Origin of the sequence: Thermosynechococcus sp. PP555, assembly GCF_031583225.1 — a bacterium.
Classification (GTDB): Bacteria; Cyanobacteriota; Cyanobacteriia; order Thermosynechococcales; family Thermosynechococcaceae; genus Thermosynechococcus.
In genome coordinates, this window is the sequence record NZ_CP134168.1 from 1,903,941 (window position 1) to 2,016,558 (window position 112,618).

Sequence of the window (112,618 nt, forward strand, 5' to 3'; positions counted from 1 at the left end):
GGCAGGCTATTCTCTGGGTCAAGCGGATCTGCTCCGCCGCGCGATGGGCAAGAAGAAAAAAGAGGAAATGGAAAAACATGAAGCCCTCTTTATTGAGGGAGCGGCGAAAAATGGGGTGCCCAGCGCAGTCGCCCAAGAACTCTTTAAGCAGATGCTGGATTTTGCTGAATACTGTCTGAGTGGCGAGACGGCGGTGATGACGGTGGAATATGGGGCTGTCCCGATTCGCCGCTTGGTGCAGGAACAGTTGGCCTGTCAGGTGTACAGCCTTGATTCCCAAGGGCATCTTTATACCCAGCCCATTGCCCAATGGCACTTTCAGGGCTTCCGTCCCGTGTATGAGTATGAACTTGAGGATGGCTCAACGATTTGTGCGACACCTGATCACCGCTTTATGACCACCCGTGGCCAGATGCTGCCCATTGAGCAAATTTTTCAGGAAGGACGAGAGCTATTCCAATTCGCGATCGCCCCCAGTACGGCGCTGGCTCAAGGTCTCAAACCAGCGGTGCAGATGAGCCGCTAGACAATCTTGAATAGCTTCACTCACCTGATCAGTGGGTTGATCCGCCGCAATTCGCTGCCAGCGATCGCCCCCTGCCTCAGCCAAGGCCATAAATCCTTGACGAACTCGCTCATGAAAGGCCACCGCATGCTGCTCTAGGCGATCCGCTATGCCCCGCCGTTGGGTGCGGGCAAGGCCAACCTGAACCGGCAGATCCAGCCAGAGAACTAAATCCGGCATCAGTCCAGCGGTGGCAATCTGGTTGATGTGCTCGATGAGGCTCAAGTCCAGTCCCCGCCCATAGCCTTGGTAGGCAATGGTGGAAGCCGTGTAGCGATCGCACAGGACAATGCCCCCCCGTTGCAGTTGGGGGCGGATACTCGTCGCCACGTGCTGGGCGCGATCGGCGGCATAGAGAAGGAGTTCTGCCATGGGATCAATCTCTAAATCACTATGGAGCAGCAGTTGCCGCAGGCCTTGGCCAAGGGGCGTTCCCCCCGGTTCACGGGTCAGCAGCAGGGGCGGATCAATGTCAGCGGATCGTAATTTTGCCAGCCAGCCACTTTCCTCTAGCCATGTGGCGATCGCCCCCATTTGGGTCGTTTTGCCGGCACCCTCTCCCCCCTCTAGGACAATAAACAAACCAGTGTAGGGATGCATGAATTCAGCGATTTTGAAGAAAGGTTTGATATAATCGCGGCATCCTGCCATACAATGCAGGTCACCTTACAATGGGGGTAATGCTCAATTCCCTGTGATTTCCTAGGAACACCCGCAGTGACAGCGCCCCGTCTGTTCCGTGATTACACTAGAACCATTGTTCGCGAATTATTAGTTTACCACTTGGCGGTTATGGCTCGATATGCTCGTGTTGTTACTATTGCACTCCCTCGGGCACGGCTAAAGGAAGAGCTGGTGCAAACCCTAGAAGCCTGCGATTTGACGGTAACCCATGTGGGGGATGATTACGTCGTGGCACGGGAGAGCGCGCTCGATGCCATTTCAATGTCCCAACTGGTCACGGTTGAAGTCCTGATTGATAAAACCACGCCCCAAAAGGATGTCACCAAGTTTGATCTGGTGCTCAAGAATAAGGAACTGACCCTCAAGAAAAATAATCACTGCTTTGAATGGTTTGACCGTGTGAGTCGCGCCATTGCCGAAAATGAAAATTGGGAATTAGTTAATACAGTTGCCACACTGTGACGGTGCTGCCAGCAAATGCAACAGTGACCATTGTGGGCGCCGGGGTGGTTGGTTCGGCGATCGCCTACGAACTGAGTCGTGTGCTTGATCCAGCGGAAACGCCGATTCTTGTCCTTGAAGCACAACGGGAGGAAGATTGGCAAGCGACCGGTGCGGCTCTTGGTGTTCTCATTGTCCACCTCAGTCGGCGGCGACGTGGACGCAACTTTCAACTACGGCAGGCCAGTTTGGCACGTTATGAAACCCTCATTCCGGAGTTGGCGGCAGAAACGGGGGTTCAGATTCCCTACCAGCGCCGAGGCATTATCGAAATCTGTACCACTAAGGACGAGGCGATCGCCACCCAAGCATGGTTGCAGGAACAGGCTCCCCAAGGCGTGCAGTGGCTCTCGCCAAAAGAAGTCCAAGATCAATGTCCCCTTGTGGATATCCACCACATTCACGGTGCACTTTGGGCAACGGGCGATCGCCAAGTCACCCCTAAACCCTTGACTCAAGCCCTGCGCCAAGCGGCTCATCAACGGGGCGTCAAGTTCTTGTATCAAAGCCCTGTCCGGCAGCTCCAGCGATCGCCCCAAGGGGGATGGATTTTACAGCTCAATCAAGCAGCCATCGAGACCGAATACCTGATCTTAGCGGCAGGTCTAGGGACAACGCCCCTTACGCAAGCCCTCGATCGCTCTGTCACTGTGGAACCGGTTTTGGGACAAGCCCTAGAGTTTGCCTGTCATATTGATGGCAATACACCAGTGATGACGGCTGAAGGCATTCATTTTGTCCCCTTGCCTTGGGGGCGGGTGTGGGTGGGCGCCACCGTGGAGTTCAACACCCTCACCGCGAATCCGCAAACCCTTGATCAACTGCATGGACGGGCGATCGAACTTTGGCCAGTTCTGAAAACGGCTCCTGTGACCCAACAGTGGCAGGGACTGCGACCCCGCCCGAGCGATCGTCCGGCACCCATCATCGAAAAAATAGACGACCACACTTGGCTGACCACTGGCCATTACCGCAACGGTATTTTGCTGGCTCCCATCACCGCCCAAAAAATTGCCCAATCCCTGAGGCTGACCTTGGCCAAGGGCGATCGCCCCAAGGGGGACACAGCATTGATAAAATAAAAGCCAGCGTTGTGGGGTACATACCATGGAAGTGAATCCTTTTGGCTTGGTGGCAACAGCCATGTTTGTCTTGGTGCCAACAGTGTTCTTGATTATTTTGTACGTGCAAACGGAAAGTCAGAAGAAGAGCAGCTAAGATAGATCTCTACGGCTAGAGCGAAAACGACTCTATTTTTGCCGCAGATGCTCTAAATAGTCCTTATTTATACGGCCTGTGACTGCTGCTTCGTTTTCACCCCTTTGTATTGCACCTACCCACGTCTATCGCGGTTGGTCAATTCTCTCCCAAGCGGGGGAAGCCATTGTTCAATTGGGGCATCATCCCCTTTTAGTGGTTTCACCGCAGCGGTATCAGCAGCTTGAGCAGGAGTGTCAGGCGATCGCCCGCTCCCATGATCTCACCTTCAGCGTAGGGACATTCCATGGTGAGTGCAGTGAATCCACCCTTGCCCAGCTCCGCCAAGAGGCGCAAGGCAGCGATCTCATCATTGGCATTGGCGGTGGCAAAGCCCTAGATACCGCTAAACTTTTGGGGCATCAATTACACTTGCCCGTAGTGACGATCCCCACGTCCGCAGCCACCTGTGCCGCTTGGACAGCCCTCTCCAACATCTATACGGAGGCCGGTGCCTTTGCCTATGATGTGGCACTCCACCGTTGCCCGGATCTGCTGCTCTTGGACTATGCCCTGATTCAAACGGCGCCGAAGCGAACCCTGCTTGCCGGCATTGGCGATGCCCTTGCCAAGTGGTATGAGGCCTCGGTGAGTAGTGGTCACCGTCAAGAAACCCTGATTGTGGCGGCGGTACAGCAAGCCCGAGTATTGCGCGATATTCTCTTGCAGCAATCCGCTGAGGCCCTGGCCAATGTGGGCAGTACCGCTTGGGAAAATGTCGTCGATGCCAGTGTCCTCATGGCAGGGATGATTGGGGGCTTGGGGGGTGCCCAATGCCGCACGGTGGCAGCCCATGCGGTGCACAACGGTCTGACCCAACTGCCCCAAAGTAGGGGCACGCTCCATGGAGAAAAAGTGGCCTACGGTATTCTGGTGCAACTACGCTTGGAAGAGCTAGTTCAAGGCAGTCAACTAGCTGCTAGCGCTCGCCATCAGCTGTGCCAGTTCTATGAACAGGTGGGTTTGCCCCTGACTCTAGAGGACTTGGGTTTCCAAGAGGCCAGCTTAGCCCAGCTCCAGCATGTTGCTACGGTTGCTTGTGCCCCCCACTCCGATATTCACCATTTGCCGTTTCCGGTGACGCCTGATCTGGTGCTAGAAGCAATGGTGTCCACCGTGGTCGGCTACAGTGCCACAGTCTTGGATGGGAGTGCCCGTTAGATGGGGTTAGAGTGGATTCAGCCGGCCGATCGCTTGGGGGCATTGCCGCCCTACGTCTTTGCGCGTCTCGATGAACTGAAGCTGAAAGCTCGCCAGCAGGGACTGGACTTAATTGACTTGGGGATGGGCAATCCCGATGGCTCCGCCCCGCGTCCGGTGATTGAAGCAGCGATCGCCGCCTTTGAGGAACCCAGCTACCACGGTTATCCCCCCTTTGAAGGCACAGCGGTTTTCCGTCAAGCCATTACCCGTTGGTATCAGCGCCGCTACAATGTCTCCCTTGATCCTGATGGGGAAGCCCTCCCCCTGTTGGGATCAAAAGAGGGACTGACGCACCTTGCCCTTGCCTATGTCAATCCGGGGGATGTCGTCCTCGTGCCCAGCCCGGCCTATCCTGCCCATTTTCGTGGACCTGCGATCGCCGGTGCCAACATCTATCCCCTCATTCTCAAACGGGAAAAGGGCTGGCTCATTGATCTCAGTGAGATTCCCAGTGACATTGCCCGCCAAGCCAAGGTTTTGTACTTCAACTATCCCAGCAATCCTACGGCGGCGATCGCCCCCCGCTCTTTCTTTGAAGAAATCGTTGCCTTTGCCCGCGAATATCAAATCCTTCTAGTGCATGACCTTTGCTACGCTGAACTGGCCTTTGATGGCTATCAACCCACCAGCTTACTGGAAATTCCCGGTGCCAAGGAAATCGGCGTTGAGTTCCATACCCTCTCAAAAACCTACAATATGGCCGGTTGGCGGGTGGGGTTTGTGGTGGGCAACCGCCACATTATTCAGGGCTTGCGTACGCTGAAAACGAACTTAGATTATGGGGTTTTTTCCGTCTTACAGAAAGCGGCAGAGGTGGCCTTGAGCCTGCCCGATAGCTACATTGCCTCTGTGTGCGATCGCTATCGCCAACGGCGGGATTTTCTGATTCAAGGCTTGAATGAACTGGGCTGGCAACTCACCCCAACCCAAGCAACCATGTACCTGTGGGTGCCCGTACCGCTGGGCATGAGTTCGACAGATTTTGCCCTCAAACTGCTTCAGGAGACAGGCGTTGTTGTGACCCCCGGCAATGCTTTTGGCGAAGGGGGTGAAGGATACGTGCGCATTAGCCTCATTGCCGATCGCGATCGCTTGGGTGAAGCTCTTAAACGCATGGCTCAAGCCAATATTCGCTTCGATAGCTTAAGTCAGTAACATACTCCATCCGGCCATGACAAAAACGAATGCCGCCCACCAGCCCTCAAGGCTCCTTATTCTGGGTGCCCTCGGTGTCGTCTATGGTGACCTAGGGACCAGTCCCCTCTATGCCTTTGAAGAAACCTTCAATCCCCTTCATCTCCTAACGGTTACTCCGGACAATATCTACGGCATTCTCTCTTTGATCCTCTGGTCGCTTGTCCTCATTCCAACATTCAAGTATGCAACCTTTGCCCTGCGTGCTGACAATGGCGGTGAAGGCGGCATCTTTCCCCTGATGGCACTTGTTCTCTCCCGAATTCGCCTCAATCCTCACTGGCGGCGCTGGGTGATCATTTTCGGTCTGGTGGGGGCGGCCCTGTTCTATGGCGATAGCACCATTACCCCTGCGATTAGTGTTCTCTCTGCCGTTGAGGGGCTAGAGGTGCTCAGTCCCCAGTTTGCGGATTGGACAGTGCCCCTGACAGTGGTCATTCTGGTGGCATTGTTTTGGTTTCAACATCGCGGTACCACCCAAGTGGGGCAGGTCTTTGGCCCGATCATGTTCCTCTGGTTTATGACCTTGGGCATTCTTGGCGCAATTCACATCTTCGAGCACCCCACAATTCTGAACGCCCTCAATCCTTGGTGGGGAGTAGAACTCTTTCGCACCCATCCTAGCCAAGTTCTTGTCCTATTGGGAGTGGTTATTCTGGCACTGACGGGTGCCGAGGCGATGTATGCCGATATGGGACACTTTGGCGTCCAGCCGATTCGCTTGGCGTGGTATCGTCTAGTCTTTCCTGCCCTTGCCTTGAATTATCTGGGGCAGGGTGCTTTCATTCTCAAGCATCCAACGGCTACCCATAATCTCTTTTTCCAACTTGTACCTGCGTGGAGCGTTTTGCCCTTAGTCATTCTCAGTACATTGGCCACCGTCATTGCATCTCAAGCGGTAATTTCGGGGGCTTTTTCAATGACTGCTGCGGCTATTAAGTTGGGCTATCTGCCCCGGCTGCGCATTGATGTCACGGATGATCATCACCGTGGCCAGATTTATATTCCTGTAATCAACTGGTTGCTATTGGTTACGGTTCTGCTCTTGGTCATCACCTTTAGAAGCTCATCAGAACTCGCGGGTGCCTATGGTTTGGCAGTTAACTTAACCATGGTAGTTACGACTCTCTGCCTGATTTTGGTGGCGCGGTACTTGTGGCGGTGGTCTATTCTGCAAATTAGCCTTGTTTGGGTCAGTATTTTAGTAATTGAAATTGCTTTCCTGATAGGAAATGCCCTCAAGATTCCCCACGGTGGTTGGTATCCCCTCGTTTTCGGCGGGATTATTTATATGCTCTTAGTGACGTGGCGACAAGGTCAGGTTCTGCTGCGTCAGCAACTGCTGCAAGCAAATACTCACTTCTCCCTCAAGGAACTGCTCAGTCAAGGGGTTGCGCGTGTGCCGGGGATTGCTGTTTTCTTCTCACCACTTCCCCACACCATTCCACCGACCTTTATTCAAAACCTTCAGCACAATCATGTGTTGCATGAGCAGATGATCTTTATCCATTTAGCAACTGCGAATTTACCCCATGTGCCCTTGTCAGAACAATTGGCCTATACAGTCACGGATGTCGGTATTAATGAAATCATCCTTACCTCGGGGTTTCGCGATCGCCCTGATGTCCTACTCGCCCTTGAAACCTGCCAACGTGTCCTCAATCTCCCCCTCAACGAACCCATGAGTTTCTTCCTAGGCCGTCGCACAATCATCCCCACCCACGCTCCCGGCATGACCTACTGGCAAAAGGTTGTCTTTGCTTGGCTATATCGCAATGCTGAGGATGCCATGACCTACTTTCGTCTGCCCCCTGAACAAGTGGTGGAGCTTGGCATACAGGTAGAGATTTGATACGTGGGAGCATTTATCCCAAACGGCTATTCCATGCGGTTTCTGCATCCTTGAGTGCCTGATCAATTGTCTTTTGGCCCAAGAGAACTGCCTGTAAATTCTCGTAGAGGAGTCGTTGTAGCTCCTTAATATCCCGCAGGGGGGGAATGAGAACCTCTGCTTGGCTCATTTGACGAGCGCTGATGGATCGGGCAATGTCCACAGGGGTGGCATTTTCACCAATGGTGCGGAAGTAGGAATCCGCTAAGGCCGCTTGTGTAGAAGGCAGAACATTGGCTTCCTTGGCAAAGGTCAGTTGATTTTCATCATTGGTGACAAAGAGGGCAAATTCTACGGCAAGTTCGGGATGGCGGCTCTGGCGGGGCACCAGTAAATTCATCACAGCAACATTTTTCTTGCCGGTCTGGCCAGTCAACTGCGGTGCGGCGGCTGAAACGGCTGCAATAGTGGGGGCATTGGTGGCGATCGCGTTCAAAAATTCCGGACTGGTCATCACTAGCGCCGTTTGTCCCGCTTGATAGAGTTCGATACCTTGGCGGTGGCCTTCAGTCAGCACCTGTGGCGGCAAGAGTCCCTGACGATAGAGATCCAGCCAATACTGGAAAACGGCTTTACCCACAGGGGAATTAAAGGCAGCACGGCCTTGATCATCCACCAGTTGGACGCCCATTTGCACCATGGCCTGCATCAGTTCGGCAGAGTCCTCGGGCACCATCGTGATAAAGAAGGCGTATTTACCGGTTTTCTCTTTCACTGCCTTGGCTACACTGGCTAGCTCGGCAAAGGTTTGCGGGGGGCGATCGACCCCAGCAGCGGCAAGAATCGCTTTGTTATAAATCGTTACCCGCGAGGTGAGGTACCAAGGCACGGCAAAACTCTTGCCCTCTAACGTCGTTGCCTGCCAGATATTCGGTAAATAACGCTCGCGCACGGCTGGCGGCACATAGTCATTGAGATTGAGCCACGCATTGCGTCCTGCCAACAACGCCGCAAAGTCGGGGTTCAGGTTCACCACATCGGGAGCAGTGCCCGCTAATACTGCCATGAGAATTTTGGTCTGCATTGCCGTCCAAGGAATATCCACCCAGCGCACATGGACATCGGGATGTTGGGCTTCAAATGCCGCAATCAGGCGATGGAAGTAGTCAGTAAATTTCGGTTGCAGTTGCATGGTCCAGAATTCAATCTGGGTGCCTTGGGTAGGCGGCGTTGTTCCACAACTGGTGAGGATGGCCAGCCATAGCCCCACCAACAGCCCAGAGATCCAGCGTTGCCACGATCGCATTGCTGAGGACTCCTACAGGGGGGGGAGTTCAGAGGTACAGGCACGGCAGCGACTCGCCTTGAGGGGCACAGACTCCAAGCAGTAGGGGCACTCCCGTTGTTCGGGGGCAGGCGGTTTCTTGGGCAGCAAGGGCAAAATCAGTTTCAGGAGAATAAATAGGCTGAGGGCAATCACCCCAAAGTCGAGTAAACTACCCAAAAATTTGCCAATTCGCATGCCTGAGCCGACGGTCAGTTCGCGCCAGTCGCCCCCGGGAATCAGAGGATTGACCAAGGGCATGATGAGGTCTTCAACAACGGAAGTAACAATGCGGCCAAAGGCACCCCCCACCACGACAGCGATCGCTAGATCAATCACATTCCCCTTTAAGGCAAATTCGCGGAACTCCTGCCAAAATTGCTTGACCTGTCGGCGGTTTAGTCGCGCCATGCCCACTCCTCAGTAGTACACAAAAATTAACATTTATCTTCATCAATGACCAAAATTTTATCGATGCCGCTAGCCAACGGGCAAACTCTAGGCTAACATTGTAGATCCAGTCAGAAAGTGTTCGAGCGATCGCTGGTATGATTGCGTATGGCACCCACTTCTGCCCGCTTGATAACTCACTATACACCCCCATTTTCGTTAAAGGAGCTAGGAAAACACTCGCATGGTCAATCAGGAAAAAACGTTAGACGTGGGCTTTACGCATGCTGATTTTGCAGCCTTACTGGACCGGTACGATTACCACTTCAACCCCGGCGACATTGTTGCTGGCACCGTCTTTAGCATCGAACCGAAGGGTGCCCTGATTGACATCGGTGCGAAAACCGCTGCCTACATCCCTATCCAAGAAATGTCTATCAACCGGATTGACAGTCCGGAAGAAGTCCTGCAACCGAACGAAACCCGTGAGTTCTTTATCTTGGCGGATGAAAATGAGGAAGGGCAGCTTACCCTCTCGATTCGTCGTATTGAGTATATGCGGGCTTGGGAGCGCGTTCGCCAACTGCAAGCGGAAGATGCCACCGTTCGTTCTCAAGTCTTTGCAACCAACCGTGGGGGTGCCCTTGTGCGCATTGAAGGGCTGCGCGGCTTTATCCCCGGTTCCCACATCAGCACCCGTGTCAACAAAGAAGAATTGGTGGGTGAAGAGCTACCCCTGAAGTTTTTAGAAGTGGATGAAGAGCGCAACCGCCTCGTCCTCAGCCACCGCCGTGCCCTTGTCGAACGCAAGATGAACAAACTGGAAGTGGGCGAAGTGGTGGTTGGAACCGTGCGTGGGATTAAGCCCTACGGTGCCTTCATTGACATTGGTGGGGTTAGCGGTCTGCTGCACATTTCCGAGATTTCCCACGATCACATTGATACGCCCCACAGTGTTTTCAATGTCAATGACCAAGTCAAGGTGATGATTATTGACCTTGATGCTGAGCGGGGTCGGATTTCCCTGTCCACCAAGCAACTGGAGCCAGAACCCGGTGACATGGTGAAAAATCCGCAGTTGGTCTATGAAAAGGCTGAAGAGATGGCAGAGCGCTATCGTCAGCAACTCCTGCAACAACAGCAGCAGGCCACCGCAGAGACCACTGAGGAAGTCATTGAAGACATTCCCGAAGCCACTGAAGACGATACGGCTGAGCCGATTCTTCAAGAAGCCTAGGATGTCCCTTGCCCTCACCCTTGGGGATCCAGCGGGCATTGGCCCAGAAATTCTCCTGAAAGCCCTAGCTCACCTGCCCTCAGAAATGTTAGGGCAGTTTTTTATTGCTGGTACAGGCCAAGTATTAGAGGAAACGTACGCTCGCCTCTGCCAGCAGGGACAGGTGGCCATTGATCCTGCCCAGCTTCGGATTTGGGAGCACCCCCTCGATGCGGTGATTGTGCCGGGGCAACCGAGTGTGGTGAGTGGGGCGGCGAGCTTTGCCTACTTAGAAACAGCCATTCAGCGGACGATCGCTGGCGAGGTGGCAGGCATTGTGACGGCACCGATTTCTAAGGCCAGTTGGCAGGCGGCAGGCTATGCTTTTCCGGGTCAAACAGAAGTGCTGGCTCACTTTACTGGAACCGCCCACGTGGGCATGGTGTTCTTGGGGCGATCGCCTGTAACCAACTGGGTGCTGACCACTTTACTCGCGACGACCCACATCCCCTTGCAAGAGGTGCCCAAAGCACTAACCCCCGAACGCCTCAATGAAAAACTCGCGCTCCTTGTGCAGTTTCTGAGGGAGCGGCGGCATCTGGAGCGGCCTCGCATTGCCATTGCTGGCTTGAATCCCCACAGTGGTGAGCAGGGACACTTAGGCCAAGAGGAAGTGACTTGGCTGATTCCATGGCTCGCAGCAGCCCAGCAGCAGTATCCCCAAGTTGAACTGATTGGTCCTGTGCCCCCCGATACCCTCTGGATTGGAGCTGCCGATGCGTGGTGGGGACGCCCTGCCCCGGCAACTGCCTACGATGCCTACCTCGCGCTTTACCATGATCAGGGGTTGATTCCCGTGAAGATGCTCGCTTTTCGGGAAGCGGTGAATACGACGATTGGCTTGCCCTTTATTCGCACGTCCCCGGATCACGGTACGGCTTTTGATATTGCGGGTACAGGGATGGCAGACCCCCAGAGTTTTCTGGCGGCGATCGCTTGGGCGCAAACCCTGAGTCAAGGATCGGTTTTCCCTCTTACCCCCGCCTAAAGTGCCTTTGATAGAATGCAACTAGATAACAAACCAAACGGTCAATCGTTGGCATTTGGGTTGTTGCTGTATCGGGCAGAGTCATATGGGATTCTTTGATTCAGAAATTGTTCAACAGGAAGCACAACGCCTGTTTCAGGACTACCAGCAGTTGATGCAGCTTGGCTCCGAGTACGGCAAGTTTGACCGCGAAGGGAAGAAGATTTATATCGCAAAAATGGAAGAACTCATGGAGCGCTACCGTATTTTTATGAAGCGCTTTGAGTTGTCCGATGACTTCATGGCGCAGATGACCATCAAACAATTGGAGACCCAACTCAGCCAGTTTGGTATGTCTGCCCAAACCATGTTTGATCAAATGCATCAAACCCTTGAGCGCATGAAAGCCGAAGTGGAACGCCAACCCTAGGGGAGAGGGCGAGTGTTGCTCTGCAATTTGGATGGGGTGATTACGCCAGAGGCCTCGATTTCTGTTTTTGATCGCGGGTTTCTCTACGGTGATAGTGTTTATGAAGTGATGCGTACCTACCGCGGGATTCCCTTTGCCCTACCAGAGCACCTCGCACGGTTGCGCGCCTCAGCCGCCTATCTCTACATGAGCGTGCCGTGGTCTGATGAGCACATTACCCAAGAAGTGCAACGCACCTTAGCGGCTGCCCCAGCGGGAGAATATTACATTCGGATTGTCGTGACCCGTGGCGCCGACCAGCGGATTGGGTTACTGCCAGAACCAACGACCCAACCAAGGTTATTGATTGTGTTGATGGCGATCGCCCCCGAACCAACATTGAGCGAACAGGGAATTTGCCTGACCATAGGCAAGCGGCAACGCACGAGCACCGCTGCCCTTGATCCTGCCGCCAAAACGGGCAATTACCTCAACAATATCTTGGCGCTATTGGAAGCGCAGCAAGCTGGGTTTGACGACGCCCTGTTGCTCAATGCCCAAGGGCAGATGACCGAGGCCACGACCAGTAACCTCTGGATTGTCCGTGAGGGTGTGGTCGAGACACCCCCCACTGCTGTTGGGATGCTCCACGGAATTACGCGAGCGACGCTGTTGCAGATCGTTGCAAACTTGGGCATGCCCCATCGGGAAGTGATTCTCACCCCACAGGATCTGGCGAGAGCCAGTGAGGGCTTTCTGAGTTCATCGGTGCGCCTGCTAATGCCGATTCGCCAAGTGGATGAGGTGATCTTTCCCGCCTGTCCAGGCCCTGTGACCCAAAAGCTATGGCAGGAATTATTAACAGTGATGGAAAAGGCGACTCTGGCCTAGATACAGTCCTTTTAGCGAAGTTCTTGAGTTGGGAACATGACGGGAATATTGGGATTCACCCATACTTGACAGTCGAGTTCGGTACTGGGTGGGAAAAAAGGAATCGGGTTGCCTGCGGCATCGGTGACTTCTGGCAGATATTCAAGGGGTAGGGCATCAAATTGACAGGTGTAGGCACCATAAATGACCTGCCGGCGATCGCCCAAAGGGCGCGCTGCGCGATCGCGCAGGATCAACTGATAACCAAAGCTGCGACTGGCATTCCCCAACTGATTGATCAGGGCAAAACGCCGTAAATAGGGCAGGCGTCCCCAAGCAGACGGCGACACAAAGGCTTCAACTCTACCCCCCGGCGCTGTGATGGACGGAAAAGCCTGCCAGCGCTGAATCACCCTATCCCCAAACTGCTGAACTGCCCACCAGAGACTCGGTACGGTCAAGCCCACTGCCGAGGGTTGCTCGCTAACCACAACTTGCTTTTCATTGACCGGCAGCGCGATCGCCTCGGCAACCGCTGGCGGTAGGTCTTCTGTACTGGGATTGGCGGTAGTTCTAACGGGGTGCAATGCCACTAAAGCAATTGCCCCAACTGTGCTGAGCCAGCGACCGCAAGACTTCAGTATGGATAGGCTTTTCATTGATCCTTAGGCGTGAGGGAGATTACCTCCTAATATTACGAATGCAGCCATGCCCTCAATACATCGAGGAGGCTATTTCCCCCCCAAGCAAGGGCAATGAGAATGGATGTGGTGACTGCTAAACCAATCAAGGAGATGACCACCCCTGCCAGACTAATCAAACCATCGTCATCCAACAATCCAAAGCCAATCGTAAAAATGCCCATCGCTGGAATGGTGTTGGTGCCGGGAATGGGCAAAATCATCGAGATTGCCATCAGTGACACGGCAATTCCCAAGCCCAAACGTCCGCCTCGGGTCGTGCAAATGGGGTGCAAGCGGGGACGGGAGATCAATTCAATCCGCTGCAGCCAAGGCAAAGCTGTGCGCACAATCTTTTGAATCTGGGATCGCGGCATCGTGCGCTTGAGCAGCCGCGGGGGCAACCAAGGGGTTGAGGCACCCACGAGCAATTGCCAGCCCAACAGTAACAGCACAATGCCAAAGGGGGTGGAGTAACCGGGAGCTGGCAAGGGTAGCGCCGATGGCAATGAAAGTACAGCCAGCAAAAAGCCGAAGGTTCGCTCTCCCGCCAATTGGAAAATATCCCCCAAGGACACCAGTTGCTGCGTTAACACCTCGCCATCGCTGGGGCTGGGCACAGGACTCAAAAAGGCACGTTCGAGGTCAGTGGACAGTTTTGCCATAAAAAATTACGGGAGGTGGAAATGTTGCCACTGCTAGGATACGATAGATTGATCGTTAGTTATGCCCAACACAGTTGACAGGCGATCCTAAGGCCGCGATCAATCTGAAGCCATGGCAACCCCATCCGACTTACCGACAGAGTTGCACCTGATCAACCCGCGGCGATCGCTGGGTCATGTTTATCTCGACTGGACACCCCAACCTGGTTGCCATGTGGATCATGAAGGGGAAACCTATACCGTGTTAGAACGCCGTCATCGCTACCGGTTTCGTGGCGGACGTTATCAACTGGAAAAAATTGCCCTCTATGTGCAGCATAGTGACACCACGAGCGATCGCCATCTCGTCAATGGCCAGTGGGTGATTGGCGATCCCTCCTGCCGCTGGAATGCGCTTTCACCCTTGTTGCGGTGTGCTGTGAACCCTCAAGGTTCCTGCCAAGACTGTCGAGATTACCAGCCTCGAGAACCTTAACGTTTTGCTGCGAAAACCCCCCTCGCGCAGAGGGGGAGCATTAGGGTGATTTCGGATTGAGCCAGAGACGGCCAGCCTACTGCACAGCGGGCGTCATATAGGACGTTTCCGGTAGAACAATTTTCACCGGTTCAACGTGCCAGATGTCTTGGCAGTACTCGCGAATGGCGCGATCGCTAGAAAATTTGCCCATCCGTGCCACATTCAGAATCGACATTTTTGCCCATTGGGCTTGATCTTGATACACCTGAAGCACCTGTTGATGGCAGTCCATGTAGCTTTGGTAGTCTGCCAAGAGGCAATAGCGATCGTTTTGCCAGAGGTGTTCCACGATTGGGCGAAAGAGTTCCGTATCCCCATGGGAAAAGTAACCAGAGCCGATGAGGTCAAGGACTCGCTTCAGCATCGGGTTATTATTGGCAAACTCCCACGGACGGTAGCCGTTACGCCACAATTCCTGCAATTGCTCCACCCTATTGCCAAAGAGGAAGAAGTTTTCTGCTCCTACTTCTTCACGAATCTCCACATTGGCACCATCGAGGGTTCCAATCGTCAGCGCCCCATTGAGGGCAAATTTCATATTCCCTGTCCCTGAGGCCTCGTAGCCTGCCGTTGAGATCTGCTGTGAGAGATCCGCTGCGGGATAGACGCGCTGTCCCAGAGTCACATTGTAGTCGGGTAAAAAGACCACCTTCAGGCGATCGCGCACCGCTGGATCGCGGTTAATGACTTCAGCCACCGAGTTAATGAGCTTGATGATCAACTTGGCCATGTAGTAGCCCGGTGCTGCCTTGCCACCAAAAATAAACGTTTGGGGTACCATCTCCAGTTGTGGATTGTCCTTCAACATCTGATAGAGGGTGATGATATTGAGGACACACAGGTGCTGCCGCTTGTATTCGTGGATGCGCTTCACCAAAATGGAGAAGAGGGAATGGGGATCCACCGTTACTCCCACGCGATCGCGAATGTATTCCGCAAGGCGTTCCTTATTTCCATGCTTCACCGATCGCCACTGAGCCGCAAAGTCGCGATCCTCTGCCAAGGGTTCCAATCGCCGCAGTTGATCCAAGTGTTTCACCCAATCTTCGCCAATGCGTTCGGTAATCAGGCGAGTTAATCCGGGATTACTAAGCACCATCCAGCGCCGAGGGGTGACGCCATTGGTTTTATTGGAAAATTTCTGCGGCGTCAGTTCGTAGAAATCCTTGAGCACCGTTTGTTTCAAGAGTTCTGAGTGCAGCGCCGCCACTCCGTTGATGGCATGACTCCCCACCGCTGCCAAGTGTGCCATGCGCACATAACGACAGCCACTTTCATCAATAATCGACAGCCGCCGCAGGCGATCGTTATCCCCCGGATATTGCAGGCGCACCTGATCGAGGAAGCGTTGGTTAATTTCGTAGATGATTTGCAAGTGGCGGGGTAGTAGTGAGCCAAAGAGATCTAGCGGCCATTTTTCCAGTGCCTCGGGCAAGAGGGTGTGGTTGGTGTAGGCAAATGTCTTGCAAGTAATGTCCCACGCCTGATCCCAAGGCATGAGATGCTCATCCACCAACAGGCGCATCAGTTCTGCCACCGAAATCGCCGGGTGGGTATCATTCAACTGCACGGTGAACTTTTCGTGGAAGCGGCTGAGATCCTTATTCCCCGATTGCTTGTAGAGGCGGATCATGTCCTGAAGGGCACAGGAGCAGAAGAAATATTGCTGCATCAGCCGCAGTTCTTTGCCCTGCAATTGCTCATCGTTGGGATAGAGCACCTTGGTGATGTTTTCTGAGGCAATTTTTTGGTTGACGGCACCGTAGTAGTCGCCCGTGTTAAAGGCTTGAAAGTCAAAGGACTCCACCGCCTCTGCCCGCCACAGACGCAGAAGATTGGCGGTATTCACCTTGTAGCCCAAGATTGGGGTGTCATAGGCTACCCCTTGAATCACTTGGTGAGGTTCCCAAACGACCCGATAGCGCCCTTGATCATCGGTGTAGCTATAGGTATGGCCGCCAAACTTTACCTGCAAAATCAACTCTGGCCGCGGAATTTCCCACGGGTTGCCGTAGCGTAACCACTTATCCGTAATCTCCACTTGCCAGCCATCGCGAATCTCTTGGTCAAAGATGCCGTACTCATAGCGAATGCCGTAGCCAATGGCGGGGATTTCCAATGTGGCGAGGGAATCCATATAGCAGGCAGCCAAGCGACCCAAGCCACCATTGCCCAAGCCCGGCTCTTCCTCCTGATCAAGGAGTTCCTTGAGGTTTAAACCCGTTTGCCGCATGGCTTCCTCAACGGCTTCATAGAGCCCAAGATTAATTAGGTTATTGCCAAGGTGGGGCCCCAGTAAAAATTCGGCGGAGAGATAGCAAACGGTGCGGCTTTCTTGATCTCGATAGGTTTTGGCAGAATTCAGCCAGCGCAACAGCAGGCGATCGCGCACGGTGTAGGCCAAGGCCAAGTAGTAATCATTTTTCGTCGCCACTTCGGGGAACCGCCCTTGGATAAAGAAGAGATTATCCATAAAGGCGCGGCGCAGCGTTTCAATACTCGTACCGGTGCGATCGTCTTCCGTCAGCACCGTGGGACAACCGGGCGGAATGAGACTGGTCATTGTGGGAATCCTCGCAAAGAATTAACGCGATTAGTAGTCAGCCCTTCCCTTCTGTTCTACCGCGATCGCCAAGGATTCCCCGCTAAGTACAGAATCTCTTTACCAGAAAAGGGCGGAATATCCCAAAGGAACCTTAGCAGGTGCTCATTGACTCTGGAGAAAGAGTTGGCAGGTGAGTTCTTCCTCTGCGTCTGTCTGTGAAGTGACGGCTGGAATAACAGTGGGTGGGGTACTGCCAAGGGTATCCTCTGGGGGTTGGTTTTGTGGATACCGTTGATAGAGCGTGCTTAGGAGTTTGATCAGGCGATCGCCGGCACTGGCATAGAGAGGGTCATCGGGCAAGCGCGCCAAAGCAGCGGCCATCTGCGTCTGCAAGATCTCTAAATCCCCATAGCGGCGAGTCAGCCGTTGCAGTAAATCAATGAGGGTAAACCGCTCTAGGCCTTGAGCATGCACCGGTTTGGTGGTCAACAGGGCAGCCACAAGAAGCTTCATCTGCAGGGGGGTACAGTAGCGAGTGACTTCCAAGCGCAAATCGTAGAGATCGGCGGTGCTGAAGGTTGGCGCCTCGATGGTCAGTGTGGCCGTTGGGGATTGGGTGTAGAGGGGCACCAAAATTTGCAGGAGTGCCGCTGAGAGAACCTGATAAGCCTGTGCTTTGTTGAGACTATTGACAATGGCCGTTAGGCGCTGTCCCAAAAGGGTGGGGGTTTTCAGCCGCTCAAGAATTTGGATCACGGCCTGTTGTACCTCGCTCACGGTCCACGGCGGTGTTTGGGTCGGCCACTGATTCTGCTGCAGGGCATACAGTAGCTTAAAAAGACGGCTGTGCTGCGGATGCTGGACGATTTGTTGGGCAGCGGTGGCAATTGGAGAAGTCGTTGTCGTCACAGGTTTGCCAAAAGTCCCTCGATCTGTATTTTAGCCAATTTTCCTAGACGATAATTTATTGATTGTCATCAAGGGGAGATTGTCAAGACCTCTGCTAGCATTGGGAGAGTTTAGCAGTGACAGAACGGGTGTGAAAGAGCTTTTTCATCGCCTTCAGCAGCGTCTCAATGAGATTGTTGTCGGTCAAGGGGCGATCGCCCAAGGGTTGGTTGTGGCACTCCTCGCCGAAGGCCATGTCATCCTTGAGGGGGTGCCGGGAACCGCCAAAACCCTCCTTGTGAAGCTCCTCGCTCGCCTGATTGCAGCGGAATTTCGCCGGATCCAACTCACCCCCGATGTCCTCCCCGCCGATATTCTCGGTACGAGTATCTTTGACTTTAACAGTCGCACATTTCGCCTGCGCAAGGGGCCAATTTTTACCCAAGTGCTGCTGGCGGATGAAATTAACCGCACACCGCCTAAGACCCAAGCGGCTCTCCTCGAAGCCATGGAAGAACGGCAGGTAACCCTTGACGGCACCACTCTCCCCCTCTCGGGTTTATTTTGGACAGTGGCCACCCAAAACCCTTTGGAATTTGAAGGGACATATCCGCTGCCAGAAGCCCAACTGGATCGCTTTCTCTTTAAGCTAGTCGTCCCCTACCCAGAGCCAACTTCAGAACGGCAAATGCTTGAAAATGCCCTTGGGGGCTTTGAGGCGCGGGATCTCGATCAACTCAATTTGGAGCCGTTGATTACCGTTGAGCAAGTCTTGGCAGCACGGCAGCAAGTGCGGCAAGTCCATGTGGCGCCTGCGGTGTTGGAGTATCTGTTGGCCTTGGTGCAGGCCAGTCGTCAACATCCCGAACTGCTGTTGGGGGCTTCCCCACGAGCGGCGGTGGGCTGGTTACGTGCCACCCAAGCCCAAGCATGGTTAGAGGATCGCAGCTATGTCACCCCTGAGGATGTGAAGGCGATCGCCACCCCGCTACTGCAACACCGCTTAATCCTCAAGCCCGAAGCCCAGTTAGACGGCACCACGCTGCCCCAAGTGATCCAAGGTATTCTCGCGAAAGTTGCTGTCCCCCGATGAAAGCACCTGCCAGTTATCAGTTTGGTCGCCATCGCCCCCGCTGGGTGCCCACGGTTGGCTTCTATGGCCTGTTGCTGCTGGGGCTTCTCTTTCCAGTGCTGACCAGCTTTCTGCCAGCAGAGCTATGGCCGATCGCCGAGGCGGTTCCCCAAGGGAAGTTGCGGGAATGGTTGCACCACTGGCCTCTGGGGCTGGGATGGCTCCTGATGGGACTGTACGATCTGGTCATTTTCGGCCTGTCCCTGTGGGACTATATCCGCATCGGTCGCTGGCAACTGACCCTCGATCGCGCCTGTGAGTCACGGCTCTCCATTGGTCGGCAAAACCCGATTCGCCTCAGGCTGCACACCCGTGGTCAGGTTTCCTTGAATGAGCAGATTTGGGTTGAACTCTACGACTATGTGCCTGCTGAGTTTACGGGTGAAATCCCCTACTTTGCCTTTGCGGCCTCAGCCCAGAGTACGTTGGAATTGCTCTACCATGTGTTTCCACCGCGACGGGGTGCCTTTCAATGGTCAGGCTGCGATGTGCGGCTGCGCAGTTCTTGGGGCTTGGCGTGGCGACGCTGGTTTGCACCCGTTGTGACTAAAGTGGAAGTCTATCCCGATTTGATGGGCTTGCGATCGCTCTCGATTCGCCTGAGCCTAGAATCCAGTGGCAGCTTGCGGCGACGACGCTATGCCTTGGGGGGCACCGAGTTTGCCGAATTGCGGGAGTACCACTTGGGGGATGATCTGCGCCTCATGGACTGGAAAGCGAGTGCCCGCCGCGGACGGCCTCTTGTGCGCGCCATGGAGCCCGAACGGGATCAACCCCTGATTATTCTCTTGGATCGAGGCCGCTTGATGACCGCTACTGTCGCTGGTTTGAAACGCTTTGACTGGGGCTTAAACGCGGCATTGGCACTGGCGCTGACGGGCTTGCGACGGGGGGATAAGGTGGGCTTGGGGATTTTTGATCAGCAACTGCACACGTGGATTGCGCCTCAAAGTGGCGATTCCCATCTGGGACAGATTCTGAGTCAGGTGTATCGCTGTGAACCCATTCTCGAAGAATCTGACTATGTGGGCACCGTCAGCGCGATCTTGGGACACTATACCCGCCGTGCCCTTGTGGTGGTTCTCACAGAGGTCATTGATGAAGTGGCTTCCCAAGAACTCCTCGCAGCCATGGCGCGCCTTACGCCGCGTTTTCTACCCTTCTGCGTTGCCTTGCGCGATCGCTACATTGAAACCCTTGCCCACCGCCCGTTGATGCCACAGCCCTTAGCTGCCGTGGATCAAGTGACCAGCCTCTATGAACAGGCCGTCGCTCTCGATCTGCTGCATCAGCGACAACGTGCCTTTGCCCACTTGGAGCAACAGGGGGTTCTTGTCCTTGACGCGCCTGCGGATCAAATGAGTGAGCAACTGGTGGATCGCTATTTGCTGCTGAAAGCCCGTGGCCGACTCTAGGGTTGGCTAGCCTCGATCACACTGGTATTCCTTGGCTCCTGCAATGGCCTTAGGGGCGGGCGATCGCCCGTTGGTGTCCCTAGGGGAAGGGGTGTCGAGGTCTGCGTCAGCCCACAAGTTGCCCGCAAACGCGCTTGCAGGAGTTGACTCACCACCTGACGTCGAATAAATTCTTGCTCAATTGCTGGGGGGACTGAACGTTGCAGTTCCATAGGTTGCCTCGAATTCACCGTTGTACGGCGACACAGGCTTCCGTGCGCTTCCCACACCCACATTCAACCGGTCATAGGCTTCACCTTGATCTTAACGGCGATCGCCCACGATTGTAAAAATGACTACCAAAATGCAGTGGGATTTGTGGGGATTTCCTAACACTATTGCAACGGGGATACATTCGGGGATTGAGGTGATTCCCATTTCTGCTGGCAAAACTCGTGGATCACCTTACCGCCATGAATGATCACATAGAGCGTCACTCCACTGAGGACAAAAGGCATGATCTTCTCGAGCCAAGGAAGATGGCAACCGAGGCGGGTCAGGACAAGGGCAAAGGCATCATCTAAAAGGCTAATCAACAAAGGTAGCAATTGTCTTAGAAGGGTAAGAATCTCTGGTAAATAACCATCACTATCCATAAAAATACTCTCGGCTGAGTTGACGCAGAAAATCACCTAAAGAAACATTGATCAGTTAGGATGATTGGTGAGTGGAAATACTTCATAGGCACTTCGTTCTCATCAATACAAATAAAGAATTGAAAAATGAATTAAACGTCTTTACAAATTGATGACCTTTAGATAAGCCTACCCTAACTGCGATTGTTGTTTCTGCGAATGTTCCCAAGAATAGCCGAAAACCCTGCCCGTCAGGCATTAAGGCTGCTATTGCTATTGCTAAGTTCGGTTGCAAATGAGAGATTATCGTGAATTGTTAACAACCGTAACACTTCTATTATAGGCAACGCCTAGGGGTTAGGGGATAACTGTAATTTGTCGTTACATTGGGAACGCATTCTGAAAGTTGGCTGTCTAGGATAGAGATGACAGCAGCGGCAGGTGCTTTATGAGACAGATGTCGGGTCATCGGTGTGGTTTTGCGCTTCTGTTGGCGATCGCCACAACCACAGGATTTTACCAGCGGGGACTCGCACAAAATGAAGCCCAACAGTTGCGCGATATTATGCAGCGGTTGGATGCCCTACAACAGCGCTATAGTGCCGCCGTCAGTGAACTAGACGTGATTCGCAAAACCTCTTTTGGCGGCGATAGTAATCATGTCATTGCCCTCACAAATCAGATTGAGCAGTTGCAAAAACAGGGAAATTATGGCGCAGCAGTGGCACCCTCGCGGGAATTGGTGGCGATCGCTGAGCGGGTTTTAGGTGCCCATCACCCCACTGTGGCTGCAACTTTGAATAACCTTGCTGTCACCTACAAGGAACTGGGCAACTTTAGTGAGGCGATTCCCCTCTATCAGCGCAGCTTAGCCATCCGTGAACAAGCCCTTGGCGCCAATCATTCCGATGTTGCCACCAGCCTCAATAACCTCGCCAACCTCTACACCGATCAAGGCAACTACGGTGAGGCCCTGCCCCTCTATCAACGCGCCCTTGCCATCCGTGAACAAGCCCTTGGCAAGACCCATCCCGATGTGGGCTTGAGTGTGCACAACTTGGCAGTGATGTACCATTTGCAGGGCAGCCTAACCACAGCCTTGCCCCTCTACCAGCGCAGTCTGGGTCTCCTCGAACCCGCCTTAGGGGCAGAACATCCCTTGGTGGCAACGGTGTTGAATAACCTTGCCGAACTCTATCGTGCTCAGAGCAATTATGGCGCGGCACTACCCCTTTACCAACGCAGTTTGGCCATCCGCGAAAAAGTGCTGGGGACAGATCACCCCGATGTGGCCACTAGCCTCAACAACTTGGCTGAACTCTATCGAGTCCAAGGCAATTACGGGGCAGCGCTTCCCCTCTATCAACGCAGTATTGCCCTGCGGCAGCGTACCCTTGGTGGCGAACATCCCTACTTGGCGCTGAGTCTTGCCAATTTAGCCAAAGCCTACTGGGCACAGGGAATGATCAACGAGGCCTTAACGGCTCTCAACCGCGCCCTTGAGATTGAAGAGGTCAACCTTAGCCGCAACCTCGTGGTTGGCTCCGAGGAATACAAGCGCAACTATCTGGCCACGTTTCAAGACTCCACCAACACCGCGATTTCCTTCCATTTGCAGGGGAATCCCCAGAATCCAGCAGTGGCCAACCTAGCCTTGACCACCATGTTGCGCCGTAAAGGTCGGTTGTTGGATGTTTTAGCGGCAACGGCCAGTCGCCTACGCCATCAATTGGATGCCTCGGGGCAGCAGCAACTGGATGAATTAATTCGTGTGCGAACACAGATTGCTAGCCTCACCTTTGTGCGCGATCGCCCACCGCCGGCCAGCCAAATTAGCCAACTCGAACAGCGTGCTAACCAACTGGAAGCGCAACTGGTGAGTCAAAATGCCAACTTCCGTTTAGACGTTACCCCCGTCACCCTCAGTGCGGTGCAGCAAGCGATTCCCGCCAATGCTGTGCTATTGGAGTTTATCCAGTATGTGCCCTACAACCCGAAAGCCAACCGCTGGGAAGCCCCCCGCTACGCCCTCTATGCCCTGAAAAATAGGGGTGCTCCCCAATGGCGAGACTTGGGTACCGTCGCTGATCTCGATACGGTCATTAAGGCAGCACGCCAGCGGATGGCGGATCCAAGATTGCCCGCTACGGTAACGAAGCCCTCTTTGAAGGCGGCCTATGAGCGCCTCTTGGCTCCTCTGGAACCCTTCCTAGCGGGCAGTACCCATCTGCTGGTGGCTCCCGACGGTCAGCTCAATACTCTCTCCTTTGAGGCCTTGGTGGATCGGCAGGATCGCTATCTGGTGCAGTCCTATACGATCACACTGCTCACCTCAGGACGCGACTTGCTGCGGCTGCAACAGCGGGGCAAACCGGCAAATCCCCCCTTGGTAGTGGGTAATCCCACGTTTAGTCAAGGGAGTGGTCGTGCTGTGGCCGGTAGTCAGCGGGGAGTGAACCCGCGATCGCTGGATTTGCGCAGCCTGACATTTACGGAGTTACCCGGAACCGCCACGGAGGTGAAAACCGTAAGCACGCTCTTGCCCCAAGCGCAGATCCTCACGGGTAGCAGTGCCACCGAAACTACCATCAAACAAACGCAGCGGCCACGGGTACTTCACCTCGCCACCCATGGATTTTTCCTAGAGAGTCCGCCCGTCTCTCCCCAAGTGCTGCAAAACACTCGTGGTCTCAATGCCAATACTCCCTTTAGGGGGGAAAATCCACTGTTGCGCTCCGGCTTGGCCTTGGCGGGTTTCAATCAACGGCAGAGTGGGGTGGATGATGGCGTGTTAACGGCTTTTGAAGTCACCGGCATTAACCTTGATGGTACCGAGTTAGTGGTGATGTCCGCCTGTGATACGGGGCGTGGCGATATTCTCAATGGCGATGGTGTCTATGGCTTGCGGCGAGCCTTTACCTTGGCGGGGGCACGTACCCAAGTGAGTTCCCTCTGGAAGGTGGATGACACCACGACCCAACAACTGATGGTTGCCTTTTATCAAAATCTAGCGGCTGGCAAGGGACGCAGTGAAGCCCTACGGCAAGCGCAGTTGCAGTTAATGACTGACTCCAGTAAGCAAATTCCCTATTTTTGGGCGGCCTTTGTTAGCAGTGGTGAGTGGCGCCCGCTGCCCTAAGACAGGGGGTAGCTGATAGGGGTTTGTAATTGGCTGCCGAGGGGGCGATCGCGATCAATCCACAGAATTGCCCCTTGCCGCCGTGAGGGTGGCTCTCCCCAGAGCACAGTGATACTGCCGGGGGGCAAAGGTTCAGGGCTAGGCCATTGACTGGTGAGCCAGACAAGGGAATCGATGGGATACTCAGCATCGGTGTCGCCGGGGGCGATCGCTGCTAGGGCCCGCAGTACCGTTGGCTGACCGTGGAGCATCCCCGTGGCGGGACTCCAAAACTGGACAGGAATTTGCTGTTGCAAACTGTAAAGGTAGAGGCTAGCCGCCGCAATCACCGCCTGCTCAAAGTCTTCGCCGCTCCAGTGGGGACGGGTATCAAGGGCAACGGTCACGGCATTACCACCGCTAAAGGTGTCAAACTCGCGCACTCGCAGTTCGCCATAGCGGGCACTGGTGCGCCAATGCACTAGACGCAAAGGATCACCCCAGCGGTAGGGACGTAAGGCACGGGTGATGCCCTCTTGGGCAACGTGAAGATGATGCTGGCGATCGCGCCACTCTTGGGAAATCTCTTGCCCCAGTTGATTGAGTAAAGGACACTGTTGCAGTTGCAAAACCTGCGGATAAACCACCACCTGCTGCGGCACGGGAAATGTGCGCTGACACCAAAAGAGGCCCAAGGGGGCAGCGGTGCGCAGCCGAAGCTGTTGCCACTCATAAATCCCCCGTCGCGGTGGGATGAGATCGTACTGCCAAGTGATTGTTTCCTGTGGTGGCAGCCGCTCGATCGCCTGTTGGGGACATTCGCGCTGGGTGGCTGACCAGAGGCCACGGGGAACGGGGTCAATCACTTGCAAATTGTGGCGAGGCGTTTGGGTGGCATTGGTCAGAAAGACGGTCAGGCGTAGGCGATCGCCCGCATGAACTGGATCCACCTTGGCTCGCTCCAGCACCAATCCCCGCAAATAGCGCGGCGGTAGAATCGCCGCCACCAAGAGCAGACCAAAAATGATCCCCGTAATCACGTACAGCCAACCCGCCATCGAATTAATGGCTGCCGCAAAAAGAAAGAGATTCATGCCCAATAGCAGCAGTCCCGCATAGGCGGGGGTCACCCAGCGTTCCTCTAAAAACTGACTGAGGCGACGCAGCTTAGTCATCGCAACTTCGGGTCTTAGGAGCGGTGGGACTCAGCAGGCAAGAGGCTAGGAAAGGAGTGGGCAAGCAGTTGCTGCAAGGCTTGACGAAAGTCCCCCTTGACAAGAGCAGGATCAAACCGCTGCACCAATTCGCCGCGCTCAAAGAAAAGAAGGGTTGGCAGACTCGTCAGTTGAAAGTGACGACTGAGGGCAAAGTTTTCATCGGCATTGATCCGAAGAATTTGCAACCGGTGCGGCAGCGACTGCTCCAGTTGATCCAGCAGGGGATCAATAAGGCGGCAGAGGCCACACCAAGGAGCCCAAAAATGCACGATCACAGGCACGGGGGCACTGCGAATTTGCCGCTGGAATCCTTCAATATTAAATTGCTGAATGCCCTTCACGTTGTTATCTCGGTTTGTCTTGGGATCATGGTAGCAGTCAGCGGCGGTTTTGCAGCAGCGATTTGCGGCGATCTGATGCCGTAGGATCAAAAATAGCTCATACGATCGATTGGCGCTCCCAAATGACCCCCAAGCCCACCCTTTGGCAAAAACTTTTCCCCCTGCTGTTACGGGAAGCGATCGCCACACTTCAGGGAATCAGTGAACTGCTTAGCAAGGCCACAGAGCAACTCAAGGGGGTGGCCACACAACGGGCGATCGCCCCAGAGCAGTTGACTCCGGAACGTTCATGGGTCAGTCGAGGGGCAGCCCTATGGTGGCAGGGAATGGGCTGGGTGCAGCAACGGCTGCCGAACCATCTCCAGGAGCGGTATAACCGCGCTACTCTAACTGGGATCGCGATCGCCCTACTTCTCATTTTGCTCTGGTTGAATCCCCTGAGTTGGTTTCAATCTCCCCCTCGGCCAACGGTGAAAGCAACCCAGCGTCCCCAACCCAGTGTCCTTGTGCAACCCCGCCCGGCACCCACACCAGTGGCGGCAACACCCGCCCCAATACCCCAGCCGACACCGACACCCACTCCGTCACCAGGGGCGATCGCTCCTTCCACTTTCGTCAGTGACAGCCTCACCGTCCGCCAACAATTGCTGGCCCTTTGCGATCGCTACAGCAACGCTCTTGATCCCACCCTCACCCTCACCCCCAGCGAACAGCGCTTGGAATTGATGCTGGCCAACAGTTGGTATGATCTCAGTCCTACAAAGCAGGATCAACTAGCCCAGAACCTTTGGCAAACTGCCCATGACTTGGGGTATCAGACCGTGATTGTGGTGGATACCGAAGGTCACCTGCTTGTCCGTGATCCGGTGGTGGGTGATAATGCCATCGTTGTGCGTCGCAAGCTGATCTAACTCACCCTCGCAGCTTAAGCCATCAATTTCGCCAATCCGCTAACCTAGAAAAGTGCCAACTTCTTCAGCTTGCTATGAGTGACACCACCCTTTCCCCCGAAAAGCGCAAAGCCCTTGAGCTTGCCGTCTCCCAAATCGAACGCAACTTTGGTAAGGGCAGCATCATGCGCCTTGGGGATGCCACCCGCATGAAAGTGGAAACCATCTCTAGCGGGGCACTCACCCTTGACCTTGCTTTGGGGGGTGGACTGCCGAAGGGGCGGATCATTGAAATTTATGGCCCTGAAAGTTCGGGGAAAACTACCTTGGCGCTCCATGCCGTAGCTGAAGTCCAAAAAGCCGGTGGCGTGGCTGCCTTTGTCGATGCTGAACATGCCCTTGATCCCACCTATGCGGCTGCCCTCGGCGTGGACATTGAAAACCTACTGGTGGCTCAGCCAGACACTGGCGAAGCGGGTCTAGAAATTGTTGATCAACTGGTGCGCTCGACAGCCGTGGATATTGTGGTGGTGGACTCCGTTGCCGCCTTGGTGCCCCGCGCCGAAATTGAGGGGGATATGGGGGATAGCCATGTGGGATTGCAAGCCCGCCTGATGAGCCAAGCCCTGCGCAAAATTACCGGTAATATTGGTAAAACAGGCTGCACCGTGATTTTCCTGAACCAATTGCGGCAAAAAATTGGTGTCACCTACGGTAACCCAGAAACGACAACCGGCGGAACCGCCCTCAAGTTCTATGCCTCGGTGCGCCTAGATATTCGGCGGGTGCAAACCCTGAAGAAGGGAACGGAGGAATTTGGGATTCGCGCCAAAGTTAAGGTGGCCAAAAACAAGGTGGCACCGCCCTTTCGCATTGCCGAGTTTGACATTATTTTTGGTAAGGGCATTTCCAATCTTGGCTGTATTCTTGATATGGCCGAGGAAACGGGTGTGATTAGCCGCAAAGGGGCTTGGTACTCCTACAACGGTGAAAATTTGGCCCAAGGGCGCGACAACACAATTAAATACATGGAGGAGAACCCCAGCTTTGCCCAAGAGGTCGAACAGCAGGTGCGGCAAAAGCTAGACCAAGGGGCAGTTGTCTCCGCCAATACGGTGACTCATACCCACGATGACATGGGTGACGGAGAATAGGGGCGATCGCCCGCAAGGGACTTCCGTAGGAGCAATTTCCGCTCTCCCCAAAAGGTGAAGCCTTCCTCAACCACTGCAAAGCCACAGCGGGCATATAACTGCTGTGCTGCTTGATTGTGAGCAAGGACGTGCAGATAGAGATCGCAATAGGTAGAGCAAAGGCTGCCCTCAACAGTGTGCAACAAGCGACGGCCAATGCCACGCCGCCGGTAGTCCGGATGCACTGCCAAATTGGACAGGTAAGGTTTGGGTTCACCCTTGATCTCACGGAGCTGCACTTCCACACTCCCCACACATAGAGCAGACGTTCCCATGGATATGACGGCTAGCCAACACTGGTAGTGGGGACGCTCGCGCTGCCAGCGATCGCGCAAATCCTGCTCCATCCCCAACTGGACAAAGCTGCGCCAAAGGGCTTGCCAACCACCACCGGGGTGAAAACTCAAGGCCACTAATTGGGCAATGCTGGCAAGGTCAGTGATCTCTGCCGCACGAATCTCAATCATTCTAGGGCTGAGGAAGGGCAGATTGCTCAGGTTGGAGTTGGCTCATCAGTGCCCGCAGAGGGGGCTTGGCCAATAGGGTTTGCGTATCGGCCACTAGGCGATCGCCCCAGAGGTTTTCCCGCTGGAATTCCACCGTGCCGTAGCGGCTATCGAGACGCAGGGCTTCCGCTGCCAGTTGTAGTGCTCTTGCTTCATTCCCCAGTTGCAGCAGGGCTGTGGCCAAAGCAAGTTTCGGCTCACTGGCTTTGGGGTCAATGTTTGCCGCCTGTTCCCAGTTTTTTGCCGCTTGGCGGATATTGCCTTGTTCATAGAGCACGAGGCCAATGTTGGTATAGGCTGGCCAAAACTGACGATCCAAGCGCAATGAGCGGCGGTATTGCTCGATCGCCCGATCCTTTTGTCCCAGTTTTAGATAGGCGTTGCCAAGGTTGAACCATTCCTCTTTGGCATCGGGTTTCAGTGCCAATCCCTGCTCGATCGCCCGCACTGAGGCTCCATAATGTCCGAGGCGAAAATGGGCAGAGCCTAAGTTGAAATAAGCCCCCGGATTTTTATCATTGAGTTTCAAAGACTGCTCTAGGGCTGGCACTGCATCCTTGGGTTGATTGACCGTGAGGTAGAGTCCCCCCAGCAATGCCCAAATTTCGTGGGCTTGAGGTGCCAACTGCACTGCCAGTTTTGCCCGCACCAACGCCTCTTGAAATTGCTGGAACTGTGCCAGTTGCAGGGCTTCTTGCGCCACAATAAAACCATTTTGCTCCATCTCCTTGGCATTGAGTTCAAGGGTGCGCGGTAACACCACTTGTGCCGTTGCCAGACTGCCACTCAGGAGAACAAGACCCAGACTCAGGGTTAAACGGGCAAGCATTTTAGGCACGATCAATTTCCGTGTTGCAAGCTAAGTGAATTCCTCTTTAGTTTGCCATACCCTACCGACGTTTGCGGTGACTGAGGGCAACTCTTGACAAAAGTGGAAGGGAGATGATTGCCTTTAGAGAAAAAATAGGCTAGCCTGTGCTTATTCAAAGATCGCTAATCAATTGCTGTCAATTTTTTAAACCCTATTCAAACCTGATTTTTAAGGAAATTTAACAATGAACCCTTCAAATGAAAACATTCCTAACTACATGGTTCCAGCGATTCTGTCCACGATTTGCTGCTGTTTGCCTTTCGGTATTGTCGCTATTATTTTTGCTGCCCAAGTCAATTCAAGGTTAGCAGTAGGCGATCGCGCCGGGGCGTTGGAGGCCTCAAACAAGGCCAAGCTATTTACTTGGATTTCGGTGATTGCGGGATTGCTCGGTGGTGCCCTTTATGCGGTACTCATGGTGCTCTCAATCATGGCTGAGCAAGGGGGGATGTAGCTCGCTGGCCAGTCGTTCATAGTGGTGGGGCGATCGCCAGCGCAGGAGATGACTCACCGGTTGCCCGAGTAACGCCGTCGTCAAACCAATGGCACGGCGGGGGTTCAGCGTTGCCAAGCCAAGAGCCGCCTCAAAATCACACACGCCCCAATCCACCAAGCGCCCCACCATTGCCAAGAGGGGAACCGTTGTGCCACAGAGAGTCCCATCCTCAAGGCGAGCAGTGCCATTTTTCACTGCAATGTGCCGTTGATCCCACGGGTAGATGCCATCCCCCAAGCCAAGGGGTGCCAAGGCATCACTGACCAAAAACAGGCGATCGCCTGCGCACTGCCACAACACCTTCAGCATTTGTGGATGAACATGCACCCCATCGCCAATCACACCGCACCAGACCCGCTGATCTGTCAAGGCTGCTGCTAACAGTCCCGGCTCGCGATGATGTAGAGGGGGCATGGCATTAAAGGCATGGGTGATCATTGTGGCACCGGCATCAAAAGCCGCCTGCGCTTCCTCCACGGTGGCCAAAGAGTGACCTAAACTCACGGTAATTCCCAACTGCCGCACATAGGGCAGCGCTTCACCATTGGTATCTAACTCTGGAGCAAGGGTGAGAATCTGAACGGTGTCACTGAACTCCCCTAAAACTGTTTGCACCCTTTCTAGGCTCAAGGGCTGAAGATGGGACTGAGGATGAGCACCGCGCTTCTGGGGATTGAGGAAAGGCCCCTCCAAATGCACACCTAAAATTTTGGCTTCAGGCTCTTGCGCATTGGGCACGTATTCGTGGATCACCCTCAAGGCAGTGTGAATTTCCGCTAGGGGAGCAGTCACAATCGTCGGGGCGTAGGCATCAATCCCCTCTTGCCAAAGATAGCGGCCAATTTTTGGCAGTGGTTCGGTGGTCTTTAACCAAGGAAAGGGAATGCCCAAGGCACCGTTAATTTGCAGATCGACGCCCCCAAGGGAGAGATAATCGCCGCCGAAGTCCAGCACCTCAGAGCCATCGGGGGGAATCAGGTCAGTGCCGATCGCCGTCACTTTACCATTTGTGAGTTGTACTTGTTGCCAGCGATCGCTCCCCAAAAGCCGCACGCGATCGAGCCATTGCTCAGTCATCATGCCGGCGTTGCTTGCAGATCAGGGCGTTCTTCAGGCACAATTGCCCCCTCCACGGGACACACTTGCAAACAAATGCCACAGTCAATACAGGTGGCAAAATCAATCCAGAACCAATCGGTGCCCTTGGCATTTTTCCCCGGTCCCGGATGAATACAGGCCACCGGACACGCCTCAACGCAATCGGCAACCCCTTCGCAGGTATTCGTGACAATGGTGTGCGCCACAGCGTTTTCCTCACTGAGAGTTGATTCAGGATCAATTCTAAAGCTCTAGGCTAGATCCCCAGATCTGACTTCGCCGCTTGAGCCGCCTCCAATAACATGGGTGTAGGGAGTTCCTCCCAATCGCGATCGCCGATCTCGGCATAGAAGGTTTCGTCATAGCTGCGGGTTTGGATCACCACAGGCATCGGCACCGCATGACCCAGCACAAGCGCCTGTTGTTTAGAATCCAGCTTGGCCAACACCGATCGCAACTGCTGCGAACCCGCCACCCCAGTGAAAATGGCCTCAATGTCCTTTTCATCGTTAAGGAGTGCGGTGATGCGGGTGCCAATTTGCGACATGATCTCGCTATCAATGCCCGAAGGCCGTTGATCAACAACGAGGAGCGTGACAAAGTACTTGCGCATTTCGCGGGCGATCGTCCCAAAAATCGTTTGCTTCACCGTCGCTGCATTCAAGAAGCGGTGAGCCTCCTCAATCGTGATCACCAGTTGACGCGGGCGATCGCTGGGATTCTTGGTTTGCAAAAAAATCTCCGACTGCTGCACATAGGCTTGGTGGATGCGGCGGGCAATAATATTCGTCGCCAGCATATAGGAGAGCATATTGGCTTGGGAGCCAAACTCAATCACCACATGTTGACCCGCCGCAAGAGTGTCCAAAATCTGACCAATGTAGTTCTTGGTACAGGTGTTGCGCAGGTACTTCAGTTGCTCTAGCCGTGTCAGTTTGCGTTGCAGCGCCATGATCGAGGCTTTGCTGCCCATCTTCGTTTCGCAAAACTCCTGAATCTCCTGATTTGTCATCACCAAAAGGCGACTAATCCAACCCTTGCCAAACTCATTGCGCAGAATAATGGCATTTTCGAGGCTGGCTTCTGAAAGGTTAAGTTCCCCCTGCACCAGCGCCAGATCCTCCACCTCAATTTGATCAAAGCCAATGTAGAGTTCTTGGGCATCGCGCACCCCCCGCCGTTGCGTGGATTCGGGATCAAGGGTATAGATCTTCACCTGCTGTGGAAACAGTTGCCGCAATCCCTTAACGGTGCTGACTGACTTGCCTTCACGGGTGGCTTCCCAGCCATACTCCGAGTGCATATCAAAAATCAAGTTCACTGCCGCCTGTTTGCGGATAATCCCCGACAGCAACAGCCGCGTTAGGAAGGATTTGCCCGTCCCCGACTTGCCAAAGATGCCGTTGCTGCGCTCGACAAAGCGATCCAAGTCCAAACAGATGGGGACTGCCATATCTAAGGGAGTGCCAATGGCAAAGTTGCGCCGCTGCGGATCGTCTTCCCAGCCAAACACGGCGCGAAACTCCCGTTCACTGGCCTCATAGACAGGACTGAAATGGGCAGGGATCGTTTTTACGGGCAGTAAATCCTGCTCATCGTTGAGGATCATCAACATCGGTGCCACACTTAGCGTCGCAAACGTGCCCGTACCCGCCAGTACCTCCTGCAAAAAGGTATCCTCAAGGGCGGGGGGATTGAGCAGAATGCGGGGATTGGCCGTACCAAGCACGACATCCGTCAGCAGACAAAAGAAGCGCGATCGCTGGCCTTGGATCACTAAAAATTGGCCGACCCGCAGTTCTTCTACAGAGACGTTGCCACACAGTCGTACCTCTAAGCCCTGACTGAGAGAGCCTTGGACAACAATTCCCAGTTGTTGTGCTGTCATCGTTTATTGCGCCTTCAGGAGCTGAATGCGTTGGGGGTCGCCAAACCGCGGAGCAGGGGCTTGGCGGTGAAATTCAGCACCCAGTCTTTGGGTCGCTTGTAGCGTTTGACTCAGGTGCTGCACATAGCGATCCTGTGCCCGCCGAAACCCTTCTAGGTTGTCTCCGCCATTGAGAAGCGCAAAGCAGACGGTGCCGTATTTTGCTGTGGGTAAGACGCCAACCAACGCACTCACATTCCAAAGAGAACCGGTTTTCACCAGTGTGGCAGTGGGTAACTGACGATACTCAACGGTGCCGCGATCGCGCCCCGCCATGGGTAGCACATCCGCCAAACTGTGGTTTTTCTGAGCGAGCATCTCCTGAAGCGCCAAAAGCATCCCACACGCCGCCCGGGGAGAAATGCGATTCTCCTCCCCCAGACCTGAGCCGTTGATCAGTTGAATTTCACTGGGGGGTACATTGGCTTTACGGGCGGCCACTTGAGCTACGGTTGCAGCACCCCCTGCCATTTCTGCTAGGGTTTCCGCAATCTCATTATTACTGTAGATATTCATTTGCCGCACAATTTCCCCCAAGGGGAGTGAGCGATGCTCGAGGCGCAGGGTAACACTCGCAGGGATCGTGCTTTGGAAGCGTGTTTCACCCGTCATACTTACTTGGGGGCGGGGTTGTCCCTTCAGGTGCTGTTCATAGGCCGTTTGAATTTCAGGCGTCCAGCGGCGGTGATCTAGGGCGAGTTTGAATAGCGCTGCGGCGGTCTGGGGTTCAGGGTAAAAGTTCATTACAAAAGGGGGAACGATGACTAAATTCCCCTGCACTTGACGAATGCCCAAGCGATTGAGGGCATTACCGATGGCGATCGCCTCCTCCCAGACAAAGAGGGGATCATTGCCGCCAATCAAGACCAAGTCCCCCCTGAGAACACCATTTTGCAGCGTGCCTGTGGTGCCGATGCGAGTCAGAAACTGATAGTCAAAGGGGTATTTATCCAGCACAGCAAGGCTCGTGGCAATTTTAGTGACCGATGCAGCCGCAAGGGGGCGATCGCCTTGGTGGTTCACGAGTAACTGCTGAGCACTTTGAACCCAGATGCCCTGTTGATTGGGAGAAAAACCCTCCTGTGCCAATGTTTGCAGGTAGCGATCGCGATACTGATACAGTGCCACCTCAGAGGGAAAGATGACTGCCTTTAATGCCTCAATGCGCGGCTGTCCCCAGTACCATGCCAATGCTGCCAACAAATCTAGCATACCCGTTCTAATTTGCTGTCAATTGCCACCATCCCAAACTGGGGCCAATAAAGCGAACTGTGAGCCAAATGACTACCAGTAGGCCAATGCCGACCCACGTGCCCCGCGTCACCCACTTCTGAATCAGCAGCAGTTGCTCCTTCTTGAGCCAGCCCCCCTTTTCTTGACCGTAGGCCTCACCAAGGGTTTCCTTGCGCCGTTTTGCCTCACCCATACTCGCTGCTCGAACGGTTACAATCTCTATCCTAGATACTTTTGCGGGGCAATGACCCTCTAGGACTCAACGATTGGGCACACCACACCAAACTTCGCCAGCTTTTGCAACACCTTAGCCGCACTCTCCTCAATCGTCTCCAAATCCGTGCGGCATTCCACCTCTGGATTCAAGGGTAGCTCATAGGGGTCATCAATCCCCGTAAAATTGCGAATCTCCCCTGCCCGCGCCCGTTTATAGAGTCCCTTTACATCCCGCTGCTCACACACTGCCAAGGGGGCATTCACATAAACCTCAACAAAGCGGCCAATTTTATGCCGCACCTCATCCCGAATCTCGCGATAGGGCGAAATTGCCGAGACAATCACGATCACCCCGTGGCGAGTCAGCAGTTGAGCCACAAAGCCAATGCGGCGGATATTTTCATCCCGATCCTCTTTAGAAAACCCCAGCCCCTTTGTCAAATGCTGGCGGACAATATCGCCATCGAGAAGTTCAACAGCATGGCCAGCCGCCTGAAGCTGCTTGTGGACATAGTGAGCCAGCCTTGTTTTACCAGCCCCAGAGAGACCAGTAAACTAGAGAGTTAAGCCTTCGGAGTGGGTCATAGGAGGTCAATACAGTTAAGTGGACTGCGGCAACCAGTGAGGGTCTAGGGGGCTAAGACAAAGTTCACTAACTTGCCGGGAACGACAATCACTTTTTTGATCGTTTTGCCCGCTAGGTAGCGTTGGCCAATCTCCGACTGCTTGGCGGCTTCCTCCAGTTCCACTTGACTAGCTGTGGCAGGCACTTGAATCGCGCCACGGGTTTTGCCCATGACCTGAATGACAAGGGTGATTTCATCGGCAACGAGGGCAGTGGGGTCTGCTTTTGGCCAAGGCTGGCGGTGGATGGAGTCGGTGCCGCCCAGTTGGTGCCAGAGTTCTTCGCTGATGTGGGGGGCAAAGGGGGCGAGTAGGGTGAGTAGGGTTTGGATGCCTTCGCTATAGACCCCCGAAGTGTGGCAGTCGGCACTGCCAAGGGCATTACTGAGTTTCATTAGTTCGGCAACAGCGGTATTGAGTTGATAGTCGCCTTCCAGATCGTCGCTAATTTCTTTGATGGCAGTGTGAATGGCACGGCGCAGGTCTTTTTCCGCTTTAGTCAGGGTAGTAGGTAAGGGTTGGCCAAGCTGACCGCCATTGGCTTTGAAGGTTTGCACGAGGCGCCAAACGCGGTTGAGAAAGCGAAATTGGCCTTCGACATCGGCATCGTCCCACTCGAGGTCTTTTTCGGGGGGCGCCTTGAAAAGGATGAACATGCGGGCAGTATCCGCCCCGTACTTCTGAATCACATCGCCGGGGGCAACGCCGTTGTACTTAGATTTGGACATTTTTTCATAGACCACCTCTAGGGGCTCCCCTGTGTCCGGGTCGGTGGGTTGGCTGAGATCGGCGATGCGGCTAGGAATGATGTACTTGCCCGTGCGCGGATTTTTGTAGGTGCGCCCTTGAACCATGCCTTGGGTGAGTAGGCGTTGGAAGGGTTCACTGACATGGACAAGCTGGCGATCGCGCAAAACTTTGGTGAAAAAGCGCGAGTAGAGCAAATGGAGAATGGCGTGCTCAATCCCCCCTACATACTGATCCACGGGTAACCAGTCCTTGATGGCCGCTGGGTCAAAGGGGGCTTCACTGTTGCGCGCATCGGCGTAGCGGAAGTAGTACCAAGAGGAGTCAATAAAGGTATCCATTGTGTCCGTTTCCCGCTGGGCAGGGGTACCACATTTCGGGCAGGGAACATCGCGCCACGCCGCAAGTTTGGCCAAGGGAGAAGGGCCACGACCGCTAAACTCCACCTCTTCTGGCAGCAGCACAGGTAACTCTGACCGCGGCACCGGCACCGCCCCACACTGCGGACAGTGAATGATCGGAATGGGCACACCCCAGTAGCGTTGGCGAGAAATGAGCCAATCCCGCAGCCGATACTGCACTTGTTCGCGTCCCCAACCTTGGGTAGCAGCATACTCGGTAATCGCTGCTTTGGCGGCGGTGGAGTCCATGCCATCAAATGGACCACTGTTGATCAATCTCCCCGGCTCCGTATAGGCGGCCTTGAGGCGGGCACTGGCTTTGCCGTCTGGGGGAATAATCACTTGGCGAATGGGGAGCTTGTGGGCTTTGGCAAACTGAAAATCGCGCTCATCGTGGGCAGGTACGCCCATCACGGCTCCAGTCCCATATTCGTAGAGGACATAATCGGCAATCCAGATAGGAATTTCCTCCCCAGTAAAAGGATTGACGGCTTTGCCACCGGTGGCCACACCGCGTTTGGGGCGATCGCCCGCTGTGCGTTCCATTTCACTTTCCTGTTGGACACTAGCAATAAAGGCTTCGACGGTTTTGCGGCGGCGGCTAGTGGTGACTTTCGGTGTCAGGGGATGTTCGGGCGCCAGCACCACGTAGGTCACCCCATAGACGGTATCGGGACGGGTGGTAAAAACGGCAATTTTCTCATGACTGCCAACAATTGGGAATTCCAGATAGGCACCCGTGGACTTGCCGATCCAGTTGGCCTGCATCAATTTCACCCGCTCTGGCCAGCCCGTCAGTTGTTCCAAGTCATTCAACAGTTCCTCGGCATAGGCGGTAATTTTCAGGAACCATTGCTTAAGCAGTCGCCGTTCCACTAAGGCGCCCGATCGCCACGATCGCCCTTCGCTATCCACCTGCTCATTGGCCAAAACTGTTTGATCCACGGGATCCCAGTTCACCGCTGCTTCCTTCTGGTAGGCCAAACCCGCCTCAAAGAATTCCAAGAAGAGCCATTGCGTCCAGCGGTAGTAGTCGGGGTGACAGGTGGCCACTTCCCGCTCCCAATCGTAGGACAGGCCAAGGCGTTGCAGTTCTTGGCGCATTTGGGCAATGTTTTGCTGTGTCCAGACGCGAGGATGAATCCCCCGTTCAATGGCGGCATTTTCTGCCGGCAGGCCAAAGGCATCCCAGCCCATCGGGTGGAGAACGCGATAGCCCTGCATCCGCCGACAGCGGGCAATGACATCGGTAATCGTATAGTTGCGGACGTGCCCCATATGCAGATTCCCGGAGGGGTAGGGAAACATCGAGAGGGCATAGAATTTCGGCTTTTGCGGATCGGTGTTGGTGCGATCGATCTGGCGGGCAGCCCATTCCCGTTGCCACTTGGCCTCAATCACTTGGGGGTCGTAGCGATCGTCCACAACAGTTTTCCCAAAAGAACAGCTTATCTATTGTATCTGGCACGTTCCTCTCCAAGATACGGCAACAGTGGTCTTAGCTTGCCGGTGCCGCAACGGGGCGTAGCCGATAGCCTTGACCATAGACCGTTTGAATTAGGGAGGGTTCGTCGGCATGCTCAATTTTGCGCCGTAGCAGTCGAATCTGGGCGGCCAATAGGTTGCGATTGACACAGGTCTGATCCGGCCACAGTTGACTAGCAATCAATTCATGGCTGAGAAGTTCCGTCGGGTGCTTGAGGAAAAGAGCTAGGAGCGCTGTTTCCTTCTCAGAGAGGGAGATACACTGTGTTCCTCGGTAGAGCAAGCGACCTTCGACATCGAGCCGCAGATCCTGCCAGCAAAGAATCGGTGCCGTACACCCCATCGTGTGGCGCCGTCGCAGCAGTGCTCGTACCCGTGCCAGCAATTCCCGCAGTTCAAAGGGTTTAACCAAGTAATCATCAGCACCGGCATCCAGACCCCGCACCCTGTCATCCACCGTATCTCGAGCAGTGAGAAAGAGAACGGGAGTCTCATCACCGGCTTGGCGCAATCGTTGACAAAGTTCTAGCCCCGTAGGCGGTGGCACCATCCAATCCAAAATTAAGAGGTGGTAGGGGCGCTGCGTTTGCCAGTAGGTTTGAGCCGTTTCACCATCGTAGGCCACGTCAACGTGGTAGCCCTCTTGGCGCAGGATGTGACCCAAGGGGTCGGCGAGTTCCGTTTCATCCTCTAGCAGCAGAATGTGCTCCACAACATCAATTGATGGCCGATGGACACCAAAATTTTAGCGAAATCCTCTTGAGTTAGGCGGCTGCTTGTAGCAACTGAGGCGGCACTGGAATTCCCGCTGCGATCGCCTCCGCTGGCAGTGTGGGTACAAGGCGATAACAGTAGAGAAGAAATTGCTCTAACCATGTTTGTAGCAGGTCTTGCTGCTTCTCATTGAGGTAGCGATCGGGAGCAGGTACTTGCTCAGTGTAAAAGGTCTCAACCCGAATCGTGCGCAGCCAAGGATGAGTCGGGCGGGTAATCAACCAGTAGTTACGCACAAGGGCACAACCGAGGTGATTCTGCACGATCTGGCTTGCCTTCCTAAACCATGGCAGATAGTTTTGCAGCGTCTGTACCACTGGTGGCGTAAACAAGGGGCGTACTGCGGATGTCACACCAAGCAGGTTCAGGATTTCACCCTCTAGTGCCAAGAGGTAGGCCAAATTGATAGGGAGAGACGCCTTAGCCCGAGCGTAGGACACCAGTAGTGTTTCTAGGGTGGCACGGCTCGCTTCTGGGAGTCCTTCAATCAACAGGAGAAGCTGATTTTCAGTTCGCAGGGGACTGGCAGAGAGGGCTGAGCCTTGGCGCTGATAAATTTCCCTCAGAGTATCGAGGAGAAGAGGCGGTAGCAGCATTGCTCAAGGAGTTAGTCTAAAAAGACCTAGGTAATCTTAATACTTTCTTTATATCTGTTTGTCGGGATGATGGAAGTAAGGGTTGCTACAGTTGACCTAGGAAAAACTTAGGGTATTGATAGGATGTTATAAATCTTCTAGCGATCGCTTGCCAATCCTCTAGGGAATACGCTACCTTAGATAAGCTAGAGCAACGCGGGGTAGAGCAGTCTGGTAGCTCGTCGGGCTCATAACCCGAAGGTCCATGGTTCAAATCCATGCCCCGCCATTCATGATGTTCAATCGATTCTGGCGCTTCTTAGCTCCTTTAATTCCTCTCCCTAGCTTGATTCTTGGCATGTCCACAGCGCAGACGGCTCAATATCGCTTGAGTGCGCTGAAGATTGAACTGGCACCCCAAGAACCTTTTACGGTACTGGCGATCGCTAATACGGGCAATGTCCCCCTCGACTTTAAGGTGCGGGTGCAGCAGTGGCAACAGCGGGCAACGGGGGAAGATGAACTCCATCTCTTACCCGCAAATAGCCTAGAGCTAGTCGCCTTTCCCAACCTCCTGCATCTGCCCGTGGGCAGCCGGACTGAAATTCGCCTTGGCCATCGCTTGCCGGCTGCTGATGTCGAGCGGACATATCGGCTTTTAGTTGCAGAAATTCCTCCAGCCCCTCAAGGAATCGGCTCAGAAACGCGCCTCGTAACGGTGCATAGCCTACCCGTATTTATCAAACCAGCGGTTATTCGGCGGCAGGGGCAACTCCTCAATGCCCAAGTGCAGCAGGGAACCCTGCAAATGACTGTCAGTAATCGGGGCAATGTGCATATCGAGGCGGATCAAATCACAGTCAGAGGCTTGGCGGAGAATGGTCAACGGCTCTTTGAGCTGCGCCCGCAACGGGAATATGTTCTTGCAGGGGTGACGCGGCCCTTAATGCCCATGCCTTTGCCCCAAGACCAGTGTGCAGCCGTGCGAACCCTACAGATTGTCTTGGACATTGCTGCCCATCCCCCCACCACCCAAATTGAGCGACCCACGGGGGTTTGCCGTTAGAGCCTTTGGTTAAGAGCAGCAAAAAGCCGCTGGCGATCGCCCTCTAGAGCCTGATCTAGTTCTGGCAAAAAGGTGTTGTCTGGCCACAGCGGCGCGAATAAAGTCACCATTGGCAGACTGTCAATGGCAATGAAAAAGTCCGTAGGTTGGGGGCCATCAATGTGGCGACTATTGACGCCAAAACCGGCACGGGTATAGGTAATCGCCACGGCAGGCGCCGCCGAACGCAACCAATCAAGGGGTGTTGGCTGAACGGCCATGGAGCGCACCATCTGTTCCAGTTGCTCTGGACTTCCCGGCCAAATGGAGGCCAAGAGGTCACGGCGGTTGTTAGGGTCATCCCATGCCTTGAGGACGGTTTGCAGCGTTGCAGGAGCCTTCAATGTTGCCTCTTGGGGGTTGGCCAAGGGTTGCAGCCATGCAGCTAGGGGGTCGGTGTCCCGAGGGAGTTCCCCTTGCCACCAGCGGAGGAGGGTTGACACTTGACGCACATAGGCGCCTGAGGGGCGATCGCTGGCAATGTCCTGCTCAAGCTGACGATAACGCTCCGTGACCGCCGTCAGAACTGGTTGATAAAAGGGTGCGAGGGGAGCAACCCGCCAAGCCGGACTGGTGATGAAGATGGGATGGCGCAGCACCTCAAGGATCAGGGCTTGGGTGGCGAGTTGCGGTTGATTCTTACGAATGAGGGCTAAGCCGAGACCCAGAAAATTGCCCCGTTTAGCCGGTACAAGTTGAGCCGCTTTGGCAAATGTCTGTGCTGCTGCGCCAAAATTAGCATCTCGCCAGTAGAGCCATGCCAAGTTGCTGTAGCCAAACTCTAGGTAGGGGGACAGCTCAATTCCCTTCTCAAAGTTAACCATTGCTGTACGCAAGAGGTTGGTTCGTGCTTCGGGATTGTCTGCCATCATGCCCTGCTGGCCATAGTGCCACCCCCGTTGCAGCGGGTAGTAGGGTTCCCAAGGGGCGAGTTCCTGAGCATGGAAGAGCTTCTCAGTAAAGCGATTCCAGTCGGGAGGGGTTTCCAAGAGGGCTAGAAAACCTTCGCTGCTACTTGCCCAAGCACGGTGAATCGGTGTCAGCCAACCCACCATCACTAGGATGATTCCTAAACCCACGCCCACCAGCGAGAGTGCCCAGCGTACCCGCAACCGTTGAGGAGGAGTTTGCCCTTGGCCTGTGCGAATCAGGGTTGTTAAGAGGGTAAGTTCAATTAGGAAGAGGCCACCAATGCCAACATTGTCCAGTTGAAAATCCGTAAGACTGAGTACGCCGTAGCCCCAAAGCGCAAGGTAGACGGCGATCGCCAGCCGTTGTTCCCGTTGTGTTAAGTTCGGCCACCAGCAACGATAGCGCATTGCCCAATAGACCAGTAGCCCCACCCCCAAGAGCAATACGGCAATACCCCAAAGGCCAAGTTCGGCCCACAGTTGTACGGGGGTACTGTGGAGTTGATAGATCCACTCCGCTTCACGGCCCGCCCAGCCCGGCCGATAGTGCTGATACCACAGGGGCACACTACCTAAGCCATTGCCCCTCAGAGGATGGGCGGCCCCCATCCGCCAGCCAACAATACCGGTAATCCAGCGGTAGGCCAGTTCGCTCCCTTGTCCTCCCTGCCAGAGAGCCACTAAGCTGCGGCGCAGGCGATCGTTGGCCAAAGCGATCACCGCTAAGCCCACCAAAGCCAAAAATCCCCACCAAGAGCGACGCTGGCGGCGATAGTGCCAAACCCAACCCACGCCAAGGGGAATGACCATTGCCAGTAAGCCGAGGCCACCCCCCCGTGAAAATGTTGTATAGAGGGTAACTAGACCCAAAAGCAGCACCGCCATCCAAAACCGGCGCGATCCACTGGCTTCTGCTTCTATGGCCAACAGTCCTACCAAGGGTAATGCCAGCAGCAGGTAGCCCGCCACGTAGTTTTGGTGGCCAAAGGGTGCCCAGTTGCGGAGTTCCAAAGTGTCCACATTGAGGTGGGGCGTTAATCCTTGGGGAGTATCAAAAATTGCCGGGGCGATCGCTGTGCCCAGCCAAAGGCCTAAACTGACAAGAATCACGAGGGCAGTGAGATAGCCTTGAAAGCGCACAATTTGCCAGCGGCGTTCTGGGGTGCGCAACCAAGCCCCGAGGGGATAAAGAACAGCAATACCTCCCAACAGTGCCCAGCCATACCAGCGAGCCTGATGGGGAAAAGTACTCCACGTCCCTGAAATCGCCAATGCCAACAGGAGTAATAGCACTACGCCATCAAAGCCATTTCCCAAGGGCTGCACCCGCCGTTGATAGGCCAACACCTGCAAAAACCAAAGCAGAGGCACCCCCAGCGCGGCTTGCCAGAGTAAGACCCAAGGCCACGCCACCATGAGACTGTGACTATCGGGTAGAAGCGTAAAAAAGGTATAGCCAGCTGCTGTGAACAACCCCAGCAGAATGCCCTCCTGTTTCGCTGCCTGTTCGCCCCAATGTTTTGCCGTCATCGGTGATGCTAAAAGGGTTTAAAGCCGCTCCAACCGTTTTGATGAGCCTTGTCCTGATTCTAGGTGAATTCTTAGGCAAAGGCTGCCACCACCCGATCCATGGCTTCAACCACATTTTCCCGACTATTAAAGGCCGAAAGGCGCAGATAGCCCTCACCCGCTGCCCCAAAACCAGCACCGGGGGTACCCACTACATAGCAAGTGTGCAGCAATTTATCGAAAAAGTCCCAACTGCCAATCCCTTGGGGCGTCTTCAGCCAGACATAGGGAGCATTGACCCCACCATAGACTGCAAAGCCCGCTTGGGTGAGTTTTTCGCGAATGAGACGGGCATTGTCCATATAGAAGGCCACCAGTTCCCGTACTTGGGCTTGACCGGCTTCAGAGTAAACCGCCTCGGCGCCCCGCTGCACAATGTAGGACACACCATTAAACTTCGTGGATTGCCGCCGTTGCCACAGCGCCCAGAGTTCGACGGCCTCGCCACTGGGGGTTTGCCCCTTGAGACCCTTGGGTACTACGGTAAAGGCACAGCGAGTTCCCGTAAATCCGGCATTTTTCGAGAAGGAGCGGAATTCAATGGCACACTCGCGGGCACCGGGAATTTCATAGATGGAGTGGGGAATAGCGGGATCGGTAATAAAAGCTTCGTAGGCGGCATCAAAGAAGATAATTGCTTGGTGGGCACGGGCATAGTCCACCCACGCCTCTAAATGCTCCCGTGTGGCCACCGCACCGGTGGGATTGTTGGGGAAGCAGAGGTAGATTAAGTCCACAGGTTCACTGGGTAGCGTGGCGGTGAAGTGGTTTTCAGCGGTAATCGGCAAATAGACCAGTCCAGTGTACTCCCCGCGTTCATTGGCTTCCCCCGTGTGCCCTGCCATGACATTGGTATCCACATAGACGGGATAAACGGGGTCGGTAACGGCAATGCGGTTGCCGTCGCCAAAAATATCGAGGATATTCCCTGTGTCGCACTTGGAGCCGTCGGAAATAAAAATTTCACTGGCATCAATGTCGCAGCCGCGGGCTTGGAAGTCGTGGGCGGCAATTTTTTCCCGTAGCCAAGGATACCCCTGCTCAGGCCCATAGCCTTTGAAGGTGGCGCGATCGCCCATTTCTTCCACCGCTTGAATCATTGCTTGACGACAGGCTGCCGGCAGCGGTTCGGTGACATCCCCAATGCCGAGACGAATCAGGGGGGCATCGGGATGGGCTTGCAAGAATTGATTGACACGGCGGGCAATTTCCGGAAAGAGATACCCTGCCTTGAGTTTGAGGTAGTTTGCGTTAACAAAGGCCATAGATTAGACTGCAATCAGGGAGATTTGTTAAATTTTAACCTCAAACATTCTAAAGTGATTCTTTAGTTTGGGCAACTCAATATCTTTCAGGATGAGCACCCTAAAGAATACGGGATTATTCACGCTTTCCTCACTCATATTCGCCAGCGATTGCTCTATAAGCCTCTGGAACTGCACAGTAAAGCTCACGGCCTGAAAAGCAGTACTTGCAGCAAAAGTGAGTCCTCCATTGGGGCGATCGCTGGTTGGTATAACTAAATTGGGTCAGCACTTTTACAAATCACATAACCAGCGACAGATCGATGCAATTTGATTTGGATTGTTTAGGTTAGCAGCGTTGGCAAGTAATCCCTTTTCCAGTTGATCCCATATCTCGACCGCCATTTTCTTCTCAATCGCTGCACCTGTAAAGAAAACATGCGGGGAGTGTTTCGCTTTCGAAAACGCTTCACGGATACGGTCAAGAGCCGCTCGCGCAGTTTTCCAATGCTCAGATGAACCAGCGCCTTGTCAGATAATCCTGCTGCCCTGAGAAGACCTACTTCTATGCCTTTGATAGCCAGCAAATCAGCAGGGGTTTTAGCCCTTGATGCAGCTTCTTGCAATGCCCTTGCTTCGGCGACATAGGGTGTAGAGCGACGATTCTTTTCGAGTGCAAGGGCAACAAAACCCGCGCGTGTGGCTTCATGGCTCGTGACGAGATCAGCACTAGACTGAAGATGGTTTCGGTATGGGCGCAAAGACATTACAATTTTCTCCAGATGTAAATGCCCTTACGTAGGGCTTCGCGTCCGTACTCCCCCATCTGCTGACTACTATTGCCTTTGCCGTTTGGCAAAACGAGAATACGTTCAACATAAAAGCCTAATTTCTCTGCAATATCAGAGAGGATCATATCGACCGAAACGCTCGCTCCTGCATAACGGACATTATCGTTGACCATAAACAAGAGTGCGTTTGGTTTCAGCACACGCGCACATTCGGCGATAACACAAGCCATCTCATAAAAATAGCCCTTCATTATCCGAGGAATTCCGTTATTGTTCAGAGCCCGTTGCGCTTTTTGGTCTTCCAAGTACTTCAGAATGGCTTGTAATAGTTCCTCCTCATCAGCAGCAGCCAATGCTGTTGCCCATTGCGGGTTAATGCCCAACAAGTCTTTTGGGCGATTTTCCACTGTACAACTAAGCATCTCTTGGCGAAATCTCAGTAGTTTTTGTTCATCTGTGCCCAACAACGCGAGTTCCAGTGCATAGGTACGCGTATAGTCATAGCGGTTGCAGTAAGGCGGAGAGGTCAGAATTGCATCGTAGGTGCTGTCGGGTAATTGCGGCAATATTTGAAGACATGAACCCTCAAACAAACGGATTTGAGCCTGAAGTTTTTCCGCAGCAAACAAAGTTGTTTGATGATTGGGTGATACATCTTCTAAAATCTCGTTTATCTTTTCACAAATAGCCTGATCGAACTCTAGGATTTCGCCCTTGTCGAAAATTTTCTTACCCTGTGTGCGTCCAGAGCGGTAATCCCACCGAAGGTATTGACCATCCTTTCGAGTAAAACTGATGGATTCCAGTACACAAAGTAAAGCAAAGCGCAAGATGGATTGAACTCTACTATTCTCGACTTGGTACGCGCCTATATATTTTTCGATAGCTTTTTTTGTTTTTTCGGGATAAGCTCTCTGTGTGATTCGCAGCTCTGGCAAGGGAACGCTTATTTGCGACTCTTTCCAAACTCTCAACGTCGACCATTGGCACAATCTCTCGAAGTCTTCAGGGGTGAATTCGGCATCTAGAATTTGTTTGGCCGCAATGATTTCGCGACCAATGGGTAACAACTCGATCCCATCTGCATCTATACCCATTGCACTTGCAGCAAACAAAGCTGTCCCACTGCCTGCGAAAGGATCCAGAATTCTACCTGCGTTAATACCGTACTTATGAAATAAATGTTCGACTAAAGAGGCTGAAAACGCTTCTTTGAACTTGTACCAGCGATAAGAAGGTCTAGTTTTATTGCCTTGGAAACTCACCAAAAAACGCGAGAGTGTAGGGTCAATGTCGAATCTGTTTCTGAACCGATCGTGTAGCTGCTTATCAAGATGTCTAATAGTGCTGAGGAACTCAGGGGGTTGAGACAATACAGCAGTGGATGCCGTAGTATATTGCATTTCAATAGCTGAATACTAAACGTACCGATAGGTTGTGACCTCTCGCCTGCACGAGCAGACTGTTGCTCTCGGTTAAGTGTTTCTGTCTCCGGGGCAGCCAGTTGTGCTTCACGACTCTCACTCCAACTGAGCAAAGATCGACAAAGAAGATAGTGATGCCAATCGATCAACCCTCGAGTATTTCCTGTAGCCGCGATCGCGCCCTTTCAAAGGCCTCGGCCAATTTCTGAGGTTGAGATCCGCCGGCCTGAGCAAAGTTGGGACGCCCGCCGCCGCGGCCACCACAGACTTGGGCGAGTTCCGCCACCAGTTGACCGGCATGAACCCCCCGCTCTACAACATCCGGACTGGCGGCGACTAAAAGGTTCACTTTGTCAGCAGCCGGTTGAGTGGCCAACACCACAGCTCCACTGCCCAGTTTATTCAGGAGCCATTCAGCAGCGGTTTTTAGCCCTTGGGGATCTACCCCCGCCAGCGAGGCAATAAGCAGATGGGTAGCGCCGATGGCTTCAGCCTGCTCCAAGAGGGCTTGGGTTTTGGCAAGAGCTAGTTCGGCTTTGAGGTGTTCCAGTTCCTTTTGCTGGGCTTTGAGATCCGCTTGGAGTTGGCTAATGCGATCTAGAATCTCTTCCGGTTTGGCTTTGAAGCGATCGCACAACTCGCGGACAATGCTATCGCGCTGTTGCAAATAGTCACGCACCGCCGGTCCAGCAATGGCTTCAATGCGGCGAATCCCAGCCGCCACACCACTTTCGCTAATGATCTTAAAGAGGCCAATTTCAGCAGTGTTGTGGACATGGGTGCCACCACAGAGTTCCATAGAGACACCGGGAATATCGAGAACGCGCACCTGCTCACCGTATTTTTCACCAAACATGGCGATCGCCCCCTTGGCCTTGGCTTCATTGAGCGCCATGATACTCGTGTGGGTGGCATGGCTTTCACTAATCCACGTGTTGATTTGATCTTCAATCTGTTGCAGCTCTTCGCGAGTGAGGGCACGGGGGCAGTTAAAGTCAAACCGCAGCCGATCAAAAGCCACCAGTGATCCCGCCTGGGAAATGTTTTCGTCAATCCGCTTTTTCAAGGCCGCCTGCAAGAGATGCGTTGCGGTGTGGTGCGCCTGTACCCGCCGCCGACAACTGAGATCAATTTGGGCGCTCACGCGATCGCCAACGCTGAGGCTGCCCCGCTCCACTTTGCCGTAGTGAACAAACACTTCCTTTTGCTTTTGCACATCGTGGATTTGCACTAGCGCATCACTGGTGGCGAGATACCCGCGATCGCCAATTTGGCCACCGGATTCAGCATAGAAGGGAGTTTCTTCAAGGATCACCTGCACTTCAGTCCCTGCTGTTGCCGTTGTTACCGGATGACCCGCCACCAAAATCGCTGTTACGGTCGTGGTCAAACTAAACTCGTCATAGCCACGAAACTGCGTCGGATGCAGTTGATCCGCTAGGGAGTCAATCCCCTCCTGAACGGTAATATCAATGGTTTCGTGAGCGGCTTGGGAGCGTTGCCGCTGCTCGGCCATACAGGCTTCAAACTCAGCCACATCCACACCAATGCCTTGCTCAGCGGCAATCTCTTGGGTCAACTCCAAGGGGAAGCCATAGGTATCAAAAAGAACGAAAGCATCGCGCCCTGCCAATTGTGGTTTACTGCGTTTTTTGCCCTTAGTTGTCTTCAATGGAGCGAGCATCTCCGCTAAGAGCTTCTCACCCCGATCCAAGGTCTTAAGAAACTGTTCCTCCTCCCGCTGGAGTTCGCTGAGAATCACTGTCTGCCGCTCGCGCACATTGGGATAGACATTGGCAGCCAGATCAATCGCCACTTGAGCCAAGGCAGGGGTCACCAGTTCATTGATCCCCAACAGCCGACTATGGCGGACAATGCGCCGAATCAATCGCCGCAGGACATAGCCACGCCCCACATTACTGGCGGTGACGCCATCGGCAATGAGATGAACCACGGCACGGGTGTGATCGCCAATCACCTTGAGGGACGTTTTGGTGCTGGCATTGGCTTTGCGGTACTGAATCCCGGCGCGCTGCGCTGCCGCCTCAATCATCGGGAAAATTAAGTCTGTCTCGTAGTTGTTGGGCACCCCTTGCAGAACCTGCGCCATCCGCTCCAAGCCCATACCGGTATCAATGTTTTTCGCCTTGAGGGGGGTGCGGCGCCCTTGATCGTCTTGGTTCAACTCCATGAACACCAGGTTGTAGAGTTCGATGAAGCGGCGATCGTCATCGAGATCAACGTCAGCTAGCCCCTTTTCCGGATAGAAGTCGTAGTAAATCTCAGAACAAGGGCCACAGGGACCCGTTGGCCCCGCCGTCCAGAAGTTGCTCTCCTCTCCCATGCGCTGGATGCGCTCCTTGGGCAAGCCCACTTGGCGATGCCAAATGTCATAGGCCTCATCGTCATTTTCAAAGACGCTCACCAAGAGCCGTTCCGGGGGCAAACCATAAACCGTGGTCATCAATTCCCATGCCCAACCAATGGCCTCCGCCTTGAAGTAGTCGCCAAAGCTGAAGTTGCCCAACATTTCAAAGAACGTGTGGTGGCGAGCAGTGCGACCCACATTTTCAATGTCATTGGTGCGCAGACACTTTTGCGCAGTGGTGACGCGGCGTACCTTTGGCGTTTCTTGGCCGAGGAAAATGGGTTTGAAGGGGAGCATGCCGGCGATCGTCAGCAGCACCGTCGGATCCTCTGGAATCAGCGAGGCACTGGGCAAAATCGTGTGTCCCTTAGCGGCATAGAACTCAAGGAATTTTTGGCGAATTTGATCACCTGTGAGGGCAATTGTCGCCGACGCAGAGGGGGACGAGGTCATTGGAGCAAAGTCTCAACGGAGCGCAACAAACGGCAAGAACATTATTTCATCATACTGGATTGTACTCTGGGAATAAGGCACCCCATTGGCAGGATTTACGAGAATAGCCATGACTGAGCCAGCCACCCGCTCTGAAATGGGTCAACTCCTTGAGGAAGTGAGAGGAATGCGCGCTAATATGAGAAAGTTGCTGATCTGAGCGATCGCCAGCGGGTGGTGGATGCCCGCCTATGGGGTTTTATTGTCGCCCTTGTCAGGGGATTTTGGCTTATCTTGTCAAGTTGTCTTTTCTTTGATAGGAGTTAGCGCACAAACACGCCGGGCAAAAAGGTTTCGAGATAAAGATGAATCAATTGGCGGCCAAAGAGACCACTGACAATAGCCGCTACTGCCAAAAAAGGGCCAAAGGGAATCGGTTGCCGCCGCTGAATCCAACCGAGGGCAATCCCCAGTCCACCCATCAGGCCACCGAGGGCACAGGCCAAGAAAAAGGTAACGAGCAATCCCTGCCAACCTAGCCAAGCCCCGATCATCGCCGCCAGTTTGCTATCCCCTCCCCCCATGACCTCCTGACCAAGGGCGATCGCCCCCCCCCAGCGGATCAGATCAAAGAGCCAAATGCCAATCACTGCGGCAATGATGCCTTCCGTGAGTCCGCCTAGACCCGTCGTTAACCCTCTCAGGAGCAGGCCGACAATCAACCCCCATTTTGTCAGGGGATGGGGCAGCGTCATCGTGTCTAGATCAATCAAGGCCAAAGCCAAGAGCCACGCACTCAGCAGCCAGAGCACAAGGGTTTGCACTTGCCAGCCACTCACAGCCACAATCAGGACGTACAGCAGTGCCGTCAACAGCTCAATCGCAGGATACCGCCAAGAAATGGGTGCATGGCAGTAACGACATTGCCCCCGCAGGAATAGCCAGCCCAAAATTGGGATATTGTCCCAGGGCTTGAGTGTGGTCAAACAGATCGGGCAGCGAGACGGCGGATAAAGGAGCGATCGCCCACTCGGCACACGGTAGATCACAACATTGAGAAAGCTCCCCACCGCTGCCCCAAGGCCAAAGACAAGGCAGTAGCTAGCAAAGGTCAAAAAAGTTAGTGCAGTTATAGGCGTGTTACTTCCGGCAGATGATCGTAGGGAATAAAGCATTCTTGGGGCAGCAGCACTGGTTGGCTAGTAAACAGCACATAGCCCCGCAGGGTTTGCCGATTAACAGCGACACCCGCAGGCACCGTTTTTGCCCCATGAACCTGCTGGTAGAGATTATAGATGGATTGAGCAGCGGCTAATAGGGGGGTATCAACGGTTTCCATGGTCTGCAAAACTGGCATCTGCCCCACTCCTCGGCAAGCGAACAATTAGAAACGGTTATGTTTGGTTTTGAGCCAATCATCAGTTCTCGCCAAGCGCTCCGCCTATGCAAAAGCAGATCTGAAATCCTCTACCTGACTATCAATCATCTTGTCTTAGCAAAGCGATAGCATAGGGGTAGGATGGCGCTAAGACATCTTCCTCGTGAAATCACCTCAGGAGAGTATTCATGAAGGAATTGATTGTTTCACCATGCCCAGCCCCCTGGCGATCGCTAGCCTCGCCCTGTAGCTATTGACTGTGTTCCTTGTTTCCTCACAACTCCTTTGACCCAACCATGAACTCACAGCAGTTCTCCCTCGCCAATCATCTGCACCATTTACCTCATCCTGTCTTGGCAGGCGATCGCAAGGGCACCATTCTTTATGCCAACGCTGCGGCGCAACGGTTATTGAACCACGCTAGTACCGATTTAGCGGGCCTCTCCGTCATCGAGCTACTGTCCGCCAACTTTGACCTCTCCCTAGAGCGGTTCCAGCAAGTGCTCAACACCCAAACCCCGGCACAATGGGACTGCTATGATCCGCCCAAACAGCAGTGGTGGCAACTGGATTTAACCGCTGATGCTCACGGCTGGACCCTGACCCTAACGGAAATTACCGAACGCTATCGCCATTGGCTGCTCCAAGAAGCGCGGGTTAATGAACTGGAAAAATGGTGGCAGCGATTTCACACCCTGACGGAGATAGGTCAACAGCTCTTCTGGGAAATCCAAGGAGAGTGGTGTTATTGGTACGGTGACAGTCAAGGGGTGCTGGGGTACCCCCTAGAGCAATTGCCCAAAACCCTGCGAGCGTGGCAGCAACTCATCTACCCAGAGGATCAAGAGCGCTTTTGGCAAGCCATCCCTCAGCAAGGGGGAGCAACACCCTGCGATTTGGAATATCGCCTGCGCCATGCCAATGGTGCGTATGTGTGGGTGCGCGATCGCTGGGAATATCGGCAGGAACCACCAAACACCACAACCGTCATCGGCGTCATGGTCAATATCCATGACCAAAAGATACAGGAAATGCGCCTGCGGGAAAGCGAACAACGCTATCGCAACCTCGTAGATCACCTACCCGCCGTGGTGTATCGCTGTGCCATTGATGCTTCGTGGACGATGGAATACCTAAGTCCCAAGTTCACCGAGCTGACGGGGTATCTCCCGAGCGAACTGGTGCACAATCAGGTTCGTAGCTACGCTAGTATTACGCATCCAGAAGATAGCGATCGCGTTGATTGCACAATCCATGAGGCTCTTGCCAAGGGCTTCCCCTTTAGTGTCGGCTACCGCATTTTCTGTGCTGATGGGTCGGAGCGTTGGGTACATGAGTACGGTCAGGGAGTCTATGACGTAACCGGCAAAGCCTATGCAATTGAGGGCATCATTGTGGATGAAACAGAACGGATTCAGTCAGAGCAAGCCCTCAGAGAAAGTGAGTATCGCTGGCGTGCGGTCTTTGAAAATGCCCAAGTCGGGATTATTGTCACTAGCCCTGCTAACCACTACCGCCTTGTGTATTGCAATCCCTTTTTTTGCCAATTTGTCGGCTACACCGCTCCTGAACTGGCAAATCTCACCGCCCATGATCTGACCTTTGCTGAAGATTGGCCTGACGAGGCGGCTCTCATCCAAGAGTGTCAACTGGGACTGCGCAACACCTATCAAATTGTCAAGCGTTACCGCCACAAAAAGGGGCACACCGTCTGGGGAAATTTAACCCTCTCCTGTGTGCGCAATGCCAATGGTGAGCCTCACCTGCTGATTGCCCTGATTGATGACATTACTAGCCAACGCCAACTGCAACTCGCCCTCGATCGCGAGCGCAACCGCTATGAGCAGTTAGTGAACAATTGTCCCGTCATCATTTTGACTCTCAATCGCGACAAAACTCTCTTAACCAGTAATTGGGTTGGCTTGAAGACACTGGCAGCGGCTCAAGTGGTGCCCGGTATGCCATTTTCGGCACTGCTCCATCCCCAAGAATCAGTGACTCGGGTGGAAGCCCTGATTGACCGCGTTCTGGACAGAGAAACCATTAACGACGAAGAAATTCTGCTGCGTTGCCGCACCGATGCTCCCTGTGATATGCTCAGCCACCTTTTTCCCCTGCTGGATGAGGAGGAAGAAATTGTCGGCTGTGTGGTGGTCTGTACTGATATTAGCGATCGCAAACGTGCCCTTGCTGAACTGGATGAGCGCGAGGCTCAATATCGCAGTGTTTTCGAGTCTGTGGCCGATGGCCTAGTGATCTATGACACCGAAAACCTACAGATCGTTGAGGTCAATGATGCCATCTGCGACATCTATGGTTTCAGTCGTAGTGAATGCCTTGAACTCCAACCTGAGGATTTTCTGCACCCCGACTACCGCGATCAGTTTCAGGAATTCCTAGAGACGATTCGGCATCAGCCCACTTGGCACGGTGTCAGCAAGCATCGCTGTAGCGATGGCCAGGTTATTGATGTGGATATCTTTGCCACAAGGTTGCGCTACAAAGGCAAAAATCAAGTCCTCTGCGTCATCCGCGATATTACACAAATCAAGCGTTTTGAAGAAACTCAAGTGGCGATCGCCAAAGAACTCAGCCGACGGGAAGCACTCTTTCGCAATCTCATTAACGATTTAGATGTGGGAGTGATGCTGTTGTCTGCTGATCTCTACGCAAAAGTGATTAATCCTCGGGGCTGTGAGCTGCTGGGGGTCAAGGAAGCGGACATCATTGGTCAAAAACCAACAGAAATGGCTTGGGATGCCCTCAACGATGCCGGGGAACCAATGCCGCCAGCGGCTTTTCCGCTGATGATTGCCATTGCTCAAAAGCAACGGGTACAAGGGGTGATGGGCATTCTCAATCAACAAACCCAACAGCGGCTCTGGCTGCAAGTGACCGCTGATCCAGAAGTCACGGCAACGGGGAGCATTGAGCAGGTGATTCTCACCTTTAGCGATATTAGCGATCGCAAGCACTACGAGGCCTACCTTCAAGATCAAGCCGTTCGCCAGCGGGAACTCAACCAGCTCATTCAGGAGATTCGCGAAGCCCCTGATCTCAATCAGGCCTTTGCCAAGGCGGTACAGGAGGTGTGTCATATCCTGCGGGTCGATCGCGCCATTGTCGTCAAGTACGAGCCAGAACAGCACCACTGGATTCCCCTAGTGGAGTTTCTCAACAAACCCTATATAACCCCTAGCGTGGGGATAACGATTCCAGACGAGCATAATCCCATTGCCGCAACCCTCCGCCAAGGAAAAATTGCCGAGCTGCCTGCCCTAGAGAATCTGGATCCCACCGATGCAGTGAACCGTGCAATTGCTCAAGTGCTCGGTGGTGGCTGGCTCATTGCCCCAATTCGGATCAATCAGCAGATTTGGGGGGCTTTTTCCTTTCAGCGTTTTAATCATTCCAGCGGCTGGACAGATGAGGAACGCCAACTCATTCTCTCCTTCACCGATCAACTGGCAATTACCATTCAGCAAACAAACTTGTATGACTCACTGCAATTGGCCAATGCCGAACTCTCCCGCCTTGCGACCATTGATGGCCTCACCCAGATTGCCAATCGGCGCTATTTTGACCAGGATTTGCAGCAGCAGTGGCAGTTAGCCCAGCGAGAACAGACGAACATTTCCCTGATTCTTTGTGATGTCGATTTCTTCAAGAACTTCAACGACCACTACGGCCACCAAGCAGGGGATGACTGCCTGATCGCGATCGCGAAAATATTAACCCAAGCGGTGCGCCGTCCCACCGATTTAGCCGCACGCTACGGTGGTGAGGAATTTGCCTTGATTTTGCCCAATACCGATCTCGCTGGCAGTCTGTGCGTCGCCGAACGCATCCAACAGCTTCTCTATGCCTTGGAGATTCCCCATATGGCCTCCTCAGTGAGCGATCGCGTCACCTTGAGTATGGGCATTGTCAGCTTGCTGCCCCAAGTCGGCCAACCGGTGAATGAATTCATCACCCTTGCTGATCAGCAGCTCTATCTCGCCAAGCGGGGCGGGCGCGATCGCTATTGCTATGCTTAGACTCTTGCTTAGTGAGAACTCTTTCGTAGGCCTTCAGCAAATAGTGGGGCTTGAGGGCAGTCACTTGGTAGCCCACCAAAATCAGTAGCACAGCCACGAGGGCGATCGGTAGCCCCAAGGGCAGGAACAGTCTATGCTTTGGATCATGGCTAATCATGCGCCGCAACCGTTGGCCAAAAATTTTCAACTTGCCCCGCCAGCCCTGATGATCTTGCACCCGTGGTCTTTGGGAGGGCTTTCCTAACAAGCGCTGCTGCCAGTAGTCATCGTGGCCAATGAGCAAAAATCGCCAGTAGAAGTGCCAGAGGCCATTGGGGGGAGCATGACTCGCACGGGCTTGGGGTTGACGCCAAATACACTCCCCTTGTTGCAGCAGTGTGTGGGCATGAATGACGCAGTTACCGCGATAGAGGGACAATTCAGTGGGAATGGGGTGATCCGGCAAAAACTGACGGCGAAAAGCCACATTATTCAAAAAGTAGCCCGCCCGCCGGTTCCATTTGCCTTCCCCCACTGTATTGCGGAAAAATGTCAGTCAGTGCCATAGCTGTGCGGTAAACACCAGCCCCGCGAATCGCAGTTTCCCCAGCCAGCACTAGATACGCTTGGGGAGCATCCCCTGTTTCAAGAGCAGGACTTCATTGGCGGCAGTGGGGGGTAAATCTTGGCTAGCAAGGGACTGGAGGGCACGGTGGAGTCCAGCCATATCCGCATTTGCCAAGTGCTCAGTTTCCAAGATGATGGAGAAGGTGGGCAGAAGTGGCGTGGAGGACATAGACATCTTGCAGAGGTAGCCGTTCTGTGGGTACAACTCCAGTGTTATTCTCCCAAACGCCATAAATGAGCCGCCCAAACCGTAAAGAATTGCAACATGCGCCTTTGTCGGGTTAAGGGGCAGAAGAATTGCCTATAATACTGTGAGCACGCCAATGCTTGAGGGAGTTGACGTTGACCACGACCGTTTTTCAAACCACAAAATCCCAAGAAATTTTTGCCGCTGCCCAAAAACTCATGCCCGGTGGCGTCAGTTCACCTGTGCGTGCCTTCAAGTCCGTCGGCGGCCAGCCCATTGTCTTTGATCACGTCAAGGGTGCCCACATTTGGGATGTAGACGGCAACCAATACATTGACTATGTGGGGTCTTGGGGACCCGCGATCGTCGGCCATGCCCATCCCGAAGTCATTGATGCTCTCCATGCCGCCCTTGAAAAGGGAACCAGCTTTGGCGCCCCCTGCGTGCTTGAGAATATCTTGGCGGAAATGGTGATTGCCGCTGTCCCTAGTGTCGAGATGGTGCGCTTTGTGAATTCTGGCACCGAAGCCTGTATGGCAGTGCTGCGGCTCATGCGTGCCTATACCCAGCGGGAAAAGGTGATCAAGTTTGAAGGCTGCTACCACGGTCATGCCGATATGTTCTTGGTCAAAGCAGGGTCAGGAGTCGCTACATTGGGTTTACCCGATTCTCCCGGCGTGCCGAAAGCAACCACCGCCGCCACATTAACCGCACCCTACAACGATCTCGAAGCGGTCAGTCGCCTCTTTGAACAGTATCCCGATGACATTGCGGGGGTGATCCTTGAACCTGTGGTCGGCAATGCGGGTTTTATTCCGCCAGATGCCGGCTTTCTCGAAGGGCTGCGGGAGCTGACAAAACAGTACGGTGCCCTCTTGGTCTTTGATGAAGTCATGACCGGCTTTCGCATCGCCTATGGTGGTGCTCAGGAAAAATTTGGTGTGACACCAGACCTCACCACCCTCGGAAAAGTGATTGGCGGTGGCCTACCGGTGGGTGCCTATGGCGGTCGCGCTGACATTATGAAGATGGTGGCGCCGGCAGGACCGGTGTATCAAGCGGGTACCCTCTCTGGCAATCCCTTGGCAATGACAGCGGGCATTAAAACCTTGGAAATTCTCAGCCGCCCCGGTAGCTATGAGCAGCTGGATCGGATCACAGGCAAGCTGATCCAAGGACTGTTAGAGGCCGCACGGGAATTTGGCCATGAGGTGTGTGGTGGGCACATCAGTGGCATGTTTGGTCTCTTTTTCACCGCTGGTCCGGTGACGAACTATGAGCAAGCCAAGCAGTCCGATTTGAAAAAGTTTGCGGCCTTCCACCGGGGTATGTTGGAGCAGGGGATTTACCTTGCGCCATCCCAGTTTGAAGCGGGCTTTACTTCCCTTGCCCATACAGAGGCGGATATTGAGCGCACCATTGCGGCAGCGCGGACAGTGCTGAGTCAGCTTTGAGCTTTCACCGTCGCGGCAAGGAGCACCACATCCATTAAGTCCGCAAGGTTGAGGCAGGGAAAGACCATGACATCCCCCAATTGATGAATGGCTCGGCTGCTATCTTCGGCCAAGGTAATCATGGGGAGTTTTCGCAGTTTGGGATGATTCTCCAGATCGGCGACCTCGTCAGCGGGCAAATCCCAAATCAGAACATCGGGTTGCCAAATCTCCACCAAGAGATCGGCCTGTTCGAGGTCTTCTGCTTCGAGGAGCCGCAGGTGGGGCAGGCTAATGTCATGGAGGAGGCCGAGGCGGAGTACCGTTTGATTGAGGAGGGGACGCTCAAAAGTCGATTCTTCGACTGGAGCAGCCAATCGCGGGAAACACCAGCGATCGAGGACATCAATCAGCAGGCTGGGATGACTACTCAAGGGCAGCCGTTGCACAAAACCGGTCAAGCCCAAGGGAGTGGCTTCATCGGAGAGGATGATCAACGGAACAGTGGCCGTGAAGGGGCTGGTGGCCAGACTCTCAACCACATCAGCCAAAATGAGACTACTGGCGGGGCGGACAACAATGGCCGTGGGTTGCAGTTGCTCCAGCTTATCCAGCGCTTCAAGGGGATGGCGAGCGACCACATAGCCGTAGTGACTGCGCTGCAATGCGGAAGTCGTGTCCATGATCCACGTGGCATCATTACTGACCAAAAGGATCAATTGAGCCGTAGTGGGTAATTCAGGGGGAAGTTCCTCAGCAAAGGGCAGTAGTACTGTCCACTCACTGGAGTCGTCAGCTTGGGCAATAAAGGAAAGCTCACCATTGTGGAGACGACAGAGTTGGCGGGCGAGCATCAGCCCCATGGTGACTTCGGCGTAGTCCTCGAGGCATTCGTGCAGCAGGCGATCGTGATCCTTGAGGGGAATGCCATGTCCCTCTTCCCACAGTTGCAGCGCCAGCCAATTTTGCCAGCGACTCAGGCGTAGTCCATAGCGATCGCTGGGAAAGAGCATCAGCCACCCCAAGAGATGGGCAAGAATCTGCCGTAGCCGCAGAGCATCGCCGTAGAGGTACACATGGCTCAAGGGCTGATCAATGTGCCACTGCCACTGCCAACCCGGCGGGGTTAGATGGTAAAGATGCTCCGCCAACTCCTGCGATCGCAACCACAAACCCGCCAATTCTACGGTTTCCCATTGCAATTCCAACTCTCGCCAAAGGGCACGGGTGTGGTCCTGCCACGCCTGAATGAGGCGATTCATTTGCCAACCGCTACGCTGGATCAGGGCAAGGTAGTCCTGTTGCTCTGGTAGAGGGTGCTGCCACAAAAGTTGGGTGAGGCTGAGAATCGCCGTTAGGGGATTTTTGAGTTCATGCCCCAAGCTCAGGAGGAGGCGCTTTTGCTGATGGAGGCGCAGTTGGTGCAAGCGGGTGGGGGTCGTCGGATCTGACTCCTGCCGCCGTTGGGCAAAAAATAACCAATAGCGATCGCTCGCCACCGCGACACCGCTTTCTGCCTTCTCCCAGTCCAACGACGTTAAATTCAAGGGAAACGAACACACCTGCCAGAGCGATCGCCCGAAGGGCGCGCTACGCGATCGCGCCTCTAGTGCCTGACAATTCATGCCTTCAAATTTAGGCTGCACCAGTGGCAAGAAATCAGTTAAGTGTTCTGACCAAGCGCGATTTTGCCAAACGACTCTCCCTTGGGCGTTTTGAATTTGTACCGGCAAAGGCAATTCTTCAATCACCTCCAGCCAAGGCAAAGGGGGCTGGCACGCCCAGCGATAGAGCAAGCGTTGCTGATCCAGCAGTCCCAAAAAACAACCCTGTGCATCCACAACCGCAATATAGGCTGGCATCTGGACTTGGCTGCGCAACCACCCCTGAAACTGCAATAGTGTCCACGTTGCGGGTACCACCATCACGGGCGATCGCCAAGAAGCCGTCACACTCCCCACCGCCAAGTCGGCTAACGTCCCTTCCCGCTCCAAACTCAAGGCCAACCGCCAGCCCTGCACCACTCCCAAGGGTTTTTGCCCCTCATCCACAATGACGATCGTCTCTGGGAGGGTTTCTTGCCAACGCTGGCACACCTCGCTGAGAGACAAACCTGCCCCCACCGTCATTGCAGGTTCAGTAAAGCTGGCTAGGGAGAGGGAATTCATGGATACAGCCCTTTTTTGCAACGGGGGATACATCAAATAATGAAGTAGGATGCCGTTTTACGCCGGCTTTGCCATTCTTGAGTGTGTTCTGTCCTTGTGAGCAGGGCTGTTGGTCCTAAGCTTGTAATGAAATGGCAACACTCCTCCAGAAAACACTGCCACCACCAGCGAGAAAGTGATAGGATGCTATCAGATGCAAACTCAAGTTCTGAAAGCACGTGGCGCAGTCAACCGCACTAACAATCTGTGGCTTAGTTTACTCGCCCGCTATTGGCCAAGAACTAGTTCGTTTGCACAACTCCGACATTGATGAACTTGTTTACTTTTCGACCGAGAGAGAGTTTTGCAGCTATGTAGAGCAGCGGCGAAATAGCATCGCTTGTTTAATTTTAGAATGGGGAGAGGGGACTCCGCAAATCATTACCTACCTGCACCACAGCGCCACCCTCCTGCCGGCAATTATTATCTTCCCGGCTGACCTGTCGCCACTTCCCCTAGGCCCCCACTATCACATTGCTGAAATCATTCTTAGCACCGATAATCTGCATTCCCTGAATCAGTCTATTGAGGAGGCCATCACCGGATTTATCAAGTTGTGTCCGGGGTGTGCGGTGCCCCCCCACGTCATGTTCCGCATGCCGACCCTCAAGGACAGTGGCAACCTTGACCCCCAGCACCGTTTGTCCCAAAAATTAAAGGAGCGCCTAGGCTACCTTGGGGTGTATTATAAGCGCGATACCGCCTTTTTCTTTCGGCGGATGTCCGCTGCCGACAAGCGCAAGCTCCTCGATGAGTTGCGCTCAATTTATCGTACCATTGTTCTGGAGTACTTCAGCAGTAATTCCAAAGTTAATGAGCGTATTGATGAATTTGTTAGCAAAGCATTCTTCGCAGATATTTCCGTTTCCCAAGTCCTAGAGATTCACGTTGAACTCATGGATAATTTTTCTAAGCAACTCAAACTGGAAGGCCGCAGTGAGGACATTTTGCTCGATTATCGCCTGACCCTCATTGATGTCATTGCCCATTTGTGCGAAATGTACCGTCGCTCAATTCCGCGTGAGGTGTAGCGCCCATGACCCCACTGCGGAAAACTTACGTTCTCAAACTCTACGTGGCCGGCAACACCCCCAACTCCGTGCGGGCTCTGAAAACCCTCAATAATATTCTTGAAAAGGAATTTAAGGGGGTTTATGCCCTCAAAGTCATTGATGTCCTAAAAAATCCGCAACTGGCGGAGGAGGATAAAATTTTAGCGACCCCAACCCTTGCCAAAGTCTTGCCGCCGCCTGTACGTCGCATCATCGGTGATCTGTCCAACCGAGAGAAGGTGCTCATTGGCTTGGACTTGCTGTATGAAGAAATTGGTGAGCCAGCGGATGACGATCTCAGTTTGGAATAGGCGCAGTGGTTAGAGTATCTCAGTTTAGAATAACCTTTTGGAATTTTTGGCAGCATACTGATCTCAACATCTTCTATGACGAACCTACCTGAAAGTCAGTTCAGTACAACTGAGCAATCGCCTGCGGAAGTCAAGAAAATCCCGACAATGATTGAGGGATTTGACGACATCAGCCATGGGGGACTGCCCCAAGGACGCACCACTTTGGTGAGTGGCACCTCCGGCACAGGGAAGACCCTTTTTGCAGTTCAGTTTCTCTACAACGGCATTACGATTTTTAATGAGCCAGGTATATTTGTTACATTTGAAGAGTCGCCTCAAGACATTATTAAAAATGCCCTGAGCTTTGGCTGGAATCTGCAAAGCCTCATTGATCAAGGCAAGCTCTTTATCCTCGATGCTTCCCCAGATCCCGATGGTCAGGAGGTAGCTGGGGATTTTGACTTATCTGCTCTGATTGAGCGCATTCAGTACGCAATTCGCAAATACAAAGCAACACGGGTTTCCATTGACTCCGTAACAGCTGTTTTTCAGCAGTACGATGCCGCCTCAGTGGTGCGGCGGGAAATTTTCCGCTTGGCGTTTCGTCTGAAGCAACTGGGCGTGACCACCATTATGACCACCGAGCGGGTAGATGAATATGGGCCAGTGGCGCGTTTTGGGGTGGAGGAATTTGTCTCCGATAACGTGGTGATTTTACGCAATGTGCTTGAGGGGGAACGGCGGCGGCGCACTGTGGAAATTCTCAAGCTGCGGGGCACCACCCATATGAAGGGGGAATATCCCTTCACGATCAACAATGGCATCAATATCTTCCCCTTGGGAGCCATGCGTCTTACCCAGCGCTCCTCCAATGTGCGGGTGTCTTCGGGGGTCAAGACCCTCGACGAGATGTGTGGGGGTGGCTTCTTCAAGGATTCCATTATTTTGGCCACGGGGGCAACGGGTACGGGCAAGACCCTGTTGGTGAGCAAGTTCTTGGAGACAGGATGCCAGCAGGGAGAACGCGCCTTGCTGTTTGCCTATGAAGAGTCAAGAGCCCAGTTGTCTCGCAATGCCTCCTCTTGGGGAATTGATTTTGAGGAGCTAGAACGGCGAGATCTGTTGCGGATTATTTGTGCCTACCCTGAGTCAGCAGGGCTAGAGGATCACCTACAGATTATTAAATCCGAGATTGCGGACTTTAAGCCCTCACGGGTGGCCATTGACTCCCTTTCTGCTTTGGCGCGGGGGGTAAGCAACAATGCCTTCCGGCAGTTTGTGATTGGGGTCACTGGATTTGCCAAGCAAGAGGAGATCACCGGCTTTTTCACCAATACGACCGATCAGTTTATGGGCTCTAACTCCATTACCGAGTCCCATATTTCTACAATCACAGATACGATTTTGCTGCTGCAGTATGTGGAAATTCGCGGTGAAATGTCGCGGGCAATTAACGTCTTTAAGATGCGGGGTTCGTGGCACGACAAGGGCATTCGCGAGTATGTCATCACAGAAAAGGGCGCCGAGATCCGCGATTCGTTCCGTAACTTTGAAGGGATTATCAGCGGTACCCCAACCCGTATTGCGGTGGATGAAAAAACGGAGTTGGCACGGATTGCCAAGGGAATGCAGGATCTAGAGAACCAGTAACCCCATGCAGCTCAACCAAGTCATTGTGGTGCACAAGGCCGGCGATCGCCAGAGCAAGGAATGGGCGGATCGCGCCTCCCGTCAACTGCAACAGCGTGGCGCCAATGTGCTTGTGGGGCCGAGTGGACCTAAGGACAACCCCTACCCCGTCTTTATGGCCTCGGTAACAGAGCCGATAGATCTGGCCGTTGTTCTGGGGGGAGATGGCACTTCCTTGGCGGCGGCACGGCATCTGGCTGCGGCGGGGGTTCCGATTCTGGCGGTCAATGTGGGGGGGCATTTGGGGTTTTTGACGGAACCATTAGAGCTGTTTCGCGATATGGAGGCGGTTTGGGATCGCCTTGAGCGGGATGAGTATGCCATGCAACAGCGAATGATGCTGCAAGCCCAAGTGTTTGAGGGATCAAAATTGCATCCTGAAGTGGTGGGCGATCGCTACTATGCTCTGAATGAAATGTGCATTAAGCCGGCATCTGCCGATCGCATGATCACCGCCATCCTCGAAATGGAAATTGATGGCGATGTGGTGGATCAGTACCAGGGGGATGGGTTGCTGGTGGCCACCCCCACCGGCTCCACCTGCTATACGGTCGCCGCCAATGGCCCCATTTTGCATCCGGGGATGGAAGCGCTTGTGGTGACGCCGATTTGCCCCTTGAGTCTTTCGAGTCGCCCCATTGTCTTGCCTGCACGCTCGTCAGTGAGCATTTGGCCGTTGGACGATCACAGCCTCAATACTAAACTGTGGATGGATGGCGTACTGGCCACCTCCATCTGGCCGGGACAGCGGGTACAGGTGACGATGGCCGATTGTCAGGCACGCTTTATCCTCCTGCGGGATCACTACTCTTTCTATCAAACGCTACGGGAGAAGTTGGCTTGGGCAGGGGCACGCATTCCTTACCACAACAACCACCGCAATTAGATCACAACCCCATGCTTGCAACGCATCTATAATGGGCGCATTCCTCACGGGTCTTTTGCGATGATTGTCAGTCCCCTTGAACGAGCGGTGCTTGGATCGAGTGCCGAAACGCTTGTTGATCAGCTTCTGGAAATTGGCATTGCCCTTTCCGCGAGCCAATCCCTAGAGGAACTACTGCATCTCATTCTCACGAAAAGTCGCCAAATTACCGCTAGCGATGCCGGCACAATTTTTCTAGTTCAGGGCGAACGGGCAGTTCTGGAATTTAAGGCGGCTCAAAATGATAGTGTTGCTCTCCCTGAGCAGGTACAGGACACTACAGTCCCCCTCACCCCTGATAGCTTGGTGGGCTATGCCGCCCTCACGGGGGAATCCCTGAATATTCCCGATGTGTATGCCCTAGCGGGAAACGAGCTGTACCAATTCAATCGTTCTTTTGATGAAGCCCTGCGCTATCGAACCTGCTCGGTGCTGGTGGTGCCGATGCAAAATGTCAGTGGTGAGGTGATTGGCGTTCTGCAACTGATTAACCGCAAGCGATCGCCCGACGCGCGGCTGACGCCAGAAACCACTGTGGCTCTCACCCAACCCTATAGCCCTTGGGAAGAACACATTGTGCGATCGCTGGCCAGTCAGGCGGCTGTGATTATTGAGCGCAACCATCTCCTAGAAAGTATTGAACAGCTCTTTGAGGGCTTTGTCACCGCCTCAGTACAAGCAATTGAGGTGCGGGATCCCACCACGGCGGGACATTCGGAACGGGTGGCAGCACTGACAGTACGCCTAGCGGAGATCACCCATGCAACCTCAAGGGGGGTCTTTCGGGAAGTCTCCTTTAGCGATCGCCAACTGCAAGAGATTCGCTATGCAGCGCTGCTCCATGATTTTGGTAAGGTGGCCGTCCCTGAAGCCATTCTCAACAAGCAAAAGAAATTTTTCCCTGAGCAACTGGAGGTGATTCGCCAACGGTTTGCCCTTGTGCGCCGCACCCTAGAAATGGAAACGGCTCAAGCCAAGGTGAACTATCTCCTGTGCCATCCCCACACGGTTCATAGCCCAGAACAGGCCTGTCACCACTGCGCCTTTTTACGGCACCTCGATCAGGAACTCCGCCAACAATTGCTCACCCTCGAAGTCTATTGGCAGTTGCTCGAGCAGGCCAATGAGCCGCAAATTCTTGATGAAGAGCCCCTTGCCCGCCTTCAGGAATTAACCCAGTTTTATTATCGCGGGACTGATGGCGAACTCCATCCCCTGATTACGGCCAGCGAACTCGAGCAACTCTTGGTGCGGCGAGGGAATCTTACCCAACAGGAGCGGCGGCTCATTGAAGCCCACGTGACCTATACCTACCAATTTCTCTCTCGCATTCCCTGGACACCCCACCTAAAAAATGTGCCGATCATTGCCTATGGTCACCATGAGCGATTGAATGGCAGTGGCTACCCGCGAGGTATTGGGGCGGCGGAGATTCCTTTGCAAACCCAGATGCTGGCGATCGCCGATATTTACGATGCCCTGACGGCCAAGGATCGCCCCTACAAAAAGAGCCTACCCGTGGATGCGGCCCTAGAGATTCTGTGGCAGGAGGCCAAGGAATTTAAGATTAATCCCGATCTCGTTGAACTCTTTGAGCAACAGGAGGTCTTTCGGGTGCTGGGGCACCAGCGCTAGGGTTGATGGGGAGACGATCGCAAAAAGGAGACTTTCCAAAGCGTAGCCGCCAGCCAATTAGTACAGGTATGGGCGACGATCGCTAGGAGTAAATTATTCATTGCGACGGCACTATAGGCAAACAGCCCGCCCACAATGGTTGCCCACAGGGCATAGGGCCACTGCTGCCGCGATCCAGCGTGCAAAATACCAAAGCACACCGAGCTACCGATAATCCCTGCCCAGTTGAGACCCAAGCTTGGTAGGAGCACCCCGCGAAAGAGCAGCTCTTCACTGAGGCCAGGCAGAATGCCAATCCAAAATAAATCAGGCCACAGCAGCGGTGAAAGTACCAGTTTCAGGTAGGTATCCGACGCATGGCGGTAGGCGGGCCAGAGCCGATACAAAATAGCCCCCATCCCCGTAATTCCTAAGCAGAGGACAATCCCTAAAACCACTGCCCAACCATCCCAGCGCAGCGGCAGAAGTCCCGCGGAAAAGGGGGTCAATAACCACACCCGCGCCAAAATCAGCCACAGGATGGCCGTCAACGCCATGGCCACTAAGACCTGCGTACGACTCAGAGGCTCATCGGGCAGGGGGGACTCCTCCATAGGCCTACGCTTTCTGGAATTGACCAAATTGGAAGTTATAGACCTCTTCCTCTTTTTCAGAGATGAGTTTGAGATCTGAACAGGGGCGAGCCACACAGAGGAGCACATAACCTTTTTCCCGCAGTTCGGGACTCAGCCCCATGGCATCGCCGTGATCAACGGTACCCTCTTGAATTTGGGCGGCACAGGTAGTGCACACTCCCGCATTACAGGAACTGGGGAGATCAATGCCAGCAGCGGTGGCCGATCGCAGGATGGGTTTATCGGCACTGGCTTCAAACGTGTAGGTTTGTCCTTGGTGCAGGATCTCAACACGAAAGGTTTGGGTCATTCTTGCAGTGAGCTATGACGCAACATCTTTCCTATTATCCCCCTAATCCTCGCGATCGCTGGTTTCCTCTAGTGCGGACTTTAGCCAGCGGCTCAAAGGTTCAGGGATGGCGACCCGTTGGCGTTCTTGCAGGCAAATGTGTTGTGTCTGGGCAATGGCCACGCGATCGCCCCCCGCATTGTAGAGCGTATAGGTGAGTTGAAAACGGCTGTGATCCAGTCTTTGGGGGTCAATGGTCACCCGCAGGCGATCGCCACAGTAGAGGGGCTGAAGACAACGCACCTGCGCCTCCGTAATCGGCACAATCAGGCCATTGTTGCTAAAAAATTGCCGCAGATCCACCCCCAACTGGGCAAGGACATCCTCATAGGCCTCATGGCAAAACCGCAGCAGATTAGCAAAGTAAACTACCCCAGCGGCATCCGTGTCAGCAAAATGAACCGTGCGCTCATAGTCGCGAAGGGGTGTTGTATTCATTGATGACCATCCCATAGGGTTGCCCAACACAAGTCGTACAAGTCGTACGCAAAAACGCACCACAGCCTTTATTGTTAATGTAGAGTACAGCCCTTTCGCAAGCTATTGGGGTACGGGACGGATGAGGAACAAAGGCAGTTCTGATCTGCGACTTCTTTTGAGCACGCTTGTCATCAGCGGCTTGGTCGCAGCACTGGCCTATTGGCAACTCAGTCAACGCTGGACGCCCTCCCCCGATCAGAATGGTGGCTCCCCTACAGAAACCACCTCCAAGTGGCAAAAAATTGCCCTCGCTACGACGCTGCGCGGCCATCAAGATGAAGTGAACGCGATCGCCCTTAGTCCCGATGGCAATTTACTCGTCAGTGGTGGCGACGATCGCAAGCTGTATTTTTGGAATTTGGCTACGGGAACTGCCCTCGGACAAGCCACCGGTCACACCGATTGGATCTACGCCCTTGTGATCACGCCCGATGGTCAAACCGTAATTAGCGGCAGCAAAGACAAAACCATCAAACTCTGGGGTGTGAGCGATCGCCAGCTCCAAGCCACCCTCACTGGCCACCAAGATTTTGTAAATGGCTTAGCTCTTAGTCCCGATGGCCGCACCCTTGCCAGTGCCAGCTATGATCACACCGTCAAACTGTGGGATCTCCCTAGCCGTCAGGAAATCACTACCCTAAAAGGCAATGAGGGCATCATGCTCAGCGTTGCCATTAGTCGCGATGGGCGTTTTTTAGCCACTGGCGGAGTGGATAAGCTGATCCGCATTTGGGATTTGCCCTCGCGCCGCCTCCTGCGCACCCTCGAAGGACACACCAGCGATGTCAACAGCCTCGCCTTCACTCCCGACAACAGCCAACTAGTGAGCGGCAGCGACAAAGACGGGATCAAAGTCTGGAACTTGGCCACAGGAGAACTTCAGCATCAGTTTGGCACCGAAGGTGGGCAAGTCTTTAGTGTGGCGGTGAGTCCCGATGGCAGCACCATTGCCAGTGGTCACGGCGATCAAACCGTCAAACTTTGGTCCCTCTCTGGTCAGCCATTACGTAACCTCAAGGGACACTCGGGCGCGGTGTACAGTGTCGTCTTTGGTCAGGATCAACTGATCTCCGCCAGTGAAGACAGCACCATCAAAGTGTGGCGCCTGTTTCCAGGGACATGATCGGCCACGTCTGTTGCAAAAAAAAATGGCTAAGATTCCCAAGCATCCTAGCCACCGAGAACAACGGCTTAAAGATTCACCTAGCCAACACTGCCTTCTAGCTTCAGGCTCAGCAGGCGATCGGCCTCGACCGCGAATTCCATCGGCAACTGGTTAAAGACATCGCGACAGAAGCCACTAATCATCATTGAGACCGCATCTTCGGTAGAAATGCCCCGCTGGGCAAAGTAGAAAAGTTGATCCTCACCAATTTTTGAGGTTGAGGCCTCATGCTCCACCTGTGCCGTGGGGTTTTGCACCTGAATATAGGGGAAGGTATTGGCGGCTGCCGTATCACCAATGAGCATCGAATCGCATTGGGAATAGTTGCGTGCTCCCGTGGCCTTCGGCCCAATTTTCACCAAGCCGCGATAGCTATTTTGGGAGTGCCCTGCTGAGATCCCCTTGGAGACAATCGTGCTGCGGGTATTCTTACCAATGTGGATCATCTTGGTGCCCGTGTCCGCCTGCTGGTAATGATTGGTGAGGGCAACGGAGTAGAATTCACCCACGGAATTATCCCCCACCAAGACACAACTGGGGTACTTCCAAGTAATGGCTGAACCTGTTTCCACCTGTGTCCAAGAAATTTTGGAGTTGCGGCCAAGGCAGAGTCCACGCTTGGTCACAAAGTTATAGATGCCCCCCTTGCCGTTTTCATCGCCAGCGTACCAGTTTTGCACCGTGGAGTATTTGATTTCGGCATTGTCAAGGGCCACCAGTTCTACGACTGCTGCGTGGAGTTGATTGGTATCGAACATGGGAGCAGTACAGCCTTCAAGGTAGCTCACATAGCTGCCCTCATCAGCAATAATCAGCGTGCGCTCAAACTGCCCCGACTCCCCATTGTTAATGCGGAAATAGGTGGATAGCTCCATCGGACAGCGGGTGTTCTTGGGAATATAGACAAAAGAGCCATCGGAAAAGACGGCGGAGTTCAAAGCAGCATAGAAGTTATCGCCAATGGGGACAACGCTGCCCAAGTATTTCTGCACCAACTCGGGATATTCGTGGAGCGCTTCAGAAATGGAGCAGAAAATGATCCCCTGCTTGGCCAACTCCTCACGGAATGTGGTAGCCACTGACACGCTATCGAAAATGGCATCTACGGCCACATTGCTCAGCCGCTTTTGCTCTGAAAGGGGAATCCCCAGTTTCTCAAAGGTTTCCAGCAGGACGGGATCCACTTCATCCAAGCTCTTCAGCTTTTCCTTTTGTTTTGGAGCCGAGTAATAGACAATGTCTTGGTAGTTGATGGGGGGATAGCTCACCCGTGGCCATGTGGGTTCGCTCATCTTCAGCCATTGGCGATAGGCCCGCAGGCGAAACTCCAGCATGAACTCTGGCTCGTTCTTTTTGGCAGAGATGAGGCGGATAATGTCCTCGTTGAGACCTCGGGGAATGGTTTCCGTCTCAATTTGGGTGACAAAGCCGTATTTATAGGGCTGATTGACGAGGGATTGTACCGTTGCCGACATCGAGTGTTCTCTTGGGTGAAGGAATGGCCAAAATTTAGAGTATATTAAGCAACAAGATGGTTGCTTTATCTCTAGGACTAATTTAGCAACAAAACGGTTGTTTTAGTCAAGGGGGCGTTGCGTGACGCTCACATCAGATACTAAACAGGACATCTTACACTGCCTTCTCCGCGACGGTCACCTCAGTGCCCAGGAGTTGGCGGCACAACTGGCGATTAGTCCGCAAGCGGTGCGGCGGCACCTCAAGGATCTAGAGGCGGAGCAACTAGTGACCTATGAAGTCCTGTCGGGTACGGTGGGGCGTCCCCAATACCGTTACACGATTAGCGAGGCGGGACGAGAGGAACTACGGCAACTGCAACTGCGGCAACAGTCGAGTCAGACAAAGGGCTTTGCCGTTGAACTCTTGGAATCCGTAGCAGCAACCCTAGGCCCCGAGCAGATGCAGGACGTATTGCAGGCAGCTTGGCAGCGCAAGGCATTGGCCTATCGCGAGCAAATGGGAAGCGGTACGTTGGCGGAACGCTTGGCACGACTGGTGGCCCTGCGGCGACAGGAAGGGTATATGGCAGAGTTTTACCCCGTAAGTGAGCCTCAAGGTGCCTATCTCTTTACGGAATACAATTGTGCAATTTCCGCCGTTGCCCAGTCTTTTCCCACCGTCTGTAATCATGAGTTAGAGATGTTTGCGATCGCCCTTGGGGATTGTGCTGTGGAGCGCACCCATTGGCTTGTGGATGGTGAACATCGCTGTGGTTACCTGATTCGTCCTCTGAAGTAGCATGGCCTTTTGTCCGCCCACGTTTGTCCAGCAGAGCTTTAGCACCAGCAGTGGCCGTATGGTCTATTACACCCCCAGCGATCGCTACTGGGGTCAGGTGCAATCTCGCCCTCCCCTGGTCTTTCTCCACAGCTTGGGGGGTGGGTCTAGCCACTACGAGTGGTCGCAGGTGTATCCTGCCTTTGCGGCTCGCTACCGCGTTATTGCCCCGGATCTGATTGGTTGGGGGGAGTCGGATCACCCTGCCCGCGACTACAGCACTAGTGATTACTGGCTAATGATTGCTGAACTGTTGCGGATGCTGGGTTCCCCTGTGCCGGTGGTTGCCTCCTCCCTAACGGCGGGCATTGTGGTGCGCTTGGCGATTCAGCAACCCCATCTTTTTGAGCGTTTGTGTCTGGTCTGCCCCAGTGGATTCAATGACTTTGGTGAAGATCAAGGACAGGCGATCGCCAATGCCCTGCTGAGGGTACCGATCCTCGATCGCCTCATTTACACCGTTGCTGCTGCTAACCCCTTGGCAGTGCGCAACTTCCTGAGCCAGTTTATTTTTGCCGACCCCCAGCGGCTTAAAGAAGAAACCGTAGAAGCGTACCTCCACTCTGCCTGTCGTCCCAATGCCGAATGGGCAGCTCTGGCCACCCTGAAGGGAAATCTCTCCTTTGATCTCAGCCAGTATTTACCCCAGTTAACGATCTCCACCGTGATCCTCTGGGGAGAAAAGGCCAAGCTCACGCCCCTTTCTCTAGGTCAGCGACTCTATGCCACCGCCCGCGATCGCCTGCAACAGTTTCACGTGATCCCCAAAGCAGGGGTCTTACCCCATCTGGAGCAACCCGAATGGGTGATCTACAGCCTGCGGCGCGATTTCTTGCTTTAAGTTGTTCCCGATACAGGTATCCTAGAAGTATTGCTTGAAGTATTGGTGCAATGGCAGAAATTCAATTTATCCGTGGCGTTGATGAAGAAGTGGTTCCCGATGTGCGTTTGACGCGGGCACGGGATGGCAGCAGTGGTCAAGCCATGTTTTACTTTGATAACCCGAAAATCGTCCAAGAGGGCAATTTGGAGATCACGGGGATGTATATGGTGGACGAAGAAGGCGAAATTGTTACCCGTGATGTCAATGCCAAGTTCATTAACGGCCAGCCCGTTGCCATTGAGGCCACCTACACGATGCGCAGCCCCCAAGAGTGGGATCGCTTTATTCGCTTTATGGATCGCTACGCTGCCAGCCATGGCCTTGGCTTCCAGAAGTCCTAACCAGTCTTAAATTGATCGGGTGCCGATTCAAAAAGATTGTGCTAGCTTAAAGTTACGATGCCTTTTTTGTCTTTATTCAGGACACAGGGCATCTGCAAGTTCTATAGCGATACAGTAGGGACATCAATGGATTATCTAGAGAGCCTGCTTGACACCCTCAAATCGTGGTTAAAAAAACTGTTGGAACTTCTAGGTGGCGCCGATCCCACCCCTGAGCTGGAGCCAATTCCGATTCCCGTGCGCGATCGCCGATAGAGCGACAGCATTCAACACCATTGAGTCAGTTTTGAACGGTTAGGTTAAGCTTGGCCTTTCATATTTTGGTGCTTCATGGCCCCAATCTAAACCTGTTAGGGCAACGGGAGCCGGGGATTTATGGGGTTGTGACACTAGCGAGCATCAACCAATCTTTGGCAGCCTTGGCGCAGGAGTTAGGGGTAACCATTGAGTGCCTCCAATCCAATCATGAAGGGGTCTTGGTAGATGCGATTCAAGAGGCAATGGGGCGTGCCCAAGGCATTTTGATTAACCCCGCAGCCTATACCCACACCAGCGTAGCTCTACGAGATGCGATTGCTGCGGTTGCCCTGCCCACTGTGGAAGTTCACCTGAGTAACATTCATCAACGGGAAACTTTTCGCCATCATTCCTACATTGCGCCGGTGGCGATCGGTCAAATTGCTGGCTTTGGTGCTGATAGTTATTTGTTGGGGTTACGGGCACTGGTCAATTATTTACAAGCAAAAGGCTAATTCTCAGCGGGGGGGGCGATCGCCAGCGGTGTTCCCAACTGTCGTGCCAGCCAAAATTCCAGATTGCGTACCCAAGATTTACCATCAAGGCGCTTGACAAGAACGGGTTGCACCAAGATCGTGAACATCCCCAAGCGATTGCCCACGAGAATATCCGTAAACAGGCGATCGCCCACCATGGCCACCTGATCATAGGGCAAATTCATGGCTTGCACGGCCTGACGAATCTTACGCCGCGAGGGCTTGCCTGCCCCCATCAAAAAGGGTAACTCCACCTGCTGGGCAATACGTTCAATGCGGCGATGGTTCAAGTTATTGCTCACTAGCCAGATCGGCATCTGATGCTTGATCTCCAGTAGCCACGCCAGAATTTTCGGCGGCAGATCTTCATCCCACGTGGGGAGGAGCGTATCATCCACATCCAGCACCATGCCCCGCAGATGATATTTTTCCAACAGACTGGGGTGCAACTGTTCAATGGTGCTTTCAAGAATTAAATCCGGTTGCAGCAGTGCTGCTAGAGACCCAGTGGCCATTGAAAACGCAAATAACAAAGAAGAAGCTTCTGCCAGACTATCACGATCCTAGGGGAGAGTGGGAACTGCAAAAATCTTTCCTAGCGTTACTCCAATCACAAAGGATATGCTACCATCTGAGAGAATGCCGCGTGTCAACGGATATGGCGAAGGTTCTGGTACTCAATGCCTCCTATGAACCACTCAATATTACGAGTTGGCAACGGGCAGTTGTCCTTTTAATCAAGGGCAAGGCGGAGCAAGTCGAGCACAACGGCAAGATGGTTTACAACAATTTTCCCTTGCCGACCGTCATTCGCCTGCGGCATTATGTCGTCACTCCCTACAAAGAAATTCCCCTTACTCGCCGCAATATCCTGCATCGAGATGGCCATTCTTGCCAGTACTGTGGCTATACCGGGGATGAGCTCACCCTTGATCACGTCATCCCCAAATCGCGAGGGGGAGGGGAAACTTGGGAAAATATTGTGACCGCTTGTGTGCGCTGTAATGTCAAGAAGGGGAATCGCACCCCAAAAGAGGCTAATATGCCCCTACGGCAAACACCGCGGCGCCCCATTAGTAGCCTATACTTTGAGGTTACAAAGCACGTGCGCACGGGTACTCACCAAGAATGGCGTAAGTATGTTATTGGTGCCTAGTTTTTTCCACTCCATTGAATCCTGAGGGGAAAAGTGGCGGCCTCTCTCTGCAAAAGCCTTACCGAGACCTTTGGCAAGAATCAGTGGCTAGCAAGGGAGAAGTGAGGCGATCGCGTATTCTAGTATCGTAGGGAAGAAGCTTTACCTTTGAACAACTCCACTTAAGGTCGTTATGTCAAGTATTGAGGCCGAAAACTTTAGTCAACTCTTTCCACTGTTTGCAGCCAGTTCCGAGGCGGCACTTTCTTCAATGCTGTCAGTGGCTTGGCATAACACCTACCCGGCGGGGCGTGCCATTCTAATTGAAGATGCGTGGGGCAATGCGGTTTACTTTATCCTCTCAGGCTGGGTGAAGGTGCGGCGACTGCTCGCTGATGGGGATTTCATGACCCTAGCGATCCTTGGGCCGGGGGATTTTTTTGGTGAAATGGCCATTCTTGACCAATCACCCCGCTCAACAGATGTGGTGGCACTGTGTCCAGCGGAAGTTTTGTCTGTGCCGGCGCAAAAATTTGTCCATGTCCTGCGCCATGAGCCGGATCTGCACTATCGGATGCTGCAATTGATGGCACAGCGGCTACGCTTGACCAATACGCGCATTGAACTGTTGCACAAACCTCCTGCCGTCAAACTAGCCCATGTCTTGGTGAATTTGGCACGGCGCTATGGTCAGCATCCAGGGGGCAATGCCAACACAGCCGTGATTTTCAATGTGCCCATCAAGGATTTAGCGGATGTGGCCAACATTAGCCCTGATGAAGCCCATCAACTGCTGGATAAACTGGTGGCGAAAAACTGGATCAAGATTGATGCGGCCAAGCAACAACTCCAAATTCTCAATTTGCCGCAACTAGAGCAATTGGCACAGCAAGCGGTGAATTAAAGTTCTGTTGGCTTGTTGAGGCGCAGTGACCTCGCCTAGGATAGCAATAGTTGCAAGCTCTTTCTGCTATGGCGATCGCCCCCAACCTCTACGAACACACCTTGGTTCGCTACACGGATCCGCTGCATGCGACAGAACTCCTGCGGCAATATCGCCCGTACCTAGAAATGATTCCCAGTATGCGGCGACCTCAAGAGAGTTTAATTCCAATTCCGCTGCCGATCGCCCATATTCAGGTTCCTGCCGCCACAACCTCGAACCAACGTCCCCAAGTGAAGTCGGTGATGGTGCCCTGTGATTTGGTCTTTGTCCTGTGCGATCCCGAGTGGAAAGTCAAAACCGACATTGAACTGCTGGTCTTTATCCATCGGCCAGGGGAAAGCTTTACGGAACTGCTGACCCGCTGGCGCCAATCCCAAGTGCTCCTCAGTCGCAGTTATAGCTGGGATATGCCCCTGCAACATCGCGATATATTTAGCGAGGGCGCCAATCGTCAATTTCCCCTCTTTGTCCTCTTTCAAGAAACCCTTGCCGTGATCAAGCGCGGTCTCAAGGCTGCCCGATTGCCCTGCGTGATTGATACCACGATTCTCAAGGAACAGCCGTCTTCAGCCATAAAGCTTATGACGGGTGCCTCAGAAAGCACAGAATAGGTTGATCAATATCACAACTTAAGCACCAGCTCCATCACTGCCCTCCCCCTCGCCAAGGGCAGAGAATACCACTATCGAGCTGAATTCTCGATGTTGTGAGTTGAGTTGTCCTATGGTGGCTACCCCCATTCAACCCGTGTCCGATCGTCCATTGACAACGGATTTGGTGCGGCAGTATTTGCAGGAAATTGGCCGTGTGCCCTTGCTCACCCCTAGCCAAGAACTGCGCCTTGCCCAACAGGTTCAGCAGTACCAAGCTCTGCTCGCAGTGCGAGATCAGTCCGATGACCCCCAGATCAAGCGCTATGTGGCGGCTGTTACGGAGCGCGATCGCCAGCAGCGGCAGTTGGGGCGTCCCCTTACCCGTACCCAATGGGCTGCGCGACTTAAGATGAGTGTGGCTGAATTGCAAACCTGTGTGCAGGCGGGTCGTCAAGCTTGGGCAAAGGCAGCGAATATGACCCTAAGTGAACTTCAGCACATTGAGCGGCAAGGACAGCGGGCAAAAACCCAATTGCTGCAAGCCAACCTGCGCTTGGTGGTGAATATTGCCAAAAAATATCAACATCGCGGCGTGGAATTTTTAGATCTGATCCAAGAGGGGAGTTTGGGTCTAGAACGTGCCGTTGAAAAATTCGATCCGACCAAGGGATTTCGCTTTAGCACCTATGCCTACTGGTGGATTCGCCAAAGTGTCACCCGTGCCGTTGCTAGCCAAAGCCGCACAATCCGCTTGCCCATTCACATGGTGGAAAAACTCAATAAAATTAAGCGTGCCCAACGGCGTCTTGCGGCTCAACAAGGCGCGATGCCCAGTCTAGCGGACATTGCCCAAGAACTGAATCTGGAGGTGTCACAGGTGCGGGAAGTGCTCATGGCTGTTCCCAAATCCGTGGCCTTGGAACAGCGGGTTGGCTCCGACCAAGAAACGGAATTGCAGGAGCTAATTGAATCCACTGCCCCCACCCCCAATCAAGTGATCATGCGTGAGTCCCTGCGTACTACTTTGAAGCAACTCCTCAGTGATCTATCGCCCCGTGAGCGGCAAGTGATGGAACTGCGCTATGGCCTCGGCGAGCAGCCCGCCCTTGAGATGGCGGAAATTGCGGCACTGCTGGGACTGAGTCGGGAGCGGATTCGCCAAATTGAGCACCGTGCCCTGCAAAAGTTGCGGCAGCCCCAACGGCGCCGAGAAATTCAAGACTATCTTGAGGAGTTTGCCTAGGGCGTCTCCAACTGAATGCCGTGGGGACAGCACTCACAGATCCATAGATCAAGGTCGGGGTCTGGTAGGGCGCGCCGTACCCGTTGCATGATGCTGTAACCTTCATCGGCAGAGGGCGCTAGGGCAAACACTGTTGGCCCAGATCCTGACATCATGCTGGCGATCGCCCCAGCGGCGAGGAATTGCTCCTTTAACTCTGCCACCAACGGATAGCGGGGCAACACTACCTTCTCTAAATCATTACGGAGGCTGGCGGCCAATTTGGCGATGTCACGCTGCTGAATGGCCTGTAACAGGGTTGCGGATCCCCCCTCTTGGCGGGCTTTTTCCTGCTCGTTGGGGGTTTGGGCATAGGTGGCGGCGAATTCTTGCCGATAGGTTTGATAGGCCCAAGGGGTGGCCACACTGAGGGAGCGATACTTCCCTAGGATCACAGTTAATCCCTGTAAATCCGCTAGGGGTGTCAACTGTTCACCGCGCCCTAGGGCTAAGGCGGTTCCCCCTTGCAGACAGAAGGGCACATCAGCCCCCAATTGCGCTGCAAAGGTTTGCAATTCCGCTTGCGTCAGACCCAACTGCCACAGGAGATCTAAGCCCACGAGTACCGCTGCTCCATTGGTGGAACCCCCGGCCAAGCCTGCCCCCATAGGAATTCGTTTTTCAATGAAAATTTCAACGCCATCGCGATCGGGAAAATGCTGCTGGAGTAAGGCCGCTGCTTTGTAGGCGAGATTTCGTTGATCGCAGGGGACAGCCGGGTTGGTGCAATGGACTTTAATTTGGCGATCGCGCCGCGGGATGAGTTCAATGCGATCCATGAGGGAAACCGCCTGCATGACCATTACCAGCTCGTGGTAGCCACTGCCATCTAAACAATTGCCAACAATTTGTAAAAAGAGATTAATTTTGGCAGGTGCCAGCAAACGATACACGCAGCCCCATCCTCACAACCACCTCGTTCAATAGCATATTATTCTTCTATTCCTCTTTGGCAGGCGCTAAACAGAAGTCCCCATGATTTTGGAACGAATGATTGAGCTGTTGCAGTTGCCCTTTATGCAGCGGGCACTGTGGGCAGGGATCTTTACGGGAGGGATGGCGGGTGCCCTCGGTAGCTTTACAATCCTGCGGCAACTTTCTTTTTTTAGTGATGCCTTGGGGCACTCAGCCCTACTGGGAATTAGCCTAGGAATTATTCTAGGATTGAATCCCTCCGTGATGTTGCTGCCCTTTGCCGTGGTGTTTGCCCTCGGGGTGACCTATCTGCTGGAGCATACGCGACTGTGGACGGATGCCCTCTTGAATATCATCTATTCGGCCTCGTTGGCGGTGGCGGTGATTTTGCTGAGTATCAGCGATCGCTATCAGGGGGGGCTAAATAATTTACTCTTTGGCGATATTTTGGCGGTGCGCCCAGCCGATCTCGTCATGAGTGGCATGCTCTGCGCCCTTGTCGGCACTTTCATCCTGCTCACGTTACGGGTGCAATTGTTAATCACAGTGAATGAGGCCTTGGCGGTGGCGCGGGGGGCGGCGGTGGGGATTCAGCGGCTGCTGTTTATCACCCTATTGGCCTTGGTGGTTGCCGTCTCGATTAAGACAGTGGGGGTATTGCTCATTAGTGCTTTTGTGGTGATTCCCGCCTGTGGCGCTCGCCTGTGGAGTCGGCAATTTTCGCAGTACGTGGTTTTGGCGGCCCTAGTAGGGGTAGGCAGTGCCATTGTTGGTATGCTCTTGTCAGCAGGGATGAATTGGCCATCGGGGCCGAGTATTGTGGTCTGTCAACTGGTGTTCTTTTTAGGCTCGATCGCGATTAACTCACTGCGAGGGGCGTGGCTGCATAGAGGGCAGAAATCTCCAGCAAGCTGAGGCGTGAACGGGCTGTCAGCTCCAAGGGGGAGCGATCGCCCCGCTGGAAATGATCCACTGCCGCACAGCCAATCATCGCTGCATTATCGGTACATAGCCGCAGAGGCGGAAAAATCAACTGTAGCCCCAAGGGTTCAGCAGCCGCAGTCAGGTGTTGTCGCAGTCCAGAATTTGCCGCTACGCCTCCCCCAATGGCGAGGGTTTTGAATCCATGATCCACTGCTGCCGCGATCGCCCGCTTGGTCAAGGCCTGTGCCACCGCCTTCTGAAAACTGGCCGCAAGGTCAGCCACCGGCAATTCATCATGGGTTTGACGCAGCTCCTCCACAAGTCGTGCCACTGCGGTTTTCAGCCCACTAAAACTGGAATCGTAGGGATGCACCTTGCCATCGGGGAGGCGAATATTTCCCTCTGGTAGATCAAAGGCCTCTGGATTGCCCTGCTGCGCCAAGCGATCGAGCACTGGCCCCCCTGGATAGCCCAAGCCCAGTAGGCGTGCTACCTTATCGTAGGCTTCCCCCGCCGCATCATCCCGCGTTTGGCCAAAGAGTTGGTACTCGCCACAGCCATAAACGCCAATGAGACTGGTATGCCCGCCAGACACCAAGAGGCAGAGAAACGGTGGTTCAAGGGTCGGTTCCGCTAAGTAGGAGGCATAGAGGTGGCCTTCAAGGTGGTGAATTCCCAAGAACGGTTTTTGCTGCACAAGGGCAAGGGTTTTTGCCGCCGTAACCCCAATGAGCAGCGACCCCACCAATCCGGGAGCACAGGTGACAGCAATGGCATCAATGGCAGACCAATCACAACCGGCCTCACTCATCGCTGCTGTGATCACGCCGTTAATGTTTTCCAAGTGGGCACGGGAGGCGACTTCCGGTACGACACCGCCAAAGGGTTGATGGGCACGTACTTGGGAGGCAATCACATGACTTTCAATGGCGCGATCGCACACTACGGCTGCTGCCGTTTCATCACAACTGGTTTCAATGGCCAGAATTCTTACCATCGGGCAGACGTGGGCATGAAGCTAGAGCCTCTTTTCAGTCTAGCCGGTTTTTCGAGTGAAGTTGCTGAAGGGCGTTTGCGCAATGCCGTGAATTCTCGAGGTTGCAACCAGCGCTACGGTGAAGATTCTTAAGAATCTCCTAAATCCCGATCAAGAAGTAGGATATACTATGGGTTGGGCAATCTGCTCAATGTCGTGCGTGTGCCAAACGTCTTGTGGAACTGTCTGCCAAAAGTGAGTACGCCCTCTTGGCGCTCTTGGAAATGTCAGCGGCCTATGAACAGGCGGAGCCGCTACAAATTCGCCAAATTGCTGCCCTGCACAACATTCCCGATCGCTATCTGGAGCAACTGATGGCGACCCTACGCCGCAAGGGGCTGATTCGCAGTCAGCGGGGCGCCCGGGGTGGCTACTTGCTGGCAAAAGCACCTTGGCAAATCTCAATTTTGGACGTGCTCAACTGTATCGAGGGGATTGAGTCCAAGCTCGCCCAAAAGCCGCCTGAAAAGGGCGATCTGGAGCGTAGTCTGATCCGTTCAGTGTGGCTAGAGGCCTGCGCAGCAGCCAATGATGTTTTGAAAAAGCATACCCTTCAGGATTTGTGCGATCGGCGGCAGGCTTACCAGCAAGTGGATGTCATGTACTACATCTAGGCTGGGGTTGACATTCATCTAATTTTTCTAAGGTTTTTGTCTTGAATTGGAGATTGATATCCCATGAACATTGCCCCCGATATTACTGCCCTCATTGGTCGGACGCCCCTTGTACGCCTGAACCGCATTCCCCAAGCGGAAGGCTGTGTGGCAGAAATTGTCGTCAAACTAGAGAGCATGAATCCTGCGGCCTCGGTTAAGGATCGCATTGGCCTGAGTATGATTCAGGAGGCAGAAGCAGCGGGTCTCATTACCCCCGGTAAGACGGTTTTGGTGGAACCCACATCGGGCAATACCGGGATTGCCTTAGCAATGGTGGCGGCGGCAAAGGGCTATCGCCTGATTCTCACTATGCCAGAGACCATGAGTGCAGAGCGGCGAGCTATGCTGCGTGCCTATGGAGCAGAGCTGGATTTGACCCCCGGCACAGAGGGGATGAGTGGTGCCATTCGTCGCGCCGAAGAAATTGCTGCCTCCCTTGAAGATGCTTTCATGCTGCAACAATTCAAAAATCCCGCCAATCCCAAGATTCATCGTGAAACCACTGCCCTCGAAATTTGGCAAGATACGGACGGTCAAGTGGATATTTTGGTGGCTGGAGTGGGTACTGGAGGTACGATTACGGGAGTGGCAGAAGTGATCAAAGCCAAGAAGCCCAGCTTTCAGGCGATCGCTGTCGAACCTAGCAATAGTCCTGTCCTTTCAGGAGGCAAACCAGGGCCGCACAAAATTCAAGGTATTGGCGCCGGCTTTGTGCCCCCCGTTCTCAAACGGGAACTTATTGATGAAGTGATTACTGTTTCTGATGATCAAGCGATTTATTTTGGTCGCCGCCTAGCCCGTGAAGAAGGCCTTCTTTCAGGCATTTCCAGTGGGGCTGCCCTTTGCGCTGCCATTCAGGTGGCTCAACGACCCGAAAATGCGGGCAAGTTAATTGTCATGGTGCAGCCGAGCTTTGGTGAACGCTACTTAACCACACCCCTGTTTCAGGATGCACTGCCCTTGGTACCCAGTTACTTGCAACATTAGCCACAAGTGGAGTTCAGTGTCAGGGGTTGTTTTGTGCCAACTAAAACTTGGTTTGTAGGTTGCGGCGATCGCCTAGGGTGGGTCATCAGTTAAGCCAGATAACAGCGGCAGCGAGATATATCGCACCTAAAAAGTTTCGCGCTGTCTTATCGTAACGTGTGGCAATCCCTTGATACGGCTTGAGCCTAGCAAAAAAATTCTCAATCAAGTGCCGAGCTTTGTACAGTTCTTTGTCATAACCACGACGCTGTTTACGACAAGACTTGGGCGGAATGACAGCCGCGCACCCTTTCTCCGCTAGTCGTCTTAGCACCTGCCGCTCATCTGCATCATAGGCTTTGTCCGCCAGTAATGCCTCAGCAAAACACTGCCTCGATGGTCAATCGATCTGATGATACGCCCTAGAACTTCGGCCAATTGGGACTGAGTCACAGCAATTTTCCTCTAAACTCTGTCAAACAGTGTAATTTTGGCCAAGAGTCCTGCCACCATCAAAAACAGTGCCACCAGTAATGCCCACAGGCGATTGTCCGTTGAACTTTGGCGTTTCCCTAGCTCCACTAACTGTTCGCGATTGTTCTGTACTTCTAGGCGAACGGCCTCGATTTTGGCCTCCATGGTGTTGAACTTTTCACGGATTTCTGCTTGCCCCACCTTCACTTCAAGGGTGAGTTCTGTCAACTGCGACTGGATTGCCTTGACGGTTTCCAGAACTTCGGCTAGTTGGGATTGGGTGACAGGCTCGGTCATGACGGCTGCTCAGGGAGGGGTAATTTCATTTTAGGGGAACAAGCAATTTCTGTTTTCAGATTTTTTATAAATCTTGTTAGGAAGGTTGTTGGTTAGGGGAGGTCATTGACAGCAGCTAAGGGGCGAAGATAGGTCTGCACCAATGTTTGATAAAAGCCTAAGACGCGCTTATCTTTGAAGACAGCAGGAACACGGGCAAAGGCGGCACGGGAAATAATGGCATATTCAGGAATGGCAAATACGCTTGTGTCATTGGCTTGATACTGTGGCCAAAAGTAGGGAGTGAGGTGGGGAAGTTTCTGGAGAATCCGTTCAATTTCTGCTTGGGCAACAGCCATCGCCTTGTCGGTTGTGGGAGCACCATTAAAGAAAATAGGCAAAGGAAGGGGGCCGCCTTCACGGCGCAAGGTGTGAATTTCATTAAAGAGAAATTGGTGAATCACCTGAGCGGCATTGTTGAGGGAGGAGAGATCGGTGTGGCGGGTGGGAATCAAAACGGCGTCACTGGCATACACGGCGCTCTTACTTAAAAAGAGCCAAGCACTGGGGCAGTCAATGAGGATGTAGTCGTAGCGATCGCGCAAGGGGGCGAGGAGTTCCCGCAGGCGAGTAATGGGTGGATGTTGGGTTTGCATCGCCTGAATAAGAATGCTTTGCAGTTGCGGCGCAGCGGGAATGACATCAAAAATATGGGCAGACTTGATACTGCTGCTGGTGCGGATGCGCAGGTCAAAAGGGCGAATCGTAGCCGTAATCGGCTCATCAGGGTTTTGCAGACAAGCCGCAAGGGTCGTACTGGTGGGGGTTAGCTCAAGGGCGCGGCTGAGATCCCCCTGAGGGTCGCAATCAATAAGCAAGACAGCGGCATCTGCCACAGCAAGGGTGGCGCCCAAGTTAATCGTGGTGGTGGTTTTGCCCACTCCCCCCTTATGGTTATAGAGACAGAGGGTGGTGGCACGGGGGCGCGATCGCAAGCAGGTTTTGAGGTCTTCGATAATGCCCTCAAGGCGATCGCCCGTCAGTTCATAGTTGGGCGTCACTGGATAGACCAAGTGACCATGGCGTTGAAAAAGCTGTAGATGGCGAGCATTCGTGATCAACCCCCAAGCGGTTCCTTGGCAATGGCAACCCCTGAGAAGTTGGCGGAGTTGTTGCAGAGCGCGGCTATGATGGGCAGACCCATTCTCAAGGCTCAAGACCACGGTTTGACTGGGGGTATTGCGGGAGCGACGGGCAGGGGGTTTAATCTCCACAATTAAATCGGGGTCAACTTGAGTCTGACAAAAAGGAGGCTGATGTTCGCGGGGAAAACGGGCTGCCACATCGGCAATGCCCATACCTGTGTCAAAAGAGGAGACGCGATCGCGATCGCCAAAGCCCAACACACTCAGGAGCGGTTGCACAAAGTGCTGCTCAATAACGGCTTCAGAGGTTTCGTCACCGTGAATTTGTTGCCATTGCGATCGCAAGCGGGAAATATCCAACGTTCAGCACCATCCAGCCGTCTTGAATCTTTACAGAATAGGTTGGCCACCCCTGAGCGTCAAGATCACGACGCTACCAAATCACTGTGGATTGAGCTTTCCAACAGCCTTGATCATTGGCTATGATAGTAAATCTGCAAATCTTTCACATTCGTCCCCTTGGGTGTCCTCACCGGATGATGGACGGATGGTTGTTTAACCCATAGGAGTACAACTCAATGGCAGTTCTTAGCCTTGCCCAAATGCTGGAGGCAGGGGTTCACTTTGGCCACCAAGCCCGCCGCTGGAACCCCCGGATGGCACCCTACATCTTCACGGTTCGCAATGGGGTGCACATCATTGACCTCGTGCAAACCGCCCAACTGGTGGATGAAGCCTACAACTACATCCGCAACGCCGCTGAAAAAGGCAAACGCTTTTTGTTTATTGGTACCAAGCGCCAAGCCGCCGGCATTGTCGAACAGGAAGCGCTCCGCTGCGGCAGTTACTACGTCAACCAGCGCTGGCTGGGGGGGATGCTCACCAACTGGAATACCATCAAAACCCGTGTCGATCGCCTCAAAGAATTAGAAAGCATGGAGGAAAATGGCCTCATTGATCTGCGGCCAAAACAGGAGGCTTCAGCCCTGCGGCGAGAACTGGCACGTTTGCAAAAATACCTTGGCGGGATTAAACAGATGCGGCGGCTTCCTGATGTCGCGATTATTGTTGATGTCAAGCGGGAATACAACGCCGTTGCCGAGTGCCACAAATTGGGGATTCCGATCGTGGCGCTGCTGGATACCAACTGCGACCCCAATCAAGTGGATATTCCCATTCCCGCTAACGATGATGCCATCCGTTCGATTAAGCTGATTGTGGGTAAACTAGCCGATGCCATTTATGAAGGCCGCCATGGTCAGTTGGACGAACCAGAAGCGGATCTCGGTGATGAGGACGACGATGGGATGACCGCCAGCGACGATGGTGATGCTGACGCCCTAGATATTCCAGATGATTCTGACGCTTAATCCTTGAGGAACAGATCATGGCAGAGATTTCAGCCAAACTAGTCAAAGAACTGCGGGACAAAACCGGTGCCGGCATGATGGACTGCAAGAAAGCCTTGCAGGAGTCCAACGGCGATATGGAAGCCGCCATTGCTTGGTTGCGGCAAAAGGGTCTAGCCTCTGCGGGCAAAAAAGCCGGGCGCGTCACCAGTGAAGGTCTGGTGGATAGCTACATTCACACTGGCGGGCGCATTGGCGTGCTGGTGGAGGTGAACTGTGAGACCGACTTTGTGGCTCGCAACGAGAAATTCAAAGCCCTTGTCCAAGACATTGCCAAGCAAATTGCCGCTTGCCCCAATGTGGAATTTGTCTCAGTGAATGATATTCCCGCTGAGTACAAGGAAAAAGAACGCCAGATTGCCCTTGGCTCCGATGCTCTCAAGGGGAAACCTCCGGAAGTCAAGGAGAAAATCGTTGCTGGCAAACTAGAGAAAACCCTCAAAGAGCTGTGCCTGCTCAACCAGCCCTTTATCCGCGATCAGTCCAAGACCGTTGAAGAGTTGGTCAAAGAGCACATTGCCGAACTGGGGGAAAATATCCAGATTCGCCGCTTCCAACGCTTTGTCCTCGGTGAGGGGATTGAGAAGCAAGAAACCAACCTTGCTGAAGAGGTGGCTGCCCAAACCCAAGCCATGAGTGCTGCCGCAAAAACGGCCAAAGCACCCCCAGAAGTGGCCGAAACTGCCCCACCTGAAGTGAGTGCCCCTGAACCAGCAGCGGAAACAACACCTGACGAGCCAGCCCCAGAACCTGTCACAGTTTCTGAGCAGACAGTGGAACCAGTGGCTGAGCCTGCTGCCAAAAACCCTGAACCAGTCGCTGAACCTACGGCTGAAAGTAAGGGATTTGGTGCTGCTGCCAAAAAATCTGGTGGCAAGTCTCGGACTGCCAAGAAGAAAAAATAATGATCCTAGGCGTAGCCATGGGCTTGGAGAAAGGCGAGGTCAATTTCGACTGCGGTTGAGGCGTCTTGAGGCTGGAGAAATTTGCGGGTATATTTGCCCAACAGATCCGCCTCTAGGTTCACACCATCGCCAACCCTAAGAAATTGCAACGTCGTTTCTGCGTAGGTATGGGGGATGACAGCAATGCTGAATTCATCCCCTTTTTCATTGCAATGGGCAACGGTGAGGCTAATGCCATTGATGGCAATGCTGCCCTTGGGGATGATGTAGGTTGCTACCGCTGCAGGGGCAGAGAAGGTGAATTCCCAACTCGTGCCTGTGGGCGCGATCGCTAGCACGCTACCCACACCATCCACATGACCGGTCACAAAATGCCCTCCCACCCTATCCCCAACGCGCAGGGCAGGTTCTAGGTTCACCATTGCGCCTGCTGCCGCTTTGGCCGCCAATGTGGTGCGTTGCAGCGTTTCCGGGGAGACACTGACCGTAAACCCCGTGGCATCAACTGTTTCCACTGTGAGGCAGACCCCATCCACAGCAATACTATCGCCAATGGCCACCTCAGCAAGGAAAGGGGCATCGGTAGCGTTAATTGCCAACTGGGACTCGGAGCGTTGCTGGAGGACACCGATCGCCTGAATAATGCCAGTAAACATTGTTCTTCTAGCCGTTGAGTAAATGCCTTTGATAAAACTTTAATTCTGCCTCAAGGGCGGTGGCGATCGTGCTGCTTTGGCGGAAGCCGTGTCCCTCTTCGGCAAAGGTGTAATATTCTACGGGAATGCTCTTGGCCTGAAGGGCGGCTACCATCTGTTCCGCTTGGCTGGGGGGAACAACGACATCCTTTAGCCCCTGAAAGAAAATCACTGGACGGCTGAGGCGATCCGCATGGTAGAGGGGCGATCGCTGGCGGTAGAGGTCTGCCCCTGCGGGATAGGGGGCAATCAGTTGATCAAAATAATGGGCTTCAAAAGCATGGGTTTCCTTGAGCAGGCTAAGGAGATCACCAATGCCGTAGTAACTTGCTCCCACATGGAAGGTTGTCGTAAACGTCAGGGCACACAGAGTGGTATAGCCCCCAGCACTGCTGCCGCGAATGGCTAAGCGATCGCCATCCACCTTTCCTTGGCGAACTAAATACTCTGCCCCAGCGCTACAGTCCGCCACATCCACCACGCCCCACTGTCCCCGCAGGGCATTGCGATAGGCACGACCATAACCCGTACTGCCACGATAGTTGACATCCAACACCGCAAAGCCGCGACTAGTCCAAAACTGGATGCGCAAATCGAGACCTGTGCCACTGGCTGCCGTTGGCCCGCCATGACTTCTCACGATTAAGGGGGGGCGTGAGTCTGCCGGAGGTTGTACTTGGGGATTTTGGGGCGGGTAGAAAAAGCCGTAGGCGGTTGCGCTGTCACTCGTCGGAAATTCCATCACCTCGGGCTGGGAAATCCACTCCCGTGGCAGAGGAGAAGCAATGGGTTGCAGCGGTGTGGTGGTGCCGTCATCCAGATTGAACTCAACAATATGGGGGGGCAACAGGGGCGAACTGCCAATCAAGGCAACGGCGCGATCGCTCAGGCGAACGAGAGAATGAATCTCAGTGTAGTCCGTCGGGACAGTTTGCCACTCACCCGTGGCTAGGGAGACGACTGCCAGCCGCCATAGGCCGCGATCGCTATAGGTTAACACCACCGTTTCCGGGTTCACCAAAGCATAGGTGGATTGACCAAAGACCCACAGGGGCACACCGGCATCATAACTGGCCTGCCAAACGGGTTCATGGCGGCCATCACGGTAACGATAGAGATTCCACCAGCCAGAGCGATCGCTGATGTAGTAGAGGGTCTCTCCCTGCCATTGGGGTTGCTGCACCGATTCATCGCTGCTGCCAGCAATACGGTAGGGGGTACCAAGGGAGCCGTCGTCATTGAGGGTTGCCCCCCAGAGTTCACAGCCATCCCAAGGCATCTGCGGTGCTGACCATTGCAACCAAACCAAGGTGTTGCCCCCTGGACTCAAGCGTGGCGCCGCATAGAAGCCCGCTCCTTGAACCAGCACTGTCCGTTTTCCCGACAGGTGAATGGCAACAATGGACTGTTGGCTGGAGCCATCGGCAAAATGCGCCTCTTCGACACACAACAGGCGATCGCGCCAAGGATCGACGCAACCATCGGCAAAGCGCGTATTCGCCGCTTGATAGATTAACTGAGGGCTGGGTTCCTCAAGGGCATAGATCCCCTGATCGGCATCATTGACAAAGTAAATCTGATCACCGTGGTACCAGTAGGCACCGCCGCCATACTCATTCACGCGCGATCGCGCACTCCAAGGGGCAGCCAAAAGTTCTTGCCCTTGACGCACCAGCACTACTCGCCCCTTTTCTTGGGGACGCCGCTCTAACCCCACCAAACCTAGGGGAGTGGCGCGCAATTCACTGAGACTGGTGGCCGCAGCACTGACTTCGGCAGCAGAGAGGATCGAAGGCCAGTGACCGTAGTCCAAACTCATTGGGGAATTTGCTCAAGCACCAACTTTTGCCGTTTCACTGGCTCCGGGATGCTAATCGGGTACTTGCCCGTAAAACAGGCGGAACAAAAGCGATCGCCCGTATCATAAGTGGCGGCAATCATTCCCTGCCAACTGAGATAGCTCAGGGAATCGACACCAATCTGAGCGGCAATCTCAGCCACGGACTTGGTGGCTGCAATCAGTTGATCTTGGGTATCGGTGTCAATGCCATAGAAGCACGGGTGAGTGACCGGCGGCGAGGAAATCCGCATATGTACTTCCACTGCACCGGCATCCCGCAGCGCTTTGACAATTTTGCGGCTAGTGGTGCCCCGCACAATCGAGTCATCCACAATCACCACCCGCTGTCCCATCAGCACATCCCGCAGCGGATTCAGCTTCATGCGAATTCCCGACTCCCGCATCGACTGGGTGGGCTGAATAAACGTCCGCCCCACATAGCGATTTTTAATCAGGCCTTCGGCGTAGGGCACCCCCGTCGCTTGGGAAAAGCCAATGGCAGCAGGGATACCGGAATCCGGTACAGGAATGACGATGTCCGCCTCGGCGGGAGCTTCGCAACCCAACTGCTGTCCCAACCGCTGCCGGTAGCTATAGAGGCTCTCCCCCTGCATCACACTGTCAGGGCGGGCAAAGTAAATCATCTCAAAGATACACAGCTTGCGTTGCGACTCTGCCCATTGCACACTGCCAATCCCGTCGGCACTAATGTGGACGAGTTCCCCAGGCTCCACCTCCCGCACATAGTCCGCACCAATAATATCGAGGGCACAGGTTTCAGAAGCTAGCACGTAATGGGGCGTGGTCTCACCCATGAGGCGGCCAATCATTAAGGGACGAATGCCATGGGCATCTCGCAGGCCAAACAATCCTGCTGGTGTCCCCATCACTAGACTAAAAGCCCCTTGGCACTGTTGAGCAGCGGTAATGATCCCCTCTGACCAAGATTGACCGGTGGCCACGGCTTGGGCGATCGCCCAAGCAATGAGTTCCGAATCTGTGGTACTGGCTAACACCGCCGTAGGGGCATCACAGGCTAGGACTTGTTCGCGCAGAGCGTAGGTATTCACTAAGTTACCGTTGTGGGCTAAGGCCAAAGGCCCAAGGCGAGTGTCCACCACAACGGGTTGCGCATTGACAATGCGACTAGAACCGGTGGTCGAGTAGCGGTTGTGGCCGACAGCCAAATCTCCCACCAGCCCTCCAAGAATCTCTTCGTCAAAGACTTGGGAGACCAAGCCCATATCCTTGTAACAGTGGACGGTGTCACCCGCAAATGTGGCAATTCCCGCCGATTCCTGACCTCGATGTTGCAGGGCATAGAGACCAAAGTAGGCGAGGCGAGCCACATCCGCCCCCGGGGCATAGACCCCAAAGACACCACAGGCTTCTTCCGGCTTATCAGCAAATTGTTGTTCTGTCATTTAGTCCAAATACTTCGGCAGGGGCGATCGCCACGCAAGAGCTAACTCTTCCATCGTAACCTTGATAAGTGGAGAATTGTCACAGGTGTCAATACACAGTTCTGTATGTTCACCATTAACAACCCCTAGGCGTGTCCAAGCATTGGGCAGTTGCGCCTGCACATAGGCTTCCCACACCGTCTGTGCCGCTGGCGGCACCGAAACCAGAATGCGCGCCCCCCCTTCAGCAAACAGCAGCACATCCCACCGCGGATAGGTGCCCGCTGGCAATTGAATCGTTGCCCCCCGTTGGCTGCTGAGACAGCTTTCCGCCAAGGCCACGGCCAAGCCCCCCTCGCTGAGATCGTGGGCACTGGCAACCCACCCCTGCTGAATGCCATAGCGACACACCGCCTGCACTCGCTGCTCTAGGTCTAAATCAATCTGAGGTGGACGCCCCGCCACAAGGCCATGGATCTGGGCAAGGTATTCCGACCCACCGAGGCTCAGGCGCGGATCACTCAAGGGCGTGGTCAGAGGCAACCCCAATAGGTAAATGGCATCTCCGGGCGATCGCCAGCCCTGACCGACAACCCGCTGCAAATCGGGAATCAACCCCACCATCCCCACCACGGGGGTCGGATAAATCGGCTGTGGTTGGCCATTGCGATCAATTGTTTCGTTGTAGAGGGAGACATTGCCACCCGTGACTGGCGTTTGTAGAGCCCGGCAGGCCTCCGCAAGACCGCGGCAGGCATGGGCCAACTGCCAGTAACCTACGGGCGTTTCGGGACTGCCAAAGTTGAGGTTATCGGTGACGGCCAGAGGCTCTGCCCCCACACAACTCAGATTACGAGCGGCTTCGGCCACAGCTGCTTTGCCGCCTTCGTAGGGATCCAGATACACATAGCGGCTGGGGCAATCGACCGTCGCCGCAATCCCTTTGGAGGTGCCCCGCAGGCGAATGACCGCTGCATCAGCATCACCGGGGAAGACGAGGGTGTTGTTTTGCACCTCGTGATCGTACTGACGATAGACCCATGCTTTAGAGGCAATACTGGGGGTGGCGAGAAGAGTGAGCAAAATCTCCGCGGGCGATCGCGCCGGTAGCGCCAATTGATCCACCGACCATTGCCGCGCCTGTTGGACATAGACAGGTGGCTCACTGGGACACTGTCGCTCATAGAGGGGGGTATCTTCGGCAAGGGCACGGGCAGGCACCTCTGCGGCCACCTCGCCCCGGTAAAGCACCCGCACCAGCGGTTCAGCAATGACGCGACCCACAACCACCGCCTGCAAGCCCCAACGATGGAAAATCTCAATCAGTTCGGCTTCCCGCCCTTGCGCCGCCACAAAGAGCATCCGTTCTTGGGATTCCGAAAGGAGAAACTCGTAGGGCACCATCCCCTGTTCCCGTACGGGCACTTTGTCCAAGTCCAGTTCAATACCAACACCGCCTTTGGCAGCCATTTCCGCAGTCGAGCAGGTCAAGCCCGCTGCCCCCATATCTTGGGCGGCCACCACTGCCCCCGTTTGAAAGGCTTCCAGACAGGCTTCAATGAGGCATTTTTCCATGAAGGGATCCCCCACTTGGACGGCGGGGCGATCGCTCATTGATTCATCAGTGAGTTCAGCGCTGGCAAAACTTGCCCCCCCCATGCCATCACGACCCGTTGTAGATCCCACATACAGCACCGGATTGCCAATGCCACTCGCTCCCGATTTAACAATTTCTGGGGTTTCCATGAGGCCTAAGGCCATGGCATTCACCAAGGGATTACCGGCATAGCAAGGGTCAAAATAGACCTCGCCCCCCACCGTGGGCACACCGACACAGTTGCCATAGTGGGCAATACCCGCCACGACTCCTTTCACCAATTGTTGGGTTTTGGCTTCCTTAAGATCGCCAAAGCGCAGGGCGTTCAGCAGGGCAATGGGACGCGCCCCCATCGTAAAAATATCCCGCAGAATCCCCCCCACGCCGGTCGCTGCCCCCTGAAAGGGTTCAATGGCCGAGGGATGATTGTGGGACTCAATCTTAAAAGCAAGGCGCAAGCCATCCCCTAAGTCCACGACGCCGGCATTCTCACCGGGACCGACCAGTACCCGTGCCCCTTGGGTGGGAAACTGCTTGAGCAGGGGACGGGAGTTTTTGTAGCAGCAATGCTCTGACCACATCACCCCAAACATGCCCAATTCCGCGCGGTTGGGATGGCGGCCAAGGCGGCGGACAATTTCGGTGTACTCTTGGGGCTTGAGGCCTTCAGCAGCAATCTCAGCCTCAGTGACGAGGGGGATTTGGCTCATGGCAAAGGATGATTTCGGCTACGTTATTGATTATCGAGCCTAGCGGGAATTGGGGTACCAAAACATCCCCTTAATCCCCTCGGGATCCGGGCGAAAACCCAACTGACGGTAAAAGTCGACCACATGGGGATCCGCAAAGAGGGTAATGTTGCTGATGTCCTCGCTGCGCAGTTCTTTGATCATCTGCCGCATTAATTCTTTGCCCAGCCCCCGTCCCTGAAACTCTGGATGCACGACCACATCCCAAATCGTGGCATTAAAGGCGTGATCCGAGGTCGCACGCGAAAAACCAATGAGGCGACGATAGGCACCCCGCTGCTCCCACATCGAGATCACTAAAAAGCTATGCTGAATTGCTTTTTTCACCTTGCGAATGGGGCGGCGCGACCAGCCCACGGCATCACAAAGTTCCTCGAGTTCATAGACATCAATATCTTTTTCTTTGCTGAAAATAATTTGGCTTTCGCTGCCATTGTCCCGCTCTACCTGAGAACCTACACTAGGGGACGTCGTGGTGGCGCTGGCAGTCGGTTGCGAATTGAACAGCGATTTCCAGAAGCTCATGCAAGTATGCTGGAGATGGGGAAACGACCAAGTGTAACCCGGCCTAGGCTATAGTATAGCGACTCTCACCCATGGTTTCCGATTTTCAACTGCGTAACCTTGATGTCCTGAAGCGATTCAACCGCTCCTTTCCGGACTTTTATGAGCAATTTGTTGGTCGGGATGTGCAACTGCAAAACCTGAAACTGGGGTTTCAAATTCATAAGACCAATCAGGCGGTGATTCAGATTGTCCCTGAGGGCGATCGCTCTGTTCTCCACTTTGCCCACCGCAATCACTCTTACCTGCTCAGTGATCTCTTTGGGGTGATGGCCGCCTACAAGCTGACAATTCACAATGTCTCGCTCTATGGCCATGTGCGACCACCGATGCTGGTGTTTGTCAAACTGGTGCTCTCAGAGCAGGGCAAACCCCTGACGAAAAAGCGTAGTGAAAGCGTGCGCCGTGCCCTCCAACAGACCCTCAGTGGTGAATTTGCCGTTGAGGAAATGCTGGCCATGGAGTTTAACCTCAACGAAGGCCTGCCGCAAATTACCACCAGCTTTTATCAGGATCAGGTCTTTCATCTGCCGGCACTGTTGGTGGAGTCCGCGAATCATCCGGCCCTGCTCTACAAGGTAATGCATGCCATTTGGCAAGAGGAATTGCTGGTGGTGAATATCAACTTTATGCTTTGGCAGGGACGGGTGCGACTGTTACTCTATCTGCTGGGACCCAATGGCAGTGTGATTCCCGATTATTTAGGCTCGCGTATTGCTGCCAAGATTAAGGATCATCTAACGGGAAACACTTAGGGTAGGATAGGGGGTGTTTGTCTCCTTTATTACAAGTCCAATGACGGCTGAACAACATCTCCACCTGTGGCGAGCAGTGAATCTCAGCGATCGCATTCTAGCGGCCATTGATGTTGGGACAAACTCAATTCACATGGTGGTGGTGCAAATTCAGCCCAGTTTACCCAGTTTCAAAATCATTGCTGCTGAAAAAGATATGGTGCGGCTGGGGGAACGTTGCCAAATTACGGGGCAACTGACAGAGGAAGCGATGAAGCGGGCGATCGCCACCCTGCGCCGCTGTCGTGAACTGGCCACAGGTCTGAAGGCCGAAGAAATTATTGGCGTGGCCACCAGTGCGGTGCGCGAAGCCCCCAATGGTCGCGAGTTTTTAGAGCGGGTCAAGGAAGAGACCGGCCTGACGATTGATCTGATTTCCGGCGAAGAGGAAGCGCGGCGCATCTACTTGGGCGTGCTCTCGGGGCTAGAGTTCAACGGCAAGCCCCACATCATCATTGACATTGGCGGTGGCTCCACAGAGTTAATCTTGGGGGATGGTCATGAACCCCGCTACCTCAGCAGTACCAAAGTGGGGGCAGTACGCCTGACGGACTTATTTGTCAAAAGCGATCCCATTAGCGATCAGGACTACGCGGCCCTGCGCGCCTATGTACGGGGAATGTTGGATCGTGCCGTTGAAGACCTGCGGCAGCAGCTTGGCCCCCATGAAAAACCGCAATTGGTGGGTACCTCAGGCACGATTGAAAGCCTGATGATGATTCACACCTGCGATCGCCTTGGTGCTTGTCCCCCCTCCCTACGCGGCTATGAACTGACGCTAGGGGACTTAAAGGCACTTGTGGCCAAATTGCGGCGACTAAACTTTAACCAGCGCTGTCAACTCTTGGGGATGTCGGAGCGGCGCGCTGAAATTATTGTTGCAGGGGCAGTGATTCTCGCTGAGGCCATGGAGATGCTTGGTCAAACCAGCCTGATCACCTGCGATCGCGCCCTGCGGGAAGGCATCATTGTGGACTGGATGCTTACCCACGGCCTGATTGAAGACCGCCTCCGCTATCAAAGCTCGGTGCGTCAGCGCAGTACCTACAGTTTGGCGCAAAAGTTCCATGTCAATCTTGCCAGCAGTGAACGGGTGGCCGATTTCGCCCTGACGCTCTTTGATCGCACCCAAGGGATTCTCCACAACTGGACAGAAGCAGAGCGAGAACTCCTCTGGGCAGCAGCGATTCTCCACAATGCCGGTCACTACGTCAGCCATTCTGCCCACCACAAACATTCCTACTACCTTGTGCGCCATGGGGGTCTGCTCGGCTACACCGATACGGAAATCGAGATCATTGCCAACCTCTGTCGCTATCACCGCAAGAGTCCCCCCAAGAAAAAGCATGAAAACTTCCGCCAACTGGTGGGACGGCGAGAACGGCAAATTGTCGAGCAACTGAGTGCGATTCTACGGCTGGCTTCGGCCTTGGATCGGCGACAAATTGGGGCAGTGGATCACATGACCTGTGAGTGGCGCGCTGTACAACGGGAGTTTTGTGTGCAGGTACATCCCGCTGATCCGAGCGATCGCTGTGAACTGGAAATTTGGAGTGTCAACTACAAAAAAGAACCCTTTGAAAGCCAATTTGGCGTCAGTTTGAAGGTGGAATTAGTGCCCGCCAGTAGTACGGCTCTAGCCACAGCAGTCAACTACTAATTCAACAGCCTTAAACTTTTTCCACTGGGGGCTGCCCCAACAGTCCTTGGGGGCGCACAAGCAGCACCAGAAAGAGAATCGCAAAGGCCGCAGCATCCCGAAACCCCGAAGCAGCGGCAGGCACCATTGCCTCCACTAGTCCCAGCAAAAAACCCGCCAACATTGTCCCCGGTAAGCTCCCTAGGCCCCCCAGAACAATCACCGCTAACCCCTTGAGACCAAAGATCACCCCAAACTGCGGCCCCGTAATCCCGACACTCAAGGCGACGAGGGTACCAGCAACGGCAGCCAAAGCACTGCTGACAAAAAACGTCACTTGAATAATGCGATCGCTATCAATGCCCAGTAATGTCGCGGCAGTCGGATTTTCGGCCACCGCTTGCAATCCTTTCCCCATGCGCGTCCCTTTGACCCAATAGGTCAGGGCAATCATCAAAGCCACGGCCACGGCAAAGATGACAAATTGACTAGTGCGCAGGGCAATGTCCCCCAACCGCAGGGTGAGGGGCAATCTCCCCCAGAGTTGATCGGGATAGGTATAGACTTCGGCACCCACCAAATACTGGATCAGGTTGGTGAGGAGAACAGCCGCCCCAAGGCTGGCCACCACGGTCAAGAGGGTATCGGCGCGCTGTTGCCGCAGGGGTCGAAAGACGACCCAATCAATGCCAACCCCCAACAGGCCACAGCCAAGGGCACTGAGAACTAAGGCCAGCGCAAAGGGTAAGGCAACGGGAAGCTGTCCATTGGCCAACAGACCATTAAAGCCAAAGCGTCCCCCTAAGAGGGCATAGGTGAGATAAGCGCCAATGGCAAAAACAGCACCGTGGGCAAAGTTGATGATGCCCAAAATCGAGAAGACAAGGGTATAGCCGAGGGCAAAGATGGCATAAACACTCCCTGTGGCCAATCCATCCACAAGGACTTGCAGGCTGCTTGTTAGCACCTACGCTCCTTCCACAAGGGCACGATAATCCGCTGCTGAGAGGAGTCCCGTAGGGGGGGTACTGACTTGCACCTTCACCAACCACCCCTCCCCATAGGGATCGGCAGCAATTTGCTCTGGGTTGTCAATGACAGCTTGATTGACCTCAATCACGGTTCCGGCGAGGGGTGCATAGAGATCCTCAACGGCCTTGACCGACTCAATGGTGCCAAAGCGTTCGCCGGGTTCTAGGACATCGCCAACGGCAGGCAACTCAACAAAGACAATATCCCCCAGTTGATCGACGGCAAAGGCACTAATGCCGAGGGTGGCTGTATCGCCCTCAAGGCGCAGGTACTCATGGCTGTCGAGATATTGCAGGTCGTCAGGGTAGGTGAGCGTCATAGCAGATTCCAATCCATCAGGGGCGATCGCTGGCACGGGCAAGGCGCACCGCCGTTACAAAGGCTACTAAACCAAGGGGCACACTGAGGAGCAAAATCACGGTAGTTGGAAGGGTTCCCAACTGGGCTTCTCCCGAACTCAGTTCAAAAACACAACCCACCGTGGCGATCGCTGCCACACAGGCACCCAGTAGGTATAGATAACTCTTGGCCACAGACGATGATCCTCAGGGTTAGGCAGCAATGGGACGCACGGCACTGGCGGTAAACCCATGCTCTTTGAGTTCGTGGCGCAGTAGGGCTTGGTTCTCGACGCGATCGACAAACATCACCCCCGTCAGGTGATCAATTTCATGCTGGATCGCCCGCGCCAGTAGCCCACCCGCCATGATGACTTGGGGACGCCCCCACTCATCTTTGTAGGCCACCTCCACCATGGCCGGACGACGCACCTCTAGGTACACCCCCGGAATACTCAGGCAGCCCTCTTGGCAGACTTCAAGGTCTTCACTGAAGTCCTTAATGACCGGGTTAATCATCACCAACGGTTCTGCCTCGGGGTCATCGGGATGAATATCAATGACAAGAATTTGCTTATTGATGCCCACCTGCGGTGCCGCCAAGCCAATGCCATCGGCACTGTACATGGTTTGCAGCATTTTCCGCACAATATCGCGGATACTGTCATCCACTTTGCTGACCCGTTTGGCGGGTTGACGCAGCACGCGATCGCCCAAATAGTGCAATTGCAGGGGCGGATTTTTTAACTTTTTCTTTTCAACAGCCAGAGAGGTAGCCATAGGACACGCCGATTAACACAAAATAACAAAAGTTAATCATTTCCTAGCCTAACGAATTTTCAAGGCTCTCGGCTACTTTTCCGTCGAGGCACTGCTGACACTGGGCAAGAGGCGTTGTTGCTCCTCAAGGGCAGCTTTGTAGCGTTCCACATCCTCCTCAAGGTGGGCAATTTGCTCATCGCGGGCTTCCATTTCCACCCGGATTGTAAAGATGCGCTGCACCTGTACCCAGACGTTAAAGACCCAAGCAAAGACGGCACCAATGCCCATGGCCACGATGAGTTCAATGCACAATGGGGCTTGAATCACTTTCCCTTCAAAGAACTTAATACTTACGGGTTCGGTATTCTGAATACTAAAGAGAACTAAGCCCAAGCCAATGACAAATATCATCAAGAAGTTCAGTTGTCGCATAGGGCATCCTGTAACAAATCTAAGCATAGACAGGGATTGTCGCATCGGGCCTCTTGCCAGCGACCAACAATCTTGGGCTAATCATACCACTGTGGCTAGTCCTCAATCACTGAGTGACTGACTTCTACTGCTTGGACATCAATGGTGCCGGGGGGAGCCAAGCGTTGAAACTGGCGATCGCGCACCATCAGGATTTCGCCACAGGCGGGGCATTGGGTTTGGGTATTCTTCAAACTACTAAATTCAAAGCCACACACTGGGCAAGCCGCCGTCACCAACTTCCAGCGAAACCAAAGTTGTAACCCTGCAAAAAGGAGTACAGGGGTCAACATCAAGATGAAAAACAGCACCAGAAAGGATTGCACTAACCAGCCTAGCCCCAGTAGCCCCAGTAACCAAGTTACCAGCAACACACTGAACCAAAAACGCAGGGTGGGGTTTAGGGTAAATCTTAGGGACATTGGCCTCCCTCCAAGGGCATTGCCGCTATTCTAGCGTAGTCGCGAGTGTATCCTAAAAAGCAGGCGTACTGTCCAGCTATGGTAATGCCCTATACTCTCCACGCCGAACGTACTCGCGTTGAAGTAATTCCAGAGCGCGGTGGCCTGATTAGCCGCTGGCAGTGGCAAGGTCATGAGCTGCTGTACTTGGATCGGGAGCGCTTTGCCAACCCGCAGTTAAGCGTGCGTGGCGGTATTCCCATTCTCTTTCCCATTTGTGGCAATTTGCCCGAGGATACATTTCACCACAATGGCCAAACCTATCACCTCAAGCAGCATGGCTTTGCACGGGATTTGCCATGGCAGGTGTTAGATCAGCAGGAACATCTCTTGACGCTGGGATTGCAGGATACGCCAGCCACGCGCCAAGTCTATCCCTTTGCCTTTCATCTGACCTTAACCTACACCCTTGCTGCTGATGCCTTGGCGATCGCCTTTGAGGTGGCTAACCCCGGTGACACCCCCTTGCCCTTTAGCTTTGGCTTGCATCCCTACTTTGCCGTTGCTGACAAGCAGCAATTGCAGTTTGACCTGCCAATCCATGCCATGGTGGATCAGAAAACGCAACAACCCCTCACCTTTAGCGGCACGTTTGACTGGCATGCGGCAGAACTGGATTTGGCCTGTCGTCCCCTCACGGGTCAAGTGGCTCGCGTCTGTGATCTGCAACAACAGTACTGCCTGACGCTGCGCTACGATACAGCGTTTACAACCCTTGTTTTTTGGACGGTTCAGGGCAAACCCTACTACTGTCTAGAACCTTGGACTGCCCCCCGCAATGCCTTGAATACGGGGGTAGATCTCCTGCACGTGCCACCCCAAAAGCACCTCACCCTTGGCGTTGAGATTGCTGTTGCCCCCCTTTAGGGAGAAAATAGAAAGGTTTTCACAGACGCGACCATGTACCCCGATTTTCAGACCTTTTGTCAGCTTGCTGAGCAGGGTAACTTCATCCCCATCTATCAGGAGTGGGTGGCGGACATGGACACGCCCGTATCGGCTTGGTATCGGGTCTGTCGCGATCGCCCCTACAACTTTTTGCTCGAGTCCGTCGAGGGGGGTGAACAATTGGCTCGCTACAGCCTCCTCAGTTGTGATCCGCTCTGGGTACTAGAAACGCGGGGCAACCAAACCACCCAAACCCATCGCGATGGCTCACTCACCACATTTACGGGCAATCCCTTCACAATTTTGGCCAATTGCCTTGCCCCCTATCAACCCGTGAAGCTACCACAACTGCCGGGGGGCATTGGCGGTCTTTTTGGTTTTTGGGGCTATGAACTGATTCAGTGGATTGAGCCGCGGGTTCCGATTCATCCTGCCACTGAAAAGGATTTGCCGGATGGCGTGTGGATGCAGGTGGATCAAATCCTGATTTTTGATCAGGTGAAGCGGAAAATTTGGGCAGTGGTCTATGCTGATACCCGTGAGACGGACTTGAAAACGGCCTATACCCATGCCAGCGATCGCCTAGAGCGGCTTTTGAGTCAACTGCGAACTCCGATTCCCGCTGCGGCCACCCAGCTGCACTGGCAACCCAGTCGCCAGACCCCTAGTTATACCAGCAACATCACTCCCGAAGCCTTCTGTACCAATGTGGCGCGGGCCAAGGACTACATCCGTGCGGGCGATATTTTCCAAGTCGTTCTCTCCCAACGCCTCAGTGCCACCTACAGCGGCGATCCTTTTGCCCTCTATCGCTCCTTGCGCCTGATTAACCCTTCCCCCTACATGGCCTACTTTCAATTTGGCACGTGGCAGATCATTGGCTCTAGCCCAGAAGTCATGGTCAAAGCCGAACACCATCCTGAAAAACGTGGGTCTCTCCTTGCCACTGTCCGGCCCATTGCCGGTACCCGCAAGCGGGGTCACACCTACGCCGAAGATCAGCAGCTCGCCGCAGAACTCCTTGCCGATACCAAAGAAGTGGCCGAACACGTCATGCTCGTTGATTTGGGGCGCAATGATTTGGGGCGCGTGTGTCGTCAGGGGAGTGTCACCGTCGAGGAGTTTATGGTGATTGAACGCTACTCGCACGTCATGCATATTGTGAGTAATGTTGTCGGCGAACTATTGCCCGATAAAACGGCATGGGATCTGCTCCAAGCTTGTTTTCCGGCTGGAACCGTCAGTGGTGCCCCCAAAATTCGAGCCATGGAAATCATCTATGAATTGGAGGGCTGCCGCCGTGGCCCCTACTCTGGTGCCTATGGTTACTATGACTTTGAAGGTCAACTCAATACCGCGATCGCTATTCGCACGATGGTGGTGCAACTGCTAAGCGACCACCAACACCTCATTCACGTCCAAGCCGGTGCTGGTATTGTTGCGGATTCCGATCCGCAGCGGGAATACGAAGAAACCTTGAACAAAGCTCGCGGTTTATTGGAGGCCATCTCTGTGCTGGGCGGCAAGCCTTAACCAAATGATCAAGGAGCCATCATCTGATTTTTACATTTACCCCTTAGTCTAATAGGCGGTTGTTGCTAACGTTACCCAGAACACAGGCACTGGGAATGTTGGAAAAACCACCCATCTCTCAGGCACACACCTAAGGGCTGGTTCCTTTGCTTGAGGTTCTACTGCCATGGCAAACGTCTCCACCGCTGCAATCACTCCCCCTGTGGATGGACGCTGGCGTTGCCCCTCTCGACTACACACGTTTGGCATGGGGGACAGCATCTGGATGGAGCCAGAGCGCATTTGGCTAGTGAGCCGGGGCGTCGTGCTGTTAAACCTTTTGCACCCCGATGGTGAAGAAGTGGTGGTGGGACTGGCCACACCCGGTACTGCTTTTGGTTTACCCTTGACCAGTTTAACGGCCTACCAAGCCAAGGCACTTTCCAAGGCAGAGTTGATGCTCTTTACACTGGTGGAGGTAGAATCCTCACCCAACTTGACCCAAAGCCTTGTGCGGGGTCTGGCTCGTCGCCTACGGCAAGCGGAAGGTCTTTTAGGAATTACCAGCCATCGCCGGATTGAGGAGCGATTACGCCATTTACTCTTGCTTTTGAAGCAAGAAATTGGTCAACCCCATCCCCTCGGCACTCGCTATAGTGTTCGCCTCACCCACCAGCAACTGGCAACGGCGATTGGCACAAGTCGAGTGACCATCACACGTCTGTTGGGCAAACTCAAAAAGGAGCAGTGGCTCACCTACGATCGCGATCGCCACATTATTCTCACCAACGCCGCTCAGATTTAGGTGATTTAGGTTAGTTCTCCCCTGATCAGGGCACCTCTGGCACAAAAGAGAAGGTTTCTAGTGTAAATTTTTGTAACCACTTGCACTCATAGTGGCAAAACTGTTAAATTAGATACAGAAATAAATCGTTCATCTTTGCTATTAACCACCAAAAAACTTAGGTGAATAGCGAAGACGGAAGTAGGGCAATTGTCCCGAAGGAACGCGCCTCAGCTGACAACAACTAGCCAGTACATCATTTGGGGCGATGATGATGACAACTACACTCACCTATCGCGGCGTTCAATACGACTACGTTCCTCCGGCAGTCCGTACTGAAGCAACCGATGTTGTAGCCAAATATCGGGGTTGGAACTACCACTGCACTCGAGCAGTGAATCCTCCGGCTCAACCTGTGCGGGATTTAATCTATCGCGGTGTGGTCTACCGTACGGGTCAAACGGAAGCTGTGAATACGACAGCAACCACTGCTGCCAACACAGCCAAGGAAGTGAATATGCCAGCGCTTGATCTCAATCAACTTTCGCGGGTCATTCTCACCCATCACCACCAAGTGATCAAAAACCGCGAACAATCCCTCCTCACGCGAATGATTGCCCAAATGGGATTACCTGCGGCCGCAGGTCACTATTGGAACCAAATTCAGGGCAAAATTAAGCCCCATGTCTGGACAAGCTACGATCGCAGTCATGCCACGATGAGCTAGCACAGGGGTGTGATTGTCCTCTCTCAAGACTGATTCGTAACGGCACTCGCATGGGAGTTATCTCTGGTGCGAGTTTTTTATTTCAGCCTAGGGCGTCAAGCAATGGCTGCACTTGGCCTAACTTAGCCATTCAATCTCATTAAGATCAAAATCAAGATCGAGATCGATCTCCGCCAAGTCCTCTGGATCGGCCACCTTCTTCAGGGAGGCAAGGGATTGTTTTGAAGGCTTGCGACTTTGGGGAGTTGGGCGCTTGATATCCGACAGTGTAGCCTTCTCGATGCGCGTCCTTTCTTTGAGGGCATTGGGGTTGACGTATTCTAGGAAGAAGTTTACTGTTTCCTGTTTTACCCAGCCATTGAGGACAGCCAAGGCACCGAAGCGATAGTTCACCTGCCACTGCTCCTTGAGAATTTGTTTTATTTGCTCTTCCGTCAATAAGCCTGCCTTTTTCAGGTAAAAACCAATCGGCCGTTTTTCCTTGTCTTGGATCAGTTTTGGCCACTCTTCTACAAAAAAGTCAATGGTTTTTTGGGGCAACCAACCATGGAGGGCAACAATTTCACCAAAGCGCAAGTTGGTATAAATGCTTTTTTCCATTAAGGCGACTTGGAGTTGGCCTCGTGTAATTAACCCCGCCTTCAGTAGTAATTCACCAATTCTCATGATTGCCCCTACGAGTAGAAAATCATCAACTTTCAACAACAATGGGACATCAATTGGGTACAGCCCCTTTCACAGGGATCGAACATCCTTGCAGCAGCCAACGCCGCTGTAGGACGGGTCACACATTTTTGTGCTTATTGTGTTTAGGCACAATATGTTATGACATATTTCAGAAAAGGGCTGCCGTTTTTTCAAGGACATACATCCGTTACTCTTGACAGTACCTCTCACAATAGCTGAAGTTACGCGAAACTCCTAATTGTAATAAATCTTAATACAGCTCTTTTCAGAGGGATCTCTTCACACGAATTCAGCGTGGCCAGTACAGCTCTTTTAAGAGAAGCTAGATGTTCGGATGTCAGTTTAGCCAAGGCTGAAAAAGCGGCAAAAATGCTCACCTCATCCTGTGTGAGCGGTTAATTAGTGGTTGAGCATCCACGGGCGACCACAGGAGTGCTGCTGAAAGCGGGGAGGCTTGGGTTCTTGGGGCGATCGCTGCACCAGTTCTGGGTCACTCCCCCGCGAGGGTCGGGGTAAGGAAGAAGAGAGATTTACCGCTGGTACGGAAAAATACGTCGGCCAAGCTGCTGACACTCTGGACAAAAGGCGGGTTCACTAGATTGGGCGAGCGATCGCCATTCCTCAAAAATGCCACACGTAGAGCAGCGAAACTCATAAAGGGGCATCTTTCATCACCGAGATTGACTGAAACCACTGCGGGGATCTCTGGATGCCAGTGATTATGCCCCGGCAGTTCTTGCTGATCCATGGGCTTAGTCAAATCTACTTTGAACAGGGTCTTCGGCATAGGGACGGACTCCAACGATTAGCAGTGTGCTCACCTGTAACTCAGTACCCATGAGCAATTATTGAGATGTTGTTTAGATTTAGTATTGGAGCAGGTCTTCAGGACAGCTGTATCTCCAGATACGAAAACAGTGTTGGACTTCGTCAAAGTGGCTGCTCAAATGGGAACGGTGGGTCAAGTGATCCGCCAAGGGGCGATCGCCAGCCAACAAAAACAAGCCCGTGCCCTCGAAGTGTTGACAGCGATGGCAGAAAATTTAGAGCACTATCGCCAAGCCATCCAAGCGTGGGGCGAGTCCTTTCCCTTTAATGCTGCTGAACCCATTGAATCCCTGACGGTGAAGCACGCTGTCCCCCCTGCCCCAAGGTCACACACAATTTTTGCCACCGATGGCTCGCAAATTGCCCCCAGTCACCACGAAATTGCCTATTGCTATTTGATTAATGTGGGACGGGTGGCGATCGCCTACGGTCAAGGGCAACGCCCCCATTTAGATAGTGTGCCGCAGTTGGTTTATGACCCCGATGAATTGGGGCGATCGCGGGGTTGGGGACTCACCATAGAGGATTGGTTACGCTACCGCCGCACTCAAGCGGAAATTCTTGCCCTTGTTGAACTCATTCAAACGCAAAACAAGAAAGCCCCCAGCCTAGCACTCGTGGATGGTTCACTGATTTTCTGGGCGTGGGAATCACTGCCGCCAATGGTGCGTGAGGAATTGTTGACGCCCATTTTAGCTGCTTGGGATGAATTGCGCGCGAAGCGAATTCCCTTGGTGGGCTATGTCAGCGCCTCCCGCAGTCATGAAACGGTGAATTTTCTGCGCTTGGGGGTTTGCCCCTACCCTGAACCCAACTGTGCCCTCCACTGTGGTCAGACAAGTCAGACTGGCATCGAGGCGACTCGCGATCGCCCCCCTTGTCAAGTCTTTGATCCCCTGCGGGATGTGCTCCTCTGGCAAGCACACTTGGCACCGCAACAGTATAGTCCCCTCTGGCGGAGCCGCAGTCGCATTCTGGAACATTACGGTGAACATCAGATCTACGTTGCCTATCTCCACGGTGGCTCGGAAGTGGTGCGTTTGGAAGTTCCTCAATGGGTGGCGCGGGATGCAGACCTGTGGCAACAGGCAGTTGCGTTGACGGCAGCACAAATTGAAAAAGGGCGGGGTTACCCCGTGGCATTAGCAGAAGCCCACAATTTAGCCGTTGTGCGCGGCAGCGATCGCCAACGCTTTTTTGCTTTACTGGAACGGGAACTGATTAAAGCAGGACACTGGCATGTGGCTCCTTCCCCCAAAGAGCAACGCAAACGCCAAAGTATTGCCTAGGTGGCTGCTGTGTGTTGGTTTAGGCATCGCGGGCTGGGGAACACAGTTGGCGCTACCGCCAGTAAGCGGGTGGTTCTTGGCCTTCATAGGAATTATGCCCCTGTGGTGGCAGTGTCAGGTTTTATCGCCACTGTGGGCAGCGATCGCCGGCCTGTGTTGGGGACTAGGGTTCTACGGCAGTAGCTTAGTCTGGGTGTGGGATTTGCATCCCCTGACGTGGATTGGCATTGCGCCAGTGCCCAGTTGGTTGATCTCGCGGGGGATTTGGCTTTTCCTGAGTGGTTGGGGGGCAGTCCTGAGTGGGAGTTGGGCTTTTTTGATGGCACGCTATGGGGTGCGGCGGGCCGCCCCTTGGCAACTTCTGTGGGGTGTCACCCTTTGGTGTGCCCTTGAAGCCCTCTGGAGCTATTCGCCCCTGTGGTGGATTAGTTTATCCCTGACCCAAAGTCCAACGGGACTCCTTCAACTGGGTCGTCTGGCGGGACCCACCACGATTACGGCAGTCGTGATGACAGTGAATGGCTTGGTCACCCTCAGTCTGCAGCGGCACACATGGGCAAAGCGATGGCTCGTTGTTACTCTTTTGGGGGCGATCGCCCTCAATGCTGTTTTAGGCGCTAGGGTCATGGCGGATCAAGGGGAACCCCTACGGGTGGGTTTGATCCAAGGCAATATCCCGACACGGGAAAAGCTCACGCCAGAGGGTATCCGCCGCGCTTGGCAGGACTATCCCCGTGGCTATCGCCAACTGGTGGCTCTAGGGGTTGATGCCGTCTTGACTCCGGAAGGGGCACTGCCGATTTTGTGGCAACCACACCAAGTCAATCCCATCACCAGCGCTGTTCGCGAGGCAGGGGTTCCCCTGTGGTTAGGGACATTCATGGAGACGCCAGGAGGGCATCATCAGGTGCTCCTGACCCTCGATGGGCAGGGGGAGATTTACAGTCGCTACAACAAAGTCAACCTTGTTCTTTTGGGGGAATATATTCCCGATTGGCTGGCGGGGGTAGTACAGCGGTTATCCACGTTGCGATCGCGCCTCCTGCCGGGGAACCCTGATCAGGTCTTTACCACCCCTTGGGGCAAGGCCGTTGTCCTGATTTGCTTTGAATCTGCCTTTTCCCACCGCAGCCGCTGGCAACTGGTTCATGGGGGGCAGTTTATCCTCAGTGTTGCCAACAATGATCCCTACCGTCGCCAACTGATGACCCAGCACCATGGCCATGATGTGTTGCGTGCCGTCGAGGGCGATCGCTGGCTCGTGCGCTCCACGAATACGGGTCTTTCTGCGGTGATTGCGCCTACAGGGGAAACTGTTTGGCTCTCCAATGCCGATGAGTTTGTGATTCATGCGGCAACGATTTTGCGGCGGCAAACCCAGACCCTCTACACTCGCTATGGGGATTGGTTGCTACCCCTCTTGCTGGGGATGCTTAGCTTATCCGTTCTTCGACAACGAGCGTCGCACTGACCCATTCGCCGCGATCGCCATAGGTGCGAATGAGGCGCTGCCGCTGTCCTTCTGCCCACAACCAGCCCACCTCCACAAAAAAGGGGTGACGAAAGGACACCTGCAAGGGGGTTAGGCTAGAGGTACCGTCGGGGAGCAACAAAAGCTGCTTGGGTTGATCCGTATCCGTAAAGAGTAGGCGCGACCCAGCAATTGTGGCCGTTGTTTTCACCTCGTGGTCGGGGGTTTGCAGCCGCTGGTAGAGCCGATCGCCCTCGCGCCAAAGGCTCAGCTGGGTCGGGGTTTCCGTGGGCGATCGCCAGTCGGCATAGACGGTGTAGGCGGTACCGCGCCATTCCCCTAGGAGTTGATCCACGGTTAAGGGAGGACGTTCAACGGCGTTACTGTGGGCACGAAACTCGCGAATCAGAGTCATGGATTGGAGGTGCTGATTTTTGTCAAAGAGTTGGACAAACCGCAGTCGGCGATCGCCCATGACAAAGCCATACTCCGCACCAAACTCGGCAAAGGGCGCCACCTGCAACGATCCCTTAGAAAAAGCCCCCGTCGGAAAAAAGACATTTTGGCGGCCAATGGTGGCATACTCCTGCACCGTTTCACTCGTAGGGGGCTGGTCAAGGCCATTACCAAAGCGTCGCAGTTCAAAGCGCACCCGTTGACCGTCAGCAGTATCGGCAAGGATCAAAATCGAGGGCACTGACGCTCCCACGTCTCCCGTAGGGCTGACCGCCGTAAAGGAGCCATGCCATTCCCCAAGGTTTTTGCGAAAATTTTCCCAATTTGTTGTCATTGATTATCCTTGATTATCTTTACCGCTGTGTGCCACCATCATCACTATAGAAAAATAAAGTATTGGAGATCTTGCCAATTGGGAAGTGGCCGGCGATCGCCGGCGCTCAGAAAAAACTTTGATAGGATGGGGAGTGTCAGGGCGCTGACAAACGATCGCCATTGGGAGACCCGTGCATGACCACCGACCTCTTTGATTCAGGGGCTGGTCGCATTCTGATAGTCGATGATACCCCCGAAAATGTTGAAGTTCTCACAACGCTGCTGCAACTGGAAGGCTACGATGTGCGCGGTGCCATTAGTGGCCAAATGGCGCTCATGGGGATTGAGGCCGAACCCCCGGATGTCATTCTCTTGGACATCATGATGCCTGATATGAATGGCTACGAGGTCTGTCAAACCCTGAAGGAGAATCCCAAGACCAAGCATATCCCCATTATTTTCATTAGTGCCCTCGATGATGTCTTTGACAAGGTCAAGGCCTTTGAGATTGGCGGCGCCGACTACATCACCAAACCCTTTCAGCAGGCGGAGGTGCTGGCACGGGTAAAAAATCAGTTGACGATCGCGCTACTGCAGCGGAAGCTGCGGCAAAAAAATGCCCTCTTGCAAAAGCAAAACCAGCAGTTGCAGGAAATTGTCGAGGAGCGGCGCGACTTGGTTGCCTCACTGCAAGCAGCGCAAGAACAGTATCGGCAGATGTTTGAGGAAGCCGTGGTCGGGATTTACCAAAGTTCGCCCGAGGGGGTTTACTTCAAAGTCAACAATGCCTTGGCACGCATCTATGGCTATGCCGATGCCGAAGATTGGCTAGCGGATCTTGAACACCACAACCAGCGACCCTATGTGGATGACAGCAGTTGGCAAAAATTCCAACAACAAATTGAAACTCGTGGCTTTGTGCGCAACTTGGTTTCCAAGGTGTATCGCGCGGATCAAACGATCACAACCATCTGTGAATGTGCCCGCCCGGTCAAAAGTGAGGACGGTCAACTTTTATACTACGAAGGGTTTGTTTTTGAACTGCCCACCCGTAATCCATGAAACGCACACTGAGCGCACTGTTGGGGGATGCCGCCGTCCATTCTGTGGCTGAATTGGGCGATCGCGCCCCCCACCTGCGCCCCTACCTTCCTGAGCGAGCCCTGCTGCTGACTCCCCCCACCCCAGAAGCGGGGGCAGAAGTGATTGCCTGTGCCCGGCGCCAAGGCTGGCGAGTGTTGCCCATTGGAGCAGGCACCAAACTCAATTGGCTCGGGAACACCCCCAAGGCAGATATTTTTCTGCGGACAACGGCGTGGCAGAAGCTCATTGATCATGCGGCTGCCGATATGACCGTCACCACCCAAGTGGGTATTCCCTTTCAGCAGCTCCAGCACCACCTAGCACCCGCAGGACAGTGGATTGCCGCAGATCCCCTCTTTCGAGAAACGGCCACCCTTGGCGGCTGCTTGGCCACCCAAAGCAATGGCACACTACGGCAGCGGTATGGGTCATGGCGCGATCAATTGTTGGGGGTGAAGTTCATTCGCAGTGATGGCCAAATCGTCAAAGCGGGAGGGCGGGTGGTCAAAAATGTTGCCGGCTACGACCTGATGAAACTCCTGATCGGCAGCTATGGCACACTGGGGATTCTGACAGAGGTGACGCTGCGGGTGTATCCTCTGCCGGATGCGGTACAAATCTGGCAGTTGCGGGGGGAAGTCTCTGCTTTGGCCAAGGGACTTGAGGTGATTTTGACGAGTTCCCTTGCGCCCGCGCGGTGTGTGTTGCGCCTTGAACCACGGGGGACGCTGCTGTTGGAATTGGAATTCCATACCCTGCGGGAAGTGATTGCTGCGGGTACGTTGGGCGATCGCCTGAGTCAGATTGCCCAGACCCATAATCTGCAACTGGAACCCCAAGCCCCTCTAGGCATTACCCTCAACCCCACCCCCGATCAAGTGACTCTCAAAATCGGTGTGCCTCTAAGCGAAATGTTGCCCGCTCTCACCCAGCTTCAGCAGTTGGCAAGGGAATTGGCCTGCGAGTGCCGAGGCGAAATGAGTGCAGGGGTCGGTTACGCCTATCTCCACGGACAGGAGGAGCATCTCCGTCAACTCATTCTCAGGCTGCGCCAAGGGCTACCACGGGGCTATGTCACCGTCTTAGCCGCCCCCCTGAACCTCAAGCAGCAACTCGATCCTTGGGACTATCGCGGCAACGCCCTTGAATTGATGCGGAATCTTAAGCAACAATTGGATGCAACGGGTGTCTTTGGCACTGGCGTTTTTGTCGGCAATCTCTAGACAAGTTTCAATACTTACGAATGACTGCAACTGATCCTGTGGCTGGCTTTGATGCGCAGTCGCCTCCTGATCCACACCTGATTGATGCCTGTGTCCACTGCGGGTTTTGCCTATCCACCTGTCCTAGCTATCGGGTACTGGGGACGGAAATGGACTCTCCCCGTGGTCGTATCTATCTCATGGATGCCATTCATGAGGAACAGGTGCAACTGGCGGATGTCGTACAGCACTTTGACTCCTGTTTGGGTTGCTTGGCCTGCGTCACCACCTGTCCATCGGGGGTTGAGTACGATAAGTTGATTGCTGCCACGCGGGTTCAAGTGCAGCGCCATTATCAGCGGCCCGTGGGCGATCGCTGGTTGCGGCAGTTGATTTTCCAAACGCTGCCCTATCCCCAACGGCTGCGTGCCCTCCTGTGGCCGCTCTGGCTCTACCAAAAACTAGGCTTGGCCAATCTCGAAAAGCGGCTGGGACTCCTGAAACGGCTCTTGCCCAAGTCCCTTGCGGCCATGTATCAAATGCTACCGCCCCTTTCAGCCAAAACATTTCGCGATCGCTGGCCTGAAGTGGTGCCTGCCCAAGGGAAACAGCGTGGCCGCGTGGGGGTGATTCTGGGCTGTGTCCAACGGCTCTTTTTGCCGGAAGTGAATGAAGCCACGATCTCCGTGTTAAGTGCCAATGGCTTTGAGGTGGTGCTGCCGCCGCAACAGGGATGCTGTGGTGCCCTGCCCCATCATCAAGGGGAAGAGGATCAGGCGCAAACCCTTGCTCGCCAGATGATTAATTGTTTTACTGCCGCTCATGTGGATGCGGTTTTAATCAATGCCTCGGGTTGTGGCCACACCCTCAAGGAATATCATCGCCTTTTGGCTGCCGATCCAGAGTACCGCGATCGCGCCCGTGACTTTGTGCAAAAGGTGGAGGATGTGCAGGTCTTTTTGGTCAAACAGGGCTTGGTGACACCGCTCCACCCCTTGGGCGATCGCCCCTTGGCCTTGGTCTATCAAGATGCCTGCCACATGATCCACGGCCAAAAAATTCGCCTTGAACCGCGGCAACTGCTGCGACAAATTCCCCAAGTGCAACTGCGCGAACCCCTCGATGCAGCCCTGTGCTGTGGCAGTGCCGGGGTTTACAACATTCTTCAACCCGATGTCGCAGCGGAATTGGGACGCCAAAAGGTACGCAACCTGCTGAATACTCGCCCTGATGTCATTGTCTCAGCCAATGTGGGCTGCACCGTGCAATTGCGGCAGTATCTCCAAGAGCAGAGTAGCTCCGTGCCCATTTACCACCCGATGCAACTGCTAGACTTGGCGATTCGTGGTGAGCAGCTTCCGTCCTAGGCCATATCCGGGGGAGCACTGAGGATTGCGCGCACTTGAGCTAGTAACCATTCTCGCCCCACTTCCCAGCCTCGTTCGCCATCCGCCTCAAGGATCATCAGGCTATCCACTGGCTCTGCCGCCAACAGTTGAAACAAAAGGGGAATAATTGGCATGGGCACTGGGATCACTTGTTCATCACAGGCCTCTTGAGCCATGGCTTCACTACCGTAGGCGTGGATCACATTTTTTTGCTGGTGGGGGGGCTGCTGTTCCTCAAGGGTAATCACCTGCCACTGACCATCGGGAGTTTGCAGGACGTAGTAAACCGTTTGCCCGTAGCGCTGGGCTTCCTCGTAGAGAATGGGGGCGATCGCCTGTACCGCCGCCACAGTCGCAGGGTCATCGGGGGCGTTGGCAATCAGTTCATCCACTTGGGTCAGTAAATCCACAACGCCTCCTTTAGGAGTTATAAAAAACTATTCCTTGGCCTCAAGGGCATCGAGATCAAGGGCACGGGAGCCACCCGTACTTAAAATGGTCAGCACTTTCCCCAGTTGATACCACACCAAAAGGGCGGTGGCGATCGTCAGCACAAAGGCAATGACCATACTCAGCCCTGCACCAAAGCCATAGGTCCACAATCCCGCCATCAGGAAGAGCCAGATACCAATGGAAATCCCCAAGTAGGGCAACTGAAGTTGGGGGCCGCGCAATTGACTCAGAACACGGGTGGAACGACTGCGGTTCCATTCTTGGACACTCTGCTTGAGGGTGGCTTCAAAGGCTTTACCACTGGTCAACCCCATAAAAATACCCGCCAGTAGCAAGACAATGGGTGGATCAAACACGGGATACCTAATCCTTCTTGGACACTCAGGAACGTTGATAACCGCTGCCAACCCTTAGCTGGCCACCACCAAGGAATTGCTGTCTTCTTCTTTACCGAGCGTGTGGGAGACAGAGGCCTTGAGGGCTTCCCATGCCACATCAATCAAGAAGAGCGGACGCAGATCAGACTTGACCAAATTCCAAAGGCGTTGCACCTCTTCGGTGTGGAGACGGTCATCTTCGGTTAACGCTAGCACAATTTGCCGCCGCAGGTACTGCCCCTCCTCAGAAAAGAGATACTGCAAGCCCAAGGTGGCGGTTGGCGCGAGGTTAAAGTGCTGATCCTGCCGGGCGATCGCAATTAGGTTTTCCAGGCGTTGCCACTGCAGACGACCATCCTTGAAGAGGACATCCAATAACCGTCGCCGCAGTTGGGGCGATTCTCCTTGCAGCAGACGCCGTGCCACATAGGGATAGCTGACATCAACAATGCGGAAGTTAGGGTTGAGACACAGGGCAATGCCCTCTTGGGTGACTAGAGAGCGAATGATCAGGGCAAACTTAGCGGGAACCCGGAAGGGGTAGGCATACATCAACTCGGAGAAGCGATCGGTGATCACTTTGAAGTTGAATTCCCGCACACTGGAGCCAATCACCTCTTCAAAGACCGACTCAAGGGCAGGGATAATCGGCGTAATATCCGTTTCCGGGGTCAAAAAGCCCAGTTTGACAAAGTCCGTCGCCAAGGCTTGATAGTCCTTGTTCACCAAATGAACGACGGCATCCACCAAGGATTCTTTAGTGCTCTCCTCCAGTTGATCCATCATGCCGAAGTCAATGTAGGCCATACGGCCATCGGGCATGGCGAACAGATTCCCCGGATGCGGATCCGCATGGAAAAAGCCAAATTCCAAGAGTTGCCGCAAACCAGAAATCACGCCAACACGGATCAGCTCATCGGGATTGACGCCCGCCGCCACCATACAATCCGTACGGGTGAGTTTAATGCCATGGATCCACTCCAGCGTAAGCACGTGCTCCGTGGTGTATTCCCAATAGATTTTCGGTACCTTGACCGTGGGATCATCGTGGAAGTTGGCAGCAAATTTCTCGGCATTGCGCCCTTCATTGAGGTAGTCAATTTCCTCGTAGAGCTTGCGGCCAAATTCATCGACAATGTCTCGCAAATCATGGCAGAGGTTAATCGGTAGCCAAGGCTTGACCCACTGCACCAAAAGGCGAATCAAGAAGAGATCGCGGGTAATCACGGGCAAAAGGTTGGGACGCTGCACCTTGACGGCCACTTCTTCACCACTGTGGAGTTTGGCTCGATAGACTTGGCCGAGACTGGCGGCGGCCACCGGTTGGGGTGAGAATTCGGCAAAAATATCCCCTAGGTTTAAGCGCAGATCTCGCTCAATAATGGCAATAGCAATCTCATTGGCAAAGGGGGGCAATTTGTCCTGAAGGAGCGTCAGTTCTTCGAGGTAGTCGGGACAAATCAAATCGGGGCGAGTGGAGAGGGCTTGACCGACTTTAATGAAGGTTGGGCCTAAACGGATTAGGAGTTTGCGCAGTTGCATTGCCCGCAGGGGACGCTGACTTTCCTGTTGCCCTAACCACTTGTCCCACTGCAATAACAGCCAAAATGTTAGGAAAGAGACCGCAATGTTCAGGAACCGCCAGATAACTCGCCAAGGATGTCGCCAGTAGTAGCGGGCGATCGCCTCAGGATCATACCGACGATGACCAGCACTAGGGACAGCAGAAATACGGGCAGTCACAGCTTTTTCACCTTATTCTCTGAAACCCAACTTACTACACCCCTCTTGCTTTGCCATGGGTGTTTCCACGGAGCGCTTTTGGGAACACTGTAAGCAACCATTGCAATGATGAGGATTTTGTTGATCCCCGGTGCTAGAGGAGCTGATCTTTTGAGGTTTGCTTAAATATAGTATAGAAAACTACACATAAGCCCTGCCGATCAATAAAATTCTTAACAAAAGTTTAAGATTGAAGGTTCCAGCAATTCAGCCGTTGGTTGACTTAGGTACAGCCGCTCGAACTGAATTTCAATAGGTTCGCTGGTGCGGATTTGCCGATAATGGTACCGTAGGGCATCTTCTTATTCACACCCTTCCATGGCCAGCAGGATCATTGCCACATCTGTTCTTGAGGAGTTGTTGGCGCGGTTGCCTCGCTTGCGATCGCAACTGTACTTCAAGACATCGCTGACGGCGCTTTCCCATGCAATGGAGGATCAGGTTTTGGCCAATGAGGATGCGCCGATTATTATTGCCTGCTTTCAGCGGGAACGCTTTTATCGCCAAGAAGCCCATCGCTACCGCCGTATTGCCACCAAGTCCCACCACGTTTACGTTTTGGCTGCCCCGGAAACCGAGTTTAAGAACTGCTCGGGAGACTATGAAACGGTTGCCTTTGATCCCGCCGATGCCCTCAGTCAAGAATGGCATTTGACCGTCTTGGGCAAAAATTACAGCACTTGCTTGGTCTGCCGCGAAGTCCAGCGATCGCCTGCCCAGCGCTTGGATGTGTTGCCGCCGATGGATGCGGCGCGTCGTTTTGAGGGCATTTGGACCTTTGATCGGCAGGTGGCAGCGACAACCGCTGAAATCCTCCTCAACCGTATTCGGGAGTACCGCCCTGAACTGAAGGAGAAACTCAAGGAAGGTCTGGCATGGGTTGAGACCTATCGCCAAGTGGCGGGGTGCAATAGTGATCCTGCCCCCTTTGCCGATCGCCTAGTGACCTATCTCCAAGCTGGGCAGTACAAGCAAATCAAGGCCTACCGCCAAATTGCCATTCAAGAGCGCAAGGAACGCCTCACCAATGCAATTACCACGGCGATTCGCAACTCCCTTAATCCCACAGAAATTCTCACTCGTGCGGTGGCAGAACTAGGGGAAGCCCTCAAGGGCGATCGCTGTCTCATTTACCGTTGCCGCAGTACCGATACTCGCGTGCGCATTGAGCACGAGTACACCAGCGGTGCCCTACTGCCATTGCAGTACCAGTATTGGCCCGTGAGTGAACACCCCTACACCCAGCAGGCACTGGCGCATCAGCAGGTGATTCAGGTGGATGACGTAGCCGCCGATCCCCACTACGAGGCGACCCGTTTCAAACCCCTCGAGGCCGCCGGCGTCAAAGCCCTCCTACTGGCACCTGTTCTCTATCAAGGGCGGCTGTTGGGCATTGTTGAACTCCACCGAGGCGAACCGCTGCCGTGGCACGATATGGACGCAGAATTAGTGGAGGCGATCGCCACCCAAGTGGGGGTTGCCCTGATTCAGGCGGAGGCCTACGCAGATCTGGAGGAACTCAACGCGCAACTGGAGGCCTTAGA

111 protein-coding genes, 1 tRNA gene, 3 pseudogenes and 1 riboswitch (2 of these 116 only partly in view) are annotated in these 112,618 nt (G+C 54.0%); of the genes and pseudogenes, 54 read left to right on the forward strand and 61 right to left on the reverse strand.

Annotated features, from left to right (window positions below; genetic code table 11):
- A protein-coding gene (locus RHH27_RS09375; RefSeq protein ID WP_302678134.1) for a DNA polymerase III subunit alpha crosses the window boundary here: on the forward strand, nucleotides 1-526 show its end. 2,093 nt of this gene lie to the left of the window's left edge; only the last 526 of its 2,619 coding nucleotides appear in the window; its start codon lies off the left edge, out of view; it ends in the stop codon at nucleotides 524-526.
- Here RHH27_RS09375 and tmk read toward each other — a convergent pair.
- Nucleotides 452-1,165 (reverse strand): dTMP kinase, encoded by a 714-nt coding sequence (gene tmk, locus RHH27_RS09380; RefSeq protein ID WP_206199919.1) that lies wholly within the window; start codon nucleotides 1,163-1,165, stop codon nucleotides 452-454. The two genes, RHH27_RS09375 and tmk, sit on opposite strands and share 75 nt — an antisense overlap.
- A 192-nt stretch (nucleotides 1,166-1,357) precedes the next feature.
- Between tmk and RHH27_RS09385 the strand changes: the two genes are divergently transcribed.
- From RHH27_RS09385 to RHH27_RS09410, 6 genes are all read left to right on the forward strand, one after another.
- Complete coding sequence (locus RHH27_RS09385) at nucleotides 1,358-1,711, forward strand: hypothetical protein (RefSeq protein ID WP_149818813.1); 354 nt, start codon at nucleotides 1,358-1,360, stop codon at nucleotides 1,709-1,711.
- Nucleotides 1,708-2,832, forward strand: coding sequence for an FAD-binding oxidoreductase (locus tag RHH27_RS09390; protein WP_302678135.1), 1,125 nt, complete (start codon nucleotides 1,708-1,710; stop codon nucleotides 2,830-2,832). Before RHH27_RS09385 ends, RHH27_RS09390 begins: the two co-directional genes overlap by 4 nt.
- A 25-nt stretch (nucleotides 2,833-2,857) precedes the next feature.
- Nucleotides 2,858-2,968: a photosystem II reaction center protein PsbM gene (gene psbM / locus RHH27_RS09395; RefSeq protein WP_149818817.1), complete on the forward strand. Its 111-nt coding sequence runs from the start codon at nucleotides 2,858-2,860 to the stop codon at nucleotides 2,966-2,968.
- 69 nt (nucleotides 2,969-3,037) lie between these two features.
- Entirely contained in the window at nucleotides 3,038-4,168 is a 1,131-nt protein-coding gene (locus RHH27_RS09400; protein ID WP_206201677.1) for an iron-containing alcohol dehydrogenase family protein, read from the forward strand.
- On the forward strand, nucleotides 4,169-5,365 hold the full coding sequence (locus tag RHH27_RS09405; RefSeq protein ID WP_302678136.1) for an aspartate aminotransferase: 1,197 nt from the start codon (nucleotides 4,169-4,171) through the stop codon (nucleotides 5,363-5,365).
- Between the two features lie 16 nt (nucleotides 5,366-5,381).
- Nucleotides 5,382-7,256: a potassium transporter Kup gene (locus tag RHH27_RS09410; protein WP_206199922.1), complete on the forward strand. Its 1,875-nt coding sequence runs from the start codon at nucleotides 5,382-5,384 to the stop codon at nucleotides 7,254-7,256.
- Between the two features lie 13 nt (nucleotides 7,257-7,269).
- On the opposite strand, the gene RHH27_RS09415 is transcribed toward RHH27_RS09410, so the two are convergent.
- Together RHH27_RS09415 and mscL are read right to left on the reverse strand one after the other, a co-directional pair.
- Nucleotides 7,270-8,541, reverse strand: a complete 1,272-nt coding sequence (locus tag RHH27_RS09415; RefSeq protein ID WP_302678137.1) for an ABC transporter substrate-binding protein — start codon at nucleotides 8,539-8,541, stop codon at nucleotides 7,270-7,272.
- Between the two features lie 12 nt (nucleotides 8,542-8,553).
- On the reverse strand, nucleotides 8,554-8,970 hold the full coding sequence (gene mscL, locus RHH27_RS09420; RefSeq protein ID WP_302676038.1) for a large conductance mechanosensitive channel protein MscL: 417 nt from the start codon (nucleotides 8,968-8,970) through the stop codon (nucleotides 8,554-8,556).
- A gap of 223 nt (nucleotides 8,971-9,193) precedes the next feature.
- On the opposite strand from mscL, the gene RHH27_RS09425 reads away from it, so the two are divergent.
- From RHH27_RS09425 to RHH27_RS09440, 4 genes are all read left to right on the forward strand, one after another.
- Nucleotides 9,194-10,186, forward strand: a complete 993-nt coding sequence (locus RHH27_RS09425; RefSeq protein ID WP_149818829.1) for a 30S ribosomal protein S1 — start codon at nucleotides 9,194-9,196, stop codon at nucleotides 10,184-10,186.
- Nucleotide 10,187: 1 nt separating this feature from the next.
- Nucleotides 10,188-11,213, forward strand: a complete 1,026-nt coding sequence (gene pdxA / locus RHH27_RS09430) for a 4-hydroxythreonine-4-phosphate dehydrogenase PdxA (protein WP_302678138.1) — start codon at nucleotides 10,188-10,190, stop codon at nucleotides 11,211-11,213.
- Between the two features lie 85 nt (nucleotides 11,214-11,298).
- Entirely contained in the window at nucleotides 11,299-11,622 is a 324-nt protein-coding gene (locus RHH27_RS09435) for a DUF1825 family protein (protein WP_206199926.1), read from the forward strand.
- 12 nt (nucleotides 11,623-11,634) lie between these two features.
- Complete coding sequence (locus RHH27_RS09440; RefSeq protein WP_302678139.1) at nucleotides 11,635-12,492, forward strand: aminotransferase class IV; 858 nt, start codon at nucleotides 11,635-11,637, stop codon at nucleotides 12,490-12,492.
- An 11-nt stretch (nucleotides 12,493-12,503) separates the two neighbouring features.
- Here RHH27_RS09440 and RHH27_RS09445 read toward each other — a convergent pair whose 3' ends face one another.
- Complete coding sequence (locus RHH27_RS09445) at nucleotides 12,504-13,130, reverse strand: hypothetical protein (protein WP_302678140.1); 627 nt, start codon at nucleotides 13,128-13,130, stop codon at nucleotides 12,504-12,506.
- A gap of 35 nt (nucleotides 13,131-13,165) precedes the next feature.
- Nucleotides 13,166-13,816, reverse strand: a complete 651-nt coding sequence (locus RHH27_RS09450; protein WP_302678141.1) for an exopolysaccharide biosynthesis protein — start codon at nucleotides 13,814-13,816, stop codon at nucleotides 13,166-13,168.
- A 112-nt stretch (nucleotides 13,817-13,928) separates the two neighbouring features.
- On the opposite strand from RHH27_RS09450, the gene RHH27_RS09455 reads away from it, so the two are divergent.
- Nucleotides 13,929-14,291: a DUF6464 family protein gene (locus RHH27_RS09455; protein ID WP_302676033.1), complete on the forward strand. Its 363-nt coding sequence runs from the start codon at nucleotides 13,929-13,931 to the stop codon at nucleotides 14,289-14,291.
- Between the two features lie 76 nt (nucleotides 14,292-14,367).
- On the opposite strand, the gene RHH27_RS09460 is transcribed toward RHH27_RS09455, so the two are convergent.
- Nucleotides 14,368-16,896, reverse strand: coding sequence for a glycogen/starch/alpha-glucan phosphorylase (locus RHH27_RS09460; RefSeq protein WP_302678142.1), 2,529 nt, complete (start codon nucleotides 16,894-16,896; stop codon nucleotides 14,368-14,370).
- A gap of 144 nt (nucleotides 16,897-17,040) precedes the next feature.
- Complete coding sequence (locus tag RHH27_RS09465; protein WP_302678143.1) at nucleotides 17,041-17,787, reverse strand: hypothetical protein; 747 nt, start codon at nucleotides 17,785-17,787, stop codon at nucleotides 17,041-17,043.
- A gap of 130 nt (nucleotides 17,788-17,917) precedes the next feature.
- On the opposite strand from RHH27_RS09465, the gene RHH27_RS09470 reads away from it, so the two are divergent.
- Nucleotides 17,918-18,859, forward strand: a complete 942-nt coding sequence (locus RHH27_RS09470) for a MoxR family ATPase (protein WP_302676030.1) — start codon at nucleotides 17,918-17,920, stop codon at nucleotides 18,857-18,859.
- The gene (locus RHH27_RS09475; RefSeq protein WP_302678144.1) at nucleotides 18,856-20,313 is read left to right on the forward strand and encodes a DUF58 domain-containing protein; all 1,458 of its coding nucleotides are present in this window, start codon (nucleotides 18,856-18,858) and stop codon (nucleotides 20,311-20,313) included. Before RHH27_RS09470 ends, RHH27_RS09475 begins: the two co-directional genes overlap by 4 nt.
- Here the strand turns inward: RHH27_RS09475 and RHH27_RS09480 are convergent.
- Both RHH27_RS09480 and RHH27_RS09485 read right to left on the reverse strand, forming a co-directional pair.
- A complete protein-coding gene (locus tag RHH27_RS09480; protein ID WP_206199934.1) occupies nucleotides 20,310-20,525 on the reverse strand; it encodes a hypothetical protein in 216 nt (71 codons plus the stop codon). The genes RHH27_RS09475 and RHH27_RS09480 overlap by 4 nt on opposite strands.
- Before the next feature lie 162 nt (nucleotides 20,526-20,687).
- Nucleotides 20,688-20,948 (reverse strand): hypothetical protein, encoded by a 261-nt coding sequence (locus RHH27_RS09485; protein ID WP_206199935.1) that lies wholly within the window; start codon nucleotides 20,946-20,948, stop codon nucleotides 20,688-20,690.
- A gap of 436 nt (nucleotides 20,949-21,384) precedes the next feature.
- On the opposite strand from RHH27_RS09485, the gene RHH27_RS09490 reads away from it, so the two are divergent.
- A complete protein-coding gene (locus RHH27_RS09490) occupies nucleotides 21,385-24,066 on the forward strand; it encodes a CHAT domain-containing tetratricopeptide repeat protein (protein ID WP_302678145.1) in 2,682 nt (893 codons plus the stop codon).
- Here the strand turns inward: RHH27_RS09490 and RHH27_RS09495 are convergent.
- Entirely contained in the window at nucleotides 24,063-25,220 is a 1,158-nt protein-coding gene (locus RHH27_RS09495) for a DUF58 domain-containing protein (RefSeq protein WP_302678146.1), read from the reverse strand. The two genes, RHH27_RS09490 and RHH27_RS09495, sit on opposite strands and share 4 nt — an antisense overlap.
- Nucleotides 25,221-25,234: 14 nt before the next feature.
- On the reverse strand, nucleotides 25,235-25,693 hold the full coding sequence (locus tag RHH27_RS09500; RefSeq protein ID WP_225901551.1) for a co-chaperone YbbN: 459 nt from the start codon (nucleotides 25,691-25,693) through the stop codon (nucleotides 25,235-25,237).
- A 32-nt stretch (nucleotides 25,694-25,725) separates the two neighbouring features.
- Between RHH27_RS09500 and RHH27_RS09505 the strand changes: the two genes are divergently transcribed.
- Entirely contained in the window at nucleotides 25,726-26,514 is a 789-nt protein-coding gene (locus RHH27_RS09505; protein ID WP_302678147.1) for a hypothetical protein, read from the forward strand.
- A gap of 74 nt (nucleotides 26,515-26,588) precedes the next feature.
- Nucleotides 26,589-27,647 (forward strand): recombinase RecA, encoded by a 1,059-nt coding sequence (gene recA, locus RHH27_RS09510; protein ID WP_302678148.1) that lies wholly within the window; start codon nucleotides 26,589-26,591, stop codon nucleotides 27,645-27,647.
- On the opposite strand, the gene RHH27_RS09515 is transcribed toward recA, so the two are convergent.
- Both RHH27_RS09515 and RHH27_RS09520 read right to left on the reverse strand, forming a co-directional pair.
- Complete coding sequence (locus RHH27_RS09515; protein WP_302678149.1) at nucleotides 27,614-28,153, reverse strand: N-acetyltransferase; 540 nt, start codon at nucleotides 28,151-28,153, stop codon at nucleotides 27,614-27,616. The genes recA and RHH27_RS09515 overlap by 34 nt on opposite strands.
- A gap of 1 nt (nucleotide 28,154) precedes the next feature.
- Nucleotides 28,155-29,021, reverse strand: coding sequence for a tetratricopeptide repeat protein (locus RHH27_RS09520; RefSeq protein ID WP_302676020.1), 867 nt, complete (start codon nucleotides 29,019-29,021; stop codon nucleotides 28,155-28,157).
- A 226-nt stretch (nucleotides 29,022-29,247) separates the two neighbouring features.
- Here RHH27_RS09520 and RHH27_RS09525 point away from each other — a divergent pair, with 226 nt between their 5' ends.
- Nucleotides 29,248-29,517, forward strand: coding sequence for a CD225/dispanin family protein (locus tag RHH27_RS09525; protein WP_149818861.1), 270 nt, complete (start codon nucleotides 29,248-29,250; stop codon nucleotides 29,515-29,517).
- Here RHH27_RS09525 and nagA read toward each other — a convergent pair.
- The 9 genes from nagA to RHH27_RS09570 form a co-directional block, all read right to left on the reverse strand.
- Entirely contained in the window at nucleotides 29,488-30,639 is a 1,152-nt protein-coding gene (gene nagA / locus RHH27_RS09530; RefSeq protein ID WP_302678150.1) for an N-acetylglucosamine-6-phosphate deacetylase, read from the reverse strand. The two genes, RHH27_RS09525 and nagA, sit on opposite strands and share 30 nt — an antisense overlap.
- On the reverse strand, nucleotides 30,636-30,863 hold the full coding sequence (locus RHH27_RS09535; RefSeq protein WP_011057929.1) for a ferredoxin family protein: 228 nt from the start codon (nucleotides 30,861-30,863) through the stop codon (nucleotides 30,636-30,638). The genes nagA and RHH27_RS09535 overlap by 4 nt, the downstream gene beginning before the upstream one ends.
- A 50-nt stretch (nucleotides 30,864-30,913) precedes the next feature.
- A complete protein-coding gene (locus RHH27_RS09540) occupies nucleotides 30,914-32,545 on the reverse strand; it encodes a helicase HerA domain-containing protein (protein WP_302678151.1) in 1,632 nt (543 codons plus the stop codon).
- 3 nt (nucleotides 32,546-32,548) lie between these two features.
- The gene (locus RHH27_RS09545; RefSeq protein ID WP_302678152.1) at nucleotides 32,549-33,796 is read right to left on the reverse strand and encodes a D-alanyl-D-alanine carboxypeptidase; all 1,248 of its coding nucleotides are present in this window, start codon (nucleotides 33,794-33,796) and stop codon (nucleotides 32,549-32,551) included.
- A gap of 7 nt (nucleotides 33,797-33,803) precedes the next feature.
- Nucleotides 33,804-34,010 carry a DUF2839 domain-containing protein gene (locus tag RHH27_RS09550; RefSeq protein ID WP_302678153.1) on the reverse strand — a complete coding sequence of 69 codons (207 nt, stop codon included), beginning with the start codon at nucleotides 34,008-34,010 and terminating at the stop codon, nucleotides 33,804-33,806.
- A gap of 59 nt (nucleotides 34,011-34,069) precedes the next feature.
- Nucleotides 34,070-34,555: an adenylyl-sulfate kinase gene (gene cysC, locus RHH27_RS09555; protein WP_302679160.1), complete on the reverse strand. Its 486-nt coding sequence runs from the start codon at nucleotides 34,553-34,555 to the stop codon at nucleotides 34,070-34,072.
- A gap of 107 nt (nucleotides 34,556-34,662) precedes the next feature.
- A complete protein-coding gene (leuS, locus tag RHH27_RS09560) occupies nucleotides 34,663-37,230 on the reverse strand; it encodes a leucine--tRNA ligase (RefSeq protein WP_302678154.1) in 2,568 nt (855 codons plus the stop codon).
- 73 nt (nucleotides 37,231-37,303) lie between these two features.
- The gene (locus RHH27_RS09565; RefSeq protein WP_206199946.1) at nucleotides 37,304-38,002 is read right to left on the reverse strand and encodes a response regulator transcription factor; all 699 of its coding nucleotides are present in this window, start codon (nucleotides 38,000-38,002) and stop codon (nucleotides 37,304-37,306) included.
- A 52-nt stretch (nucleotides 38,003-38,054) separates the two neighbouring features.
- On the reverse strand, nucleotides 38,055-38,660 hold the full coding sequence (locus tag RHH27_RS09570; RefSeq protein ID WP_206199947.1) for a hypothetical protein: 606 nt from the start codon (nucleotides 38,658-38,660) through the stop codon (nucleotides 38,055-38,057).
- Between the two features lie 194 nt (nucleotides 38,661-38,854).
- Between RHH27_RS09570 and RHH27_RS09575 the strand changes: the two genes are divergently transcribed.
- Nucleotides 38,855-38,928: transfer RNA gene (locus RHH27_RS09575), tRNA-Met, on the forward strand.
- A gap of 69 nt (nucleotides 38,929-38,997) precedes the next feature.
- The gene (locus tag RHH27_RS09580; protein WP_302678155.1) at nucleotides 38,998-39,705 is read left to right on the forward strand and encodes a molecular chaperone; all 708 of its coding nucleotides are present in this window, start codon (nucleotides 38,998-39,000) and stop codon (nucleotides 39,703-39,705) included.
- Here the strand turns inward: RHH27_RS09580 and RHH27_RS09585 are convergent.
- From RHH27_RS09585 to RHH27_RS09615, 7 genes and pseudogenes are all read right to left on the reverse strand, one after another.
- On the reverse strand, nucleotides 39,702-42,185 hold the full coding sequence (locus RHH27_RS09585; RefSeq protein ID WP_302678156.1) for an O-antigen ligase: 2,484 nt from the start codon (nucleotides 42,183-42,185) through the stop codon (nucleotides 39,702-39,704). The genes RHH27_RS09580 and RHH27_RS09585 overlap by 4 nt on opposite strands.
- 71 nt (nucleotides 42,186-42,256) lie before the next feature.
- Nucleotides 42,257-43,489, reverse strand: coding sequence for an LL-diaminopimelate aminotransferase (locus RHH27_RS09590; RefSeq protein ID WP_302678157.1), 1,233 nt, complete (start codon nucleotides 43,487-43,489; stop codon nucleotides 42,257-42,259).
- A 273-nt stretch (nucleotides 43,490-43,762) separates the two neighbouring features.
- Nucleotides 43,763-44,235, reverse strand: a pseudogene (locus tag RHH27_RS09595) (AvaI/BsoBI family type II restriction endonuclease).
- The gene (locus RHH27_RS09600; RefSeq protein WP_310742730.1) at nucleotides 44,235-45,662 is read right to left on the reverse strand and encodes a hypothetical protein; all 1,428 of its coding nucleotides are present in this window, start codon (nucleotides 45,660-45,662) and stop codon (nucleotides 44,235-44,237) included. The pseudogene RHH27_RS09595 and the gene RHH27_RS09600 overlap by 1 nt, the downstream one beginning before the upstream one ends.
- A gap of 166 nt (nucleotides 45,663-45,828) precedes the next feature.
- On the reverse strand, nucleotides 45,829-48,504 hold the full coding sequence (gene alaS / locus RHH27_RS09605) for an alanine--tRNA ligase (protein ID WP_302678160.1): 2,676 nt from the start codon (nucleotides 48,502-48,504) through the stop codon (nucleotides 45,829-45,831).
- A 302-nt stretch (nucleotides 48,505-48,806) separates the two neighbouring features.
- Complete coding sequence (locus tag RHH27_RS09610; RefSeq protein ID WP_399372818.1) at nucleotides 48,807-49,658, reverse strand: prepilin peptidase; 852 nt, start codon at nucleotides 49,656-49,658, stop codon at nucleotides 48,807-48,809.
- Nucleotides 49,613-49,840, reverse strand: a complete 228-nt coding sequence (locus tag RHH27_RS09615; protein ID WP_225901554.1) for a hypothetical protein — start codon at nucleotides 49,838-49,840, stop codon at nucleotides 49,613-49,615. The genes RHH27_RS09610 and RHH27_RS09615 overlap by 46 nt, the downstream gene beginning before the upstream one ends.
- A 317-nt stretch (nucleotides 49,841-50,157) precedes the next feature.
- Between RHH27_RS09615 and RHH27_RS09620 the strand changes: the two genes are divergently transcribed.
- Nucleotides 50,158-53,898, forward strand: coding sequence for a PAS domain S-box protein (locus RHH27_RS09620; RefSeq protein WP_302678162.1), 3,741 nt, complete (start codon nucleotides 50,158-50,160; stop codon nucleotides 53,896-53,898).
- Here RHH27_RS09620 and RHH27_RS09625 read toward each other — a convergent pair.
- A complete protein-coding gene (locus RHH27_RS09625) occupies nucleotides 53,831-54,412 on the reverse strand; it encodes a hypothetical protein (RefSeq protein ID WP_302677770.1) in 582 nt (193 codons plus the stop codon). The genes RHH27_RS09620 and RHH27_RS09625 overlap by 68 nt on opposite strands.
- An 81-nt stretch (nucleotides 54,413-54,493) precedes the next feature.
- Nucleotides 54,494-54,673 (reverse strand): hypothetical protein, encoded by a 180-nt coding sequence (locus RHH27_RS09630; protein WP_206199958.1) that lies wholly within the window; start codon nucleotides 54,671-54,673, stop codon nucleotides 54,494-54,496.
- A gap of 236 nt (nucleotides 54,674-54,909) precedes the next feature.
- Between RHH27_RS09630 and hemL the strand changes: the two genes are divergently transcribed.
- A complete protein-coding gene (gene hemL, locus RHH27_RS09635; protein WP_315862931.1) occupies nucleotides 54,910-56,145 on the forward strand; it encodes a glutamate-1-semialdehyde 2,1-aminomutase in 1,236 nt (411 codons plus the stop codon).
- On the opposite strand, the gene RHH27_RS09640 is transcribed toward hemL, so the two are convergent.
- Complete coding sequence (locus RHH27_RS09640) at nucleotides 56,136-58,292, reverse strand: HAMP domain-containing sensor histidine kinase (RefSeq protein ID WP_206199960.1); 2,157 nt, start codon at nucleotides 58,290-58,292, stop codon at nucleotides 56,136-56,138. The genes hemL and RHH27_RS09640 overlap by 10 nt on opposite strands.
- 218 nt (nucleotides 58,293-58,510) lie before the next feature.
- Here RHH27_RS09640 and RHH27_RS09645 point away from each other — a divergent pair, with 218 nt between their 5' ends.
- The 5 genes from RHH27_RS09645 (at nucleotide 58,511) to RHH27_RS09665 (ending at nucleotide 63,925) form a co-directional block, all read left to right on the forward strand.
- Nucleotides 58,511-59,362, forward strand: coding sequence for a circadian clock protein KaiA (locus RHH27_RS09645; RefSeq protein WP_302678164.1), 852 nt, complete (start codon nucleotides 58,511-58,513; stop codon nucleotides 59,360-59,362).
- A 5-nt stretch (nucleotides 59,363-59,367) separates the two neighbouring features.
- Entirely contained in the window at nucleotides 59,368-59,694 is a 327-nt protein-coding gene (gene kaiB, locus RHH27_RS09650; protein ID WP_302678165.1) for a circadian clock protein KaiB, read from the forward strand.
- Nucleotides 59,695-59,769: 75 nt separating this feature from the next.
- Nucleotides 59,770-61,326 carry a circadian clock protein KaiC gene (kaiC, locus tag RHH27_RS09655; protein ID WP_302678166.1) on the forward strand — a complete coding sequence of 519 codons (1,557 nt, stop codon included), beginning with the start codon at nucleotides 59,770-59,772 and terminating at the stop codon, nucleotides 61,324-61,326.
- A gap of 4 nt (nucleotides 61,327-61,330) precedes the next feature.
- Entirely contained in the window at nucleotides 61,331-62,251 is a 921-nt protein-coding gene (locus tag RHH27_RS09660; RefSeq protein ID WP_206199964.1) for an NAD(+) kinase, read from the forward strand.
- Between the two features lie 60 nt (nucleotides 62,252-62,311).
- On the forward strand, nucleotides 62,312-63,925 hold the full coding sequence (locus RHH27_RS09665) for an HD family phosphohydrolase (protein ID WP_302678167.1): 1,614 nt from the start codon (nucleotides 62,312-62,314) through the stop codon (nucleotides 63,923-63,925).
- On the opposite strand, the gene RHH27_RS09670 is transcribed toward RHH27_RS09665, so the two are convergent.
- From RHH27_RS09670 to RHH27_RS09680, 3 genes are read right to left on the reverse strand one after another with little or no spacing between them, the layout of a single operon-like run.
- Complete coding sequence (locus tag RHH27_RS09670) at nucleotides 63,922-64,518, reverse strand: CPBP family intramembrane glutamic endopeptidase (protein WP_206199966.1); 597 nt, start codon at nucleotides 64,516-64,518, stop codon at nucleotides 63,922-63,924. The two genes, RHH27_RS09665 and RHH27_RS09670, sit on opposite strands and share 4 nt — an antisense overlap.
- A gap of 4 nt (nucleotides 64,519-64,522) precedes the next feature.
- Complete coding sequence (locus RHH27_RS09675) at nucleotides 64,523-64,849, reverse strand: 2Fe-2S iron-sulfur cluster-binding protein (RefSeq protein ID WP_149818908.1); 327 nt, start codon at nucleotides 64,847-64,849, stop codon at nucleotides 64,523-64,525.
- A gap of 42 nt (nucleotides 64,850-64,891) precedes the next feature.
- On the reverse strand, nucleotides 64,892-65,326 hold the full coding sequence (locus tag RHH27_RS09680) for a thioesterase family protein (protein ID WP_302678168.1): 435 nt from the start codon (nucleotides 65,324-65,326) through the stop codon (nucleotides 64,892-64,894).
- A 157-nt stretch (nucleotides 65,327-65,483) separates the two neighbouring features.
- Between RHH27_RS09680 and RHH27_RS09685 the strand changes: the two genes are divergently transcribed.
- Nucleotides 65,484-66,491, forward strand: a complete 1,008-nt coding sequence (locus RHH27_RS09685) for a WD40 repeat domain-containing protein (RefSeq protein WP_302677765.1) — start codon at nucleotides 65,484-65,486, stop codon at nucleotides 66,489-66,491.
- A gap of 80 nt (nucleotides 66,492-66,571) precedes the next feature.
- Here the strand turns inward: RHH27_RS09685 and sufB are convergent, their stop codons facing one another.
- Nucleotides 66,572-68,008, reverse strand: coding sequence for a Fe-S cluster assembly protein SufB (gene sufB / locus RHH27_RS09690; RefSeq protein ID WP_206199969.1), 1,437 nt, complete (start codon nucleotides 68,006-68,008; stop codon nucleotides 66,572-66,574).
- 121 nt (nucleotides 68,009-68,129) lie between these two features.
- Here sufB and sufR point away from each other — a divergent pair, with 121 nt between their 5' ends.
- The 5 genes from sufR (at nucleotide 68,130) to aroQ (ending at nucleotide 70,804) form a co-directional block, all read left to right on the forward strand.
- The gene (gene sufR, locus RHH27_RS09695; RefSeq protein ID WP_149818916.1) at nucleotides 68,130-68,789 is read left to right on the forward strand and encodes an iron-sulfur cluster biosynthesis transcriptional regulator SufR; all 660 of its coding nucleotides are present in this window, start codon (nucleotides 68,130-68,132) and stop codon (nucleotides 68,787-68,789) included.
- Between the two features lies 1 nt (nucleotide 68,790).
- Complete coding sequence (locus RHH27_RS09700) at nucleotides 68,791-69,669, forward strand: alpha/beta fold hydrolase (protein WP_302678169.1); 879 nt, start codon at nucleotides 68,791-68,793, stop codon at nucleotides 69,667-69,669.
- A gap of 50 nt (nucleotides 69,670-69,719) precedes the next feature.
- Entirely contained in the window at nucleotides 69,720-70,052 is a 333-nt protein-coding gene (psb28, locus tag RHH27_RS09705; RefSeq protein WP_149818920.1) for a photosystem II reaction center protein Psb28, read from the forward strand.
- A 126-nt stretch (nucleotides 70,053-70,178) separates the two neighbouring features.
- On the forward strand, nucleotides 70,179-70,307 hold the full coding sequence (locus RHH27_RS09710; protein ID WP_255451719.1) for a hypothetical protein: 129 nt from the start codon (nucleotides 70,179-70,181) through the stop codon (nucleotides 70,305-70,307).
- Between the two features lie 50 nt (nucleotides 70,308-70,357).
- Entirely contained in the window at nucleotides 70,358-70,804 is a 447-nt protein-coding gene (aroQ, locus tag RHH27_RS09715) for a type II 3-dehydroquinate dehydratase (protein WP_190278250.1), read from the forward strand.
- On the opposite strand, the gene RHH27_RS09720 is transcribed toward aroQ, so the two are convergent.
- The gene (locus RHH27_RS09720; protein ID WP_206199971.1) at nucleotides 70,801-71,340 is read right to left on the reverse strand and encodes a YqeG family HAD IIIA-type phosphatase; all 540 of its coding nucleotides are present in this window, start codon (nucleotides 71,338-71,340) and stop codon (nucleotides 70,801-70,803) included. The genes aroQ and RHH27_RS09720 overlap by 4 nt on opposite strands.
- Before the next feature lie 143 nt (nucleotides 71,341-71,483).
- On the opposite strand from RHH27_RS09720, the gene RHH27_RS09725 reads away from it, so the two are divergent.
- The 4 genes from RHH27_RS09725 (at nucleotide 71,484) to RHH27_RS09740 (ending at nucleotide 74,742) form a co-directional block, all read left to right on the forward strand.
- Nucleotides 71,484-71,981 (forward strand): HNH endonuclease, encoded by a 498-nt coding sequence (locus tag RHH27_RS09725; protein ID WP_011056347.1) that lies wholly within the window; start codon nucleotides 71,484-71,486, stop codon nucleotides 71,979-71,981.
- A 172-nt stretch (nucleotides 71,982-72,153) separates the two neighbouring features.
- A complete protein-coding gene (locus RHH27_RS09730; protein ID WP_206199973.1) occupies nucleotides 72,154-72,864 on the forward strand; it encodes a Crp/Fnr family transcriptional regulator in 711 nt (236 codons plus the stop codon).
- Nucleotides 72,865-72,914: 50 nt separating this feature from the next.
- The gene (locus tag RHH27_RS09735) at nucleotides 72,915-73,517 is read left to right on the forward strand and encodes a hypothetical protein (protein WP_302678170.1); all 603 of its coding nucleotides are present in this window, start codon (nucleotides 72,915-72,917) and stop codon (nucleotides 73,515-73,517) included.
- A gap of 112 nt (nucleotides 73,518-73,629) precedes the next feature.
- The gene (locus tag RHH27_RS09740; protein ID WP_302678171.1) at nucleotides 73,630-74,742 is read left to right on the forward strand and encodes an RNA polymerase sigma factor, RpoD/SigA family; all 1,113 of its coding nucleotides are present in this window, start codon (nucleotides 73,630-73,632) and stop codon (nucleotides 74,740-74,742) included.
- On the opposite strand, the gene ispE is transcribed toward RHH27_RS09740, so the two are convergent.
- The gene (gene ispE / locus RHH27_RS09745) at nucleotides 74,739-75,674 is read right to left on the reverse strand and encodes a 4-(cytidine 5'-diphospho)-2-C-methyl-D-erythritol kinase (protein ID WP_206199976.1); all 936 of its coding nucleotides are present in this window, start codon (nucleotides 75,672-75,674) and stop codon (nucleotides 74,739-74,741) included. The two genes, RHH27_RS09740 and ispE, sit on opposite strands and share 4 nt — an antisense overlap.
- Before the next feature lie 82 nt (nucleotides 75,675-75,756).
- Here ispE and RHH27_RS09750 point away from each other — a divergent pair, with 82 nt between their 5' ends.
- Nucleotides 75,757-76,611: a metal ABC transporter permease gene (locus RHH27_RS09750; protein ID WP_310453733.1), complete on the forward strand. Its 855-nt coding sequence runs from the start codon at nucleotides 75,757-75,759 to the stop codon at nucleotides 76,609-76,611.
- On the opposite strand, the gene tsaD is transcribed toward RHH27_RS09750, so the two are convergent.
- Nucleotides 76,556-77,617 carry a tRNA (adenosine(37)-N6)-threonylcarbamoyltransferase complex transferase subunit TsaD gene (gene tsaD, locus RHH27_RS09755; RefSeq protein ID WP_302678173.1) on the reverse strand — a complete coding sequence of 354 codons (1,062 nt, stop codon included), beginning with the start codon at nucleotides 77,615-77,617 and terminating at the stop codon, nucleotides 76,556-76,558. The two genes, RHH27_RS09750 and tsaD, sit on opposite strands and share 56 nt — an antisense overlap.
- A gap of 215 nt (nucleotides 77,618-77,832) precedes the next feature.
- Here tsaD and RHH27_RS09760 point away from each other — a divergent pair, with 215 nt between their 5' ends.
- Nucleotides 77,833-78,270, forward strand: a complete 438-nt coding sequence (locus RHH27_RS09760; RefSeq protein ID WP_149818936.1) for an Rrf2 family transcriptional regulator — start codon at nucleotides 77,833-77,835, stop codon at nucleotides 78,268-78,270.
- A gap of 63 nt (nucleotides 78,271-78,333) precedes the next feature.
- Nucleotides 78,334-79,299 (forward strand): cysteine synthase A, encoded by a 966-nt coding sequence (gene cysK, locus RHH27_RS09765; RefSeq protein WP_302677758.1) that lies wholly within the window; start codon nucleotides 78,334-78,336, stop codon nucleotides 79,297-79,299.
- An 85-nt stretch (nucleotides 79,300-79,384) separates the two neighbouring features.
- Here cysK and RHH27_RS09770 read toward each other — a convergent pair.
- The 3 genes and pseudogenes from RHH27_RS09770 to RHH27_RS09780 form a co-directional block, all read right to left on the reverse strand.
- A pseudogene (locus RHH27_RS09770) lies at nucleotides 79,385-79,660 on the reverse strand (transposase); the annotation flags it as partial.
- Nucleotides 79,661-79,743: 83 nt separating this feature from the next.
- Nucleotides 79,744-80,049, reverse strand: a complete 306-nt coding sequence (locus RHH27_RS09775; protein ID WP_149818940.1) for a hypothetical protein — start codon at nucleotides 80,047-80,049, stop codon at nucleotides 79,744-79,746.
- Between the two features lie 92 nt (nucleotides 80,050-80,141).
- On the reverse strand, nucleotides 80,142-81,533 hold the full coding sequence (locus RHH27_RS09780; protein ID WP_302677757.1) for a ParA family protein: 1,392 nt from the start codon (nucleotides 81,531-81,533) through the stop codon (nucleotides 80,142-80,144).
- 218 nt (nucleotides 81,534-81,751) lie between these two features.
- On the opposite strand from RHH27_RS09780, the gene rpsB reads away from it, so the two are divergent.
- The gene (gene rpsB / locus RHH27_RS09785) at nucleotides 81,752-82,543 is read left to right on the forward strand and encodes a 30S ribosomal protein S2 (protein WP_149818942.1); all 792 of its coding nucleotides are present in this window, start codon (nucleotides 81,752-81,754) and stop codon (nucleotides 82,541-82,543) included.
- A gap of 17 nt (nucleotides 82,544-82,560) precedes the next feature.
- Entirely contained in the window at nucleotides 82,561-83,487 is a 927-nt protein-coding gene (gene tsf, locus RHH27_RS09790) for a translation elongation factor Ts (RefSeq protein WP_206199982.1), read from the forward strand.
- A gap of 5 nt (nucleotides 83,488-83,492) precedes the next feature.
- Here the strand turns inward: tsf and RHH27_RS09795 are convergent, their stop codons facing one another.
- Genes RHH27_RS09795 through RHH27_RS09815 form a run of 5 tightly spaced genes read right to left on the reverse strand, consistent with a single transcriptional unit; the run spans nucleotide 83,493 to nucleotide 90,296 of the window.
- Nucleotides 83,493-84,143 carry a riboflavin synthase gene (locus RHH27_RS09795; RefSeq protein WP_302678174.1) on the reverse strand — a complete coding sequence of 217 codons (651 nt, stop codon included), beginning with the start codon at nucleotides 84,141-84,143 and terminating at the stop codon, nucleotides 83,493-83,495.
- Between the two features lie 7 nt (nucleotides 84,144-84,150).
- Nucleotides 84,151-86,001 carry a prolyl oligopeptidase family serine peptidase gene (locus RHH27_RS09800; RefSeq protein WP_302678175.1) on the reverse strand — a complete coding sequence of 617 codons (1,851 nt, stop codon included), beginning with the start codon at nucleotides 85,999-86,001 and terminating at the stop codon, nucleotides 84,151-84,153.
- Nucleotides 85,998-87,446: an amidophosphoribosyltransferase gene (purF, locus tag RHH27_RS09805; protein ID WP_206199985.1), complete on the reverse strand. Its 1,449-nt coding sequence runs from the start codon at nucleotides 87,444-87,446 to the stop codon at nucleotides 85,998-86,000. The genes RHH27_RS09800 and purF overlap by 4 nt, the downstream gene beginning before the upstream one ends.
- Nucleotides 87,447-89,732: a phosphoribosylformylglycinamidine synthase subunit PurL gene (gene purL / locus RHH27_RS09810; protein WP_206199986.1), complete on the reverse strand. Its 2,286-nt coding sequence runs from the start codon at nucleotides 89,730-89,732 to the stop codon at nucleotides 87,447-87,449. It lies immediately after the preceding gene.
- A 39-nt stretch (nucleotides 89,733-89,771) separates the two neighbouring features.
- Nucleotides 89,772-90,296, reverse strand: coding sequence for a GNAT family N-acetyltransferase (locus RHH27_RS09815; protein ID WP_302677753.1), 525 nt, complete (start codon nucleotides 90,294-90,296; stop codon nucleotides 89,772-89,774).
- Nucleotides 90,297-90,367: 71 nt separating this feature from the next.
- On the opposite strand from RHH27_RS09815, the gene RHH27_RS09820 reads away from it, so the two are divergent.
- Entirely contained in the window at nucleotides 90,368-91,090 is a 723-nt protein-coding gene (locus RHH27_RS09820; protein ID WP_302677752.1) for a hypothetical protein, read from the forward strand.
- 40 nt (nucleotides 91,091-91,130) lie between these two features.
- Nucleotides 91,131-92,789: a Ppx/GppA phosphatase family protein gene (locus RHH27_RS09825; RefSeq protein ID WP_302677750.1), complete on the forward strand. Its 1,659-nt coding sequence runs from the start codon at nucleotides 91,131-91,133 to the stop codon at nucleotides 92,787-92,789.
- A gap of 10 nt (nucleotides 92,790-92,799) precedes the next feature.
- Here RHH27_RS09825 and RHH27_RS09830 read toward each other — a convergent pair whose 3' ends face one another.
- The 6 genes from RHH27_RS09830 to RHH27_RS09855 all read right to left on the reverse strand — a co-directional run bounded on the left by RHH27_RS09830 (nucleotide 92,800) and on the right by RHH27_RS09855 (nucleotide 95,793).
- Nucleotides 92,800-93,735, reverse strand: coding sequence for a branched-chain amino acid ABC transporter permease (locus tag RHH27_RS09830; protein ID WP_302678176.1), 936 nt, complete (start codon nucleotides 93,733-93,735; stop codon nucleotides 92,800-92,802).
- On the reverse strand, nucleotides 93,736-94,119 hold the full coding sequence (gene gcvH, locus RHH27_RS09835) for a glycine cleavage system protein GcvH (RefSeq protein WP_206199991.1): 384 nt from the start codon (nucleotides 94,117-94,119) through the stop codon (nucleotides 93,736-93,738). It lies immediately after the preceding gene.
- A 16-nt stretch (nucleotides 94,120-94,135) separates the two neighbouring features.
- On the reverse strand, nucleotides 94,136-94,333 hold the full coding sequence (locus tag RHH27_RS09840) for a hypothetical protein (RefSeq protein ID WP_206199992.1): 198 nt from the start codon (nucleotides 94,331-94,333) through the stop codon (nucleotides 94,136-94,138).
- Nucleotides 94,334-94,351: 18 nt separating this feature from the next.
- Nucleotides 94,352-94,918: a peptide deformylase gene (gene def / locus RHH27_RS09845; RefSeq protein ID WP_149818965.1), complete on the reverse strand. Its 567-nt coding sequence runs from the start codon at nucleotides 94,916-94,918 to the stop codon at nucleotides 94,352-94,354.
- Nucleotides 94,919-94,990: 72 nt separating this feature from the next.
- A complete protein-coding gene (locus tag RHH27_RS09850) occupies nucleotides 94,991-95,332 on the reverse strand; it encodes a LapA family protein (protein WP_149818967.1) in 342 nt (113 codons plus the stop codon).
- Nucleotides 95,333-95,427: 95 nt separating this feature from the next.
- A complete protein-coding gene (locus tag RHH27_RS09855) occupies nucleotides 95,428-95,793 on the reverse strand; it encodes a hypothetical protein (protein WP_206199993.1) in 366 nt (121 codons plus the stop codon).
- 78 nt (nucleotides 95,794-95,871) lie between these two features.
- On the opposite strand from RHH27_RS09855, the gene RHH27_RS09860 reads away from it, so the two are divergent.
- From RHH27_RS09860 to RHH27_RS09875, 4 genes are all read left to right on the forward strand, one after another.
- Nucleotides 95,872-96,699 (forward strand): aldose epimerase, encoded by an 828-nt coding sequence (locus RHH27_RS09860; RefSeq protein WP_302678177.1) that lies wholly within the window; start codon nucleotides 95,872-95,874, stop codon nucleotides 96,697-96,699.
- Nucleotides 96,700-96,732: 33 nt separating this feature from the next.
- The gene (trpE, locus tag RHH27_RS09865; protein WP_302677743.1) at nucleotides 96,733-98,253 is read left to right on the forward strand and encodes an anthranilate synthase component I; all 1,521 of its coding nucleotides are present in this window, start codon (nucleotides 96,733-96,735) and stop codon (nucleotides 98,251-98,253) included.
- Nucleotides 98,254-98,419: 166 nt separating this feature from the next.
- Nucleotides 98,420-99,037: a Crp/Fnr family transcriptional regulator gene (locus tag RHH27_RS09870; protein ID WP_206199996.1), complete on the forward strand. Its 618-nt coding sequence runs from the start codon at nucleotides 98,420-98,422 to the stop codon at nucleotides 99,035-99,037.
- A gap of 124 nt (nucleotides 99,038-99,161) precedes the next feature.
- Nucleotides 99,162-99,246: riboswitch (Glutamine riboswitch) on the forward strand.
- 44 nt (nucleotides 99,247-99,290) lie between these two features.
- Nucleotides 99,291-99,743 (forward strand): DUF4278 domain-containing protein, encoded by a 453-nt coding sequence (locus tag RHH27_RS09875; RefSeq protein WP_206199997.1) that lies wholly within the window; start codon nucleotides 99,291-99,293, stop codon nucleotides 99,741-99,743.
- Nucleotides 99,744-99,860: 117 nt separating this feature from the next.
- On the opposite strand, the gene RHH27_RS09880 is transcribed toward RHH27_RS09875, so the two are convergent.
- The 4 genes and pseudogenes from RHH27_RS09880 to RHH27_RS13315 form a co-directional block, all read right to left on the reverse strand.
- The gene (locus tag RHH27_RS09880; RefSeq protein ID WP_206199998.1) at nucleotides 99,861-100,409 is read right to left on the reverse strand and encodes a hypothetical protein; all 549 of its coding nucleotides are present in this window, start codon (nucleotides 100,407-100,409) and stop codon (nucleotides 99,861-99,863) included.
- 420 nt (nucleotides 100,410-100,829) lie between these two features.
- Nucleotides 100,830-101,003: a hypothetical protein gene (locus RHH27_RS09885; RefSeq protein ID WP_302679176.1), complete on the reverse strand. Its 174-nt coding sequence runs from the start codon at nucleotides 101,001-101,003 to the stop codon at nucleotides 100,830-100,832.
- Nucleotides 100,961-101,095, reverse strand: a complete 135-nt coding sequence (locus RHH27_RS09890) for an FmdB family zinc ribbon protein (protein WP_225901716.1) — start codon at nucleotides 101,093-101,095, stop codon at nucleotides 100,961-100,963. Before RHH27_RS09890 ends, RHH27_RS09885 begins: the two co-directional genes overlap by 43 nt.
- Nucleotides 101,096-101,100: 5 nt before the next feature.
- Nucleotides 101,101-101,217: pseudogene (locus tag RHH27_RS13315) on the reverse strand (acetamidase/formamidase family protein); the annotation flags it as partial.
- Nucleotides 101,218-101,347: 130 nt separating this feature from the next.
- Here RHH27_RS13315 and RHH27_RS09895 point away from each other — a divergent pair.
- A complete protein-coding gene (locus RHH27_RS09895; RefSeq protein WP_302678178.1) occupies nucleotides 101,348-102,547 on the forward strand; it encodes a DNA double-strand break repair nuclease NurA in 1,200 nt (399 codons plus the stop codon).
- Complete coding sequence (gene lnt, locus RHH27_RS09900; RefSeq protein WP_302678179.1) at nucleotides 102,498-104,018, forward strand: apolipoprotein N-acyltransferase; 1,521 nt, start codon at nucleotides 102,498-102,500, stop codon at nucleotides 104,016-104,018. The genes RHH27_RS09895 and lnt overlap by 50 nt, the downstream gene beginning before the upstream one ends.
- On the opposite strand, the gene RHH27_RS09905 is transcribed toward lnt, so the two are convergent.
- Nucleotides 103,981-104,808 (reverse strand): DUF3598 family protein, encoded by an 828-nt coding sequence (locus tag RHH27_RS09905; RefSeq protein ID WP_302678180.1) that lies wholly within the window; start codon nucleotides 104,806-104,808, stop codon nucleotides 103,981-103,983. The two genes, lnt and RHH27_RS09905, sit on opposite strands and share 38 nt — an antisense overlap.
- Nucleotides 104,809-104,984: 176 nt before the next feature.
- Between RHH27_RS09905 and RHH27_RS09910 the strand changes: the two genes are divergently transcribed.
- The 3 genes from RHH27_RS09910 to RHH27_RS09920 are packed head-to-tail and all read left to right on the forward strand — an operon-like array spanning nucleotide 104,985 to nucleotide 108,441.
- Complete coding sequence (locus RHH27_RS09910; RefSeq protein ID WP_302678181.1) at nucleotides 104,985-105,851, forward strand: response regulator; 867 nt, start codon at nucleotides 104,985-104,987, stop codon at nucleotides 105,849-105,851.
- The gene (locus RHH27_RS09915; RefSeq protein WP_302678182.1) at nucleotides 105,848-107,095 is read left to right on the forward strand and encodes an FAD-binding oxidoreductase; all 1,248 of its coding nucleotides are present in this window, start codon (nucleotides 105,848-105,850) and stop codon (nucleotides 107,093-107,095) included. The genes RHH27_RS09910 and RHH27_RS09915 overlap by 4 nt, the downstream gene beginning before the upstream one ends.
- Before the next feature lie 20 nt (nucleotides 107,096-107,115).
- The gene (locus tag RHH27_RS09920; RefSeq protein WP_206200004.1) at nucleotides 107,116-108,441 is read left to right on the forward strand and encodes a (Fe-S)-binding protein; all 1,326 of its coding nucleotides are present in this window, start codon (nucleotides 107,116-107,118) and stop codon (nucleotides 108,439-108,441) included.
- Here the strand turns inward: RHH27_RS09920 and RHH27_RS09925 are convergent.
- The 3 genes from RHH27_RS09925 to RHH27_RS09935 are packed head-to-tail and all read right to left on the reverse strand — an operon-like array spanning nucleotide 108,438 to nucleotide 111,035.
- A complete protein-coding gene (locus tag RHH27_RS09925) occupies nucleotides 108,438-108,872 on the reverse strand; it encodes a hypothetical protein (RefSeq protein ID WP_206200005.1) in 435 nt (144 codons plus the stop codon). The genes RHH27_RS09920 and RHH27_RS09925 overlap by 4 nt on opposite strands.
- 27 nt (nucleotides 108,873-108,899) lie before the next feature.
- On the reverse strand, nucleotides 108,900-109,271 hold the full coding sequence (locus RHH27_RS09930) for a hypothetical protein (RefSeq protein ID WP_149818994.1): 372 nt from the start codon (nucleotides 109,269-109,271) through the stop codon (nucleotides 108,900-108,902).
- A gap of 54 nt (nucleotides 109,272-109,325) precedes the next feature.
- Nucleotides 109,326-111,035: an AarF/ABC1/UbiB kinase family protein gene (locus tag RHH27_RS09935; RefSeq protein ID WP_206200006.1), complete on the reverse strand. Its 1,710-nt coding sequence runs from the start codon at nucleotides 111,033-111,035 to the stop codon at nucleotides 109,326-109,328.
- A 357-nt stretch (nucleotides 111,036-111,392) separates the two neighbouring features.
- On the opposite strand from RHH27_RS09935, the gene RHH27_RS09940 reads away from it, so the two are divergent.
- Nucleotides 111,393-112,618, forward strand: partial view of a DICT sensory domain-containing protein gene (locus tag RHH27_RS09940; protein ID WP_302678183.1) — the 5' portion only. 700 nt of this gene lie beyond the right edge of the window; only the first 1,226 of its 1,926 coding nucleotides appear in the window; it begins with the start codon at nucleotides 111,393-111,395; its stop codon lies off the right edge, out of view.

What these genes read in the sequence shown, in the direction of transcription:
- RHH27_RS09880 (WP_206199998.1), bottom strand. Translation starts at nt 100,409, where the DNA reads ATGAGAATTGGTGAATTACTACTGAAGGCGGGGTTAATTACACGAGGC.
- RHH27_RS09720 (WP_206199971.1), bottom strand. Translation starts at nt 71,340, where the DNA reads ATGGCCACTGGGTCTCTAGCAGCACTGCTGCAACCGGATTTAATTCTT.
- RHH27_RS09585 (WP_302678156.1), bottom strand. Translation starts at nt 42,185, where the DNA reads ATGACGGCAAAACATTGGGGCGAACAGGCAGCGAAACAGGAGGGCATT.
- lnt (WP_302678179.1), top strand. Translation starts at nt 102,498, where the DNA reads ATGTGGCTCCTTCCCCCAAAGAGCAACGCAAACGCCAAAGTATTGCCT.
- RHH27_RS09590 (WP_302678157.1), bottom strand. Translation starts at nt 43,489, where the DNA reads ATGGCCTTTGTTAACGCAAACTACCTCAAACTCAAGGCAGGGTATCTC.
- kaiC (WP_302678166.1), top strand. Translation starts at nt 59,770, where the DNA reads ATGACGAACCTACCTGAAAGTCAGTTCAGTACAACTGAGCAATCGCCT.
- RHH27_RS09850 (WP_149818967.1), bottom strand. Translation starts at nt 95,332, where the DNA reads ATGCGACAACTGAACTTCTTGATGATATTTGTCATTGGCTTGGGCTTA.
- RHH27_RS09890 (WP_225901716.1), bottom strand. Translation starts at nt 101,095, where the DNA reads ATGCCCCTTTATGAGTTTCGCTGCTCTACGTGTGGCATTTTTGAGGAA.
- RHH27_RS09620 (WP_302678162.1), top strand. Translation starts at nt 50,158, where the DNA reads ATGAACTCACAGCAGTTCTCCCTCGCCAATCATCTGCACCATTTACCT.
- RHH27_RS09415 (WP_302678137.1), bottom strand. Translation starts at nt 8,541, where the DNA reads ATGCGATCGTGGCAACGCTGGATCTCTGGGCTGTTGGTGGGGCTATGG.
- RHH27_RS09410 (WP_206199922.1), top strand. Translation starts at nt 5,382, where the DNA reads ATGACAAAAACGAATGCCGCCCACCAGCCCTCAAGGCTCCTTATTCTG.
- tmk (WP_206199919.1), bottom strand. Translation starts at nt 1,165, where the DNA reads ATGCATCCCTACACTGGTTTGTTTATTGTCCTAGAGGGGGGAGAGGGT.
- RHH27_RS09795 (WP_302678174.1), bottom strand. Translation starts at nt 84,143, where the DNA reads ATGTTTACTGGCATTATTCAGGCGATCGGTGTCCTCCAGCAACGCTCC.
- cysK (WP_302677758.1), top strand. Translation starts at nt 78,334, where the DNA reads ATGAACATTGCCCCCGATATTACTGCCCTCATTGGTCGGACGCCCCTT.
- RHH27_RS09800 (WP_302678175.1), bottom strand. Translation starts at nt 86,001, where the DNA reads ATGAGTTTGGACTACGGTCACTGGCCTTCGATCCTCTCTGCTGCCGAA.
- RHH27_RS09675 (WP_149818908.1), bottom strand. Translation starts at nt 64,849, where the DNA reads ATGACCCAAACCTTTCGTGTTGAGATCCTGCACCAAGGACAAACCTAC.
- RHH27_RS09570 (WP_206199947.1), bottom strand. Translation starts at nt 38,660, where the DNA reads ATGCTGCTACCGCCTCTTCTCCTCGATACTCTGAGGGAAATTTATCAG.
- RHH27_RS09515 (WP_302678149.1), bottom strand. Translation starts at nt 28,153, where the DNA reads ATGATTGAGATTCGTGCGGCAGAGATCACTGACCTTGCCAGCATTGCC.
- RHH27_RS09505 (WP_302678147.1), top strand. Translation starts at nt 25,726, where the DNA reads ATGACCCCCAAGCCCACCCTTTGGCAAAAACTTTTCCCCCTGCTGTTA.
- RHH27_RS09920 (WP_206200004.1), top strand. Translation starts at nt 107,116, where the DNA reads ATGACTGCAACTGATCCTGTGGCTGGCTTTGATGCGCAGTCGCCTCCT.
- RHH27_RS09520 (WP_302676020.1), bottom strand. Translation starts at nt 29,021, where the DNA reads ATGCTTGCCCGTTTAACCCTGAGTCTGGGTCTTGTTCTCCTGAGTGGC.
- RHH27_RS09480 (WP_206199934.1), bottom strand. Translation starts at nt 20,525, where the DNA reads ATGGAACTGCAACGTTCAGTCCCCCCAGCAATTGAGCAAGAATTTATT.
- RHH27_RS09450 (WP_302678141.1), bottom strand. Translation starts at nt 13,816, where the DNA reads ATGGCAAAACTGTCCACTGACCTCGAACGTGCCTTTTTGAGTCCTGTG.
- RHH27_RS09425 (WP_149818829.1), top strand. Translation starts at nt 9,194, where the DNA reads ATGGTCAATCAGGAAAAAACGTTAGACGTGGGCTTTACGCATGCTGAT.
- RHH27_RS09915 (WP_302678182.1), top strand. Translation starts at nt 105,848, where the DNA reads ATGAAACGCACACTGAGCGCACTGTTGGGGGATGCCGCCGTCCATTCT.
- nagA (WP_302678150.1), bottom strand. Translation starts at nt 30,639, where the DNA reads ATGATGACTGAGCAATGGCTCGATCGCGTGCGGCTTTTGGGGAGCGAT.
- RHH27_RS09630 (WP_206199958.1), bottom strand. Translation starts at nt 54,673, where the DNA reads ATGTCCTCCACGCCACTTCTGCCCACCTTCTCCATCATCTTGGAAACT.
- RHH27_RS09860 (WP_302678177.1), top strand. Translation starts at nt 95,872, where the DNA reads ATGGTAATGCCCTATACTCTCCACGCCGAACGTACTCGCGTTGAAGTA.
- RHH27_RS09615 (WP_225901554.1), bottom strand. Translation starts at nt 49,840, where the DNA reads ATGCCAGTTTTGCAGACCATGGAAACCGTTGATACCCCCCTATTAGCC.
- def (WP_149818965.1), bottom strand. Translation starts at nt 94,918, where the DNA reads ATGGCTACCTCTCTGGCTGTTGAAAAGAAAAAGTTAAAAAATCCGCCC.
- pdxA (WP_302678138.1), top strand. Translation starts at nt 10,188, where the DNA reads ATGTCCCTTGCCCTCACCCTTGGGGATCCAGCGGGCATTGGCCCAGAA.
- psbM (WP_149818817.1), top strand. Translation starts at nt 2,858, where the DNA reads ATGGAAGTGAATCCTTTTGGCTTGGTGGCAACAGCCATGTTTGTCTTG.
- RHH27_RS09875 (WP_206199997.1), top strand. Translation starts at nt 99,291, where the DNA reads ATGACAACTACACTCACCTATCGCGGCGTTCAATACGACTACGTTCCT.
- RHH27_RS09740 (WP_302678171.1), top strand. Translation starts at nt 73,630, where the DNA reads ATGGTGGCTACCCCCATTCAACCCGTGTCCGATCGTCCATTGACAACG.
- RHH27_RS09815 (WP_302677753.1), bottom strand. Translation starts at nt 90,296, where the DNA reads ATGAGCTTCTGGAAATCGCTGTTCAATTCGCAACCGACTGCCAGCGCC.
- purF (WP_206199985.1), bottom strand. Translation starts at nt 87,446, where the DNA reads ATGACAGAACAACAATTTGCTGATAAGCCGGAAGAAGCCTGTGGTGTC.
- mscL (WP_302676038.1), bottom strand. Translation starts at nt 8,970, where the DNA reads ATGGCGCGACTAAACCGCCGACAGGTCAAGCAATTTTGGCAGGAGTTC.
- RHH27_RS09670 (WP_206199966.1), bottom strand. Translation starts at nt 64,518, where the DNA reads ATGGAGGAGTCCCCCCTGCCCGATGAGCCTCTGAGTCGTACGCAGGTC.
- RHH27_RS09700 (WP_302678169.1), top strand. Translation starts at nt 68,791, where the DNA reads ATGGCCTTTTGTCCGCCCACGTTTGTCCAGCAGAGCTTTAGCACCAGC.
- RHH27_RS09445 (WP_302678140.1), bottom strand. Translation starts at nt 13,130, where the DNA reads ATGAAAAGCCTATCCATACTGAAGTCTTGCGGTCGCTGGCTCAGCACA.
- RHH27_RS09545 (WP_302678152.1), bottom strand. Translation starts at nt 33,796, where the DNA reads ATGCTAGATTTGTTGGCAGCATTGGCATGGTACTGGGGACAGCCGCGC.
- RHH27_RS09640 (WP_206199960.1), bottom strand. Translation starts at nt 58,292, where the DNA reads ATGAATTCCCTCTCCCTAGCCAGCTTTACTGAACCTGCAATGACGGTG.
- trpE (WP_302677743.1), top strand. Translation starts at nt 96,733, where the DNA reads ATGTACCCCGATTTTCAGACCTTTTGTCAGCTTGCTGAGCAGGGTAAC.
- RHH27_RS09750 (WP_310453733.1), top strand. Translation starts at nt 75,757, where the DNA reads ATGATTTTGGAACGAATGATTGAGCTGTTGCAGTTGCCCTTTATGCAG.
- RHH27_RS09495 (WP_302678146.1), bottom strand. Translation starts at nt 25,220, where the DNA reads ATGACTAAGCTGCGTCGCCTCAGTCAGTTTTTAGAGGAACGCTGGGTG.
- alaS (WP_302678160.1), bottom strand. Translation starts at nt 48,504, where the DNA reads ATGACCTCGTCCCCCTCTGCGTCGGCGACAATTGCCCTCACAGGTGAT.
- RHH27_RS09580 (WP_302678155.1), top strand. Translation starts at nt 38,998, where the DNA reads ATGTCCACAGCGCAGACGGCTCAATATCGCTTGAGTGCGCTGAAGATT.
- RHH27_RS09730 (WP_206199973.1), top strand. Translation starts at nt 72,154, where the DNA reads ATGTCAAGTATTGAGGCCGAAAACTTTAGTCAACTCTTTCCACTGTTT.
- RHH27_RS09665 (WP_302678167.1), top strand. Translation starts at nt 62,312, where the DNA reads ATGATTGTCAGTCCCCTTGAACGAGCGGTGCTTGGATCGAGTGCCGAA.
- RHH27_RS09825 (WP_302677750.1), top strand. Translation starts at nt 91,131, where the DNA reads ATGACGGCTGAACAACATCTCCACCTGTGGCGAGCAGTGAATCTCAGC.
- RHH27_RS09490 (WP_302678145.1), top strand. Translation starts at nt 21,385, where the DNA reads ATGTCGGGTCATCGGTGTGGTTTTGCGCTTCTGTTGGCGATCGCCACA.
- sufB (WP_206199969.1), bottom strand. Translation starts at nt 68,008, where the DNA reads ATGTCGGCAACGGTACAATCCCTCGTCAATCAGCCCTATAAATACGGC.
- RHH27_RS09855 (WP_206199993.1), bottom strand. Translation starts at nt 95,793, where the DNA reads ATGTCCCTAAGATTTACCCTAAACCCCACCCTGCGTTTTTGGTTCAGT.
- RHH27_RS09710 (WP_255451719.1), top strand. Translation starts at nt 70,179, where the DNA reads ATGGATTATCTAGAGAGCCTGCTTGACACCCTCAAATCGTGGTTAAAA.
- kaiB (WP_302678165.1), top strand. Translation starts at nt 59,368, where the DNA reads ATGACCCCACTGCGGAAAACTTACGTTCTCAAACTCTACGTGGCCGGC.
- gcvH (WP_206199991.1), bottom strand. Translation starts at nt 94,119, where the DNA reads ATGACGCTCACCTACCCTGACGACCTGCAATATCTCGACAGCCATGAG.
- RHH27_RS09455 (WP_302676033.1), top strand. Translation starts at nt 13,929, where the DNA reads ATGGCAACCCCATCCGACTTACCGACAGAGTTGCACCTGATCAACCCG.
- RHH27_RS09905 (WP_302678180.1), bottom strand. Translation starts at nt 104,808, where the DNA reads ATGACAACAAATTGGGAAAATTTTCGCAAAAACCTTGGGGAATGGCAT.
- RHH27_RS09680 (WP_302678168.1), bottom strand. Translation starts at nt 65,326, where the DNA reads ATGAATACAACACCCCTTCGCGACTATGAGCGCACGGTTCATTTTGCT.
- RHH27_RS09385 (WP_149818813.1), top strand. Translation starts at nt 1,358, where the DNA reads ATGGCTCGATATGCTCGTGTTGTTACTATTGCACTCCCTCGGGCACGG.
- RHH27_RS09405 (WP_302678136.1), top strand. Translation starts at nt 4,169, where the DNA reads ATGGGGTTAGAGTGGATTCAGCCGGCCGATCGCTTGGGGGCATTGCCG.
- recA (WP_302678148.1), top strand. Translation starts at nt 26,589, where the DNA reads ATGAGTGACACCACCCTTTCCCCCGAAAAGCGCAAAGCCCTTGAGCTT.
- RHH27_RS09540 (WP_302678151.1), bottom strand. Translation starts at nt 32,545, where the DNA reads ATGACAGCACAACAACTGGGAATTGTTGTCCAAGGCTCTCTCAGTCAG.
- RHH27_RS09870 (WP_206199996.1), top strand. Translation starts at nt 98,420, where the DNA reads ATGGCAAACGTCTCCACCGCTGCAATCACTCCCCCTGTGGATGGACGC.
- RHH27_RS09435 (WP_206199926.1), top strand. Translation starts at nt 11,299, where the DNA reads ATGGGATTCTTTGATTCAGAAATTGTTCAACAGGAAGCACAACGCCTG.
- RHH27_RS09550 (WP_302678153.1), bottom strand. Translation starts at nt 34,010, where the DNA reads ATGGGTGAGGCAAAACGGCGCAAGGAAACCCTTGGTGAGGCCTACGGT.
- rpsB (WP_149818942.1), top strand. Translation starts at nt 81,752, where the DNA reads ATGGCAGTTCTTAGCCTTGCCCAAATGCTGGAGGCAGGGGTTCACTTT.
- RHH27_RS09600 (WP_310742730.1), bottom strand. Translation starts at nt 45,662, where the DNA reads ATGCAATATACTACGGCATCCACTGCTGTATTGTCTCAACCCCCTGAG.
- tsf (WP_206199982.1), top strand. Translation starts at nt 82,561, where the DNA reads ATGGCAGAGATTTCAGCCAAACTAGTCAAAGAACTGCGGGACAAAACC.
- RHH27_RS09910 (WP_302678181.1), top strand. Translation starts at nt 104,985, where the DNA reads ATGACCACCGACCTCTTTGATTCAGGGGCTGGTCGCATTCTGATAGTC.
- psb28 (WP_149818920.1), top strand. Translation starts at nt 69,720, where the DNA reads ATGGCAGAAATTCAATTTATCCGTGGCGTTGATGAAGAAGTGGTTCCC.
- tsaD (WP_302678173.1), bottom strand. Translation starts at nt 77,617, where the DNA reads ATGGTAAGAATTCTGGCCATTGAAACCAGTTGTGATGAAACGGCAGCA.
- RHH27_RS09725 (WP_011056347.1), top strand. Translation starts at nt 71,484, where the DNA reads ATGGCGAAGGTTCTGGTACTCAATGCCTCCTATGAACCACTCAATATT.
- RHH27_RS09820 (WP_302677752.1), top strand. Translation starts at nt 90,368, where the DNA reads ATGGTTTCCGATTTTCAACTGCGTAACCTTGATGTCCTGAAGCGATTC.
- RHH27_RS09525 (WP_149818861.1), top strand. Translation starts at nt 29,248, where the DNA reads ATGAACCCTTCAAATGAAAACATTCCTAACTACATGGTTCCAGCGATT.
- RHH27_RS09775 (WP_149818940.1), bottom strand. Translation starts at nt 80,049, where the DNA reads ATGACCGAGCCTGTCACCCAATCCCAACTAGCCGAAGTTCTGGAAACC.
- RHH27_RS09485 (WP_206199935.1), bottom strand. Translation starts at nt 20,948, where the DNA reads ATGGATAGTGATGGTTATTTACCAGAGATTCTTACCCTTCTAAGACAA.
- hemL (WP_315862931.1), top strand. Translation starts at nt 54,910, where the DNA reads ATGCCCGGTGGCGTCAGTTCACCTGTGCGTGCCTTCAAGTCCGTCGGC.
- RHH27_RS09610 (WP_399372818.1), bottom strand. Translation starts at nt 49,658, where the DNA reads ATGCTTTATTCCCTACGATCATCTGCCGGAAGTAACACGCCTATAACT.
- RHH27_RS09460 (WP_302678142.1), bottom strand. Translation starts at nt 16,896, where the DNA reads ATGACCAGTCTCATTCCGCCCGGTTGTCCCACGGTGCTGACGGAAGAC.
- RHH27_RS09475 (WP_302678144.1), top strand. Translation starts at nt 18,856, where the DNA reads ATGAAAGCACCTGCCAGTTATCAGTTTGGTCGCCATCGCCCCCGCTGG.
- RHH27_RS09660 (WP_206199964.1), top strand. Translation starts at nt 61,331, where the DNA reads ATGCAGCTCAACCAAGTCATTGTGGTGCACAAGGCCGGCGATCGCCAG.
- purL (WP_206199986.1), bottom strand. Translation starts at nt 89,732, where the DNA reads ATGAGCCAAATCCCCCTCGTCACTGAGGCTGAGATTGCTGCTGAAGGC.